We start from the raw sequence: 115,343 nt of genomic DNA, 5'->3' as shown, positions 1-115,343 counted from the left end.
AGATACGTAGCAAAATACACTATTAATCCTGCCATTACACATGGAATTGCTGATTATGTCGGTTCTGTAGAAGCCGGAAAAATTGCAGACTTATGTTTGTGGCGACCTGCGTTTTTTGGTGTCAAGCCAGAGATAGTTATTAAAGGTGGAATGATAGCTTGGGCGCAAATGGGTGATGCTAACGCCAGTATTCCCACACCCCAACCCGTTCACATGCAACCGATGTTTGGCAGTTTTGCTGGTGCGAGGAATGCCACATCTTTCACGTTTGTATCCCAAGCCGCTTTAGAAAGAGAAATTCCCCAGCAGTTGGGATTACAAAAATCAACTGTGGCGGTGACGGGAACCCGTCAATTAAGCAAAGGTGACTTAAAGCTAAATGACGCATTACCACACATCGAAGTAGACTCAGAAACTTACGAAGTTAGGGCTGATGGTGAATTACTGACTTGTGAACCTGCAACAGTTTTACCAATGGCGCAGCGTTACTTTTTATTTTGAGTTGCCAAAATGATAAGAGAGAATGCGATCGCATTCTCTCTTATCAAGAATCGTCTAATTATTAATTGCTGGACTAGACGCTAGACACAGATGATCTAAGGAGATGTCGAACCTGGTTGAACACCACCGTTAGGAGTTGTGGAATCTGGGGCTGGAGTTACACTACCAGGAGTTGTGGAATCTGGGGCTGGAGTTACACTACCAGGAGTGCTGGAATCTGGGGCTGGTGTAATTTGATTAGGTGTTGAGGAATCTGGTGCTGGAGTTACACTACCAGGGGTTGTGGAATCTGGTGCAGGAGTTGTAGATCCTGGTGTGGTAGTGCTATCAGGGGTTGTGGAATCTGGGGCTGGTGTAATTTGATTAGGGGTTGTGGAATCTGGTGCTGGAGTTACACTACCAGGAGTTGTGGAATCTGGTGTGGTGCTACCAGGGGCGGGAATTGTATTGGTAGGATTAGTTGTGTCTGGTGCGGTTGTACTGCCAGGAGTTGTAGGTTCAGCAGGTACTGTTGTGCTGTTAGGTGTTGATCCAGGTGTGGTAGTTGTGCTGTCTGGGCTGGTTGTGCTTCCAGAAGGCTGTGTTTCAGGTACGGTGGTAGTACCAGAAGAACTTGGGGTAAGTGGTTGACCGTTAGGACAACGGGAATTTAAGGGGAAACGTTCACACAGAATTTTTAAACCTTCTGGTGACAGCTGAATTTCCGTTGGTGAACTAGTGGATGGGCTACTGGACTGAGCAATTGGGGATTTACTGGATTGAGCAACTGCAACATTAGCACTCAAAGCCAAAGTCAAAGCTGTACCAATCAACGACAGAGATTTTCCCTTCATTATGAACTTAACCTCAACGGAAACAGAACACTCGCCCCATTAAACCAAACAATTAAATTTAAAAAATCATCCTAAAAGCTGATGTTTATTTATGCTAAAAAAATTAGTTATCTCTCATAAAAAATATTAATTTCAATAATTTTACTGAAGCAAATTCGTTGTTTAAAATACAAAAAATCATCAAAAAAATGTAGCCATCTGACAACTAATTCCAGATAGAGTCAGAGATACATAGATAAAAATCAGAAATTTATCAATGTAAATCAAATAACTTATTTCAGACAAAATCTAGATAGCTAAATATTTTCTTGATAAGTATTAAAATTTTTTATGCGACGAGATTCGATATTTTATAAACTATTTCAAAAATTCCCACCTTTGTTATTTGAGCTACTGAAGCATCCTCCAAATAATGCTCAAAACTACCTTTTTGATTCAGTAACGCTGAAAGAGCCAGGATTTGAAATCGATGGCGTATTTCTTCCACCAGAAGATGAAACTAAAGGAATTGTATATATCCCGACTTGCAGAAGCAGTAAATCTACAAATATTGCTCATTTATTAGTCTGCTGACGACGCTGTTGTAATTTCTGTTCTAGTTGATGAAAAACCGTTACTGCGTCAATAACTTCCCCTCGTTCTGAAGCTTCGACTCTAAACATAATTTCTTGTTGCAATTCCTCAAATCTATCTTGATAAATACATTTTCTTTCTTCTAGCAGTTTAATACCCGCAATAATCACTTCTTCTATTCAGGCATACTTACCGCTTGCAACTTGACTTTAAATAAATTGCTGTATTTCTGGAGTCAAGGAAATATTCATATATATCCTGTACTATACTATGCTTAATTTTAAATGGGGAGTGGCGCGGAGGTAAGCGCAAAGTTATGCGGACTTTGAGTTTTCAGTTAATTTAATTGGGCGATCGCACTGGCATTCTCTTCACTTGACTCAGCCAACTTGATTTTTGATGCGATCGCTAGGTGTAGTGTAACTTCAATACATCGCCTTGGATTGTTAAGCTGATTGACAAATGTGGCTCAAGGCGCAATCATGCGGAATTGTCCCAACTTCTGCTGTGGCTTATGAGTAAAATGGTGAAAGACCTGTCAGGAAATCGCCATTCGCCGATTCTTCACTCTTAAATAATCGTGATCTAATAGCCGATGAATTCTCCCCAACCTCCCCAAAAGCCACAAACTATACTTGGTCAACTGACTCAAGCCGTACATACAATTCAAGCTAGGGTCGATTTTTCCAAGCTGGCGCTGAAGCCAAATGCTAGAGTACCGGAACTTTGGGTACAGGATGCAGGGGCGGATAAGGCGGAGGTCTACCCATTGTTGGGCGATCGCTATATCCTAGGCAGAAGTTCTAAATCTTGCGATATCGTTGTTCGTAACCCAGTTGTCAGCCAAATTCATCTGTCTTTGTCGCGGGACTCTACCCAACGCAAACCTGTATTCGTAATTCGAGATGAAAACTCAACCAATGGGATTTATCTGGGGAAACGGCGGCTGACTTCTTTAGAACTGCGGCATGGCGATATCATCACTCTAGGGCCGCCAGAACTAGCAGCATCAGTCAGATTGCAATATGTAGATCCACCACCATTGTATGTCAAAGCTGGAACCTGGGCAGGATATGGAGTTGGTGGTGCCAGTGCTTTGTTAGCCTTGGTTATTGGTGTGGAATGGCTGAAGTTTTCTGTTCGACCTTTACCGACAGCCACTCGCGCCCCAGTCATAGTTTATGCCCGTGATGGTTCAACGCCTCTACGTGAACCGCGAACAACTTCTCACGTAGATATGAAGAACCTGCAAGACTTTGGCCCTTATTTAGCTAATGCTGTAGTCGCCTCAGAAGATAGCCGTTACTATTGGCACGTTGGCGTAGACCCCTTGGGGATTTTACGCGCAGTATTAATTAATAGCCGCAGTGGTGATTTACAGCAAGGAGCGAGTACAGTTACCCAACAGGTCGCTCGGAGTTTATTCCGTGATTACGTTGGTTCCCAAGACTCCCTGGGACGAAAATTGCGTGAAGCCATTGTGGCGCTGAAGTTAGAAACTTTTTATAGCAAAGACTACATTTTGCTGACTTACTTAAATCGCGTGTTTTTGGGCGGAGATACTTCAGGTTTTGAAGATGCGGCTAAGTATTACTTTGAGAAGTCAGCCAAAGAACTCACCTTAGCCGAAGCCGCAACTTTAGTGGGTATTTTGCCTGCGCCCAATGCGTTTGATTTTTGTGGTGACGGCCCCAATAAACTAGAAGCTGCTGATTACCGCAACCGTGTAATTAAGCGGATGTTGGAAATGGGCAAAATCTCCCAAGAAGATGCAAATCGAGCGAGACGTTCTACAGTGCAAGTCAGCCCGAAAGTGTGCGAACAGCAAGCCAAAACTATTGCACCTTATTTTTATAATTATGTTTTTCAAGAACTCGACTCAATCTTAGGAGAAGGTGCAGCTAGGGAAGGAAACTACATTATTGAAACCCAACTAGATCCGGCAATTCAAGCCCAAGCCGAAGCCTCATTGCGGAATTCTGTGAATAATGAAGGTTCAAGCTTGCGTTTTTCCCAAGGGGCGATCGTTACTTTAGATTCCAAAACAGGTAGTATTTTGGCAATGGTGGGCGGGACTGATTACCGCAAAAGTCAATTTAATCGTGCTGTCCAAGCCAAAAGACAACCAGGTTCTACTTTTAAAATTTTTGCCTACACCGCAGCCATTCAACAGGGAATTTCACCATATAAAACTTATTCTTGCGCTCCTTTGCCTTGGCAGGGTTTTACTTATAAACCTTGCCGTTCTGGCGCTGATGTCAGTTTAGATATTGCCACAGGTTTGGCACTGTCAGAAAACCCCATTGCTTTGCGAGTCGCCCGCGAAGTTGGTTTAAATAAAGTTGTGGCTATGGCGCAAAAATTGGGGGTAAAGTCCCAACTTGATCCGGTTCCTGGTTTGGTACTGGGTCAAAGTGTGGTGAATGTTTTAGAAATGACCGGGGCTTTTGGTGCAATTGGGAATCAAGGTGTGTGGAATCCTCCCCACGCCATTAGCCGCATTCTCGACAGTGGTGATTGCAAGGATCGTAAAGATTTAAAAACTTGTCGTGTGATTTATTCTTTTGACCAAAACCGTGAAGCTAACAAGCGAGTTCTGTCTACAGAAGTAGCTGATGAAATGACTACCTTAATGCGAGGCGTAGTTACAAGAGGTACAGGACGGAGTGCGTCAATTGGTTTGGGAGAAGCTGGTAAAACAGGGACAACTGATAAAAACGTTGACCTTTGGTTTATTGGGTTTATTCCTAGCCGCCGATTGGTCACAGGTATCTGGCTAGGCAATGATAATAATTCCCCCACTTACGGTAGCAGCGCCCAAGCTGCTCAACTGTGGGGGAGGTATATGGGTAGAATTGCGAGGTAATTCAGTGGTCATTTGTCATTTGTAAGAATGTTAAATGACCTATGGTTCTTGATTTATCTAGTTTTTAATCCAGTACTTTGTCACCTAATGACCTAGTAGTTTATCTCGCAGATGTTTGATGTGATCGCGCAATTTTGCCGCTTCTTCAAATTCTAGTTTTTTGGCGGCATCTTTCATCTGGGCTTCTAACTTAATAATTAAGTCGGGAATCTCTTCTAAAGGTATTTCACTGATATGTTCATCTACAGCTTTTAGTTCTGTAGCATTTAATCGACGCGATACTTCTAAAAATGACAAAATCGCATTACTCGATTTTTTGACAATGGGTTGTGGTGTAATTCCATGTATCCGGTTATATGCAGTTTGAATGTTCCGCCTTCTTTCAGTTTCTTCAATGGCTTTAATCATGCTGTCTGTTAAATTATCAGCATATAAAATTGCCTGTCCGCGAATGTGACGTGCAGCCCTACCAATAGTTTGAATTAAAGAACGTTCAGCACGTAAGAAACCTTCTTTATCTGCATCTAAAATTGCCACTAAGGAAACTTCTGGTAAGTCTAACCCTTCCCGCAGCAAGTTTACCCCAACTAATACATCAAAATTGCCTTCACGTAAATCTTGAATAATTTCAATCCGTTCAATAGAATTAATTTCAGAATGCAAATACCGCACGCGAATACTATTGTCTTGCAAATATTCGGTCAAATCTTCCGCCATCCGCTTAGTTAATGTTGTAATTAGCGTTCTTTCATGAAGGTCAACTCTGTCTTTAATTTCTCCGAGCAAATCATCAATTTGCCCCTCGGTGGGACGTACTGAAATTTCTGGATCAATTACACCAGTAGGGCGAATTACTTGCTCAACAATGTGATGGTCTGAAACTTCTAATTCCCAATTTCCAGGTGTTGCCGAAACAAAAATACACTGGTTAACTTTTTGCCAAAATTCATCAGCTTTTAAAGGACGATTATCGGCGGCACTAGGCAGACGAAATCCATGTTCAATTAACACTTTTTTCCTGGCTTGGTCGCCGTTATACATGCCCCGAATTTGCGGCACAGTCACATGAGATTCATCAATAACTAACAGCCAATCTTTCGGGAAATAATCAATTAAACATTCTGGTGGTTCGCCTGCTTGTCGACCTGCAAGGTGACGGGAATAGTTTTCTACGCCGTTACAATACCCAACTTCGCGCAACATTTCTAAGTCGTAACGAGTACGCTGATCTATACGTTGTGCTTCTAATAATTTGCCTGTTGTTTCTAGTTCTTGTTTGCGCTGTTTTAGCTCAAAGGCAATGTCTTCGCAAGCAATTTCTAAGCGTTCTTCTGGGGTAACAAAGTGCCGCGCTGGGTAGATATTAACAGCATCCAAACTATTAATAATTTCGCCTGTTACAGGGTCAATATAACGAATTGCATCAATTTCATCACCAAAAAATTCTACACGAATAATTCGGTCTTCGTAGGCTGGGCCGATTTCTAAAACATCACCCCGGACGCGAAAACGTCCCCGACCCATTTCTAAATCGTTGCGGCTATATTGTACTGAGGCTAAATCGCGCAAAACTTCCCGTTGATTAACTTCCATCCCAATTTTTAAGGGTATGGCTGCTTTTAAATATTCGGCGGGAATTCCTAAACCGTAGATACAGCTAATAGATGCAACGACGATGACATCTCGACGTTCAAACAGCGATCGCGTCGCTGAGTGACGCAACATATCAATTTCATCATTAATCGCAGCTGTTTTTTCAATATAAGTGTCTGTTACAGGAATATAAGCTTCTGGTTGATAGTAATCGTAGTAGCTGACAAAATACTCGACTGCATTTTTGGGAAAGAACTCACGTAACTCATTACACAGTTGTGCAGCTAAAGTTTTGTTATGTGCCAAAACTAAGGTTGGTTTACCGATTTTCTCAATTACTGCTGCTACTGTAAAGGTTTTGCCGGTGCCTGTAGCTCCCAGTAAGGTTTGGTAACGATTACCCGATTGGATACTGGAAACAAGTTGTGCGATCGCTTGTGGTTGATCGCCTGTAGGTGCAAAGGGAGCTTGAAGACAAAATTCTGTCATACAGTTCTGCTAGTAATACCCTCTCTCATGGTAACGATACAACTCTGTACCTGTTGCCCTACAGAACTTAAATGAATTAACAGCAATATTACTTTACAAAAATTGATACTTTAAATTTACTTATGTGTAAGTTTTGAAGATAATTATACATGTGCAAGGTTTTTTAAGGGTAAACTTTGATATATGGGAAAAAATCTAATTTTTCCTCAAATATTGTAAAGTTCATTTAAGAAACCAGAGGTAGAGTTTATGAGCATCAGCAGCACGGGCAAAGCAGCTAGTCCTCGCCAAAGACGTGCCAAGCTCAAGGGGGAAACAACGGTGGAAGTTGAAAACAATCAAGGTCAAACTGTGAATAACGATCAAACCACTCAAGATACAGAAAAATCCGATAAGCCTGGAACCCTAGCCATTGCTGGAGTTCGTCCGATTGCTGGTAGCGATTTACAAGTAGCAGAAACAGTCTCAATTGCAGGTATACGTCCCATTTCTGCTAGTAATTTAGAAGTAGTAGAGACTATCAACGTGATGGGTATTCGTCCCATTGCTGCTAACACTATCAAAGTTGTTGATAGCATCAACCTCTCTGGTTTGCGTCCCATAGCTTCTAGCGCCTTGGTAATTTCTAGCAGCTATTCTGTTATGGGGAACCGTCCAGTAGCTTCTAACACTATTGACGATTCCGAAATTCTTATGGGTTTTATCGACTAGACTACAAAAACCTCTTCACTTATTTCATTCAGCCCGAACTCTTCACGAGAGCGGGTTTTTTAATTATTTAATCGGATAAAAATCTCGATTTATCTAATTATCTAGATCACCTAATTACAATGTTCATTGATTTCATACCCCCGACTTCTTAAAGAAGTCGGGGATTTATTTACTATTTCCCATTATATCTAGATTATTTTGATTCTCTCTCTTTTTATATAGACCAATAATATATCCTGTGGCGGAAGGCTGGAGCTAAACTATAAAGCTAATTTGTAAGAGTAATCACCAAGAAATTCAAAGTTAATTCACAACTTTGAATCGGAATTTATATAAGATTAGGAGAGTAAAATGAGCTTAGAAGATCGCGCAAAAGCTACTGCTAAGAATATTGAAGGTAAAGCTCAAGAAGCACTAGGTAATGTGACTGGCGACCCTGAAGATAAAGCTGAAGGTAAAGCAAAGCAAGCCGAAAGTGAAGTACGTCAAGGTATGGAAGATATCAAAGATTCTGTTAAAAGAAAGCTTGACTAGAACTAATTTTAGTTAGCAATTAACAAAAGATGGTAAGGGTAAAAGAGTGTAGAGGTGTATCCAAAATCCTTATACCTTATACCCTTTCCTACCTCCATCAAATCTCCATACACAATTTTGATGCGTAAGTCCTATACAAGTAATTTGACTTATTTAAAAGGTTTATTTTGGGAGTGAAATAATGATATCGCTGGAGCAGATTCGCAAAACTGCGATCGCAGGTATTTTAATTGTAATTTTAACCTTAACTACCGCCTGTGGTGGCGCTACAGTCAGCCAAGCTGACCGCACAACAAATCCGCCTGTAATTGGAAGAGATGTCACTTACAGCGAACTAGAAAGAGGTAATACTCCTGGTGGTCAAACTTTTGGTGACTGGGTAGTGCAAACTTCTAGAGGTTTAATCAAAGACGCTTATGTGAGAGATAACAACAAATTAGGTGTTGTAATTGCTCGTGAAGTTCGTCCTAATGAAGTTCGACCTTTAGCGAAGTCTTTGGTTCAAGGCTTTCGGAAAAATTTCCCGAATCAAGATTTAACTGTTTTGGTTTACGGCCCTGACAAAAAGTTAATTTTGACGACTCAATACGATGTCCAGACTAATCAAGTGAAGTATAGCTAATTAGGGTTGTTGATTGAATTGAAACCTAACAATTCCAGAATTTTGCAGAGAAAATTCGGAACTTGATTTTGAATAAGGAGATAAAAAAGTGTCAACCAGCGAAGAATACAGAAGACAAATCATGCAAGATTTAGCTCAAGGTGATGTGGAATCATTAGATGATCCCTCAACTAATGCAGCTACTCAATACGATAATTTTGACGATTTCGCTCAACGCACAACTACAGATCAGCGTCGTCAATTATTTGGTCGTTCTCTTCATCCAGAGCGCATTCCTAGCAGCCAAATGGAGCCAGAATTACAAAAGGCGATCGCTCAAATTAAACCAAATGAAAGAGATGATGTTGCCCGCGCCTTTTTCAAACATTTGAAAGGTAGAGGTTTGGATGAGCGCCATTTAGAACAACAGCTAGGCCTTTCTACTCACCACCCGAACCGGATGAGTGCTGATGATGTCAGCAGACTTGCTTCTTTTGCTTATCATAACCATCCAGATATTTTCCGCGAAGTCCTAGCAGAGCAACCAGGTATTCTTAAATTCCTGAGTAACCCTGTGGTTGCAGCAATTATAGGTATTGCAGCTGCTAAATGGTTAGGCAACCATAAATAAGTTTTTCTGGAGAGTAAGACAGTTAGGTGGGTAAAACCACCTTTTTTTTATGGCTTTTCAACCATCAGTTTAAATAAATTAATAAAATATTAAAAATCTAAATCTAAACAAAAAAATATTTTACATTTTTTACATAAATTTGTTTATAGTAACCTAAACAATGAGCTTATTTCTTTTGACATATATCCATTAACAATAATCAAAACTCTCGGCAGAGACATGAGGATTTTTCTTCCGCTAAATATATAATTAGAGTCTTAAAAAAGAGGCCTAGTATCACAAGTTGTCTCATAGAATATTTATATATGTTTGCAGAAGAACTCAGAAGTCAGAATCCATTAGTGCCGACTCTGAATACTCCACTAATTGTAGACAGCTAAATTTTAAATTTAGCTGTGTCTTAAACCAATTTATTCATCTACAGCATCGTAAAGAATTTATACTGAATTCTGACTCCTGTTGAGTTACATAGGTAATTATGGTGTATATAGGCAATAAATTCAGAAGTCTAAGAAATGAAATTTCAAAAAATTTCAAAATAGTACCAATATATATACTCAGATTATGCTTACCAAAACAGAAGTAAAAAAAACAATAGAAATCCATAATGCTTATTTAAGCCGCCGTGATTATCAAACCGAGAAAACACAATCTCAAAACTTAAATGTTCCGGCTGCAACATTATACTTAAGTCCTATCGGTCTGCTGTTTGGTTGGGTAATTTTTTTTCTTGATATTAAGAAAAATCAAGAGATTTCTAGATAATAAAATGGTATTCAGCGTCAATAACTTGCATCAAGTTCCTTGCAAGAATTGTCGATTTTATTCTAATAATCATTATCTTAAATGTGCAGTACAACCTTCTATTGTGCTGACTGATGAAGCTAAAAATTGCACAGAGTTTTCTGACAAAAAAGAGAAATCACCCTAAAAACCATCATTTCAGAAAAGAGACTAGTACAGCCGTGAAGTCAAAAATAAAAAGTTAACGGTCAAAAAGCTTATCAAATAGGCTTTTCACTGGATTTAGTATGGTTGCTCTATTTACGCCTTCCTGTACTAATATAAAAAGGCTGAAATAAATAAATTCCTCTCATTCAGGGTTCCAGCAATTTTTAATCGGTTCTTTATTGGTGACTTATATAGTTCCGGTGTGGTTTCTAAAATTTCCTGTGCTGTGCAGTCTGGAAACGGTGAATAAGCACTAAGTGTATAAGATAATCATATTAATTCAGTATGAACCCTTGCATTTATCTTGGTAAGTAAAGGAATGATCAATTAGGGTTGATTGAGCAGGTACAGAAAAAAACGCTACTGAATTACTGAAAAAATAGCAGGAGTAGTGCCGAAACTCAATAATAATCAAACCGGTACCGGAGATTTAGGTAGAAAAATTACTAGAAAAGTAGAGATGGCTAAGTATTGATCCTGATACTATTTAGACGGACAGAACTTTATACTACAGAAGTGATGTTTATAACTTCATAATTAATCACTTACTCAGAATAGGGGTACACTGACTGATATTATTAGATTTTTCTTATCCAAAGTAGAAGGATTCCAATTTTAAAGATTTTATTTGGCAACTTGTCTTTTTACTCATAAAATCTAAAGACAAGCTCAAGTTCCCTAGAACCGTAGCCTTAGTATCCCCGTCTGGTCATAAATCAGGGTTAAAAAGCTATCACGAAAACTCAAATGCTAGAAATGGTAGATCGGATAAATGATATTGCTTGGCAAGCTCACCAGGGTAGTGTTGCTGCAATCATTCAATTGTTAAACGAAAAGTTAGCCGACTCTGGTGTCAGAACTAGAGCTATTTTCGCTGATGGAGTCTTACAACTTCTGTGTGAGGCATCTAAAATAGAGCAACTGGAACAATCAACACTAGTAGAACAAATCCAGAAAATTCTGGAAGCGATCGCACCACGTAATATTCACAGAGTCAATATTAATAGCCGCATTGTTAGGGAAGAACAGCTACTTTGGCTCAAAGAAATTTCTCTCGACCCCGGAAATCAATTACTCTGGTCACAGGAAATTACTTTAGCGCAACCCCATATAGTTAAGCAGCTAATTCAAGACTTCGCCCAAGCTACAACTCACCTAACACAATCAACTCTGCTCAAAACTCAATCTTCGCGTAATTCTGTACTCATCAACCGAAATAAATATCGATATTTACCCAAAACCAGAATCCCAACAGTTGTAAGTCTGGGCTTTCTGTTGTTATTGGGTTGGTTTGTATACGCTCAGTTGGGTGATAGACTAAAAATCTTAGTTCAATTAGAAACCACTAAGCCTGTTACTACAGCCAACCCCAAAGAAAACAAACCAGCAGCACGAGTTAACAACGCTCAAAATAATCTTGGCGATCCTGAAGAAGTCAATGATCCTTTTGGTTCAGCCGTGCGAATTGCCAATCAAGCTACCATTAATGGCAAAACAGCTACAACTTCAATACAGTGGTTAGATTTAGCTGCTAAATGGCAACGTGCATCTGATTTAATGGCCGCAGTACCACCAAATCACACTCGCTATCGAGAAGCGCAGATTCGTACTGAACTATATAGGAAGTATAGTGAAGCTGCTCAAAAAGAAGCTCAGAAAAGCCCTTCCTAAGCTACAACTCTTTGTGAATAACCGTAAATCTCATTTGTAACAAATACTAAAAAATTATTAATTTTTGCTTGAAGTAGAAGCAATATAACTTGTTATGAAATGACACAATTTTGTCATCAAGATGTCATTTTCATCAGTCAAACTGAGTTTATTCAGATAAAGCAAGGTGTAAGTGTGACGTGGCGGTATTTCCGCCTTTTTTATTGTAGAGTAGGTGCGGTGTGCGCTGGCGATCGCATTTTTGCCAAAACATCACCACGCCAGTAAACTTATCAGTGATCATTAGTTAATATAATGACTTCGGTTTGGTATACGCAATCAATATCAATAATCTGTGCTCTAAAAAACATAAATAAATTCGAGATAAATCATAATGAAATATTGATTTTATGCTTTATAGATTTTTTGAAAACTTGACTGATTCTTGAGAAAAAATTTTGTAATTATCTTCTAGGATGGTAAAGGTACACAAACGTGTAACTATCAAGCCACACACTGAAAATATAATTCTTATTCATGATTAGCATCGCAGCAGAATTTAAAAACTGGCTGCAACTAAGCCGTTACATTAATCGCGGTAGTGTTTATTTATTCGCTCCAATGGTGAATTTTAATGTGATGGCTGAAGTTGGAGACACTCCACCCTGATTTATTATCAAATTACTGGCAAAAAATCCTATTCCTATTGAGGAATAGCATCAACGGCATATAAATAGAAAAACTCACCTTTGCCATCATGAATGGCTGATAGTTTTGTGTGAGTAAGTTGCATTAGTAACAATGCAACGCACTAAATAATGCCTCATTAATAGCTTTTTATGTACCATTAGAACTTCATATTTTTTGGTACAGCAGTTACTTATCTAATCATCAAACTCTCACGCTACAACAATTGGTAGTCAAATTTATGCTGGCTAATTTCAATCCTCAACCAATTTTTCTCGTTTGTGCTGCTGATAATAACTACGCAATGCCTTTAGCTGTCACAGTCCGTTCAGCTTTAGCAAATCTGAAAAGTAATCGTAAAATTTCACTATTAATTATCGATGGCGGTATTAGTCAATCCAACAAACTTAAAATAATTCAATCATTCAATCCCGAACAGATAAATATTTCTTGGGTACAACCAGACAACAAAATATTTGAAAATTTAGTTTTATCTAGACATCTCACAATTAGCTGCTATTATCGATTGCTAATTACTGAATTTTTACCAAAAGAAGTCAATAAAGCAATTTATCTCGACAGCGATATGGTTGTCACAGGAGACTTAGAAGAACTATGGAATATTGATATTGCCGATAACTATGTATTAGCGGTACAAGATGATGTACAACTATATATATCAATGTCTCAAGGATTAAGGAATTATCAAGACCACAGCTTATCACCAGATACTAAATATTTCAATTCTGGGCTTTTAGTAATTAATTTAGATAAATGGCGCACAGAAAATCTTGGATTGAAAGTTATCAATTATCTCAGAGACAATATAGAATATTCACCTGATGATCAAGATGGTTTAAACGCAGTTATAGCTGGTAAATGGGGAGAACTTCACCCCAAATGGAACCAAATGCCGAAAGTTTATAATTATCTATCATCAGAAGATAGCCCATATCCAGAAAATGTACTTCAAGAAATATTGAATCATCCTGGAATTATTCATTTTACTAATGCGCCTAAACCCTGGTATGCAGGATTACGTACAGAATGCCAACATCCAAAAAAACATTTGTTTTTTGAGTATCTTGATATGACATCTTGGAAAGGATGGCGAGATACTTATTGGAGGAGGTTAGGGCGAAAAGTTGGTAAACTCACCTTACTCAATACTTCTAAATTGTAGTCAAGCTCAAAAAGCGTATTTTGGGTAAATGAGATATGAGCATAAAACCCAAAATCATATAGAGACGTTATATGTAACGTCTCTACAGTATTCTACGAATATGCACACTGCTCTATGATTCACGCTTATTTAGGAGTAACACCAGAGCTTATGGAACTTACAGAAAATAAATTATCCAATTTTCGAGGGAGTGTATTTTTCTTGTTTCTTTTTCCCCCTGCTCCCCGCTCCCTGCCTACACAGTGATAGTATATCTTTTTAAGTGGAAGTCCCTATATACTTCTGCCACATTTGCTCGTAAGCTTTTTCCATTTCACGAGCAAATTGTTTACCATTCCATAAAGGCGAAGTTCGGCGAGATGCTTTCAACTTTCTGGCTATTTGCTGGCGTAAATTTTCATCATTACCTAAGCGCACACCCCACTCGACATATTCTGCATCTGTCCAAGCAATACCTTCAGTGATGCCAGCATTAATCATCATAGTGTAACTGTTACGTGCGGCAAATTGTTCGCCAACTCTTGTCACTAATGGAATACCCATCCACAAAGTTTCTAAAGTCGTTGTCGCACCATTGTAAGGATATGTATCTAGAACTACATCTGCAATGCCTAAATTAGCCCGATGAGCCGCTTCTGATGGTGCGCCTGGTAAAAAACGCAACCGCTCAATTTCGACTCCTACTTCTGTTGCTAATTCATAAAAAAAGCTTTTGATGTATTCTTCATCGGCATCGCCTTTAATTAAGAAGTAGCTATTAGGTACTTCTTTTAGAATGTTCATTTGCAGGCGTGCAGTATCAGGATGACGTTTAAAACCTCGCTGTCCGCTGAAATAAACTACAGCATCAGTAGGAATATTTAAATCATCGCGGCGTAGAGTAGGTACACCTACTTCAAAACCATCAACGGCTATGTATGTTTGAGGTAAACGCCAGATTTTTTCTCTGTAATATTCATCTGCTGACTCTGGCAATACGTAAGGATCAGCAATAAAGTAATCAATAGCTGGAATTCCAGAAGCATCCCAACCTAACCAAGTTACTTGAATCGGCGCAGGTTTGAGGGCAATAATGCCACAAGTTAAGTCTAAGGTAATACTATCTAAATCAACTAAAATATCAATTTCGTCTTGATAAATTTGTTCGGTAACTTGTTTTAGGTTTTCACTTTTATAAACATGGTCAAACTGAGTCAGATACCAGTCGTGTAAAGGGTCAAATGTAGGCTCACAACTAATCAAATAAGCATTAATATCAAAGCGTTCTCTGTCATGATATTTAATTAGCCATCTAGTCAGCCAACCAACAGAATGGCTTCTTAAACAGTGAGATAAGTAACCTATTTTAAGTTTTTTATTAGCAATTTTTTGCTGTGAACGATCTGCTTGATATTTTGCAACTTCTGTTTGATAAGTAATTGCTAGGTTATTTTGACAAATTTCCGCTAACTGATTGCGAAGAATTCTATATTCTCTGGGGTTATCTTGAAAGTAGGGAGTAAAGTAATTGATATTGAAAATTCGAGATACTTGGAGTGGGGTAATACTTAGCGATCGCTCAGAAACCAAAGCTTTTAATAATGATTCATGCTGTTCCCAAGCAACACAAGCGGCTTGCCAATTACTTCCTCCGGAACTAACTAAACCTTTCAAAATTAAGGAACTTGCAAAAACTATATCTGGCAATTCTTCAGATAAAGAATAGACTAATTTTGCTGTTTCTATTCCCGTTTGATATTTACCAAGTACATAATAAATACCTGTAATATAAAATAAAAGCTCTCGATTTTCTCCATCTATTTTTAAACCTAACTTTAAATAACTTGCACCAATATCTGCTTGTTTTAAAGAATAGGCAGTATTAATAGCTATTGGCACTAAAATATTAATAAAATTATCAGCCTGATATTGCTCATGAATATAGCGGAGACAAACTTCAGCTAATGATAAAGATGATGGATGTAAGGGAGCCACATCTAAAACAGCCTGTAAAACTGCACTTAATATCTCCCATTCAACTTCTACGGGGGGTTCAGACTGAAGTAATGTAATTATTTCTAATTCTATTAATTCATCACTTATATATTTTTCTTGCTGAATAATTAACTGTACAAGATGCAATAAGTTGCTAATATTTGTTGGAGAAAATTCTTTGATTTGTTGGCGAATTATTTCAGCATTTGAATATTCTTCTATGGCTTCACGCCTGACAGATTCTCCGATTAAAACTTCTGTTAATTCTTGTGTCCAATCAGCAGCTTGAGTTTCATCATCTTCCATCATAGCTATTAGCCAAGTGGTTTGGGCTTCTGCAACTTTTCCTTGTAATAATAAAGCTAATCCTAAGTAACAATAACAAGATTTATTTTCTGGTTCAGCTTGAATTATTTGTTCATATAAACAAACTGCTTGCTCATAACTGCATTGAATTAAATATTGATAAGCTTGCTGTAATTTATCTGGAGTGTGTGTTGCTAAAGTTGGGATCATTGGAAATCTCCTGAATAAAACAAAGTGAGTAGTTGATATTCTCACTACTCACTCATAGAAAAAATTTAGAAAACTGAGTTTTAGTTAGCTAAAGATTTGTAGTTAGCAATACAACCTAAACCAGTTGCGTTACCTGGTGCAGCGGTGGTGGGGCTATTAGATTCACAAGCAAAAGCAACCGTTAATGCTTCACTGGTTTGGACGTTACCTACTTGAGTACCAACAAGACCAAGATAGGATTTTAGTGCTGCTTTGGTGGATGTGGCTTTGTTATTAACAATACCAATGTTGATAGCACTGGAGTAGATGTAGTTTTCTGTTTGAGTTTTGATACCAACACCTAGCTGAACTAATTCAGTTGTGAACTGCTGATATTCTAGGAAGTAAGCTTGTTGAGCGCGGTTAATTGAACCAATGTTGTTTTTAGCTTCCGCTTGCTTGGCTTTGTTAACCTGACCGAGTAGTGAAGGTAGCGCGATCGCTGCCAATACACCGATAATAATTACTACAACCAGCAGTTCAATGAGTGTAAAACCTTCTTCTTGTTTGTTCTTACGGTTGCTGAGATAGTGTAGATATTTAGCTTGCAATTCTGGCTTGAGCATGGGGTTTCTCCTGAAAGTTCGGGGTACGAACGTTGATTGGTGAGTTCTAGTTGTAACTTACCCACTTGTAATCTCCGATCTATCACTTCTGGTAAAAAATCTTTCTTATACTTGTGGCAGCACCGTTAAATTACGGTCTGGAAAAAGGAATTGGATTAAGAGATGGTATGTGTGTAAGTTGTCATCAGTCATTAGTCACTTGTCCTTTATAAGTAAGTCGATGGGAAAAAACCTAACTATGTTACGAAAGATTAACTAAGCTAAAAGCCTCTTTACTCCTGCCTCCTGCCTTATCCTGACGATAAATATTCACGACGACCTACTTAGATACAAATGACTAATAGAAAAATGAGACAGATGGTTTTCCAGAACTCAGACACCCAAAGTAATTCCTGATCCAAAATCTAAAATGGTATGGGGGTTTGATTCCACTGAATTGGTCTGCTATGCTATATTAAGCGTAGTCATTATGAGTTCGTATAAGTGTATGACTAACCCAACAATAGAAAACGTAGTGATTATCGGTTCCGGGCCAGCAGGATACACAGCTGCTATCTATGCAGCACGAGCTAACCTGAAACCTGTTGTTTTTGAAGGTTTCCAAGCTGGGGGGTTGCCGGGTGGGCAACTAATGACAACGACGGAAGTAGAAAACTTTCCTGGCTTCCCTCAAGGGATTACAGGGCCAGAACTGATGGATCGAATGAAGGCACAGGCCGAGCGTTGGGGGGCTGAGTTACATACTGAAGATGTGATATCTGTTGATTTAAGCCAGCGTCCGTTTACTGTGCGTTCCGAAGAAAGAGAAGTTAAAGCTCACAGTTTAATTATTGCCACTGGTGCAACAGCCAAGCGTTTGGGTTTAGCTAGTGAACCCCAGTTTTGGAGTCGGGGAATTTCTGCTTGTGCAATTTGTGATGGTGCAACACCAATTTTTCACGGTGCAGAGTTGGCGGTAATTGGTGCTGGTGACTCAGCCGCAGAAGAATCAATTTATCTGACTAAATATGGTTCCAAGGTTAACTTGTTGGTGCGGTCTGATAAGATGCGGGCTTCTAAAGCTATGCAAGACCGAGTTTTGAGTAACCCGAAAATCCAAGTGCATTGGAACACAGAAGTTGTGGATGTGTTTGGCAATGGTCACATGGATGGGGTGAAAGTTCGCAATAATCAAACGGGTGCAGAAAGCGAAATTCACGCCAAGGGTTTATTTTATGCGATCGGTCACACGCCCAACACCTCTTTATTTAAGGGACAGCTAGAATTGGATGAGGTGGGTTACATTGTCACAAAACATGGCTCTGTAGAAACCAGTGTTGAGGGTGTTTTTGCTGCTGGTGATGTGCAGGATCATGAATATCGTCAAGCAATTACAGCTGCGGGTACTGGTTGTATGGCGGCATTGTTGACAGAACGTTGGTTATCTTCTAATGGTTTAATTCAAGAGTTTCATCAAGAGCCAACAATCAATAATGAGTTAGAAACTCAGCCAGCCCAAAAGAAAACGGAAGCAGAGGAAGCAGCTGGGTTTAATTTACAGGCGACACGTCATGAAGGTGGTTATGCTTTACGCAAATTATTCCATGAAAGCGATCGCCTGCTAATCGTCAAATACGTCGCTCCTGGTTGCGGCCCTTGTCATACCCTCAAACCCATACTTAATAAAGTCGTGGATGAATTCGACGGCAAAATTCACTTTGTGGAAATTGATATCGATAAAGACCGCGAGATTGCCGAAAATGCTGGAGTAACAGGTACACCAACAGTACAGTTCTTCAAAGACAAAGAACTGTTGAAAGAAATCAAAGGCGTGAAACAAAAGAGCGAGTACCGCCAGTTGATTGAAAGCAACCTTTAGGGAGTAGGAAGTCAAAAGGCAAAAGGCAAAAGTTAAAAAGAATTTACTCTTTTACATTTTTACTTTTTACTTTTGACTTGATTAATGCCCACTCACCACTCCCCTATGTACAATGGTCAGCGTATCTTGCTGAATGCAGGCGATCGCTCATGACCATAACTAAACGTCAGCTGCCAACTTTTTTACGTTTTGCCAAAAATCCGAACCTTTCCCAGAAATTAATGATTATTGGGTTAGCCATCACCCTATTTTTTATCTTTTTGGCATTTTTTGCCCCTGTATTGCAGGCTTGGGGATGGCTACAAAACCCCAAAGATTTTCTTGCTAACCCCATTCAAGAAGCACCATCAGCCAAATATTGGTTTGGTACTAGTCGCTTGGGTCATGATGTATTTTCACGTACTTTGTTTGGCGCTCAAGCTGCTTTGCAAGTGGTGATTTTAGCCACGGCGCTGAGTATGGTGATTGGTGTACCGTTGGGGATGGTGAGTGGTTATCTTGGCGGTAGGTTAGACAAGATACTGCTATTTCTGATGGATAGCATCTATACCTTACCGGGGTTATTGCTTTCTGTGACGCTGGCCTTTGTGGTGGGGCGAGGGATATTAAATGCTGCGATCGCTATTAGTATTGCTTACATCCCTCAATATTACCGCGTGGTTCGCAACCATACAGTGAGTGTAAAAACAGAAGTATTTATCGAAGCAGCACAAGCAATGGGCGCTTCTACCTGGATTGTGCTGTCGCGTTATTTATTTTTCAACGTCATTCAAAGCGTACCTGTACTATTTACCCTCAATGCCGCCGATGCAATTTTAGTATTGGGCGGTTTAGGCTTTTTGGGGCTGGGACTACCGGAAGAAGTACCAGAATGGGGACATGATTTAAAACAAGCCCTCGAAGCCCTACCCACAGGGGTTTGGTGGACTACATTATTTCCTGGTTTAGCCATGACATTAATGGTAGTAGGGTTATCCCTACTTGGTGAGGGGTTAAATGAATTTGTCAATCCTCGTTTGCGGGGAGAAAATGGGATTCGGAAATAGTCAACTGAAGTATAAAGTCTGAATATTGATTTTTTAGTTACTTTTGACTCTTGACTAAATTTGTAATGTTTACTGAGAGATTTGTGTGAAAGATAACCTTAGTTTAATTGCGGCGGCAGCGGGTGGATTCATGCTTTCTGTTGCTCTGGCTGGTATTTTGAGTGGTACACCAGTTGCAGCTTCCCAGGGACAATCAGGTGTTAATTATTACCCAAATACTAGTTTGCAAGTTGCGTCTTTACGTTCTGATGAATCAACCGATTACATCACAGACAAGCACAAGTGATACATTTCTGTATCACAACTGAAATGCGGGATATGCAATTGTGATTAAACCAGAAGTAATTGGCATTGATGTCGGGGGAACAGCAATTAAACTAGGGCGGTTCAGCCAAGATGGTACTTGCTTGCAATCATTAAAGGTGGAAACGCCCCAACCAGCAACTCCAGAAGCTGTGTTGAGTGTCATGGTAGATGCGATCGCGCAAGTAGACCCAGATAATCAAACTATTGCTATTGGTGTCGGTACTCCTGGCCCGGCGGACGCGACAGGACGCATTGCCCAAATCGCCATTAACTTACCCCAATGGCATAATGTCCCTTTAGCTGACTGGTTAGAAGCCAAAACAGGCAAACCAACTGTCATTGCTAACGATGCCAACTGTGCAGGAGTCGCCGAAGCTTGGTTAGGAGCCGGTCGTAACTGGCAAAATCTTATTATGTTGACCTTGGGAACCGGGGTTGGTGGCGCAATTATTCTGGATGGGAAATTGTTCGTCGGACATCGCGGCGCAGGTGGCGAACTCGGTTTAATCACCTTCAACCCTAACGGCCCAATGTGTAACAGTGGTAATCAAGGCTCTTTAGAACAGTATGCTTCAATCATTGCCATTCGTCGCCGCACTGGGAAAGAACCTGCGGAATTAGGCGCTTTAGCTGAGGCGGGAGATAGTGACGCTCTGGCTTTTTGGCAAGAATATGGCAGAGATTTGGGAACAGGTTTAGCCAGTTTAATTTATGTTTTAACACCAGAAGCGATCGTGATTGGTGGCGGTGTCAGTGCTAGTTTTAAATTTTTCTTCCCAGCCGCCAAAGCAGAAATTGAACGTCGAGTTATGGCGACTTCGCGCTTTGGTTTACAACTTTTACCTGCTGAATTGGGTAACTCTGCGGGAATGGTAGGTGCAGCAAAGTTAGCCTGGGAGCGTTGTGTCAAAATTGAGAGTTTTGCATAATTGCTGGATAAATTACCTCATGCAGAGCAGTTTTCCCACTCCTTGTCTCAGATTAACTATAATTTTGCTCTTTGCGTGAGCCTAAAATTTTTCTCGGTAATCTTCTAGCAAGAAGGAAGTAATCTTTCTTGACACATCAAGTTTTTTTTTGAAATATTATTACCAACAAATCAATTTTTTTTTGAAATGTCAGGTGCAAAAGTTCTGAGTAAGAGAATGAACTCAGGTTTAGCAAAATCGTTGGCGCATTGCTGGCGAGAAGCTTTAGCGGAAGCAATTGGAACTTTTATTTTGGTGTTTGCAGGTACTGGTGCAGTGATGGTGAACAGCATCAGTCAAAATGCTGTGTCACATTTAGGTATTAGTTTTGTGTTTGGTGCTGTGGTAGCGGCGTTAATTTATGCTTTAGGACATTTGAGTGGCGCACATTTTAATCCAGCCGTGACGCTGGCTTTTTGGACGAGTGGTTTTTTGCCAAAATGTCGAGTACTACCTTATATTTTGGCACAGTTAGGAGGAGCGATCGCAGCTTCAGCTTTACTAGTAATTAGCTTAGGAAAAGTTGGCAATTTAGGTGCAACTTTACCACTGAATAATAATTGGATGCAGGCTTTAATATTAGAGTTTGTGTTGACTTTTATTTTGATGCTGATTATTTTCGGTTCAGGATTAGATAGACGCGCACACATAGGTTTTGCTGGATTAGCAATTGGTTTAACTGTAGCAGTAGAAGCTGCATTTATGGGGCCAATTACTGGTGCAAGTATGAATCCCGCGCGTTCATTTGCACCAGCATTTGTCGGCGGAATTTGGCAGCATCACTGGGTTTATTGGATAGCACCAATTTTAGGAGCGCAATTAGCAGTAGTAGTATATCGGCTACTTTCCAACGGCTTTCAGGATTGTAGAAAGTGAAGATGAGAAATAATCTAGAGTTGAGAAAAATATGTCTGTTTACTCAGGTAAATACTCATCATTGATCACATCTAGTATTTTGTAAGGGCAGATACTAGGAAAAGATTCTATAGGCAAACCAGTTTCGGCTTTTGCCTGCTTAATAGCTTGTGAATAACACTCTGTAAAGATGCTGTCAATATAAGAGTTAAGACTAGGCGATTCATGTAGAGCTTCATTTACACGTCTACGATGCTCAATGATGCTTGCTTCCCAACTACCGCTTCTGTGTTCAGGCTGAAATTGCCATTTTAGTAAATGCACCAGAATCACAATCAGATTACTTTTGAGGCTACGACGCTCACTCCTTCCCATATCCGCAACTTCTTCAATGAGGTTTTCCCAGTCCACATTTGCATAGTCCTGATTTTGCAATTTTTTTTACAGTTGTTTCTATCCATTGCAAGTAGTCGGTATTATATAGAGTTTGTGAGTGGGATTTTAAGAAAGACATGGCTGTTTACGTAAGGGATATTTGGACAAACTCTTGCATAAGTTTTAGTATGTGCAGGTGCGATCGCCCCTCTCAATTAAAATATTTCAAACAGTTTCTTCGCTGCTACTCAGTTTCCGCTTGAGTATTTCTGCTATTTCTTGGAAATCTTCTTCTGTCTAAGGTAATTTTCTACTATTCCTTGTAAGACGATTTGTGCTATTGTTTCGTTATATTGCAAAGATGCGGGTGATTTAAAAGTAGATTCACTGCCGTAAATAGAACTTACCGTAAGTGATGTTCCCGTAATAGTGTACTGACCTTTGTAAATTCTTCCATCAATTTCGATACTTACATCTGATGAAAATATTTTAGCCATATTAGTTCTCTTTTCGTTTACTTATTTAGCCTGCCTAACTGGTAACATCTATCTAAATAGGGAAATACGTAATATATATGTAGTAATTTCCGTACTGCAAAGCAACCAGACGCAATTAGGTTCTATAGGACTCTTATTTTTTTTTTGAAAAAACACAGTATACTTTCTGTTTCTCGTTCCCTACCTTCACGAGTAAGTTCATAAATCAAATCAGATTGCTACAGTTCATTTTTAATCGAGGTGGACAATGTGTTGAAAGTCCCCTCGATTTATTCATTATGTCTAATTAATATTTCCTCTCTTGTGGCTGAAACATATTAATCACTACAGGGCGATATTGAATATCAATACCTGCGGGTGAATAGTAAGCCATTGTATGTTGGAGGAAATTCACATCATCTCTCTGCGGAAAGTCTTCGCGGAAGTGTGCGCCGCGACTTTCTTGGCGATTTAAGGCTGATGCTAAGATGGTTTGCCCGACAACCATTAAGCTTCGCAGTTCTAAAGCTTCTACTAGTTCGGTATTCCAGCAACTACCTTTGTCGTCTAAGTAAACCTGAGAATATTTTTGTTGGATTTGTGTGATTTTTTCCCAACCTTGACTCATCAATTCTTGAGTGCGGAAAACGCCACAAAATTCGGTCATGGTGTCTTGAAAGGCTTGGCGGACTTGGTTAATGCGGTACTCTCCTGGTTGTTCTAATAAGGCTTGAATTTCTTGCTGGGCTTCTTTGATATAACGTTGTTCATCTATAGTAGGTAATTTACGTTGCTGCACATATTGAGCGATCGCCGCCCCAGTTCTTTTGCCATAAACTACACATTCTAATAGCGAGTTACTACCTAACCGATTTGCACCGTGAACGGAAACGCAAGCAGTTTCACCCGCAGCAAAGAAGCCTTCTACTAAACCATCGCCACTACTGCGGACTTGACCATTAGTGTTCACAGGTATACCACCCATACAATAATGAATTGTCGGGCGGACTGGCATTGGTTGAGTCACTGCATCAACACCGACTAAGCGGTGGGCTTCTTCCCAACAAAAGGGAACGCGACTCATAATTTTTTCTTTACCCAAATGGCGCAAGTCCAGATAGACAAAGGGGCCGCCAGCACTCCCATCGGGATGCACACCACGCCCCGCCCGAATTTCGTAAGCGATCGCCCGTGAGGTAATATCACGAGGTGCTAGTTCCATACGGCTGGGTGCGTAGGTTGCCATAAAGCGATCGCCCTCACTATTAATTAAATACGCCCCTTCTCCCCGCACAGCTTCGGAAATCAGCACCCCGACTGGATATAAGCCTGTAGGATGAAACTGCACAAACTCCATATCTTCCAGGGGTAAACCTGCAAGTGCAGTCATTGCCAAACCATCACCTGTAGAAGCATAATCATTGGAAGTGGTGTTATAAACGCGACCATAACCACCTGTGGCAAACATCACCGCCTTTGCCCTGACCACCTCAAGATGCCCATCTAAAAGGCGATACATCACCAAACCTTTAGCCTGACCTTCTTCTAAAATCAGGCGCATTACGTACCACTCTTGATAAATCTGCACACCATAACGCCGCAGATTATTGACTAATTCATGCAAAATTGCGTGACCAGTTTTATCAGCCGCGTAACAGGTGCGATTGTGAGCATGTCCCCCGAAAGCTCGTTGGGCGATGCGTCCATCGGGTAAGCGCGAGAACAAAACCCCCATGTGTTCTAAGTCAATCACCACATCTGGCGCTTCTTGGGTGAGGATTGCGACTGCATCTTGGTCTGCTAGGTAATCAGAACCTTTGACAGTATCAAAAGCATGTGCTTCCCAAGAATCTTCGGTATCAACATTTTTTTAGCGATGCAGCCATTCCGCCTTGGGCTGCAACCGAGTGAGAACGGATAGGGTGAGTTTTGGCGACGACAGCAACATTTAAACTGGGGTCAGTACGCGCAATTTCCACCGCCGCCCGACATCCTGCCAATCCGCCCCCGACGATAATTACATCATGTTCCAGCATAACTAGTCCCCGCAAAAAGCTGCTGTTCTATTGTAGAGATGCGATTCAATGAGCGGTTTCCAATCTTTACAAAAAAATTCCCCGTCTGCTGACAGGGAATTTCATCATTCGTTCAGAATTCAACACCAACAATTAATAAAATTTACTACTTTCCACTTTTCAGGTAGTAGCTTGTACAGGTTTTTGCTGGGAAATATTACCAGGGATAGGTACAGTTTTGGTTCCTGGTTCGATAGCAACTAGTTCAATATGATTTAACAATGTAGTTACAAAAGCAAATAGTAAGAAAGGTAACGAAAGTAGCACAATTAAACCTACAGTTGCTAAAGCATATACTGGTCGTCTTGCACCCATGAGTGCTAGGGCAGATGCCAGACTAACTGCAATTGTAATCAGCCACACAATAATTTGACCATAAATATCGCCAAAGGTCAGGGTACAGACAAATCGATAGTTTTTAATATCACTAATGTTCATTACACTTGCCTCAAGTCTTTACCTATAGGTTCTACGTTAGAGCCATGTTTGGCTATAAAACAATTTCTAAATATTTTTGCAATGTTTGTAATATCACTTTACACTTCATTTTTTTTTGTTACAAAAGTTGTTGATTGAGCATATTTTGATTTTAAAAGTTAATTAACAGGTTTTATCTTAATTCAAATGATTTTGAAAATCATAAGACAGATTTATTATTTTAAATTTAATTTAATTTAGTTTTTAGATTTGGCAGAATAGATATTTTTGATAGTTCGGCTGCCCATTCACTAAAATCTCTATGTTCGGTGACTTTTGATTTTTGGTGTGCCAAACTCATAAGCCAGCTATTAATAGTTGTTGTCATCCAATATCGAGTTCTCAATTAGAAGTTTTTGTTACACCCAAGGTTAACGGGAGAGAACGTCATACCGTTTCACTTTAAGTTTGATACAAATGGGCAGCAGGGGAGCAGGGGGAAAAAATTAAAAAACCAATGAACTTGTATCAAGATTTTCGTGAAATGGTATCACCATTCTCTATTTAGCAGTCAAAAGATGAAGAGGCGCGATCGCTGGGCGGTAAAACTGCAAAAATTAGGCATTGGTGATTCAATTTCTCAAACCTGATATTAACTATGACTCAACTTCCTGACAGTCTTGAAGATGCGATCGCCCAAGCCCGCGAAGCTACAAAAGCCGCTTTAGCAGATGGTTACAATCGTGTACAAGTTGATTTGCTGTTCCCAGAACTCAAACAAATGCTTGTAGCAGAACAATTTCTACCGCTATTTGCTGAATATGAGTCGCGGTTGAAAGTGTTCTTTGCTGATGCTGGCGGTGCAGCCTTAGCCCGTCGTGATTGGGTAGATGCACCATTCCAAATTCTGGATATTGGTACAGGTAGGGCTGTTTCGATTCAATCTAAAATTCAGCCAGAAGACGAAATTTTCTTATTTGTTTCCCCCACTGCTGTGGAAATTCCCCAACTAGAAAAAGTTTGTGAAATTATTGGCGATCGCCCATTGGTAATGTTAAACCCACGCTTAGAAGATTCTGGGACTGTGGGTATTGGTTATGCAGCCAGACAAGTCCGCCAAAGGTTTCTCAATACAATTGAATCTTGTTATTACCTACGCCCAGTTGATGAAACCACGGCTGTATTTCGCTGCTATCCCGGACAGTGGGAAGTTTTGGTACAACAAGGCGAAAATTGGGAAATAATTGCCGAATTACCCAAAAAACCATCGGGCGATGATATAGATTATCTTCTCATGCAGGGGCGATCGCAGGGTTCAAGTGACGCTGCACCTGTGAAAAAGCCTAGTATGTTTAAGAGTTTGCAACGGTTTATCAAAGCTTTGAGTAGTTAGTGAAGCTGAGATAGCAGAGAAATATTTTTTTAAATCATATCCCCAACTTTTAGAAAAAGTTGGGGATATCAAAAATTACGTTTATTTCTCTGTTCCTGGTTTTTTATTGCGTTTTGATAAATAAAAAAAAAGGTAGGCAGCCCTACCTTTATACCCAAAAAAAAGCATTTTGTAACCAAATACAGCATTTAATATCACATATATATGTGACGATAATATTGCAAACACGCGACAATGTTGTGAATAATTTTTTTAGTTGATGTGTAGTAAGTTGGATTATTGAAACACTACTTTGCGGTCAAAACGTGTAAATTCAACACTAAAACGCTTTATCTCTTGACCGCTTGCACTAACTTGCCATCTTCCATCTGTACAATGCGATCTGCTATGTCTAAAATTCGATGGTCGTGTGTCACCATCAGGATGGTACAGCCTTGTTCTTTAGCAAGTTTTTGCATCAGGTTCACAACATCTCTGCCAGATTGGCTATCAAGGGCGGCTGTCGGTTCATCGGCTAAAACAATTTTGGGGTAACTCACCAAGGCGCGGGCGATCGCAACTCGTTGTTTTTGTCCACCTGATAATTTATCGGGATAGTAATGTAAGTGATTTCCCAAACCAACTTGCTCTAACATCTGAATTGAGCGAGTTTGCATTTCTTGGGAACTAATATGGGTGTGTAATTCTAAACCAACTTTGACATTCTGCACTGCTGTCAAACTACCATGTAGGTTGTGTGCTTGAAAAATATAACCGTTATGGCGGCGGGTTTTAACTAGTTGGTCTGCTGTCGCACCACAAAGTTCTTGTCCTAAAACTTGTAAGCTGCCAAATTGTGGGGAGCGTAACCCGCCAACTACAGTCAATAAAGTAGTTTTACCAGAACCAGAAGGGCCTGTCAAAATAATAATTTCACCAGCATTAATTTCTAAGTTGATTTTAAACAAGACTTGCTTACGTAGTGGCCCATGACCAAAGTAGTGATTGAGATTTTTAATAGCAATAATGGGTTTATGAGTCATTTTAAAACATATCCGCAGGGTCGGCAGATTGGAGTTTACGAGTAGCGATCGCCCCAGAAATTGCACACATAATAAAAGTGAGAATTATTACTTGCAATCCCCGCATTAAAGTCATATACATTGGTAAATTGGTCGCAGCGCGAGTTAGTTGATAAAGTCCTAGAGACACTGCAACTCCGGGAATAAAGCCAAGTAATGCTAAGATTAATGCCTCTTCAAAAATTACACCAAGTAAATAGTAATTGCGGTAGCCAATCGCTTTAAATGTGGCATATTCTCTGATATGGGCATTCACATCAGCAGAAAGAACTTGGTAAACAATAATTACTCCCACCACAAACCCCATTGATACACCCAGACTAAAAATAAATCCAATGGGTGAATTGGTTCGCCAAAAGTTATTTTCAAATTCAATAAATTCGGCATGTGTTAGCACTTGGACATCATCTCGCAGGTGTGATTTCAATGCCATTGCTACTTGTTTCGGTTCATAGCCGGGTTTGATTTTAATTAAACCCAAACTAATACTACTGGACTGTCGCCGCGGAAATATCCGCAAAAAGTTTTGGTCGCTAGTCATCAAGCTACCATCCGCCCCAAAAGACGCACCAACTTGAAATAATCCACTAATTCTAATTGTGCGTCGTTCCATTTCTGTGGTGAGAATTTTGCCTTGATCAATTTGGGCGATCGCTTTTTGGTAATCACCTCTCGCACCACGGTCAAATAGTACGTTATCAGGTAAGGTGATGGTTTGTAATTGTTGGTTGACATCGGGTAAATCAAAGGCTGGTTTATTAGGATTAAACCCAATCACTAACACCCCCGTCTCACGGTGCGTTTGGGGATTTTTCCAAATACTGTTACTAAAATACATTGGTTCGGCTGACTCAACCCCTGGTACATCCATCGCTTGATACAAGCGTCGCCGCGAAAACGAAGACATACTTTGCAAGTTACGGGCTTGCGGACTAAGTAAGACAATATCTGCTTGTAAACTGCGATGCAGTCTTGTATTGCTGTCATACAATGCCCTCTCAAAGCCAAGCTGCATAAACATCAGCACATCAGCAAAGGCAATACCCGATAATGCTACCAACAGCCGACTTTTTTCATGACTCAGTTGCAGCCATCCTAAAGGTGTGCGTCGCTGTATGTGTTTGATTATTCCCAGCATCATAATTTGTAATTTGTAATTACAGTCAAAGAAAAGTAAATTTAGGCTTTATTGTGATGTTCAAACCGTTTGCTAACTTGATAGGAGGACATCAACGTGACTGATGAACAACATTCTCTGCTGAAAGCAACAGACATTAATTCAATGGAGCCATTTGAGTTTCATCATCCGCTCAATCCCAATTCAGAAATTTATTTAAGGTTCCTTGGGCGTGCTGTCGGTCTTAAACGCATTGGTGTAACGATCGCTTGTGTACCTCCGGGTAAGGAATCTTTCATTTATCACGCTCACCAGAATGAAGAAGAATGGGTTTACATCTTGTCAGGTCGAGGTATTGCGGAAATTGGAGATCAGTCATACGAAGTTGAACCAGGAGACTTTATGGGATTTGGACTACCCCAACAACCCCATCATCTTCGTAACCCATTCAATGAAGACCTTGTATACCTGATGGGTGGAGAAGCAGGAGGTTTAGATGTCGCTGTTTTTCCTCGGCTTGGTAAACGAGTGATTAGGGATAGTGAGTCAGCTTATATATTTGATGAGTCAGCACTTCAACTTTTTTGGAGTAGTAAACAATCTGCTGAGAATTGATGCTGACTGGAGTAGTTACGAGAATAAAAATCAGCCGTAACGCACCGCATGATGATGGTGCGTTGCTTCTTGCTGTTCAAGCTAAATTTGAATCACCACTTTGACTTGCATATTGCTGAGGGTGGCTGCTTTTTGAGTAGATGTTTTATCGAGTCGGATATGTACTTCTACGATTCGGTTATCAATGTTACTCAAAGGGTCAGTATTCACGAGATTTTGTCGCCGCACTTGCAAGCCTTTGCGTTCTACTGTTCCTTGTAATTCAATGGGTAGAAAATCACCAACGATTTTGACTTTTTGTCCTGGGCTGACTTTGCCAATATCACTTTCGTAACTTCGGCGACAACATACATCTGGCTAGTTTGTCCAATATCCGCAATGCCATCGTTACTAATTAATTCTCCAGGCTGGGTATGAATTTCAATCACTTGACCATCTTGCAGCGATCGCACGTAAGCTTGTTCTAAATTTACCTTGGCTCGATTCATGGTTGCTATGGCGCGATTGACTTCGGCTTGGGCAGCTTCTATATCGACTTGCGGCACTTCAGTAATTTGGTCTAATGTAGCTGTGGCTTCTTTGATTTGTTGTTCACTAGCTGCTTGAATGCGTTTTAACTGGGCTTGGGCTTCTTGGAGACTTTTTTTGGGCAGTTTCTAAATTTAAGCGTTTGCTATCGCGTTGGGAAACGGAAATTGCACCTTCTTTAAACAGAATTTGATAACGATTGTTTTCAATGACAGCGTTAGCGACTTCGGCTTGTAAGCGGGAAACAGTGGCAACTTGAGCAGCAATGTCACCTTGACGTTCGGCTTGGAGGCTGGCAATTTTCGCGGTTTGGGCGGCAATAGCTCCGCGTTTTGCGCCTGTTTTGGTACGGTTGAGATTCGCTTGGGCGACTTTTACTTGTTCTTGTGCTTCTTTATATGCTGCTTCTAAGCGATCGCGATTATCTAAAATGGCAATTATTTGCCCTGCTTTTACCTTATCCCCTTCATTAATTAATAATTGTTCGACTCGACTAACTTCTGTTGAGGTCGAAGCTGAGAGTTTTATCAGTTTTCCTTTTGGTTCAATTCGCCCTAAAGCTGTGACTGTTTTAATTTCTGGTAACAGCACAGATGAATTTTGCGCCCTTTGGTTAGCAACTTCCCGAAATTTCAACACAGTAAAAATACTGCTGCCAATTACGGTTAAAGATACAATAGTTGCTATCAAAAAAGGTGGACGGAAAATGGACTGACGAGATATCGGTCTGCCTAGCTTTGAGTTCTGCACGATAGCATACCTTTGAAACCATTCCAATTGGTTGATTCAAATTCCGGTGGCAAAATATAGTTTTGATGAGAAGCAGTCAGAAGGCAGAATTCAAAATTCAGAATAGTTAAAGGTTTGGGCTAATTTTAAAATCATCATCCAGTCGCACAGCATCTATTCTGGATTCTGACTCCTGAATTCAGAATTCTTCTTTGGTAAATGTCATGACCCAGTTTGGCTGTAGATGCTTAACGGTTATTCAAGAACAATGAAGCGGGAAATACAAAACTAAACCGTATAGTTATATAATTAGGATTATACTAAACCGAGTAGTTTAGTCAAGCGATCGCGAAAAAGTATTTACTATTTAAAAGCATTGCTAAACTTATTTCCGAATCAGGTGTTACAGCTACAGGACTTAAGCAGTGAGGCGAAAAATCAAGGGTGTGAGCAAGGGTGTAAGGGTGTAGGGGTGGTATGTATCTAAAACCCTTACACCCCATACCCTTACCACCCCTACCACCCAACCTCTCCCAACAGACCAATGTTGGCGGGTAAAGTCCTGGGCTACAGAAAATCTTACAGAACGATTACAAAAATCAGGAATATTGCAACATGGCACGCCCAAAAGTGGGAGAAATTGACCGTTCCAATTCAACAGAAAAAGTCGAAAAGATTCTCCAAGGGGCAATGCAGGAGTTTCTCGCCCACGGCTACGCGGCTACAAGTATGGATAAGGTAGCAGAAGCCGCCAACGTTTCTAAAGCCACGGTATACAGTCATTTTCAAGATAAAGAAGGGTTATTTCGGGCATTAATCGAAAAATTGGCTAGAAAGCGGTTTCATTCCATTTTGGGGACGCAACCACTCCAGGGGGAACCTTATATTGTGCTGCGGCGGTTAGCCAAAACAGCATTAGACCAAATGGTAAATGACCAAGAATATCAAGCATTTGAGAGGCTGTTAATGGGAGAGTCGGCGCGGTTCCCAGAATTGGCGCAGGTATTTATTGCGAGTATTGCCAAACCCGCCATTGAGACTATCAGTAAATATTTAGCATCTTGTTCGGAATTAAACATCCCCGACCCAGAAGCCACAGCCAGAATACTCATTGGTTCACTGGTGCATTTTGTGATGACACAGGAGATTATGCACGGTAAGAATATTATGCCAATGGAGAGCGATCGCATTATCGATGCCTTGACCCACCTAATTGTCAATTGCGCTGATTAACAGCTTGGATTTTCCATAAACCGAAAACTGGATTTTTCCCTAGATAAACAGGTTCTAGATTATATTTCACCTTTAAATATAGGCGTAACTTTCTTGATGGATAGAATAAAAATAAGTTATTTGGGGCTTTGGGAATTACCAAATTTTGCGGCTGAGTAGTTAGCTGAAAATTCACATCAGCATTAACTATATGAGTTAATCCTAAAATATAAGGAAATTTAGCATCACTTACTAATATAGGTCGAGAGGTTTTATTAATCACAGCAGCAACTTGATTTAATCTTAAATTATTTGCCGTACCTTTATTCCACCAAATCTCAGCAGAGGAAATAATTACACAAGATATCACCCCACAAGAGATGAGAAAAATCGTAATTAATCTCCAGATATTTTGCAATTTTATGCTTTGAATCGAGACTAACTTACTAGCCAAAAGATGAGCGACTGTTAATTGAATTCCTAAAAATGTCGGTATCAGATATCTTGCCACTCCCGAACGCCTACCGCCAAAAATAATGTCAGGAATTATTAAGGCTATTGCCGTTGTTAAAGTTAAAGTGAAGATAAATAACCAAGTAGTTTTAGGCATTGAACGATAGAGATAGTAAAATCCATAACCAATCAAAACTATCAATGCCAAAGTAATGGTATTAACCAAATTATTGATTTAATTGAGGTATTTTCATTAATAATTACCCAATCTAAAAAAATCCTGGTAATATTTAGCAGCCATTTTCCAATGAATGCAGGTAAACTCGTCGCTTCTGTTATCCAATCTAACCTTTGAATTCTGCCAGAAGTTTTACCTTGGTAAATAACTATCAGCCAAGGAATAAAAGCGATAATAGCGGCTGTGACAGATAATAAATAAGCAATTAATGACTGAGTTTTTTTGAACCCATTAATACCTAATATATAAATGCCATGACCAAGCACCACAAAAATTGAGAATAAAAAATGTGTAAAAGCTCAAAATTAGGGAAATTGCATAAATAACCCAACTAATAACTGTTTTTTTTCTTAAAGCCAAGAGAATTGTGTAATTAGCAATAATAATAGTTAATGTCCATAAGCTATATTCTCTAGCTTCCTGAGCATATAATAAATGAAACGGCGAAATAGCTATCAGTGAAACAGCTATCCATTTTGTTAAAGATGATGTAAATAATTCTCGGCATAAATAATATATGCTGACGAAAGAAACTACACTAATAACGGCTGATAAACTTCTAATTATAGCGACAGAATTACCAAACCAAACTGACCAAAACCATGCCAAAATATAATACAGTGGCGGATGTTGAGAATCTTCTATAGCCAGCCGCACAATGGCATTACTGATACCTTGGGATGGATATATTTGTTGATATTGTTGTAAGAGGCTAACATTAACAATTTCACTATTATAAAACTTTTCAATAATTTCTGTACTGGCATGACCAGAAAGCCATAATGAAGTATAAACTTCATCATTCCAATAAACTTTGCCATCAAGGTTAATAAATCGGAAATAAATTCCTAAAATCAAGATAGAAATAACAAGAACTTTTAGCCAGATATATTCTTGTTTGTAATGTAGAATTTTCATGGTTAGAAAAGTGAGAGAATATTTACAAAGTCAGGATTTAGCCGAATGCACTGCCGTAAAACCTAAATTTTACTCATCCGGTCGTCAGTAAACTACCGGAAAAATACTCTCTCTTGTTGGATTTCACATATCTTGCACCGGGCGGCTGAAGTCGTGGCTAAACAAACGAAGTCCGGCTGCGCGGACTAACGTAAAGTCAAGCTTTTTGAGCCTGCGTACTGCTTCGCAGAAGCCGCAGGCTAGGCAGGCTTTGTTCGTGTAGCCGCGATTTTAATCGTCAGGTACAAGATGTGTGTTAAAGGTATTCCAAATCTTACACCCGTTCCAAGCCACAATCTTTGTCTCTAGGTCTTGAAGAAGAAAGCACAAATTTTGTGGCCTCTATGCCAACAATTTAACCCCCAGATAGATAAAAATTTGTATGCTGAAGTTAACAGGTCTTAATAGTTCTTTTTAAAGATTGTGCAAGAAGATTTTAGATTAATTGTCGATTTAGTATCAGTTTTAGCAGTCGCAGCCTGTGGGGGGCTGTTGGCATCTCTTTTAAGACAACCAGTGCTGTTGGGGTATCTCATCGGTGGAATGGTTGTTGGGCCTGCGGGGCTAGGACTGATTAAAGAGGTTATTCAAGTAGAAACTTTGGCGCAGTTCGGGGTTGCCTTTCTATTATTTGCCTTGGGTGTGGAATTTTCTTTTGCTGAATTAAAAAAAGTAAAAGCGATCGCTCTTGGTGGAGGTGGATTACAAATCGCCTTGACAATCTTAGTCACAGTGGTGGTGTGTGGCGTAACGGGAGCTTGGGGCAGTTTACCCGCTAAAGGTGTATTCTTGGGGTCAATTCTGTCCTTGTCTTCCACCGCCGTTGTCCTCAAATGCTTGATGGAGCGTAACGAGACAGAAACGCCCCACGGACAGGTCATGCTGGGTATTTTGGTAGTGCAGGATTTAGCTTTAGGGCTAATGCTGGCTGTCTTACCTGCGCTGCACGCACCAGCAGAAGTGATTGGTGTAGCAGTACTCACAGCCTTGGTACGGATTTGTTTGTTTGCGGCTGGGGCAGTTGTGGCTGGTATTTGGTTGATACCGCCATTATTGCGAATGTTAGCCCGTACCGAAAGCCGAGAATTATTTTTACTCGGTGTTGTAGCTTTGTGTTTAGGCATTGCGCTATTAACAGAATATTTGGGCTTATCAATTGAAATGGGGGCGTTTGTCGCCGGCTTGATGATTTCTGAAGTGGAATACGCCGACCAAACCCTAACTTATGTAGAACCGCTACGAGATATTTTTGCTAGTTTGTTCTTCGCCGCCATTGGGATGTTGATTGACCCGGTGTTTTTGTGGAACAATCTGGAATTAATTTTAGGGTTAGTGGCGTTAGTGTTTGTGGGCAAGTTTTTGATTATTACGCCTTTAGTTAAACTCTTCCGCTACCCGTTGAAAACAGCTTTGATTGCTGGGTTTGGACTGGCACAAATTGGGGAATTTTCCTTTGTGCTAGCTAGTGAAGGTCAAGCATTAGGGTTGGTATCTCGACGTATATATTTACTAATTTTAGGAACTACAGCCGTTACCCTGATATTGACTCCTTTTGTGCTGCGGCTATTACCATTTTTGTTTAACTTTGCCGAATCGATGCCTTGGCTGAAACCTTATTTAGCAGGAGAAGGTGAAGCCAGAGATGTATCGGAAGAATTACCTGTAAAAGACCATATAGTTGTCTGTGGCTATGGGCGGGTAGGTAAAAATTTGGTGAAGTTATTGCAACAGCATGACTTACCTGTGGTAGTCATCGACCAATCCGAAAGCCGTATTCAGCAGTTACGAGATGCGGGTGTGGCTTATGTTTATGGTAACTGCGTGAGTTTTCACGTTTTGGAAACCGCAGGCGTAAACCATGCAAAGGGAATGGCGATCGCACTTCCTGATCCTATGAGTACTCGTCTGTGTTTAAAACGAGCTTTAGAATTACATCCAGAATTAAATTTGGTTGTCCGCGCCACCCAAGACAAAAATATTGAGGTGCTTTATCAATTAGGAGCGCGGGAAGTTGTTCAACCAGAATTTGAAGCCAGCTTAGAAATGGCGACTTACTTATTAAACGACTTAGGCTTCTCACAATTTATCGTCCAGCGAGAAATGCAGCAAATCCGTAACGATCATTACTTGGATTTGCGCCCAGAACGTTCTGCTTCTGAGGTTTCCCGCGATTTAGATCAAGCAACCCGCGATTTAAATCGGCGCTGGTATCCCTTACCTGCAACTTCACCTCTCATTGGAATGAGTTTAGAAGAAGCGGATATGCGTTACTTAACAGGGGTCAGCTTGATGGCGATTCGCCGTGCTAATGGCACAGAAATCGACTATCCCAACAATCTGACAAAATTAGAGGAAGGCGATCGCTTATTAGTAGTTGGCGCATCCGAAGAACTAGCAGCCTTAGAAGAATTTGCTCAAGGTAAAATAGCTGTTCCCGGAGAAAATAGTGCTTGTCAATGGATAGTAGTCGAGGCTGATTCTCCTGTTGATAATAAAACCCTGGCTGATTTGAAAAATCATGAAACATCAGTACGAATACAAGCACTGCGACGGGATGGCAAGTTTATTCGCCGTCCTGACGAGAAAACAGACTTGAAAGTTGGCGACCAAGTATTATTATGTGGTAGCTTACCCAGTCTGAATCAACTACAATCTTTATTCACCGCACCCAACAAAATGCCTTTGTCTATCCCCATAGCCAAAGCGAGTGAAGCACAAACCATCAAAGAGTTTTTGTCTTGAAGTGCTGAGTTTTGAGTCACCGAAGTTTGCTCAACGCGGGGAACCCTCCGAACTTTGCTCAACGCGGGGAACCCGCGCACGCAAGTTCTCTCCGCACGCAACTTCTCGCTGAGTGCTGAGTTTTGAGTGCTGAGTAAAAATACTAACCTCTAGCCCCTAACCCCTAATTACCCTTTAGGTTGAAGATAGACGATCGCTTGTTTCCAAATGGTTGTTTGCTGGCTGTTTTCATCGACAATACAAACACAACCGGGGTCTTGCCATAAAATCTTACCTGTCAACAGGTCGCCTGTGACTAGTTTGAACTCAACTACTGCGGCTTGTTTAATCAGGTTCTGTACTTGGCGAATGCTTGGCAGTGACGTATCAAAATCAGTGGTCGCCATGTTTGATGATGGTTTATGCACAATAAAAAATGTTTTCTGTAAGGAGTTGTAAAGTATGAATTATTGATTATGAAGGATAAAATTTCATCCTAGCCTGCGGCAAGCCACCCAAAGGGTGTCTACATACTTTACACTTCATACTTTCCTAATCATTGATAATTCATCATTGGCAAAATGGCAATCGAATTTACTAAGTATCACGGTCTAGGTAACGACTTCATTTTAATTGACAATCGTGGGTCAGCCACGCCAGTTCTAACACCAGAGAAAGCAGTTGAGTGGTGCGATCGCCACTTTGGTATCGGTGCAGATGGTGTAATTTTCGCCTTACCCGGAAAAAACGGTACTGATTACACTATGCGGATATTTAATTCTGATGGTTCAGAACCGGAAATGTGTGGTAATGGGATTCGCTGTTTAGCTGCATTTATCGCCGATTTAGAAGGCATATCCCGCACAAAAGATAAATATCGCATTCATACCTTGGCGGGGACAATTACACCCCAACTGACACCCGATGGTCAAATCAAGGTGGATATGGGTTTACCACATTTACTAGCTGGCGAAATTCCGACTACCCTGGGTGTGGCTGATGCCAAAGTAATTAATCAACCCCTAGAAGTTGCTGGACAAACTTGGGAAGTAACGTGTGTGAGTATGGGTAATCCCCACTGCATCACTTTTGTGGAAGATGTCGCCGCGATTCCCTTAGAAACCATCGGCCCGAAATTTGAACATCACCCAGTTTTTCCTCAAAGAACCAACACCGAATTTATTCAAGTGGTCAGTCGTGACTACCTAAAAATGCGGGTATGGGAAAGAGGTGCAGGAATTACATTAGCTTGTGGTACAGGTGCTTGTGCTTCTTTAGTTGCTGGCGTGTTAACTGGAAAATGCGATCGCGCGGCGACTGTAGAATTACCAGGAGGTTGCTTAGAAATTGAATGGTCAGAAATTGACGAACGAATTTATATGACTGGCCCCGCAGAACGAGTGTTTAAGGGTACTGCTTGAGACTGGGTGTAGGGTGTAGGGCGGCGCTGGGAAGTCAAAAGTCAAAAGTTAAAAGTCAAAAATTCTCTGACTTTTGATTTTTGACTTGATTTTGCCTTGATACCCTTCCCAAAACTCTTGATTTTTCGCCTCACTGCGTAAATCCTGAATTAATTGGAAAGGATTTTTCCTTCTGCCTTCTGCTTCCTGCCTCCTTCAATACTCAGCACTCTTCATTGCTTGACTGCTTTCATTGACAAACTAATCCGTTTTAATTTCTCGTTCACTTCCAAAACCTTAACTTTAACGACTTGTCCCACCTTGACGATTTGCTTTGGATCTTCCACAAATCTATCGGCAAGTTGGGAAATATGTACTAAGCCATCTTGATGTACACCAATATCGACAAATGCGCCAAAATTGGCGACATTGGTCACAATTCCTTCTAATTCCATACCTAATTGTAAATCGCCAATTTCTTTGATGCCTTCTTTAAAGGTGGCATACTTAAATTCAGCGCGGGGGTCTCGGCCTGGTTTTTCCAGTTCGCTGAGAATGTCTCGCAATGTTGGTTCACCAATGGTATCGGTGGTATATTTTCTGATATCGACTTTTTTGAGCTTTTCCGCAATTTGGCTGACTTGATTTAATTTAACATTGAGGTCAGATGCGATCGCTTCTACAACCGAGTAACTTTCAGGATGCACAGCCGTATTATCTAAAGGATGATCACCATTGCGAATCCGCAAAAATCCGGCGGCTTGTTCAAAAGCTTTCGGCCCTAATTTCGGTACTTTCAAAAGTTGACGACGATTTTTAAAAGCACCGTTTTGATTGCGATAGGTAACAATGTTGTTGGCAACTGCGGCTGTAATCCCAGAAACAAAAGTTAAAAGTTCTTTAGAAGCTGTATTTAAATCTACACCCACAAAGTTGACGCAGCTTTCTACAGTTTCATCCAGTTTTTTTCTCAACAGCTTTTGATCAACATCGTGCTGATATTGTCCCACACCAATAGATTTGGGATCTATCTTGACTAATTCTGCCAAAGGGTCTTGCAAACGGCGACCAATACTAATCGCACCCCGCACCGTTACATCTAAATCAGGAAATTCTTCTAAAGCTACTTTGCTGGCAGAATATATTGATGCACCCGATTCATTCACCATCACTTTAGTTGGTTGACGGTTGAGTGTTTGTAATACTTGCGTGACAAATTCATCGGTTTCCCGCGAAGCTGTCCCGTTACCAATCGCAATTAGCTCGATTTGATATTTATCAATCAAATTTTTAATCGTTTGTGCTGCTTTTGTGCGTTGTTCAGCCGCTTGATGGGGAAAAACTGCCTGATACTCTAAAAATTTGCCTGTTTCATCTAAAACAGCCACTTTACATCCAGTTCTAAATCCCGGATCTATCGCCAAAGTTGGTTTCATCCCCGCAGGTGCAGACAGCAATAACTCCCGCAAATTAGCCTCAAAGGTTTTAATAGATTCTATGTCTGCATAATCTTTTTTAGTAGCAATTACCTCTGCTATCAAAGAGGTTTTCATCAGGCGGTTAAACGCATCTTTCAACATGACCTGATAAAAATCCCGAATATCTCTGACTTTGGTGCGAATTACTTGAGATTCGAGATAACCAAGCACATAATCTTCATCAAAATTAATATCAAAGCTTAATACTCCCTCCGCTTCACCGCGACACAATGCCAACATATTGTGGGGAGCAATATTTTTGACTTTGATTTGATAATTGCGGTACATCTCAAATTTAGTTGTACCTTCAGGATAATCATCTTTAATCCGAGAAACAAAAACTCCAGCTTCTAGGAAATAATCACGCAAATAAGCACGCAGTTCTGCTGTTTCGGCTACTGCTTCAGCAAGGATATCGGCTGCACCTTTTAGCGCCTCATCTGCTGTTTTTACGCCTTTCTCTTCAGAAATATACTTGCTTGCTTCTGCTGCTAAAGATGCAGCTATACCATTTTTAATATTTAAAGATTGAATAAACTCGGCTAAAGGCTCTAACCCTTTTTCTTTAGCAATGGTGGCACGGGTGCGGCGCTTTGGTCGATATGGTAAGTATAAATCCTCAAGTTCTGTTTTTTGTTGACAAGAGATAATTTGCGTTTTTAACTCATCAGTGAGTTTACCTTGTTCGGCGATCGCATTTAAAATTACAGATTTTCTTGCCTCTAATTCTGTTAAGTAATTATACTTATCGAATAAATCGCGCAATTGCACTTCATTCATTTCACCAGTGCGCTCTTTGCGGTACCGTGCAATAAACGGAATCGTTGCACCCTCCGCCAAAAGTTCCAGCGCGTTCTGCACCTGATAAGGTTTAAGGTCTAGTTCAGCTGCTAAGAGTTGAGGAATGTTTAGCATTGGGTATCTAAGGGGAAAAAGTTACTTCTAAAGGTAATATCCTAGATAGATATTATAGTGACAGCACTGAGTGTTAAACTTATTTACTAGACAATTACGGAATCTTGACTTGATGATTGTTTCTTTATCTAGAGTATTGTGAAGCAAACATCTTTAGATGTAAGATTGACAGCAATCATTATGAATAAAACTTTAAATTAAAAATTTCTTAATCCCTGGCATCTTAAATTTTAGGAGAAGAATTGCAATGCCTTTGGTTTTTTTAATCCCTCTATTTACTGGATTAGCAACAGGTTACTTATCAAAAAAATGTAGCGATGAACTAGCTTACTTAACTAGCGTGTTTACTATTATCAGCCTAGTTGTCAGTTTAGTCTTAGCACCTTGGCAAATTCAGCTATTACTGTTGGTGGTTGTCTTTGTTAGCACTAATAAACTTTTACGAGATAACGATAAAAATTATACTCAAGTTAGTAAGAAATAAGTAGAAATTTTTAAGTAATAGGAAGATGCGATCGCTATTATGTTCAATGATGGGTGCATAGATATTGTACGCATACATCAAGAGTATAGGGGAGCATCCCAGTTTTTTATATGTCATTGCGAGGAACGAAGCAATCGCAAAATCTTACCATTCTGAACGAGTGCATGAGATTGCTTCGTCGTTCCTCCTCGCAATGACAATTATCCTCTATGTGAGAAATAAAAACTGGGATGCACCCAAAGTATAGTCTGCGATCGCTTTCTATAACAGCAACATTCAACGCTCTCAAAGTTTTAATTAATCTTGCCAAAAATAGCTGTCATCCAAATTCTGTAATATCTAGAACCTCATACTCCATTTGACTTTATACCAAATCGATATGAAGAAGCATATAATTAGCCTGCGTTCGGCTTTGCCGTTGCCGATAGGCTAGGCAGGCTTTGTTTGTATAGCCCCAGACTTCCAGTCTGAGGGGTTTATATGCAGCCTCTTAGAGGATGTCTGAGAAGTATTAAATATTGCACTTGATCCCCCCTAGCCCCCCTTTTGAAGGCAGGGCTGTTTCATTCTGGGAAGAAAAATGGTTGAATCGGATAGTCAGTGCATTGTTAAACAGTAGTAATGACAGTTGCGATTATCACGCAACTGAAGAAAGTTAGGGATTTTCGGACAAAGCAAGGACAAAGACACCGATTATGGCTGGTACTAGTACTGGTAATCATGGGAACAATGAGTGGTTGTGTAGGATACAGAGGTAATGAGAGATTTTGTCAAACGCCATCAACAATCATTAATCGAAATACTAGAGATACCAAAAGATAGAGTGCCATCGTACTCGACAATTCGCCGTGTGATGATGCGTGTAAATTTTGAGGAATTGACACAGATATTTAATGAATGGGCAAGTCAGTATGTAGAATTAAGCTCCTTAGAATGGTTAGCAACTGACGGTAAAAGTATCAAGGCGACAGTCCAGGACTATAGCAGTGCCTATCAAAGATTCATTAGTGTCGTATCGATGTTTAGTAGCCACCAAGGTCAAGTCGTCGGGTTACAAACGATGGATAACAAGCAAAGCAGTGAAATTGCTACGGTTCAAAACTTAATTGCTATCTTGGATTTAAAGGGTGTAGTGTTTAGTTTTGATGCACTTCATTGTCAAAAAAAACAGTCCAGCAAATCATCCACAGTGGCAATGATTATGTGATTGCAGTCAAAGCCAATCAGCCCAAACTGTATCACCAAATCCAACAGAATATGCAGCACTCACAGCCCACAACTATACATACTGATTTTGAACGAAGGAGTGGTCGCTTTACTCAACGTCGTGTTTGTGTATTTGAAAACTTGAACAATATTTCCCATGATTGGCTGGGTTTAAAGTCGATTATTCAAGTCGAACGAGTTGGTACTCGTGCTGGTAAAGCTTACCAAGAAACTGCTTACTACATCAGTTCTCTGTCCCTGAAAGCATCCGATTTTGCCTGTGGTATTCGTCGCCACTGGGGCGTAGAAAATCGATTACATTGGGTGAAAGATGTTGTCTTTGATGAAGACTCTGCCCAAATGGTTGATGGTTATGCTGCTGCCAACTTCTCAATTCTCCGCAGTTTTGTGATTAATCTTTTCCGCCACAATGGTTTTGATTCCCTTACCAGAGCTATCAGATTCTGCTCCCACAACATCCCATTACTTTTTTCCTTTTTAGAATGAAACAGCCCTGCCCTTAAAAAGGGGGGTTAGGGGGAATCAAGAAGTGCTAATAATCACAACCAGCCACTTTTCAAACAACCTCTAAGGGTGAAGGGGTGTAAGGTTTTTGTTTTGCTATACTCTTCAATCTCAGGACTTACGCGCCAAGATTGTCTATGAAGATTGGGTGTAAGGGTGTAAGGGTGTGTGGCGGAAGGGTTTTAGATACATACACCCCTATACACCTGTACCCCTACACCCTCGCCAAAACCCTTGATTTTTCGTTTTTATGCGTAATTCCTAAATCTTTCACCAGTTGCTTGGTGCAAAATATGGAATATGGCATTTTGTTTGCGGAATGTACTGAAATTAAACAGCAATATGGCATTTTACTTGCAGAATCTACCAAAATTAGTAAGCAATTTGACAAAATGAGTTAGCAATATGGCATTTTACTTGCGGAATCTACCAAAATTAGTAAGCAGTTTGGCAAAATGAGTTAGCAATATGGCGTTTTGCTGGCGAAATCTGCCAAAATTAGGAAGCAATTTGGCAAAATGAGTCAGCAATCTGCCAAATTGCTTACTGAGACCCAATTTATTGGTTTTCTTTGTGTTGATTGGTAAACATCTGTACACTGAGCGAAGTCGAAGTGTACATCACTCAATACTCAGCACTCGTGTTGTGGCTACCATCTGCATTCCGGTGGGTGTGGCTAAAGTTAAACCACGACGCACAGGGCGCACTGGGTTTTTATTGACTAGAGAGACTTGGAACTGCGACAAAATTGTGGCGAGGGCAATTTTCATTTCATACTGAGCAAAGGCTAAACCAATACATCGACGATTTCCGCCACCAAAGGGTAAATATTCATAAGGAGAAAATTGTCTTTCTAAAAAGCGTTCTGGTTTGAATTGGTTTGGCTGTGGGTAAACTTCTGGGCGATGATGGGCTAAATAAATACTAGGAACTACGGCTGTGCCTTTGGGCAATTTGTAACCCATAATTTCAATTGGCGACTTGACTATTCTAAAAAAGCCATTGATCACAATAGGATAGATCCGCAAAGTTTCTTGGCAAACTGCTGTTAAATAAGGCAATTTGGCAATATTACTTGGTTCCGGGTTAGCGCCTAAAGTAGACAATTCTTTGAGTAATTTTTCGCGGACTTCTGGTAAACGGTCAAGCCAGTAAAAAGCCCAAGTTAATGCCGAAGCCGTAGTTTCATGTCCGGCAACTAACATTGTCATTAATTCATCACGTAATTCTGCATCTGACATGGGTTGCCCATCATCATAACGAGCCGAAATCAACAAACTCAAGATATCTTGGCGATTCTGCCCAGTTTCAGCCCGTCGTTCTTGAATGAGGGTATAAATAAGTTGATCAATTTGTTGTAGTTGCCTTAAAAACTTTCCCCAAGGACTCCATGCACCCCAGTCGCGTTGCATAACTTGAAAAAATAAAGCGGCGGACATCCGCGAGGAACTGATGAGGTCTAAGACAGAACTTAGTAATTGGCGCAGTTGTTGAAACTTTGTTCCTTCATCTACACCAAATACTACGCGCAAAATGACGCGCAAGGTGATTTCTTGCATGGAGGTGCGGATATTAAAGGGTTTACCCATCACCCATTCATGGCTAACTTGTTGGGTGATTTCGCGGATAGTTTGACCGTAAGCCCGCATTCGCTCACCATGAAAAGGCGGTGTGAGTAATTGGCGTTGGCGTTGGTGGCGATCGCCATCCAGTAAAATCAAAGAATTATCACCCAGCAAATATTTTAAAACACCGCCACCGCCACCAGTAGCAAAGTGACTAGCATCAGCTGTAAAAATCTGCTCTAATGCTTGGGGATGACTAAAATACACCAATTGATTATTGCCTTTGCGCCAAACCGTAAAGTTATCACCGTAGACTTTGGCAAAATCTTCGACATAATCTATCGGTCGAAAAATAAACTTCATGATTCGCAGCCAGTACGGTATTCTTGGCCCATCAGGCAAACTGTTAGTTACTGTCATAAAATCTTGTAAGAACTTATCATAAATCTGTAAGAATCCAGCATTCAAGAGCCAGAAGTCCGAATTTAAAAGCAATTTAGCCTGATTAATCCCTTAATTGAGAAAAATTGCCTACATTCTGACTCTTGAATTCTGTCTCCGGAATTCTTACCTGACTATTTTTATTGTGGCGATTTTTTCTTGCTACTGCGGGTCACACAAAGCGGTATATTCTTTTATGGCGGGATAGAAAGCCATAGCAATTTGCAAAAAATGCCACACTTCAAGCCATCTCCAATCCAAAATCTCAAATCGTAGAAGCAGTGCCAAAAATCGTCACTATCCTCAACGGTAAAGGAGGAGTCGGCAAAACGACTACCTCAATCAATTTAGCTGCACAATTTGCTAAACGAAAAAAAAGTGCTGCTGGTAGATGCAGATATTCAAGGTTCTGCTAGTTGGTGGTTTGGACGCAATGATCAAGGGATGGGATTTGATTTATCGCAAGAAACAGATCCACAGCTATTAGGCCATTTACGTAAAATAAAAGGTTACGATTTAGTAGTGGTGGATACGCCTCCAGCTTTGCACTCTGAAGCCTTGGCAACAGTAGTAGCGATCGCAGATTATATACTTTTACCTACACCCCCATCCGCAATGGATTTAGCTGTTCTCATTGAAACAGTAAAATCAGCCGTCGTTCCTACAGGAGTTCCCCATCGTGTACTCTTAACTAAAGTCGATGCGCGGAGTATTGGTGAAGCAATGGAAGCACAAAACACTCTCGTGAAGCTAGGTATTCCCGTTTTTAAAGGCTTCATCCGTACCTATAAAGCCCACGAAAGAGCCGCATTAGAGGGTGTCGCAATCAATCAATGGCGAGGCAAAAATGCTTGGGAGGCGGAATCAGACTACCGCCGCGTGGCTGATGAATTACAGCGTGATTGGAGAAAATAATGGCTAGGAAACAAAATCTTTCTGACTTAATTCAAGCAGAAGCACAAAAATTAACACCCAATAGAGCCGTAGACGAAAATGCAATCGAAGTTCCGGCTGTAGAAGTTGTGGAATCAACAACAGCCGCAGATGCAGAAGTAAATGAACCCACATCTGCTAAACGTACTACTACTCCTACCAAAGCAGACTTAGAATCTACTATTAAAGACTTAAAAACAACTTTAGAAAAAAATCAGGACACAGAAAAGGCTCTGCAAAAACAAATTAAAGAATTACAATCAGTCTTATCAGAACAGAAAGCCTCTGTAGAACGCTTAACCAAAGAACTAGAAGAAGCAAAAACAACTGCACTTCAACTTGCAGAAGCAAATTCTAAACTCATCGAAGAAAATAAAGCTCTACAACAACCAAAGGCTAGTATTGTCCCTCAGAAAAAAGACAAATATCACCAAATTGATTACAGAAAATCTCACCGCGTCCCTGAAAAACTTCCTGATATGCCAGCAGAAACAAAAGATGATTTTGCGGCTAATACTTGGTTGTATGACTAATACCCACACATTCAAGCCCTCAGACTAAAAGTCTGGGGCTGTATAAACAAAGCCTGCCTTTGCAGGCTAATAATTTGCGTCTTCGCGATTCCCTACCCCCAACCTGCAAAAATAATTTCAAAAATTAAACCGGACTATTATATTTGCAATGTTGTAAAACTTCTTGAGCAAGCTTACTAAAAATTCAGTTACATAAGGCTGTGACAACACGCCTGCTGTTAAATTACTGCAAGAGTCAGATAATATCATATCTGGCAAATCAGTTATGATTCAGCATATCTGTGCAGAAAGACAAAACCCTTTCTCCCCCGGCTCTCTGCGGTCTTTAGGATAAGTTTTTTACCAGACACAATATTACTCAACGTTGCCACTAACAGTAAAAGCAAGTGACCTGATCATGCAAGAAGTAGTATGATTGTCAAAGTTTAAGACCAAAAAAGCAGACATTAACAATAGCTCAATTTTTGGGGTGGGGGTAAATATGTGGCTGAAGCTGGCAAATAACTTAAGTCTTTGTATCGCCATTGCTTATGCGTATCCCTCTCTTGTATTAGCTCAACAAATTAAAGCTGATATCTACTTACCCTTAAATCAAAGAACCCAAGTAACTAACAACAGCCCTAATTTTCAAATTGATGGTGGAGCCACAAAAGGCACAAATTTATTTCATAGTTTTAGTGAGTTTTCTGTCCCAGTAGGTGGTGAAGCTTTTTTCAACAACGCTACAGCAGTGCAGAATATCATCAGTCGGGTGACAGGTTCCATACCATCTAACATTCAAGGCACAATTCGCGCTAATGGTACAGCAAACCTCTTTCTGATTAATCCTCAAGGGATTATTTTTGGGCCGAATGCCCGATTAAATATTGGCGGCTCTTTTATTGCTAGTACTGCTAGTAGTGTGACATTTACCGATGGAATAGAATTTAGTGCGACAAATCCGGATACTAATCCTTTATTAACTATCAACCAGCCTATTGGTTTACAGTTTGGTACAAATCCAGGAAGAATTGAGAATCAGTCCAGAACTACCGATAGCCTGAATCAGACAATAGGTTTACAAGTACAGGCCAATACAACGTTGGCACTAGTAGGTGGCGATTTGACTATAACAGGAGGTGTTTTAACAGCACCTAATGGACGAATTGAACTGGGAAGTGTTGGTAGCAATAGTGTGGTGAATTTGACACCAACATCCATAGGTTACATCCTTAACTACAAAGATGTAAACGACTTCCAGAATATTAATCTGCGACAAGCTACTGCCACAACAATAGGCAGTCTAGGCGGCAGTATTCACCTACAAGGCGCTAACATTTCGCTGACTGATGGCTCATTGGTTCAAGTCGGGATTTTTGGCAATGGTATTGGTGAAGGTTTAACAGTTAATGCTTCAGAATCAGTGCAATTAATTGGGAGCAATAATCGCTTCTTTATTCTCAATGAAGGTACTGCTATATCTGGAGATTTAACCATCACCAGCCCTAGATTACTTCTCCAAGATGGAGCAGAGGTTGTGTCTTCAACAACAGGAGTTCGCAAAAGCGGGAATTTAAATATTAATGCTTCCGAAGTATTGCAAGTAACTGGTAGTGGGAGCCGTTTGTTTACACAAACAGAAAGTACCGCCGCAAATGCAGGTGATAGTGGCAATTTGACAATTCATACTGGTAATTTATTGATTCAAAATAGAGGACAGGTATCAGTAAATTCTTTGGGCGCAGGTGACGGTGGCAACTTAACAGTCAATGCAACTAAATCAGTAGAATTGGTAGGCAGAGATAGTCGCTTACTGACTGAATCTCAAGGTTTAGGCGATACAGGTAATTTAACTATTACCACTCCCATACTGCGGATATTGGATGGCGGACAAATTTCCGTCAGTAATTTGGGTGCAGGTAAAGGTGGTAATTTGACAGTGAACGCCACCGAATCAACCCAACTCATCGGTCGTTCCCAAGATAGTCAATTTGCCAGTGGGTTGTTTGCTCAAACCCAAGGCTCAGGAAACGCAGGCAACATCATCATTACCACTCCCGTACTACGGATATTGGATGGCGCACAAGTCTCCGCAGGTACTTTGAGTGCAGGTAAAGGTGGTAATTTGACTGTAAACGCCTCCGCATCAACCCAACTCATCGGTCGTTCCCAAGATGGTCAATTTGCCAGTGGATTGTTTGCTCAAGCTGAACGCCAAGCTACAGGCAGTTCAGGAGACTTAACAATTAACACTCCCATACTTCAAGTTTTTGATGGCGCACAAGTCTCAGCTGGTACTTTGGGTGCAGGTAAAGGTGGTAATTTGACTGTAAACGCCACTGAATCAACCCAACTCATCGGTCGTTCCCAAGATAGTCAATTTGCCAGTGGGTTGTTTGCTCAAACCCAAGGCTCAGGAAACGCAGGCAACATCATTATTACCACCCCAATACTACGAATATTAGATGGCGCACAAGTCTCCGCAGGTACTTTAGGTGTAGGTCAGGGTGGTAATTTGACTGTAAACGCCTCCGCATCAACCCAACTCATCGGTCGTTCCCAAGATGGTCAATTTGCCAGTGGATTGTTTGCTCAAGCTGAACGCCAAGCTACAGGCAGTTCAGGAGACTTAACAATTAACACTCCCATACTTCAAGTTTTTGATGGCGCACAAGTCTCAACCGGTACTTTGGGTACAGGTCAAGGTGGTAACTTGACTGTAAATGCTACCGAAACAGTAGAGTTGATTGGAAGGTCATCAGATCAAAGATTTGCCAGTGGTTTGTTTAGCCAAACTCAAGGTACAGGCAATGCCGGAGCAATAAGAATTACAACTCCTGAATTACGTATTTTGGATGGTGCAGAAATATCCGCAGCCACTTTAGCAACTGGCAAAGGTGGAAATGTCATTATCAAGGCATCTGATACTTTACGTGTTCAAAATGGGTCGCAAGTTTCCGTGAGTAGTACTGGAAATGTAGCAGAGGCAGGCAATATAGATGTCACAGCCGATTTAGTGCGGTTAGATGGCGGGAAGATTACAGCCCAGACTTTATCTGGTAATGGTGGTGATATCAGCTTAAGTATTGCTAATTTATTATTCTTACGTCGAGGCAGTGCAGTTTCTACCACAGCAGGTACCAACGCATCCGGTGGTGATGGTGGAAATATCAAAATTAATATTCCAAATGGTTTTGTTGTCGCTATCCCTTCAGAAAATACTGACATTACTGCTAATGCTTTTACAGGCAGTGGAGGAAGAATTGATATTACAGCGCAAAACTTATTTGGAATTCAGAGCCGACCTTTTAATACTCCCACAAGTGATATTACAGCAAGTTCCCAATTTGGGATTAATGGAGTAGTGAATATTAATACCCCCGATGTTGATCCTGCGCGTGGTGTTTTAGTTTTATCAACAAATATCATCGATCCCTCTCAACTAATTGAGCAAAGCTGTGTTGCTGTTAATAGTTCTCAAGGTAGTCAGCTTACAGTCACTGGGCGTGGTGGACTACCTGTTACTCCTAATGAACCTCTAACTAGTGAAGTTATTTGGTCAGATACACGCTTAAGAAATAGGATAGCGCCAATCTATCAATCTAGAGCTACACATACACAATTACCAAAAGTTGTTGATATCCCAAATCTGATTCCTGCTACTGGCTGGATATTTAATAACCAAGGCCAAGTGACACTAGTGGCTCATAATTCCACAGCCGCACCTAACACATCTTTGTCTATACCTACTTGCCAGAATCGCTAAATATGTTTTTGAGTTAATTTATTAGGAGTTTTATGATATCAAAGGGAAATTTTGAGCAATTTTTAGAAGCTTTAGGAGCATTAGAATCGGGAAGACCATCAGGAGATCCACTCCAGTACAGCGCACAAAATTCAAACACAAATGCTGTAGGTAAGTACCAGTTTTCAGAAGTTTTATTTGTAGACTTAGATTACTACAATAGTGATGGTAATGATTATGATGGAATCTTTAATGGAACTTGGACAGGCAAGAATGGAGTAACTAGCTTTGAGTCTTGGAAGGCAAATCCATTTGCTCAAGAAACATCAATTCGGGAAGCATTTTTTGTCAATTATGGCTATATCAATTCTGGATTAAGTGCAAGAGGCATCAGCAATATAGAGACTTATTTATCTAACTCTGCTAATCAAGGAGTTAAAACAGTTAGATATTACAGATTAAATGCTGCTCGCACTGACTTCGAGAGAGATGTGAACGGAAACCGAATCATATATACAGAGCAAACTACTATTTCTTTATCTGGTATTCTAGGCGGGGCGCATTTACGAGGTGGTATTGCTGCGGCAGAGATACTAGCACAGTTAAATCAAAAGAGTTTAATAGATTTCACGACAAGTCAATTTAACCTCAGTTATTACAAAACCTATCTTTTTGATGAAATTAATACATCAATTTTTAGGTATTTTAATGACTTTGGTAATTATGCAGTTAACACGACAGACTTTATTCTGTCTAGCTATGGAAATCCAACAAATTATGTTCTGTATGGAACGTTAAATAACAATATTATCAATGGTGGTGCTGGTAATGACAGACTCATTGGTGGTGCTGGGATTGATACCCTATCTGGAGGTTTAGGGGATGATACTTATATTGTTGATACTACAACTGACACCATTACCGAAAATGCAGGAGCAGGTGTAGATACGGTTTCTTCTAGTGTCACTTTTAGTCTCGCTGCTTTACCAAATATCGAAAATTTGACTTTGACAGGCACAGCAGCCATTAATGGTACTGGTAATGCAGCTAATAACATTATTACAGGCAACTCTGGTAACAATATCCTTAATGGTGGTGCTGGTAATGACAGACTGATTGGTGGTGCGGGGGTTGATACTTTATCTGGAGGTTTAGGCAATGATACTTATATTGTTGATACTACGACTGACACCATCATCGAAAATGCAGGAGCAGGTGTAGATACAGTTTCTTCTAGTGTCACTTTTAGTCTCGCGGCTTTACCAAATATCGAAAATTTGACTTTGACAGGCACAGCAGCCATTAATGGTACTGGTAATGCAGCTAATAACATTATTACAGGCAACTCTGGTAACAATATCCTCAGTGGTGGTGCTGGTAATGACAGACTAGTTGGTGGTGCTGGGATTGATACTTTATCTGGAGGTTTAGGCGTAGATAGATTTGACTACCGCCAGTTAACTGATTCTCTGCTCAATAAATTTGATAGAATTACCGATTTTAATGCTAATACAGGTAATGATCTCTTTTTAGTGGCAAGTACACGTGCTGGATTTTTAAATGCTGGCTCGGTTACAAGTCTTGATATAAGTGGAATTCAAGCTAGATTAACTATGTCTAATTTTGGTTCTAACTTTGCTGCTCGATTTACTTTTGGTAGCCGGACTTTTGTAGCTATCAATGATAATATAGCTGGGTTTAATGCTAATACGGATACAGTGATTGAAGTGACAGGATTAACTGGGACTTTAGGAATTACTAACTTTACAACCGCAGTTTAGGTTAACGATGTATAATTTAGAACTTACACAAAAACCTGTCAAACTCTCATTTCTCGGTGATGTGCCAGTGAGGAAATCTAGTAACTGAATGCACTGGTGTCTCTGTGGTTAAATTTTCCGTAATCTCTGCGTAAGTCTTGTAATTGATTTAGTGGTTCGTCTCATTAATCTTGAGGGGTTCGTAGTTGCGATTTATCGCTTAAATTAAAGGCTAAAACCCAACTACAAACTTTAAAATTAATGGGACAGACCACTTCACTGAGGGGAAAAACATGAAATTGTGTGGTTATACGATCGCAGGTACTCTTGTGACAATTTTAATAGGAGCGATCGCTAGTGGATGTACAAGTTTTGCAACTTCTAATGTGCAGCCAAGCAAAAGCTTAAATCCTCACACCGCCACACATCAAGCCCAACTTCCTCAGACTAACAATTCCGTTTCCAAACTGAATCTCCAAGCAGGTATGCCATATCAACAAGCGCGAGAACAAGTGCTTCAACAAGGCTGGCAACCGGATTTGCAAGGCGATGCGCCTAATCTTCAAGATACTTCTGTGAAAGAATTATATGATTTCGGATATACAGAGGTGAAAGACTGTTCCGGGACAGGAGTTGGTGCTTGTCGATTTGAGTTTACTAACCAAGCTGGTGAATTGTTGTGGATTTCAGCCACAATAGCTGACCGTAGTAATACAGAACGAGTCGTTTGGCATTGGTCAATTGAGAAAAAATGCCAATGTTCATCAACAAACTTCACAATCTTCTCGTCCAGAGAAACCACCATTTATCGGGACTCGCTTATTTAATTTTCTAGGAGGTAGTGGCACAGGTCAATCAATTGCGATCGCAGCTGATGGCACTACTATTGTTAAGCTTCAGGGTACATTTGAAAGTTCCATTCAATACCAGGGTAAATTCTCCAATCCCCTCATCTTGCAAGATGGCAGTGGACTGGGATTACTTTTTTAAAGACGGTAAAGTTTACAGCCTCGCAGCTAATGGACAAATCGCCAAAGGTTGTAAAGGTGATGAAACAGTTTGTGAATCATCTTTAATCGCAAATACATCTGCGCCAATTAAACCAGGTTTTTATGTACTTGGCGGAACTGATCAAGGTCTAGAAGTCAAAGGAGAACAGTATCGCTATTATGATGAGGCTGGCAATCAAGAATGGAGACCAATTTCGGAATTAAATTATATTCAAGAAAATCTCATATTTGATGGACAGAATTATTGGTGTATTCCACCCAGAAGCGAAGCCGGAGTATGCACAGCAAATGGCTGGATGCCTGTAAGATAATAAATTGTATCTTTGATTAATGTAAAAATCTGATAACTATTTATGGTCAGAAAAACTCAAAGCCCTGTCAAAAAAAAAATGGCTAAAAGAAATATTTAGATTCCACGGTTCGGTGATTCCCGGAGTTTTAGAACGCTCTGTTTTTTGTGGTGCATTTGGCGTGATCATTTCTTTTCTTGACTTCAAGGAATTGCCAGTTGCTCAACCCGTATTAGGCACTGTAATTCCTAGTATTGTTTTGGGTTTATTGTTAGTTTTTCGGACTAATACAGCTTATGAGCGATTTTGGGAAGGGAGAAAACTTTGGGGTAGCACAGTTAATACTATCCGCAATTTAGCTTGGAAAATTTGGGTTGCAGTAGACGAAGTGGAATCTGACGACAGAGAACGCAAAATAGCCGCATTACGTTTATTACCAGCATTTGCGATCGCCAAAAAATTATATCTTCGGTATGAACCAGCCAGTGAAGAATTAAAACCTTGGATTTCCCCTGCTCAATATAGCAATTTGCAAAATATTCAAAACATGCCTTTAGAAATTTCTCGCTTGTTAGGAAATTACTTACAGCAAGAATATAAACGTGGTCTTTTAACAAATTATCAATTGACTAGTATTCACACTCTCATGAATAACTTGATGGATAATGTCGGTGGTTGCGAACGTATTTTAAAAACACCAATTCCCCCTGCTTATGTGATTCATCTAAATCAATTAGTATTTATTTATTGTTTAATTCTGCCATTTCAATTTGTTAAAGATTTAGGTCTATGGACAGGTTTATTTGTGGCTCTTGTCAGTTTTGCTTTGTTTGGCATTGAAGAAATTGGCGTAGAAATTGAAAATCCCTTTGGTTACGATCATAATGATTTGCCATTAGATAAAATTTGCCAAACTATCAAAAGTAATATTGAAGAATTTATTGCTTTTCAAACAATCGAAGACCAAGACAACATAGAAAAACAAATTAACTTTTCATACACTAATCCAGATATTTAACCTCACAGATTTTTAGATGGTTAATAAAGTGCGATCGCCTATAATCAAATAATTCATTTTTATGAAAATTCTTGGCATACATCATATAGCAATTATTTGTTCCGACTATGAACGCTCAAAAAAAATTTTATGTAGATATTCTAGGCTTTGCCATTATTCAAGAAACATTTCGAGCCGCCAGAAACTCTTATAAACTAGATTTACGGGTTAATGAACATACTCAGATTGAATTATTTTCTTTTCCCAATCCCCTCCAAAGATTCAGCAATCCTGAAGCTTGTGGTTTAAGACATTTAGCCTTTGCTGTTGAAAATATAGAAGCAACCGTGGCTGAATTACACTTGCACAACATAGAGACAGAAAATATTAGGGTTGATGAAATTACGGGTAAGAAATTTACCTTTTTTCAAGACCCAGATAACTTACCATTAGAAATTTATGAAGTTTAAAAATCCAATTTTTTGCTACCTATAGCAATCCTAAATGATTAACAAGTATCTCTCCCTTGTCTACCCTGTCTCCTTGCCTCTGCTGTTCACATATCTGATGTAGTAGCTAATACATCAGATATATTACCAATATCTGACTTTAGTACAGTATATCTATTGAAACTCAAGATAGATAATTGAATTATTTCTCTTAAATATCAAAATATATAGTAATTCGAGCAAACCTTAAAATAAAAAAAAATCAACAAATAAATCCTTATACAATAGAGGTAAATTAACAATCTAGGATTTGCGGATGACTCAGATTGATTCATTATCATCACAATCAAAACAGCCAGATTTTGTTATTAGCGCAGCACTAAAAACATTTCAAGGTATTCTCATTGCTGGTCTGATTTTAGGCTTGTGGGTAATAAGTATCACATTATTTTTCTTACTCAATATTTATCAAACCCCAATTCCCTTAATAGCTATAGCGATACTTTGGCAGACATTTTTATACACAGGATTATTTATTACTGCTCATGATGCTATGCACGGCGTAGTGTTTCCCCAAAATCCCAAAATTAATAATTGGATAGGTAGAATATGTGTATTTTTGTACGCACTATTTTCTTATCAAGAGCTACTCACAAAACACTGGTCACATCACCACTATCCGGCTACTAAAGATGATCCAGATTTTTATGATCATCAGCAGCAAAACTTTTTTGCCTGGTATTTTAACTTCATTAAATCTTATTGGAATTGGCGGCAACATCTGAGATTTATATTGGTATATATTTTTCTGAGATATGTCTGTAATATACCTGAAACTAATTTAATTTTATTTTGGTGTATACCATCTATTTTCAGTTCAATTCAATTATTTTATTTCGGCACCTTTCTTCCTCATAGAAGACTTGCAGAGGGATACACAAGTTTGCACTGTACACGTAGTACTCATTTACCTGTGTTTTGGTCATTTATTACTTGTTACCATTTTGGTTATCATCAAGAACATCACGAATATCCTCATATTCCTTGGTGGCAATTACCAGAGGTTTATCAGGCTGAGAAGCAGCAATAAGTTTATCAGGTATTTTAGCAACCCAACTTAGCGATTTACTCAAATACGACGGTGCGATTACCATAAACTAAAACACGGTTTTGTAAGTGTAGCCGTACCGCTCTGGCTAATACTATTCTCTCTAAATCCTTACCTTTTCTAACCAAATCTTCTACTTCATCGCGGTGGCTAACTCTCACTACATCTTGTTCTATAATTGGGCCTGCATCTAAATCTGTAGTCACATAATGAGAGGTTGCGCCAATGATTTTTACACCTCTCTCAAAAGCTCTATGATAGGGATTTGCGCCGACAAAAGCTGGTAAAAATGAGTGATGAATATTAATAATTTGAGGAAATTGAGCAATAAAATCGGCACTGACAATTTGCATATATTTTGCCAGTACAACTAAATCAATTTCGTATTTGCATAATAATTCTAATTGTTTAGCTTCTTGTTCTGGTTTGTTTTCTTTGGTAATTGGAAGGTGATGGAAATCAATACCAAATTGGTCTGCAACTACTTTTAAATGAGGATGATTGCTAATAATTAACGGAATTTCGGCAGCGAATTCTTTAGCACGGTGTCGCCAAATTAAATCATAAAGACAGTGGTCTTGGCGGCTGACCCAGATTGCGATGCGTGGTACAGTGTCAGAAAAATGGAGTTCCCATTTAGCTCCTAAAGGTTGAGCGATCGCATTAAACGCTGGGCCAATTAAATCTTTAGGTAAATTAAATCCTTCTAACTGCCATTCTATACGAGTTAGAAACAACCCCGCCGAAAAATCTGTGTGCTGATCTGCATGAATAATATTGCCACCATTGGCATAAATAAAGTTAGCAATTTTGGCAACAAGTCCTCGTTGATCAGGACAAGAAATAAGCAAGGTGGCAGTTGTATTGGACATAAAATAATTGTAGTTAAAGAAATTTAATTTCCGTCAATTCCTACTTCATACTTTTTCTAAGGTGTTGGAAGAGGAAGATTCGTGGGTAAAGGAGTTGATTTACTGTTATCAACAGTTTGTCGCCATTCTGATAACTCCCGGTTAACGGCATTAGCAAAATCTGTAGATACTAATAATACATTGATATTGCCGTTTGGTTGCGTAGGTGAGTCAGCTTGAGCATACACAAAACGATTATTAAAATCAGATTTGCCCAAAATTAACTGATGTGTTTGCTGATTTTTCAGTTTAATCTCAATGGTGGCGTTGGGTTGGGCTAAACCAAATTCTGTGAGTTGGTTAGCAGAGGTTGATATGGTGCGATCGCTTTTACCTTTAACCAACAAATCCGTTAAATAAGAAACGATCGCATCATTGGCTGAATCTGAAACTGGATATTTCAGCAACCATTTAGGTTCGCTACCCTTGGAATTGCGTTCCAACATCAGAGTGTAAGCTTTGGTTTTGACTGTCAAAGACTGCACATCATCTTCCGCAAACGCAAAAATTTGCTGCTGTTTCGCCTTGACTTCTTCTTGCTGAGTTGCGCCTCTAATTTCATGGAAATATACGAAACCACCTAAACCCAGCGCCAACAATACCAAAATTAAAGTTGTCTTTGGAATAGTCATTTGTTATTTGTCATTGGTCATTTGTCAAAAAGCAGAATGATGAAATTTCATACTTCATACTTCATACTTCATACTTCATACTTCATCGTCTTCGCCACCAAATGAAAGCGGCTGTTAAAAAGCCCAGCAAAGGTAATACCAACAAAGATGACAAGGTTAAAACATTGGCTTGTGATGTTGATAAAGTGATGCGACGATTTTTTGGTTCTTTGGGGCGAATGGAAAGAGTTTGCTGATCTTGCTGACTCAGCCAAGATACAGAGTTGAGGAATACATCACCATTTAATTGCTGTTGAAACACCCCATCGGTAGCAAAATCTGAATTTCCGAAAACTACTAAACGTGATTCTTTCGGGGTTTGTTCAGATTTCTCGGCTGTTGTGGGAGTTGGTGTTGCTTGGGTTGTGGGTGTTGTTGGTGCTGGGGTTGTCGTAGCTGTGGGCGTTGCTTGGGTTGTCGGTGTGTGGTAACGGTGTAGGTGTTGTTGGTGCTGGGGTTGTCGTAGCTGTGGGCGTTGCTTGTGCTGTCGGAGTTGGTAACGGTGTTGCTGTTGGTGTTACTGGTGATTTTCTCGTCAACGCCACGCCTAAAGTTAGTGGCCCTTTGAGGTCTTTATCAGGATTAAATTCTAATTTTTCGCTTTTAAGGTCGCTTTCCGCCCAGCTATTAGGATAGGGCTTGGTTCGCACTAAAGGCGTAGACTCAACACCAGCCACGGAGGTAGTTTCTATTGGTCTAGCCAAGCGATAAAAAGAAATACCGTTCCCAAAATCCTTAGTAATTGGGTGTTGTCCGTAGTCTGTGATGATAGGTGCTGCGGGGCCAAGTCCCACACCTGCACCGGAAACATCCACAGCTAAACGATTATCAAGACGCACACCCCACTCTTGTAATAAGGGGCTGAGTTTGGGGTCAGTATCAGGGTCAATCATCAGCAGCAAGTTACCGCCACGATTGAGATAATCTTGTAAAGCTTTGACCTCTGCGTCAAAAAAACCACGTTTAGCACCTGCAACGACTACAACCGCAGCATCAGTGGGAACTTGCAATTTATCAGCTAAGTTGAGTGGTTCAACTGTGTAACCTTTCTCGCTTAATCCTTGCACAGCCTGGGAAATACCACTTTCGCCACCAGTCAGGGGATGTTCACCATGACCTTGCACAAAGTAAGCTTTAATAACTGTGGAATTAATTAATTGTTGTAGTCGGTTAGTTAATTTAATTTCTGATAAACGTTCATTGACATTTAACGATTGTACTAATTGGCGTTTGTTACCTGATTCTAAATAAACTTCACCATATTCTTTCACCCCAAATCTCTCTGCAATTCCGGGTCGGTTTTGAGGGTCAACATATTCAAATTGAAACTTAGAACTTTGCCTTTGATAATTTTCTAATAATTCTCTATCTTGGGGATTTTGATTAGTATCAAATACCCAAATTTTGACTGTTTGTGGTAGACGGCGGACTAATTCTTGTGATTGGGGTGCAAGGGTAAATAACTGCGTTTCGGTTAAATCTTGGCGTAGTTGATAACGAACACCTAAAAAGTTAATTAACCCTAAAATTATCAACACAGCAGTAGTTGCAACAACCGCATTAGTTCCTGCTTGGGTAGAACGACTCGCCCACCAACGGCTTTGCTGACTTTGCCAAAATACCCAAAATCCAATAATGGCAATTCCGGGAATCATAAATGCTAGGGGTAATAGTCCCCAGCTACCAGATACTAACCCGGCTGTAAAACCGACCATAAATAGAAATGGCCCCAGCCAAAACAAATATTTCCAAGGTTGTTTTTTTGTGATTTTTTTCATATTTTGTCCTCTGTCATTTGTCTTGAAATGACCAACGACCAATGACTAATGACTAATTATTTATTGCCGTTGAAAACGCAGGGCATCAATTGATTGTGCTGTGAGAAAGATACCTAAAAAAAATGTAACTAGCAAATAAAAATTAAGGCGCTGGTGTCAAAAATTCCTTGAATAAAGGTGTTGAAATGTTTGAGTAATGACAAATGAGCGATCGCTTCGCCCACAGGGCCGCCTATACTTTTAGCAATTAAATCCACAAATAACAGCAACAAAACTAAAGCAAAGGTCATCACAGCAGCCAGAATCGTACTGTCTGTTAAGGAGGAAATAAACATTCCCAGTGATAAAATTGCGGCTGCCAGCAAGATTAAGCCTAAATGACCGACTAGGAGAATAACTGGCGACATGGGAGGGTTAGAAGCACCAATGGCGATCGCTTCAAATATCAACAGTGGTGCGACCATTGTAATTAAGAATGTCACCACGCCTAATAATTTGCCGACTGCTACCGCCCAATTCGTTAAGGGTGAGGTGGCTAATAACTCTAATGTGCCACGTTTGCGTTCTTCGGCGTACAGTCCCATCGACAGAATTGGCAAAATAAACAGCAATAACCAACCCATCCGGTCTAAAAATGCCCGAATAAATTCATAGGGGACATCAATTAACGGTACTGGTACACCCAATTGTTGACCTTGTAAGTCGATCGCTGCAACGGAGGGTAAAATTCCATCGGGGCCGAACAAAATGGTCACAAAAAACAACCCGGAGATAAACCAAAATACCCCGGCGATCGCATAAGCTAAGGGCGAGACAAAGTAACTCTGTAACTCTCGGCGATAAATGGCAATAATATTCGCTAGTACTATACCCATTTATGCTGCTTCTCCTTCGTTGGCGATTGAGTCTGTCTCTGGTTCAAAATGCTTTTCTTCTGTAGTCAGTTGCAAGAATACATCTTCTAAGGTGGCGCTAACTCGGCGCATTTCTTGTAACCCAAATCCAGCGCGGATTAAGGTGGCGGCGATGTCTCTTCCCGGTTCGGTTCCTGGTTGAGCAATCACTCGCAAATAAGCCCGTCCGTCTGTAGGAGTTGGTAAGATGATGACCAGGAATTGATTCTACCAGACTCACGCCTGCAACATTTTGTAATACTTGTTTGGCGAGATTTGCTTCGCCATCAATTTCTAATTCATATCCTGAGCCACCTGTCAACTGTGTCATCAGACTTTCGGGAGTATTAGTGGCGACAACTTTACCCCGGTTAATAATCGCAACACGGCTACAGGTCATACTCACTTCTGGCAAAATGTGGGTAGACAAAATGATGGTATGTGTCCCGGCTAGGCTTTTAATGAGATTGCGAACTTCGATGATTTGTCTGGGATCAAGTCCAACGGTAGGTTCATCCAAGATGATAGCTGGTGGATCATGAACGATCGCCTGAGCAATACCGACTCTTTGGCGATATCCTTTAGAAAGTTTGCGAATAATGACCTGTTGCTTATCTTCTAAATTACAGCGTGCGATCGCTGCTTTGACTTTGGTGGTGCGATCGCCTGCGGGGATTCCTTTGATTCTGGCGACGAAATGCAAAAATCCCTCCACCGTCATCTCTGGATATAACGGCGGTGTTTCTGGTAAATAACCAATGCGTTGACGCACCGCCAAAGAATTTTTATGGACATCAAACCCAGAAATTTTTGCTGTGCCGCTAGTTGCCGGTAAATAGCCTGCTAAAATTCGCATTGTAGTGGTTTTACCAGCGCCATTCGGCCCCAAAAACCCTAAAATTTCCCCTGGTTCAACCCGAAAAGTCACATCCGTAATCGCTGGGGTAGAACCGTAAGTTTTACTGAGATGTTCAACTTCAATCATTGGTCTGGTTTATGGGCGATCGTAAATTAAACAATACCCAACAATCTTAGATCATCATAGAATAGCAATTCGTTATCAATTGGTTGAAGCTGTGCTGCAGCTTGTTGTTTAGGGGAAACTGGCGTTAAAATGCTCTACCATTCCTCACTCCCCCTGTCGATTTTAATGCAACTATTCTCATCACCTCTCTTAGCAATTGAATTAATTTTAGTTCTTGTGTACTACTTTGGTGGCTTTGCTGAATATGTGATACCATTTCACGAAAAAAAATGATACAAATTTATAAGTTTTTTATTTTTTCCCCTTGCTCCCTGCCCTCTGCGACCTATTTGTATCAAACTTAAAGCGAAACGGTATAAGGTGCGGAAGGTGGGTTCACCTATTCTCCACAGAAAATCCTTGTGCGTAAGTCCTATTAGTAAAAACTCATAGGGGCGCAATATGTATATATTGCGCCCATATAAATTGCCTTAGCAATCAAAACATTCAAAAGTGGCAGTTTTAACGCAGGCTGGTCAGTGGGATACCTAACCACCCTGCAAAATTTTCTTTTTGTTTGGTGTTAGGATTGTTGACTGGAACTACTTGATATTTACTTGGACGTGGTGCAGCCAGAGTCACAGAACAGGTACGCAGTTCATCTTGATGGAAAACTGTTACTTGAATTACGTCGTTTGCTTGGTAATCTTTTAAGCGATCGCTCAGTTGATGAGAGGTAACACGGATACCAGCGATCGCTAGTAACTCATCACCCGCATCAATTCCTGCCAATTGTGCAGGTGAACCAAATTCCACAAACTTGACAATCTCTCTACCATTTTCGGTATTTAACCTCAACCCCAAGTAAGGTTCTTCTTCTTTATCGGCAATCACCTGTAAACCAAAAGGCTCTAGGTATTGATTAAACGGCAACTCATCCGTGCCATTGATAAAGCGATTAAAGAAGTCTGTCAAATCCATCTCTGCAACAGATTCAATTACTTCCTGCAATTCTTCGGGTGTATAACCAATTTCTGATTTACCAAATTTGCGCCACATCAACCGCATCACATCATCCAAAGAACGCTGATTTGCCGATCGCTCTCTAATCAGCAAATCTAGTAATAAAGAAACCATTTCTCCTTTCAAATAGTAAGAAACTTGGGAATTATTGCTATTAGCGTCTGGGCGATAAAGTTTAATCCAGGCATCAAAACTGGACTCAGCCAGTGATTGCACCTTACGCCCTGGGGTAGTTAAAAATCTGGAAATTTCTTTACTCCAATTATGAAAATATGATTTGGCATCATAAATTCCTGCCCGCAAAGGAATCAGCAAATCATAGTAACTGGTTGTTCCTTCACAGAACCACAAAGACGAAGTGTAATTTTCCCGGTCGTAATCAAAAACCTCTAAAGCTTTTGGGCGAATGCGTTTCACATTCCACAAGTGAAAGAACTCGTGCGCCACTAATTGAATGAAGCGATCGTATTTATCTGGTGAATTAAAACCAAAACGCTGATAAATCAAAGAGCAACAGTTTTTATGTTCCAAACCACCATAGGCTTGAGCAAACAAATGCAGTAAAAACACATATCTATCGTAAGGCAAACCGCCAAACATCTGTGCTTCTACATGAATGATTTTTTGAATATCAGCAATTACTTGCTGTGCTTGGTAATTGCCCTGTCCCCAAATAGCCAGTTCGTGAGGTTTTCCCAATACCTCAAATTGGTATAACTCGTGATAGCCAATTTCAAAGGGACTATCGACAAGAGTATCAAAATCGACTGCGTAAAAAGTGGATGACTGTCCATCAACTGAAGGCAAGGCAGTCGTCACTCGCCATTCGGGATGCGGCGGTACAATCGTCACTTGAATGGGCAACGTTTCATAGCCCCGGACTCTAAAAAACAGAGCTGCACCGTTAAAATAACCGTGGGTACCATCCAAATGGTTTGTCCGTACCGATAGCTCATTGGCAAATATGCGGTAACGTACCGTTAATTCCGAAATACCGTTTGTGTTGATCTGCCAGTGGTTTTTGCTGATTTTACGCCAAGGTAAAGGTTGCTCCCCAGCAAAAGCGGCAAAATCTTGCAGATTCTTGGCGTATTCCCGCACTAGGTAAGAACCTGGTGTCCAGACGGGCATTTTCAAATCTAGGGTTGGGGATGAGTGATTAACCAGCTGCAAGCTCACTTCAAACAGATGGGTTTCTGGTTGGGGCATTGCTACCAGGTAATGAATCGTCGGTACGGTTTCCTTAACGCCAATTTCGAGACGAGGTGCTGTTGCTTCAGTCATTTGTAGTAGTAGACAGGAGTGATAAGTTATGAGTTTATAGTTATTAGTCAATAATTAATAGTCAATAGAGGGACTTTGTAAAGAACTAGGAATCAAGGAGTGTGAAAGCAAGTTTTGAAAAAATTTACAATTAATTAATATTTTATCGTTGAGATCAAAGCTTCCGGTCTTTTTATCCATAATTAATTAATTTTTCCTACCAAGCATGTGTTTCCAGCATTTTTGATGCTTGGGTGCTTTTCATCAAAAGTAGTTAGTAGAGCTGATTTCAAAGCTGGTCACTCAACTTTTCATGCTCACCAATATCACCAAAATTTATATCTGTGGCCTCTGCCGTTTCTTTTTTTTTCAAGACTTCCTAACACAAGCATCAGCCGTTAGTCCCAAAGTTCCTCAGTCTCGGACTTGGATAGCTAATATACATCAGTTTTCGTAGCAGCTGAATTTCTTTTAACCCACGATTATACCAAATTGAAGAATGATTGCGACAAATGGATTGGCCAAAAGCTTATCAGTAAACACTTTCTCAATCCAAAATCCGTCTTGAAAAGTTTGCTCAAGTCAGGTAACCTGCCCAACGCACTGGCTCAACTTTTCGCAAAATCCAAAATGGTATTAGACTTTCCCTGCCAAATTCATCAGTTGCTTGAAGTTAACCAAGTAAATGATGTTATTAGCATTATCAATTGTGATCCATCCTTTTTCATGTAGTTTTTCCATGATTTTGGTGGTTTCTTCAACTCCGATTTCTGTCACTTCCGCCAAATCTTTAAAGGGAATATTAAAAATTTCTTTACCCCGTTCTGAGTCTTGTCCATAACTTTCACCCAAACTGACTAAGGTGTGAGCCAGTTTGACTGCTGGTGGTGAAGAGCGAATTTGTAACCGTTGGTTAAATTGTCTGATTCTTCGCACCATCAGTTGCAGCATCCGATGGTGTAATTGTGGATCTTTAAACAAGATTTGAATAAAACGCTCTCTAGAAATACTCAGTAATTTTACAAGGTGAAAGGGCAATTACATCAGTAGAACGTGGAGATTCATCTAAAATTGCCATTTCGCCAAAAAAATCACCCCGACCTAAAATCGCTATGGCCACAGAATCTTCACCAGAGGTACGGCGGACTTTTACCCATCCAGATACCACAAAGTAAACGGCGTTACCCCAAGCATCTTCCATCAATACGGCTCGTCCTACGGGATATTCGTGATCAACGGCAACATTGAGCAGCCATTCTAAAGTTTGTGGGTTGGCTGTACTCAGCAAGGGGAAAAGTTCACTAAAAACCTCAGTCTGCATGAAATATCTGTAAAAAATAAATTCAATAATGGAAAATTTAGTTGACTGCTATAAGTTTTAAACCCGCTACCATAGTATTAATACATATTTTACATGTAAGAATTAATACTAAAAACTATGGCTTTTCGGTCTAATGTTCCCTTACAACATAGCAATTATGTCAGGGATCGAAATCAGAGGTTTTACTGACAGAATTGTGATTTATTATTTGCTCATTGAATCGCTATTTGCTGTGAGTATTTTGACTTGTTGGTCTAAATTTTCCACAATATGATTTAAATTATCTAAAGCATCTGCTTGCTCTGATGTCAGGCTAGAGTTAAGTATTAGCCGTTGATGCAGTTCTTGTAATTTATAGCTCAGTTGTTGAGAAATACCCAAAACATCACGGCTGAGACGAGCTAAATGTTGTTGTTGATAAAACTTTAAGGCGGCTCCTCGCAATACCTGTAGTGTGGCTTCTTCACCATAAATGCCTGGCATGACTCGCAGGCGTAATAACAAACGGTTTTGTTGATATAAACATTCTTTTTCTATTTGTTTTGGTTCTGTAATTGTGGCTACAGGTAAACCAGCAAATCGCTTTAATTCATTCAGTACGCCTTGAAAAACTGACAGAGGTAAATTATCTAGCACCGACTGTACAACACCATTATCACTCCAGAGTATCCTACCTTGGTAGGGTTGTCTTTCTAAATACAAGCGACCAATGCCACCACCCAAAACTCGACCGAGTAATTCTTCTAGTAGTTTCTTGGGTGGGAGTAGTGCCAGCACTTCCACAGGAGTGGATAGTTCTGGGGTAGGCACTGGCAGGATGGTTAAATTATTTGCCAGTGTAGCCTCTGTGATTTCTTGTTTGAGCTTTTGGGCTAAAGCTGAAAGGTTGGGTTCTGGCAGTGAAGGAAATTCTGTTAAGTTGCTAGGATTTTTGGGAGTTTCCATATTTGCCACCATTGATTTTGGTGGTTGCTGTTGAGATGATTTGAAATCAACGTGATTGAGGGCTGGGATATTGGAGCTAAACGTATTTTTATAGTTGAGGTAGGCTGAGAGAATGTGGCGGTGGCTGTCGCTGGCAATTTCTTGAGCCACCATTGTGCAGTTGATATAAGCTAGGATGCGATTTACGTAATCAAGGGCGCTACTGTCTTGCGGATGCACCATCCCTAGGAGTAATTTGTTACCTTCTAATCGAAAGGGCAGAATTTGGTGATACAAGCAAGCTTCAAAGGACAAGAGATGATCAATTAGCTGAAATATTTGTTGGCGATCGCTTTCTTGCTCTAAGCTGATCGGTATATTCGATAGTACCTGCTGCTCATTGGCTTCGGTATCATTTGATTTGTCCTCTGAAGACAACATAGGTTTAATTATTTACAGTTTCCTTATATTTTATTTTGCTCTAAGCTAGTTGGCAGTAAATAAAGATACTTTATTATCTTGGTAAAAATTAAATTAATCTCAGTAAGATAATGCTGGGTTTGATAGGTATAAATTTTTCTGTACTAGTTAGTCTTTGTTGATGTCAGGGAGCAGGGGAAGGGCATTCCGCAAAGTACCCGATGAATTCATGGGTAGGAATTGCGGCAGCTGCTTATGCTCCTGATTCTTCAGTTCTCAAGGATTGGGCGGTGAGATAAATTTTTGTCCATTCTCCCATTGCCTGATGAGTCTTCAGACCTAACTGTTGGGCGATCGCTTCTAGGGAATGACCGATTTTGCGTAAATCTAGCACTTTCTGACCCAATGGCGTTAATTTTTGATAAAGTTGCTGCCATTGCCTAGGGGTGAGTCCCAAATTATGTTCTTCCAAGGAAATTGATAGCCAGCTATTGACAAGTTCTGGTTTCCCTTTGAGGGCAAAAACCCGGACTGCATGGTAACTGATTTTTTCCCGCAGACGGTAGATTTCTCGAATGGGTTTTTGCAGTTGTTTGGCAATTTCGTCTTGAGATTTGCCTTGGAGATACAGCCGCAACCAATCTACTGCATCTTGTCCGAGATTTTCTTGTAAGTAGTCAGCAAATTCTGTTTGCACGGACTGACGCAGTGCTTGTTGTTCTTCTAGTTGTTGTGATTCTTGATATTCAGCGATCGCTTGGGTATCTACCAAGTTGACGCGATTATCACTGTCATCGGTGAGAATTTCTTCGGAAACCAGTCTCACCATATCGCTACCTGGTACTTGCGTTAAGCCACCACGCTGAGTCCGACGCAAGTAATTAACAAATCTGTAAACCAGTAGTGGTTGATTGCGGACTGGCCGCAAAGCATATTCTTCAATGCTGGCAAACAGTAATGTATCTTGCAATCGTCTGTCGGTAGTAAATTCGGCAATGCAGGCCATTTGTTGCTGCATATAGGTATCACTTTGCAGCAGTTCTTGGATCACTTCTTGTAAGACATCTATAACACTGCGCTGGCGATCACGGCTGAGTGCTACCCAAGTTTGAATTTTATGGCGTAAGCTGACTAAACTCCCCAAACGAGTAATTAAGTTACGATAAGCTCGGTCTCTACCAAGACCCAAGTAACGTTGATGTAAAATTTTCCAGCGATATTCCATTGCTTGTTTAGCAATTTCTAGTTGTTTGGGGTCTAATAGTTCAAATCTGTTTAAGTCTTTGCCTAAAAGCCACAAAACAATACTCTCCCTAACAGATACACTTTGTTCTGGAATTTCTACAGCTAGGCGTTTATGCCAATACTGTGCTAGTTTGTCTGCATCTGTTGTCATAGTGAGATTGTTTTCCTCAAAACCTTGCCGTAAAGTTTGCATCACAACCCCCGTTGATCGTCACTCACTCTTAACATCTTGGCTGGCAGTTGTCCATGAATCGGTCGCTTTCATGAAGACATTTCAGCGATTCTATTCTTATTTACGTTTTTATTCCCAAACTTTATGCAGAAGTTTTCAGATTAAATTTTGATTTTTATTCTCTGCATAATAAAAAATTTTTGTAGTTAGCAATTTTTTCATCTTTCATAATTTTCAATTTTTGTCAACTTATCATCAAAATACCTAAAAAGCTGACTAATCCTCAATCAATCTGATCAGGACAAACTAGGATTAAAGTGCTTCAGTTAGTAAAAATGAGAAAGTCTACACTGCTGCTCAAGAACTAGTGAGATTTACCCACATTCCAGACGTTATCTTGAGTAGATAAGTTTCACGTCATTGAGTATTTGTTTAGTGTTTGAGGAAATATGTAATTTTTCTTATCAATTTTTACTGGCTTGCCTATGGCGATCATATCTAAAAGCCATAGTTTACAGTTAACTCCTTAGTTTTATTCGGTATGGGGAATTTGTGTGAGAGATTGCCGCGATCGCTAACACTACAATTTTCTTAAAATCTCATGCTGTTGGTAACGAAATTTTTTTTAATTATATGCAAATTTGACAACCAGTCCTATAAGTAATTTGTTTCTCTTAAGAGTTACTTGTGCAGGAGAGTAATACTTGTGACAAATGGAATTAAATTGAAATAGCATACCTAGCAAAAAGTCAATAGTCTAGTCGCAATTATTAATCATTGATTAGCAATTGGACTGGGGACTTTTGACTTTAGCTGTGGGATGAATCTGCTAATAAATCTAACTTTATCTGCCGTTACCAGACCTGATGATAGGGTTTTCCACAGAGTCACGATACTGCTGTACTTCTGTGGTGTAAGCAATTGGTAAAACAGCTTCAACGTTTTCATGGGGACGAGGGATAATTACCCAAGATTCTAATGTACCTCCATAAACATTTTCTGCTGCTTCCACACCAGCAGCCATCGCGGTTTTCACTTCCGAAACATCTCCCCGAATATTTACCGTAAAACGTGCGCTACCAACTCGGATATAACCAACGAGGGTAACTCGGCCAGCTTTTACCATTGCGTCTGCTGCGGCTAACACAGCAGGAAAACCCTTAGTTTCCAGCGAACCAACTGCCTGTAGTGACATTCTTCATCTCCTGATATAAATAAACGTATGTATCGCTGCAAAATTAATTGTAGGCAGCTTTGTTACAAATTTTAATGGCGAAACTGTTTAGAAGATCCGGAAAGGCTCAGATTTCTGGGTGAAGTGGATGGGCAGAACTGTTTCCACATTTTCTGGGGGATTAGGAACTATATAATGGGTGATTACTGTTTCAGCCTTTACCTGCTCTCCAGCATTTATACCTTGTTCAACAGCTCTGTTGACTTCAGCAACTTGTCCTCGGACAGCAACAACAAAGCGACCACTTTCCGCTAGTCCATAATACACCAGCGTGACTGCGGCAGATTTCACCATTGCATCTGCTGCGGCTAACACAGATGGAAAACCTAAAGTTTCAATTACGCCAACAGCCATTGGCATGGCATTAGCTCCTGAGTCAATAAAAATAGAGTGATCTTTATTTTACGCGGGTTTGGCTCCAATGGTGACATTCATGACTGTTTTTTTCAGTACACTGAGTCATCGGCTGACAAATCAGCACGATTTTGGTAATGGGGTGTTGTAAACTATAACTTATGTTTCCCAGCTTTTTACCAGCCGCAGTTAGGCAATTAACTGAACCAAACTCGATCGCACTAGCTTGTAGTATGCAAAGTCAAGCGATCGCCACTCCTTTATCTACTCAACCAATCACCACCACTTATGTAAAACAAGGCAGTGGTGGCACACCAATTTTACTCATCCACGGTTTTGATAGTTCTGTATTAGAATTTCGCCGACTACTACCACTACTGGCAGAAAATAATCAAACTTGGGCAGTGGATTTACTCGGTTTTGGCTTTACCGACAGACTCCAAAACATAGCATTTAGTCCGGTTGCCATTAAAACCCATCTATATTATTTCTGGAAAACCTTAATTAAGGAGCCTGTAATTTTGGTGGGTGCATCGATGGGAGGTGCAGCCGCCATTGACTTTACTCTCACCTATCCAGAAGTCGTCAAAAAACTGGTGTTAATTGATAGTGCTGGCTTAAAAGCAGGTTCACCTTTAGCAAAATTCATGTTTCCACCCTTAGATAATTGGGCGACACAATTTTTGCGTAGTCCCAAAGTCCGCGATCGCATTTCTCGCACTGCCTATAAAAATCCCAGCCTAGTGACTCTAGATGCTACCTGTTGTGGTGGACTGCATCTAGAAATGCCGAGTTGGCATCTAGCTTTGATTGCTTTTACCAAAAGTGGTGGTTACAGTGCTTTTAGATTTAAGCAACTAGGACAAATTCTGCAACCCACATTAATTCTCTGGGGCGACTCAGATAAAATCTTAGGCACTACAGATGCGAAAAGATTCAAACGTGCCATTCCCAACAGTAAACTCATTTGGATTCAAGACTCTGGTCATATCCCCCATTTAGAACAATCACAAGTTACCGCCCAGCATATTCTCGAATTTCGAGATGAATCATAAAAAGTAAAGAGGCTAGGGCGTGTTTTCAAACTCGTTATCATGGCATCTTCTGGATACTGAGAACAGTAATACTTCTCACTTTATTGCTCTGATTCATGATTTAGTCGTTTGAGTAAACCTTGAATTTCTGCAATGGTATCTTTGGAGATTTTTGGCTGTTTCTCTAGCCAAGCAATAGCACTTGCATCTCCTTGTTGAACGGCTAAGATTAAAGCTCCCCACGCAAGTACATCTGGCTGTTGTGGATTAACTTCTAATGCTGATGCTACACGATTCCACAACTTGCCTTTTTCGCCTTTTAACAGAATAGAAATTTCTTGGACATTTTGGGGTGATGCTTTAAATACTTTTAAAGCTTTATTCCAACGGCCATCAATTAAATCTGCTAAGACTTGTTCACTGGGACTAGCCCAAGTTTTTTTCGGCTTGTGCTTTGGTGAATTCAGCGTGTAAGCGAATAAAATCAACTTGGGCTAGGGCGGTGGCGGGTAAAGCGTTTGTGCGTTGTTTTTGCAGAGATTTTAACGATTCTAGGGCTGGTGTCCATAAACCGCTACGGGCAATTGAGATGGCGTTTTGGTAAGCAGTATCTTTAATAGCTGGTGGTTTGAGAGAAATTTTATCTAACTGAATTGGGTTGAGATAAAGTTTAGTTGGTTTAACTTGGTAAACCCGTAATTGGGGTTCTAAACCGACTGTTTGGTCTAAGATTAATTCTTTATCATCATTGCCAGTCACTTGTTGCCATTTTGGTGATTGACCGTTAGAACTCTTCCACGACAGCAGTTGGATTAAGTTAGAGCGTTCTGGATTGTAATATAAAATCTGACCATAGGCGATCGCACTTGTGCCTTTTTGATATTCTCCTTGTAAATTAAACCAAACACCTGCGGCTGGTGTTTCATCATCAAAACCTTTGATTGTGGTTAAAGGTAAGAAGTTATTATCATCATTCTCGGCTTTACTATCTACAAAGGATTTGTCTATTCCAGTTACAGATAGTTGCGTTGCTAAACGATAGTATTTTTCGCTTTTTGATTGAAATTCTGAGTCTGTTGCTAGTTGATAAACCCGCAACGCTACCAGTTCTTCACAATCAGACTGACAGTTAGGACGTTGCTGAAAAACTGGTAATAAAAATGCGTTATCGTTTTTATCTAAAGCCAGAGTCGCGCCGGATGTTTGTTTTTGTGCTTGTACGCTGGCTTGAATTTCGGGAAGAGTGTGGGGATGTTCGCTATAACCAAAGGGAATTTGCGCCCATTCTGGTAAAAACTTGTTCATCCAAACGATTTTGTCGGGATTGAAGATAAACAGCCAACTAATCCAAGCAAATATCAAAATTAACCCAGCACTACTGAATAAAACAGTAACCGCTACTGTTGATGACAGTAAACTTCCCTGTTGAGGCGCTTTTTCGGCGATTTCGGGGGAAGTTTGATTGCGTCTCAAGAATTTTAGCGATAGTCTGCGCGATTGATGTGCCATAGTACTTCTCGGTCAATCTAGTAGGTGGTGCAAGGCTGGTTATTTCTACTTTTATACTCGCGTTTTTGCCTATTGCCCAGAATTTGCTTCGTCTTATTTGGTACAAAGTCGGTAAAATTTCTCATGCCGAAACTGATAATTTTGCTTACACTCGAACTTCAGTATTCCATGTAGACTTTAATAAATTGGAACTTAACGTGATTCGCTATAATCATCTCAAATTCTGGATAATTGCGTCTTTTGTGATGGCGGGATTAAATGGCGGATCACAGATAGCCTCCGCCCAAGATTATACTAGTACTGAAACACAACCAAGTTTAAGTTTAGACAATCAAGATTCTTCAATTTTTCCTGCCGCTTCTATTGATCAGGGTGTAATAGAAAATACCGAACCGATGGCACAAGTTACATCGGTGTCACAATTGAATGATGTCCAGCCTAGTGATTGGGCTTTTACGGCGTTGCAATCTTTAGTAGAACGCTATAACTGCATTGCTGGTTATCCTAATAATTCATTTCGGGGCGATCGCGCTGTCTCTCGCTATGAATTTGCCGCCGGGATGAATGCTTGCTTAGATAAAATCAACCAAATTCTTGCAGTTGCAGCACCCAGCGCCGAACTAGTAACTCGTGCAGATTTAGATACAATCCAACGCTTACAATCAGAATTCAGCAGCGAACTAGCTACCTTGCGGGGACGAGTAGATAGTTTAGAAGCGCGGACTGCGGCACTGGAAGCTAACCAATTTTCTACCACAACTAAACTTAACGGACTGTTAATTGTAGGTGTTCAAGGGCGGAGTTCTAACCGTGGTGATGTTAATCCCAGAGATGGTGTCAAAGACTCAGATGATAATGGCACAAACTTTAATGTTATTAACTTTTCCTACCTGAGTTTAACTACCCAACTCACGCCCCGTAGTTATCTATTTACAGGATTAGTAGCTGCTGACGGTACCACAAAACCTAAATTGAGTAATGACTTTGCCCTGAGTTACGAATATCCCACAGATAACAAATTAACCGTGACTGACTTGAATTATCGCTGGTTAGTCACTGACAAATTAGCGGTTATGGTAGGCACAGAAGGCGTAAATATGACCAACGCTTTCCGTGGCCCCGTTCGAGTCGAGAGTGCAGCTACAGGGCCTTTATCTTGGTTAGCCCAAAGAAACCCAATTTTAGATATAGGCTTTGGTCATGGTGGAATTGCTGTAGACTGGCAATTTGCCAAACGCGCCAGTGTCCAAGCTTTGTATACTAGTTACACTCCAGGGAATCCTAGTCAACGCAATGGTTTGTTTGATGGAACTACGACTACAGCAGTGCAATTGTTATTAACACCGACTGATACTGTTGATTTGAGTTTGTATTACGTTAATAATTATGCTTCTAATGGTTGTTTGCTTACCTTTGTTGGTGATGAATGTTTAACAGCGACTAATGCGCCCTTACAAACCAACGCCTATGGTGGGACACTCAGTTGGCAAATTTCGCCCCGCTTCACTGTCGGTGCGTGGGGTGGTTATACTACTTCTTCTATTCCTGGGCGATCGGGTAGTGTCGAAACGACTAATTACATGGTGTTTTTAAACTTCCCCGATTTATTTGCTCAAGGTAATTTAGGTGGTATTTATGTCGGACAACCACCAAAAATTACTAGTAGCACTTTACCTGTGGGTAATAATGTTCCGGATTTTGAAAATACAGGTTTAGGACGTGCAGGCGGACAACCAGGAACCACCACACAAATTGAAGCTTTTTATCGTTTCCGAATGACAGATAACATCTACATTACACCAGGGATAATTCATATATTGGAACCTGGTCATACACCAGACAGTGACCCAGTTACTATTGGAATTCTCCGCAGTACATTTCTGTTTTAGCTAAAACTAATACAAAAATAATTCATGGAAGAAACAGTAACTCTGTATCGTCCGACTGGCCCTAAAGAGTTGGAATTAGTAAAACAAAGCAGTTACAAAAAATGGCCAGCGCGACTACCAGAACAGCCGATTTTTTACCCAGTGACAAACGAGCAATATGCAAAAGAAATCGCCACTAAATGGAATATTCGAGATAGTGGTGTGGGTTATGTCACACGCTTTGAAGTCAAAAAAGAATTTATGGATAAATATGAAGTTCATCAAGTAGGAGCTTCATATCATACAGAATGGTGGATTCCGCCAGAAGAATTAGCACAGTTGAATGAACACATCGTTGGTCAAATTGAAGTTATTGGAGAATATAGAGATTGACACAAAACTTAAGTAGGCTGCACCAGTTTTGACCGTTTAATCATCAGTTTTACCTGATGGGTTTGTTGCCAACTCTTTTAATAGCTGCAAAAAAAAAAGGTTTGGCTCACCACCAAACCTGACTATAAATCCAGTGCATAACAACATCCCGCATTTATTTACTCATGATTTTTACTTTGTAGCATCTTCCTATAGGATGTATCCAAAACCTATAAAAGCTGATATTAAGCAAAGAAGGTATTTTAAATTACATTGAAATAAAATAATTAGATTGAATTATTTAAAATTTCAAAACTGCTGATATAATTTACAATTTTGCATATCTATAAATTAGATTCATAAGTTGATTGACAGAATATCAGCAAAATAAAAGACGGGCTTTCACCCGTCAAAATAGCTTGAAAGTGGCGACACACCTTGGATTACAAAAAAAGAATAAGAATTAAATTTAATAGGTCATCAAGAAGACTCATGATTTAGGCAATATATTTGCATCAAAGTCATTCTTGTAATATTGATCAATTTAGCACAAACAAATTTTAATTAACTGCCAAAATGCCAAAATATTCAAGACATAAAAAAGTTTTTGAATTGCTTTATAAGTCTTATTCAGCAACTTAGCTAGGAATTCATAGCATATATCAAACTATACTTTTAACCCACTGACAAAAATGAGTATTAGTAGTAAAGGTTCCTAAATTTTTTTACGTATCTTATAGGCACATACAATCATCTATTTTTATCCCTTTAGTCAGAGCTTTTCTCTTTTTCCTCTGCCTAGAGTGACAAAAGAAATATATGAGCTTTGGAATTAATTCCAAGACGGGATAGTTAATTGCAACACAAGCCTCTGAGGTTGAAGCATGAGGTTCTGAGGTTCAAACTTGAAGCTCTGAGCTTGAAGTCTGACAGTATAGATAAGCACAACCCTGACATCCCTACACTCTTACATCCAGTATCAACAGACAATTAATTGTCCTACACTACATAACTCCTGTGTAAAATAACTAGGCAGATCAGCAACAAGTATCAAAAATTATGCTTAACCCTAAGATTGGCATTATTGGTGGTAGTGGACTATATAAAATGGCCGCTTTGCAGGATGTAGAAGAAGTGCAAATCGAAACACCCTTCGGTTCCCCTTCCGATGCTGTAATTGTGGGGACACTAGAAGGAACAAAGGTAGCTTTTTTGGCGCGTCATGGGCGGAATCATACCTTATTACCTTCCGAATTACCTTTTCGGGCCAACATCTATGCAATGAAAAAATTAGGTGTAGAGTATTTAATTTCTGCTAGTGCGGTGGGTTCTTTAAAAGCCGAAGCCAAACCACTAGATATGGTTATCCCAGACCAGTTTATCGACCGGACAAAGAATCGCATTTCCACCTTTTTTGGCGAAGGAGTTGTGGCTCACATTGCCTTTGGTGATCCGATTTGTCACAATTTAGCTGGAGTTTTAGCAGAGGCGATCGCATCTCTTAATTTACCAGATGTCACCCTGCATCGCGGCGGCACATATATCTGTATGGAAGGGCCAGCATTTTCCACCAAAGCCGAATCTAACATTTACCGCAGTTGGGGCGCAACAGTAATTGGTATGACCAACTTACCAGAAGCCAAACTAGCCAGAGAAGCCGAAATCGCCTACGCAACCTTAGCATTAGTCACAGATTACGATTGTTGGCATCCAGATCATGATAGCGTCACCGTCGAGATGGTAATTGGTAACTTGCAACGCAACGCCGTCAACGCCCAAAAAGTTATTCAAGAAACAGTCCGACGTTTAAGTGAAAATCCCCCACCCAGTGACGCACACTCAGCCTTGAAATATGCAATTTTGACTCAGTTAGATAAAGCACCAACAGCAACCAAAGAAAAATTACATCTATTGTTACAAAAGTATTTATAAATGTAGGTTGGGTGAAGCGCAGCGCAACCCAACACAAGTTTTGGTGTTGGCGTTAACTTTGTGTCACCCAATCTAATAGCAATAACGTAGCATTCTCTTAACTCTAAATTTCAACAAGAATCACAAAATTTTTTGACATCTGTACAGATCCTGTATAGCATATTGATGCTGACGCAGGAGAAGTGCGTCTAGCATTTAATAGTTTGACAGCAATGACGCAGACAATAGCAGAAAGTTATGAAACAGGTGGCTATTATTTAACTCCTGAAGGACAACTAGAATGGGATGATAAAAAGTTTCGTAGTCTGCGGCTTAAATACAATCCTGGAATAATTGATGATTTGTATGTCCATTGAACTGAGCCTGATCAAAGTTAATTACGATATACTCAACAACATTGAATCATTTTTAATTCAATGGGCTGAGAAATATGATGGAGGAATTGATGATTCTTTTGAAGTTAATAACGGTTTTCCAGAGGTATTATATTTTCTGCTAACTGGTTCAACTGACATATCAGCAGCATGGTTCAGTGATTCTAAGTTCTTAGTCCAAGAAATATCAATACCGAACTATGGAAATGTTTTGCTAGTCGATGCTTTAGCTGGCGGAAAATGTTTAAAATCATTACGTTCTCATGGACTGATAGCAACTTGTTTAACCGTTGAACAAGTTCAGGAAGTTGCTCAAGCTTTGTCTAAAATTGCTCAAGAAGATTTAGCATCACGTTGGGATGCTTTGAACATATTCGCCAGTGCAGAGCGTCGTAAAATAATTGGTAGTTTGGAGAAATTGCAACCAAATTTTAAGAGCTTGGAACAGTCTGTAGAGAATATTGAAGATTTCTCTGAATATTTTATCAACGAATTTGTTGCTTACTATATTGATGCTGCTAAAAATAATTTGGGAATTGTAATTCTTGATTGTACTTAGTCAAGGTTTCGTCTACTAATTTTTAGCAAAACCGCAAATTTCAATTTCTGCCTGATTAAAATTATCCTTCAATATCTTACGCAGCACACGCTGAATATGCAGATGCTTTCCTGGCTTAACTTTTGTCAGCGTCAGCAACAATAAGTTATCCTCACCAAAATGTTCTATTCCAGCTACTCGCGTTGGTTCTAAAACATCAGCTTCTTCCGTTTTTAACTGCTGTCCTACCTTTTCCACCACTCGATATACATGATCTAAATTACAATCGTAAGAAACACTAAATTCTACTCTTGCATATATATATTGCTTTGAAAAATTGATAATTGAACCTATATCTCCATTGCGAATAATCTGCAATTGTCCATCAGGATGTCGGACATGAGTAGTTCGTAGTTCAATGGCTTCAACAATTCCCTCTACACTTCTTTCTTCCATTTTTCCGGCTTCGATATAGTCACCTACCAAGTAATAGTTTTCAAATAAAATCAAAAATCCACAAACAACATCATTAATTAGATTTTGCGCCCCCAGCCCAACTGCTATACCAACAATTCCCGCACCTGCTAATATTGGCGCAGGATCAATGCCAATCAGTTTGAGGATAGTCACTCCGGCAGTAAAATAAATAAAATATTTGGCGAAACTCCGAATTAAGGGAATCAGTGTCAGCCGTTTTTGTCGCTGTGAGTCGTTGACATTCGTGGTTCTTAAATAGAACTCATCTAGTAAAAAGTAAGCAACTTCTATCAAAGCATTGCTGAGAAAGAAAACCCCAATAATTTGAACAACTCTAGGAGTATAAGCATTTATCCAAGCAATAGGCTCTATTTCTGGGAGAACGAGATTTACAATCCCAACATAAAGGACATATTCTAAACATTTTTTAAATAAGGGAATTAAGTGGCGTAACCGTTCATATAGGCGCAGCAGATTGTTAGAATGAGAAAACTTGAGACTGAGAGCATCAAGAGTATCAACAATAGTCGCAACAGCTTTGACAATTAATAATCCAACTGAAATAGTGATATATATTTTTAAAGCAATAAATAGATATTTAGTAACAATTGCAGGAAGATACAAAAAATTAGCACATAAAATAGCAGTAGCTATCCATATACTATGAATAATAATTCTTTTGAAAGTCTGGAAAAACGCCTCGACACTCTCATCATTAGCTTTGATTTGATCGGCTTTCTTTGCGTAGTCACAAACCCAATCTATGCCACGGCTTAAAGGTGGTATGCTAAATTTAACCAGCAATAGCAAACTGATAGTCTTTAAACTTGCAGTGACCAGATTAACCCAAAATTGTGTGGGAAGAGTGCGAATCAAATTAAGTTGAAATTCTTGAACATTTTCCCCTCGATAAATTATCATCCCATTCACGCCAACCAGTGCCAAACATAGCACCACAGAAATCAGCATTAAAATTCTGCTGACACCGCGACGTAAAAAGGTGATGTTTGCAGTTCTTTCTTGCAACCAATTAACTTTAGCTAACTGTTTAAAAATAATACCAATTAGCCAATTTAATAGCCAAAAAATAATTAATACAAATATGACTTCACCAATAATAATTGCTATGTTTGCTATATTCATTTGTGAATAGGATTATTTAAGAGAAAAACGAAATTATTTAGATACTAGATACGCAATGTTTAAAAAAAATCGGTATCTATTTGCACAAAAACAATACCAATCAGTAATACCAGAGAACTAATACCAATTTTATAAGATAAATATTTTTTAATTTCTCTGAGTTTGCATAAAAATACAAGGACACTTAAGACATTTAAGACAGTTTAGCCTAATTAATAAATAAAACAAATTGTTTATTTATTTTTGTAGTTTTATACTTATATATTAGACCTTTTGCAAAAAAGTTTTGTGGTAGATTAGGGGGTTAAACAAAATGATTTTCATACATGAAATCAGCAACGCCAAAAACCCAATACACTTGACCGTCGAAAGATTATTTGTCTGTTGGCGTGTGGAGTTATTGGCGTGTAAGGTTTTTAGTGTATGTGTTTAACTCAACTGTGCGACAAGCTGATTTTCTAACAAGGTATCATTCGTTAACAAATCCTCAACAGTGATGCGTAAAAAGCGTTGTTCATCAACTTGAAAGAGGATTTTCACGCGATCGCTCCCCGGATACCCTGGTGGTGTAAGTTGAGCAATGGTTCTCGCGCCTGCGCTATCATTCAAGGGTTTGACGGTAGTTTCACCGCTATCGAGACGACGGGTAATTAAGCGATCGCCATCAAAATAAACTTCGGTGTTACCTGTGTCTGCGCCTAATTCCCCAATAATTAACTCAATGCTGGGTTGATTCTCTACAGATGCGCCTAAAAATAATTCCACGGGTTGATTCATCGGGTAAGCTTGCCCTGATTTAATAATCGGATGCCAACTGTGGCGTTGATTGCGTCGATCCCAGTAACGAATCCCGTAGCTGTGGTAGAGAAAGTCTTTGATTTCTACGCCTTGAGATAACTGCAATGCACCTTGGGCGATCGCTTCAAAAGGTTTTTCACACCGAATTTTTTCTGGCGCAAAATACTGTTTTACCCATGTCTGCACTGCTGGTAATTGAGCAGTTCCCCCTACTAATAACACAGCATTAATATCTGCTAATTCAATTCCCTGACGGCGTGCTTGTTGCAACAGATTTGTCATTGACTCATCTAATCGCTCAAAAAATGCGTGTTCTTTGAGGATATTTTCTAAATTATCCCTGTCTAAATTTAATTCGTAACTTTCAAATGTTTCATCATCAAAATAAACTTCACTTGCTTGGTTTTGAGTTGATAGCTGAATTTTGACTTTTTCGGCTAATCTCGTTGTCAATGGACTGATCGCCAAGCCTTGAGTTTTGGCAAAGTAATCAACTAACCAATTGTCAATATCTGTTCCGCCTAAATTCTGCCCAGCTTTTGCCAACACCCGCGCCATTTTGACTTTTTGCTTGGTATTTTCCGCCAGCGATTTATTACCAAATTTGAGCAAGAATCCGATAGGTTTAGTATTACCTTGTGCGCCTTTATCTAACTTGACTAAAGATAAATCTAAAGTACCGCCACCAAAGTCAATTACTAAAAGATTCTCTTGATCAGCCAAACCATAACCCAATGCGGCGGCTGTGGGTTCATCTAACATCCGCACTTGTTCGACTGGGAGGCTTTGACAAACTTTTCCTAACCAGTGACGGTAAGCTTCAAAACTATCAACGGGGACAGTTAAGACGAGAGAATCTAAGCCACCTTCTAAAGTTGCGAGTTGGGCAATTACTTGATTGAGAAACCATTGTCCAACTTGTTCAAAGGTGACGGTTTCTCCGTCTAATTCTGGTAAAAAGCCTTGAATTTCTGCGCCGATACCGCGTTTGAAACTGCGGAAAAATCGAGATTCGCCTTTGAGATCCAAACCGCGATCGCGTACCTGCTGCCCTACTAAAACTTTACTCTGGGCTGCGTCTTCCACATACACCAAGCTGGGGATGAGTGGAGGATTGAGACTTTGTTGAATTGATAAACCAGGTAAACTCAGAGTTTCCGCCTGTTGGGTAACGGGATTCCAACGGGCAATGACTGTGTTGCTAGTACCAAAATCGATTGCGATCGCCATAGTCTCTTAATTATTCCATGCAGCGCCAAATTTTTCTCACAAAAAATTATTGTCCCACAAGCCACCAACTACGCAAATGGGCGATCGCTTCTTCTTTGCGTTTTGCTTCCACTTCTATCCACGGTGCTTGATAATAAATATCAGGCATAGCATGAATAAAATCGCTGTGCTTTCTATCTTTAAAGGCTGTTTCACCGTTGGAAATATGAACTAATTGCCAATCTGGGTTTTTCCAAGTTTTCCTCGCCGCCTCAAACATAGTAGCCACACTCGGCTCATTGTAGCTGTCTAAATTTTCGTGGCAAATATGGTGATGGGCATCAAATACTAAGGGAATTTCGGCTGCTTGGCACACTGCTAAAATTTCACTGGCGCTATAGGCGTATTCGTCGTTTTCTAAAGTTAAGCGACTTTTAATCGCTTCTGGTAGTTGGGAAATCACTTGTATCAACTTTTCGGCGCGTTGCGATTTACCGCCATGAATGTTCATCAATGACCAAGGCGAACGGGGTAAACCAAGTAAATCTAAGTCCCGCGCGTGTCTGGCTAAGATATTAATACTGGTTTGTACAACTTCTGGTGAATCAGAACTCAACACTACGAATTGATCAGGATGCAGCACCATTCTGATCTCAAGTGCAACTGCGCGTTGACCAACTTTACTCAACTCATCAGCCATTTCTTCTAAGAGATTTTCGCCAATTTTGTCTTCTAAATCATTCATGGGAAATAAATTAGAAGTCATCCGATAAAGGCGAATTTGATTCTGTTCACAAAAAGTCAAAGCATCATGTAACCGCTGTAAATTATGCTGATAAAGTTGTCGCAAGGTACTTTCCCGTTCTTCCAGGGAGAGTTTTAAGTAGCGCGTGCGTGTGATAGTTTTAAAGCGGACTTGCTGAGAAGCTGTAATACAAACTAAGCCTAAGTTTGGCAAAATAGTTTGAGGAGATCGCTGTTGATTCGCTAGATTTTGGCATTCAATAGTGGTCATTTTCGCAAATGCTAGTCTTACCTACTTCTTGATTGAACTCATTTCTGGTTTCTGTGTTCAGTCTCTCTAGGATGAATTTTCCAGATATTGAACTTCAACAGCAAAAATTCATCCCAACGTTAATTTATCAACTGTGCTGTTGGGATGAATTGCGATCGCCAAGAAAGTCAGGATATCAGGCAATATAAACGGCTTACTTGTCACCTACTAAACTTTAGTGCGATCTGTCAAAATTTCATAACCAGTTTCTGTCACCAACACGGTATGCTCAAACTGAGCCGATAGAGAATTATCTACCGTTACCGCAGTCCAACGGTCAGCTAATGTGCGTGTATGTTTAGAACCTGCATTTAAAATTGGTTCAATTGCCAAAGTCATTCCCGCACGCAATTTCACATTTGGCATATCTCTGGTGCGGAAGTTAAATACTGATGGTTCTTCGTGCAAGTTACGACCAACGCCATGTCCAGTGAATTCTTCTACCACACTGTAACCATTGGCTTTTACATGGTCTTCTATAGCTCCTGCCAAGTCAAGCAGATATGCACCTGCTTTCACTTGTTCTATCCCTTTGTATAAAGCTTCTTCAGCTACACGAATCAGTCTAGCGGCTTCTGGAGTGACTTCACCAACAGCAATTGTAATGCAAGAATCGCCGTGAAAACCTTGGTAATAAGCACCCGTATCTACTTTTAAGACATCCCCAGCACGAATGACTTTTTTAGGACTAGGGATACCATGCACTACTTCATTGTTGATACTGGAACAAATAGAGCCTTTAAAACCGTGGTATCCTTTGAAACTGGGTGTTGCGTCCATTTCCCGGATGCGCTTTTCCGCGTAAGCATCCAAGTCTGCTGTTGTCATTCCTGGTTTGACCAGTTCAGAAATTTCTTTCAACACTGTGGCGACAATTCTCGCGGATTGCCGCATAATTTCAATTTCACGCGGCGATTTGATTTCAATTCCCCGACGCTGTTTTGGTGACGGTGTGACTTTAACTGGTTGAGAAAGCAAGTTGCTAAAAATGTTCATGTGCTGATAATAATTGCTGATGCTTTGTCGCTACGGATTCCGTGCTTTTTATAGAATAATTGAGAAACTATATCTATATCTAAGTTATAGCAGGTAATAGGTTTGAAAGTTTGTGAGTGTCGGTGGTTGGGGGATTAGAGGTAGACAGAACAATAATTAACCGCAGATGGACGCGGATAAATTTTAAGACAAAACAACTAATTTGCCAAAAGTAATTATGAATTACTGATGATGATTTCTCCTGTCATCCCCGCTTCTGTGTGTCCTGGGATAGTACAGCGTAAATTATATTTTCCGCTTTTTAAAGGGACAAAAACCCATTCAGCTTCAGCACCAGGCTTTAGTTCTAGTTCGTGAATAGCGCCTTTAATTTCTACTTTTCCCGCTTCTACTTTTTGTGTCCAAATGCCATCGGCAAAATCTTTAGCAGTGAAATAGTGCTTTAATTGGCTGGGATTTTTGAGTTGCAGTAAATAGCGTTTACCTGCGCTTAATTCTAAATGATTTGGTTCAAATTTGAGTTCGTTAGCAGCATTACCCAAGCTAATTGTAATTTCTGTAGCTGGTTGTTTGAGCAAATCGCTAGGAATATTTGCTGCAATGGCTGACGGCATAAAATTAACAAAACTCAGGCCAAATATCAAAGAGAATAGAAGTATAAATGTTGTTACTAAAAATTTTTTCATTAGCTGTTTGATACCTGTATAAAATTATCAATTACTCTTATCTAACCTCTACACTCTAGCCTCTAGCCTCTCAAATCACTCATGATTTTTATCTGCAATCACAGCCGGGCCTGCTGTCACCACCACAATTTTATCTGGGTGGAGTAACTCACGGGCGGCTTGATTTACTTGAGTAAGAGAAACTTGTTTGATTTTATCAGCGAAGGAATTTAGTTCTGTGATGTCCATTCCATATACCTGATTCATCAGCATTGTATGTGCTAATTCTTCAGGGTCAGCGAGGGAAATTTTGTAATTGCTAATTAAGGTGTTTTTAGCTGTTGCTACATCATTGGCTGTGACACCTTGCTGATGAATTTCTTGTATAAGTTTGCGGGTACTAGCGATCGCTTTGTTACTATCTTCAGGGCTAGTTTGCATTTCTATCCAAAATGTCCCAGCATTTTTTTGCGCTTGCAAGTAACTATAAATACCATAAGTTAACCCTTGGCGATCGCGTACTTCTGCTCCTAAATAACTAGATAATGTATCGCCTCCCAAAATTTGATTTAAGACTAAAGCCGGATAATAGCGGGGGTCTTGGCGAGCAATTCCTGTGTTACCCATAAAAGTAATCGCTTGCGCTTTACCTGCCATCACCGGGTTTACACGTAAGAGATTATCTGGTAATTTTACATTTGGATATTGGATTGTTGGTGGTTGACCATTCACTTGCCAATCGCCCAATTCTTTTTCGATGAGCGATCGCACTTGGGTGGGTTCAAAATCTCCCACTATCACCAGCACTGTTGTATCTGGACGATAATATTTAGCTTTAAATGCAATTAAATCTTCACGCTTAATTTGTTTCAGGCTCTTTTCTGTGGGAAAACTATGTAAAGGATGTTGTTTCGGATAAAGAGATTGGACAAAAATTCTTTTTGCTACTTCTGCTGGATCATCCAATTCTTGTTTTAAGTCAGTTAAAGCTTGCTGGCGATTTAATTCCCATTCTTTTTTCGGAAATGTACTGTTTTTCACCACATCCGCTAAAGTCTGAATCAGAATAGGTAAGTCTACTGCCAAACCATCGCTTTCAATTCGCACACCTTCACGATAAGCTGTAAAATCCAACGATGCGCCTCTGTCTTCTAAAGCTTTCGCCAGAGTTAAAGCATTTTTGCTTTTTGTCCCGCTCATTAAGTTATCAGCAACCAAAGATGCTAATCCTGCTTGATGTTCCACATCAAATTCTTTTCCGGCTTTGATGTGACCGTTTAAAGTTACTGTGGGTGTACTTTTATCGGGTAATAGTAATACTTTTAAACCGTTCGCTAAACTAAATTGCTCTGGTAACGCCAGAGTAGAATTTTTTTTGACTTGCGTCGTGGGAGACTTTTTTTAACAATATCTGTTGTTTCTTCTAGGGGTGGTAAATATTTATCTATCTCTGAAATAGCCAAAGGTGTAGCAGTAGCAGATAAATTTTCTGTAGTTTGATTTAAGTTTAATTTTTTACCCGTTTCCGTTGTATTCTGCTCAGTTGGCTGAAATAAGCCAACAACACGGGTTTCTGGTTGGAGATATTTTTTGGCTACATTGACAATATCTGCGCCTGTTACTTGACTAACAGCAGCTAAATAGCTGTCAGTATAGCGATAGTCACCAGCAGTTATTTCATCATTAGCTAATTGCATAGCTTGGCTGGTGATATCTCGATTACTCAAAATCACCCCAGCTTCTACCTGCATTTTAGCCCTGGTTAATTCTTCCGGCTTCACTCCTTTTTGTATTAAATTAGCGATCGCACGATTTAGTATTTTTTCAATCTTCTTCAAATCTTGATGATCATCCGCTGTCACTAACAACTCATACCAGCCAGCCTCTTGCAAGCTAGAAACCGAAGCAGTCACTTCACTTGCTAATCCAGATTCCACCAAAGCCTGATAAAGTCGTGAGTTCCTTCCCTCTGTCAAAATATAATCCAGCACTTCCAAAGCAGGAATATCTGGGTGATGCAAATTCGGTAGTGGATAAACCACTTGCAGCATCGATGCGGCTCCCTGTTCTCGTAAGATTAGGGGAGTACTAAGTGCTGAGTGCTGAGTGCTGAGTGCTGAGGAGCCAGTGCGTTGGGCGGCTCCGCCGACTTGAAGCAACTGGCGTTGCTGAGTGCTGAGTAATAAACTATTTACTTCCGCCTCCTGCCTCCTGCCTCCTGTCTCCTGCCTCCTGTCTCCTGCCTCCTGCCTCTTCGGTAATTTTCCAAATATTTCTTTGACAGTTTCTAAAGTTTTACTCGTTTGGAAATCTCCCACAATTACTAATACCGCATTATCAGGAGTGTAAAATTTGCGATAATATTCCCTGACTTGCTCAACTTGAAATTTTTCGACATCTGCTTTGTTCCCACCCACAGGTAATCCATAAGCGTGATTGGGAAATAAAGCTTGCATAACAGCACGGTTGAGGCGATATTCAGGACTATTCTCGTAACCTTGTAATTCTGAAATTACTACTCGTTTTTCCGTTGCTAGTTGTTCTGGTTCAATCAGAGAATTTTGCATTCTATCGGCTTCTAAAACTAGCAGTGCGTTGAGTTTTTCCCGTTCTACAGTGCTGTAATAAGCTGTTTGGTCATAACTAGTAAAAGCGTTGGAGTCGCTACCTAAAGCACTAAATAATCTCGCAAACTGTACGGGACGATTTTTTGTACCTTTGAACATCATGTGTTCAAGTTGATGTGCAATCCCGTTTGTTCCTGGTGCTTCATAGCGTGAACCAACTTTGTACCACATCTGCACACTGATAACTGGTGCGGTATGCACTTCTTTTGTTAAAACAGTCAGACCATTTTCTAATACTGTTTTACGGACATTGGCGGTAATTTTTGAGTTATTTATATGAGTTGCAATCAATTGTGTTTGAATATTTTCAGATTGGATTGTAGCTGTATACTTGCTGTCAGCAGGTTGATCACTTAAACAAAATACTGTGATTATCCACAGACTTAAAAATAAAAATGACCAACGATATCTATACCCTATAAAAAACAGAGACATTTTTTGGTAGATGTGTTTATTAAATTAAAATACACATTGATCAGCGCCATGAATAACAGTCTATTCTTTCTTAGAGAACACTGAAATCAGCGACACCACCAAGAAGAAATTAGACTAATAACAAAAAGTATATAAAGATATAAGCTGATTTAACCGAGTTTAGTTAAAGTCCGAATAAATTCTAAGGGTAGACCATCACTATCTGCAATGAAGGCAACTTCCCAAATGTGATCGCCTATTTGCTGCTGTGTGGGTTCTAACAAGATTTTTAGGGGTGATAATTGTTCTGGCTGGTTTTGTGCTGCTAATGCAAAGCTGGTTTTTAAATCGATTAACCAGCTAGGTAAATCTGGGGTAAGTTCCGTTAAATCAAAAGACAAATGATAATACCCCACATAATGCTCATCATCAAACGCATCAGGCGCAGGTTTGGGTTGGGGAATTTGAATCAGTTCAATGCGTCCGCCTAATCCTTCCATCCAACAAGCCAGAGTATAGCCTGTAGTGAAGCGTTCACATACGGTAAACCCCAACAATTCATAAAATGCGATCGCGCGATGAATATTCGCAGTCCGGATAGAGGCGTGGTGCATAATTTTAAAAAGTATGAAGTGTAAAGTGTGAAGGATAAAGTTAAGAAATCCTCTTTACTTACTCACTTTTTATACCTAGAAAAATTTTTTCCAGATTTTATAGTTAAAGTAATTTCATACTTCATACTTCATACTTCACACTTCAGTCTTACTCAAACAACCTGAAATAAGGGTAGCGTACAGGCACTCCCGGTTCTTTTTCCAAATCGAAATTAATCACTTCCCAGCAAGGTTCTTCTGTGGAATCGGGACTAAATTCTACTGGTAAACCATAGAGTCGCGCCGATGTCGTCTCTGGCTGTCCAGAACGCCAAGGGGTACTGCGTTCTAAATAACCACTCATCAATTCCTGATAACGTCTGGCAATAATTACCTTTGTTGCTCGGTAGCCTTGGGTATACAGTTTGTCTAAAGCTTCGTGAATTTCAAACCGTATCCCATCAGGATGAGTGTGTTGTCTATACCATTCCCCATTCCATCTGCGCCAATGACGACCTGACTGTAGATGAATTAACTCCTCAGTCTTAGGGTTGGCTTCAAATGCGCCATGACGAGGGCAAAGATAGGTATCTGTAAGTGTCAAAGCCGGAATAGTCTGCCGACAGTGGGGACACTGAATTTCGTGACCAAATATTGGGTACTGCAAACCTGGATTCATCATGAAGTGCGTACAAACATAATTTCTTCTTCATTAGCACCATTAGGTTCGATTTTACACTTCGGCTCCTCCACTTTGAGTTAATTTTTCGTAACTGCACGGAAACGTACTTGCAGTTTAGAACAATTGTAAACTGTGTTTTCCTCAGTATAGAGGTTTAACAGCATGGTATTCTGGTTTTGAACCAGCTTCTCAAAGGTTGGAGTTTCTCCAGTGTTCCTGGGTACCATATTCCTATTCTATCGTGTCTACCGCTTCTTACTGGCCATCTCCTGATTTTTCTCTAGCAGCCTTCGTTGCAGACAACGCTGTTGTTATAGGTGCTGTGACAATCCAAGCCGGAGCCAGTATTTGGTATGGAGCAGTAGTCAGAGCAGATGTAGAGCGGATTGAGATTGGTGAATGCACAAATATCCAAGATGGAGCCATTCTGCACGGTGATCCTGGGTTGCACACCATTTTAGAAGATCATGTGACTGTTGGACATCGCGCTGTGATACATTCTGCCTATATTGAGCGCGGCTGTTTAATTGGAATTGGGGCAGTAGTCTTAGATAAGGTCAGGGTAGGCAGTGGTAGTATTATCGGTGCAGGCGCAGTTGTGACAAAAGATGTACCGCCTTTATCTTTAGTTGTCGGCGTTCCTGGTAAAGTATTGCGTCAAATCAGCACCACCGAAGCCAGCAAACTGATAGAACATGCTGAACGTTACAAAAAGTTAGCTTTGGTTCATGCGGGGAAAGGTGATGACATTGGTTTTTATGCTGAGTTAAGGGAAGATGGAGACAAGGACGACAAAGGAGACAAGGGAGATTAACGAATAGTTCTTGAGTTACTGTAATCTTTCTTTACATAGAATCTTGGAAAAAATGCCCACTTGGGCTAAAAATAAAAATGAGAAGAGTTGATAAAACTTTAATTTCTACTTAACAGAGGGGTTCTAAATTATGGATATCGATTTTCGTGTAGCGATCGTTTTAGCTCCTATAGCTGTTGCTGCTGGCTGGGCTTTATTTAACATCGGTGCCGCAGCTTTGAGACAAGTTCAAACCTTTTTGAACAGAGAAGCATAAATATAAATTTACATTATCACCTTACAACCGGCTGTTTCTGGTAAATCTGGGCAGTCGGTTTTGTCAATAGTAAGCAGGCAGAAGTAAATAGTTTATTACTCAGCACTCAGCAACGCCAGTTGCTTCAAGTCGGCGGAGCCGCCCAACGCACTGGCTCCTCAGCACTCAGCACTCCCAACTCCCCACTCCCCTTCCAGTGAATATCGATTCTTTACTTCAACCTTTGCAACATTTTGGTGTGAATCTGGGACTGTCGCGTATTGTCAAACTATTGGCAAACCTGGGCAACCCTCATGAGCGGATATCAGTGATTCATGTTGCGGGGACAAATGGTAAAGGTTCTGTCTGCGCTTATCTCTCTTCAGTACTTACCACAGCTGGTTATCGGACAGGGCGTTACATTTCTCCTCATTTAATTGATTGGACAGAACGGATTTGTATCAATGAACAGCCAATTTCTGCTGAAGAATTGAGTCAACTTGTACAAAAAGTCCAGGTGGCTGTTTCTCCTGATGATGAATATCCCACTCAGTTTGAAATTATTACTGCGGCGGCTTGGTTGTATTTTGCCCAGCAGCAAGTTGATATTGCAGTGATAGAAGTTGGTTTAGGCGGACGTTTAGATGCGACTAATGTTTGTTCTGAACCTTTGGTGACCGTAATTACTTCCATTAGCCGCGAACATTGGCAACAACTAGGCCCCACAGTAGCCGATATTGCCAGAGAGAAAGCCGGAATTATCAAGCCTGGGTGTCCGGTTGTTATGGGTTCATTGCCAGCCGATGCCGAAAAAGTTGTGCGATCGCGTGCCGAAGAATTACAATGCCCAATATTTACACCCCAACCTGCACTGCAAATCTCTCCCGACTGGGCAGAATATCAATCACTTCAATATCCTCCAAATTCAATTCAATATCCTTTACCATTACAAGGGCAAATTCAATTAACTAATTCAGCTTTAGCTTTAGCAACCTTAGAAATTCTCCAACAACAAGGTTGGCAAATTTCTGAATCAGCCATCATCAATGGTATGGCAAACACCAAATGGCCAGGAAGAATGCAGTGGCTAACTTGGCACAATCATAAATTATTAATTGATGGCGCACATAACCCCGCAGCGGCTCAAGTCTTACGTAATTACGTAGATAGTTTAAATCCCGGAAATGTAACTTGGGTAATTGGTATGCTCTCCACAAAAGACCATGCTGAAATTTTCCAAGCCCTGCTACAAACCAACGATAAATTATATTTAGTACCAGTACCAGATAATAATTCAGCTAATCCTATAGAATTAGCAAATCTGGCTAATAATATTTGTCCAAAACTCAAATTATGTCAAACCTACCCAGATGTATCATCAGCATTAGCATCAGCTTTTACTAATACAAACAATGTAGTAGTTTTGTGTGGTTCTCTTTATCTAATCGGACACTTTTTAGGAAGCTTAAATCCTGTATAAACAAAAAGATTTCCGACTTCTTCAAGAAGTCAGAAATCTGACACTTTCAAAATTTACTGATTATTCCACTGTTGTGCAGCATCTGCAACAGCTTGATCAACAGTTTTTTTGACCTAACATAGCTGCTTGCAAGTTCTCATAAATTGCCTTTTGCAATTTCTTGAAATCCTTTAATTTTGGAGTTAAAACTTCAGCTTGTTGTAACTGAGTTGCACTAATAACTCTAGCTTTTTCAACCGTAGAAGCATTAGCTGGCATATCTTTAAAGTAACTATCAGATAATGCTTTAGTAGTTGAAGGTAAAACATTTGCTGCTTTAGCAAATGATAATTGATTTGCGTCATTTGTGACAAATAAAGCAAACTTAGTAGCAGCTTCAGGATGTTTGCTGGCGCGAGGAATAATAATATTCATCACTGCCACATTTTTCTTACCTGTATCACCAGTAATTTGTGGTGCAATAGCAGAAGCTTGAGCAATTTTTGGGGCATTATTAGCTATTGTTTTGAGAAATTCTGGCCCTGAAGCTAAAAATGCAGTTTCACCAGATTGATATAAATCAATAGCATGACGATGACCTTGGGTTAACACTTCTTTTGGTAGTAGTCCTTTTTTGTACAAATCAACCCAATATTGAAATGCGGCTTTACCTTGTGGTGAATTAAAAGCGGCTTTACCGTCAGCATCAACTAAAGTCACTCCCATTTGTACCAAAGACTCCATCACCTCCCCGGAATCTTGCGGTACAAAAGTAATAAAAAAGGCATATTTACCAGTTTTATTTTTGATTTGTTGTGCTACCTGTGCTAATTCTACGTAGGTTGTCGGTGGTTTACTGATACCTGCCTGTTTTAATAATTCAGTGTTATAAATAGTTAGCCTTGTTGTGAGATACCAGGGAATTCCGAAACTTTTGCCATTGAGTGTGCTGGCTTTCCAAATGTTTGGTAAATAAGTTGATCGCACATCTTGAGGAATTGCCGTATCTAAGTCTAACCAAGCATTTCGTCCTGCTAGTTGGGATGCAAAATCTGGATTGAGGTTAACAACATCAGGTGGCGTTTTTGCGGAGACAGCTGTTAGAATTTTGTTCTCCATAGCTGCCCAAGGCACATCAACCCAGTTAACTTTTACACCGGGATTTTGTGACTCAAAATCAGAAATCAAAGTTTTAAAGTAGTCAGTAAATTGAGGTTGGAGTTGCATTGTCCAAAACTCAATGTTGGCTGCTTCTGTTGTCCCTGGTTTTGGACTTGTACCAACGTTACCTGTGCTGCAACTAACAATCCAACTAGTCAATAAACCAATTATTGCCCAAGCTGTTAGTTGTTTGAATTTTTGCAATCGAATCATTTTACCAGTATTTTCACCCTTGATAGAAATGAAAAGCTTATGGAGAATTAACGAGATTATAGGCTAAATCAATTACCCGTAAAGACGCAATATACTGCGTTGACAAATTAAATTTTCTATTTAGTAGTCCGGCGGAACTGTGGTGAAAAGCTTCAATAGTCTGTTTGGCAAATCTAATAAAGGGGTTGGCATCGAACTTGCATCAGAACGGGTAAACATCGTTCAGTTACGCAAGCAGCGCCAAGGTTTAAAACTAGAATCTTTTACATCTGTTCCTGTTCCCGAAGGTGTGGTGACAGATGGTCAAATTACTGACCCCCCGACAATGGCGCAAATCATTCAGCAAGGATTAGCTGAAAGTAAAATCAAGGCTTCTCGTGTTGCTACCGGTGTACCTGGACGAGATTCTATCGTACGTCTGATTCCAGTGCCAGCTGAGTTAGATGACAAAGAATTACGGGACATGGTGTTAAATCATGAAGCTGGCTTGTATTTACCATATCCGCGTGAAGAAGCTGATGTAGATTACCAAAAACTTGGGTACTTTGTAGATGAGGACGGCATCGAAAAGGTACAGGTATTATTAGTAGCCACCCGCAAGGAGGTGACTGATACATATTTAAGTACTTTTGAGCAAGCTGGATTGCAAATCGATGTTTTAGAGATTAACAGTTTTGCGCTGATTCGGACAATCCGCGACCAACTGCGGCAATTTGGCCCACAGGAAGCGGTGGTACTAGTTGACATTGAGTTCGACAGTACAGAAATAGCCATCATTGTGAACGGAGTACCTCAATTTTCACGGAATGTGCCAATTGGTACTTATCAAATGCAAGAAGCCCTCGCTAGGGCGATGAGTGTACCTACGTCACGGGATATGGAACTTTTACGGGAAATGATTATTCCTGCAACTCCTATGGATGGTGGGCAAACTGGGGTGACAGGAATCAATCCTGGGATGGCAGCGATGATGAGAGTTGTGGGAGAACTAACAGATGAACTGCGTCGTTCTATCGATTTTTACTTAAATCAAAGTGAAAATTTGGAAATCGCGCAGATCCTCTTGGCTGGGCCGGGTGGCGGACTGCAACAGCTAGATGAGTTTTTCACACAACGCTTAAGCTTGCCAACTGCACAAGTAGATCCGGTGGGGGGATTGTCTTTGCAGGTTGATGAACAAAAATATCCAGCTTTGGAACGTTCTGGTTTAGCGATCGTACTTGGCCTCGGAATGCGGGAGGTGTAACGGGATGTACAGTTTAGATGTTAACTTTCTCAAAGACCGCCCAATTTATCAAAATAAGAGTGACAAAAAAGCGGCTAAAAAGCTTTCGGTTGGCGATCCGAAGCCAATTTTTTTAGGAGTTGGTTTGGGCTTATGTTTACCGATTTTTGCTGGGGCTGGTTGGTGGATACTGCAAGGTAAGAATGGTGAACTAGAGCAGAACATAGCACAGTTACAGCAAGAAGTCACTAGATTAGATTCAGAAATAGGAAATATTAACAAAATCAAGGAAGAAACAAATGCAGTTAAAGGGGAAACTCAAAGTTTAGTAACTGTATTTGACCAAATTCGACCTTGGTCAGCGATGTTACAAGATTTGCGCGATCGCATTCCAGCTACAGTACAAATTGAGAACGTCAAGCAAATTCCACCCATTCCAGCCGCAGAAGGTCAGCCACCCGCAAATCCGGCTGGTGGTATCGAAATCACCGGAGTCGCGCGGACTTTTAACGATGTCAACGATTTCTTATTGAGTCTGCAACAATCTCAATTTTTGAAAGCTTCCGAAAGCAGAATTACTGGTGCAAACTTAGTAGATGCACCATTACCACCAACTGCGAGTACATCTAAAGTTCCCATCAAACCGCCACAAATAGTTAAATACACAATCCAATCGAGTTTAAGTGATGTTCCTGCTTCCGATTTAATTCGGGAGTTAGAACAAAAAGGCACGGTAGGATTAGTAGCTCGAATTCGCACTATGCAACAAACAGGAGTCATCCCGAAATGACGCTGAGTGAAGATTTGAATTTTGCAGATCAGGGTGAGGAATTTGACTCAGGTGCATCGCCCTACCCCGTCATCTTTGGTATTTCCTTCACTCCCCAAATTATTGGAGCTATAGCAGGGGTAGTAGGTCTTGCTGGAGCCTTATTTATAGTGCTGAACTTTGTTATGCCAGCATGGGATACCTATCAGCAGCAGCAGGCAAAAAGTGGAGAATTGCAAGGGCAAATTGACCAGAAAAAAGCCACTCTGAAACAAATTGACCAAGTAAAAAAAGATTTAGCTGATGCTAAACAACAGCAAATTCAGGTGTTAGGTTTATTTGCTAATGAAAAGACTTTAGATACTCTGCTGTTAGATTTAAATCGGTTAATTGAGTCTGGTAATGCTCAAGTTTCTCCCAATGCAGTCAAAGCCAAACTCCAGAAGTTTTCCCCTGCTACTAGTAAAGCTGAACCGATTACAGATGGCTCTTTGGGTGTAGCAGTGAATAACAAACTGAAACGCATAAGTATCAATGTCGAATTTGTTGGTACTTATGAACAAACTCAATCTATTCTGCGGAATATAGAGCGTTTACAGCCTTTGTTAATCGTTAGAGATTATCAGTCAGTATTGGCTCCGGTACAAACTACAACCCAAACAGGTAAAGCCATACTTCAAGTAGGACCGCCACCTCTAACTACATCTTTCCAGTTGCAGGCTTTGATGCCACTTACACCAGAAGACTTAGCCGCACTTGCTCCGAAAGAGCCTCCTAAGAAGTAATAGCAGTGCTAAAGTACTTTTTCTCAAAAATTGTTGCTTAAAAATGTTTATAAAGTGAGGAATGAACTGTGAAACAGCTTCACGGTAATAGCTTAATATTGGGTGCTGCTGCTTTAACATTTTTGGCAGCTCAACCAGGGTGGGCGCAGGTAACTCAAGTTAATGATGTTAAGTTAAATGCTGTTGATGGTGGCATTAACGTAGTTTTAAAAACATCTTCAACTTCTCGCCCGCAGGTTTTTACAACCAAAAGAGGTAAAACCTTAGTTTCTGATGTGATTAACGCTCAACTACGATTACCAGGTGGTAATAACTTCCGTCAAGATAAACCTGCATCGGGAATTGCTTCTGTTGAAGTTGTGCAGCTAGATGCTAATAGCATTCGAGTTATCGTCACTGGTGATAACGATGCACCTAGCGGTCAACCAGTAGTACGCAAAGATGACAGAATCACCCTTGGCTTTACACCATCCACAGGTACGGTAGCTGCAACACCAACAACGCCAACAGTACCTGCAACAAATGTGCCTGTGCAACCAAGCCAAAGGCCAGATGTTCTGGTTCCTAACCCAGAAATTAGTATTGATGGCAGACCAGCCCAAGCGGCAGGCCCTGGTCAACCTGTCAGCCAAGCACCGCCGTTCTTGCCCAGAGCCGTGGCTCCACCAGTGGGAGACATCGCCGTTTCCGCCACAGATGCTTCTCCGAGTGTAATTGATTTAGGAACCCAAGAGCGTGTTCCAAGGCTGGTGTTACGAGATGCACCAGTGCGAGAAGTATTATCACTTTTGGCCCGTGCAGCTAATCTCAATTTGGCTTATATCAGTGGTGATCCTGCTGGGGGTCAGCAAGGTGCTGCTCCTGCCAATGCTGCTCAAACAATCTCTTTGGATATAGAAAACGAGCCTGTGCAAGATGTGTTTAACTATGTCTTGCGTTTAAGTGGGTTAGAAGCGAATCGGAATGGTCGTACGGTTTTTGTAGGGCCGAGATTACCTAATTCAACTCGTGATGTGATTGTACGTAGCTTGCGACTGAATCAGGTCAATGTCGGAGTTGCTTTGAACTTTTTAGTGGGGATGGGAGCTGAAAGTGCTGTCACCAGAGAACGGCAAGTAACTAATGTGACTGCTGTGCCTGTGGGTGGTAGTGCAGCTCCAGTAACTCAAAGTCAGACAACTACAGAAACAAGAATTGAACGCCTCACACTTGATGATTCTAAATACACAACACCTTTGCTACGAGGTTTACAAGCATTAGGTGATGAGCGGACAAATTCTATAACATTGATTGGCCCTGCCAAACAAATTAATATAGCAATTTCTCAACTAACTCAACTTGATGTTCGTCGTCGTCAAGTAGTAGTCAATGTCAAGATTATTGATGTTAACCTTTTAAACACCCATAACACTAACACTAGTTTCTCTTTTGGGGTTGGCAATAATTACTTTACTAATGATGGTGGTGCAGCAGTTCTAAATTTTGGTGGTTCTAGACCAGCTACTAGTGCTGAGACAGCAAATAACTTAACTGGTACTCCCGTTACTAGTAACCCACTTCAAGGAGGAAACATTTTTCTTAACACAACTAATCCGAATACCGGGACTCCCAATGCTGGTGTAAGCACTAATCCATTACAACCAGGACTGACAGCATTTACACAAGGAACTCCAGGAACAGTTACTGCTGTCCCCACTGCATTTGATCCTGTTACTGGTGAACCAACCAGATATACTAACCAAATCACTGGGCAGACACCAGATACCTACACATACGGACTGCCTTCTTTATATCAATTTCCTAAACGTTTCTTGGCTAGTTTGCAAGCTCAGGTGACAAGTGGCAATGCTAAGATTTTGACTGACCCGACATTAATTGTGCAAGAAGGTCAGACTGCCAATGTTAACCTGACTCAAGAAGTAGTAGGAAACATTAGAAATGAAATAACTCGTGGTAGTGATACTGCTGTACAGACTGTTACTGCTGAAAAAACAAGTGTGGGTTTAACATTAGCTGTCAAAGTTGACAGAATTGATGATAATGGTTTTGTTTCATTATCTGTAGCCCCTATTGTTAAAGCTCCCCAATCTTCCGCAGAAATTAATGTTGGTGGTAATAGTCAAAGTATATTTTTAGTCTCTGAACGATCGCTCAATTCTGGCTTGATTCGTTTACGTGATGGTCAGACCTTAATTCTCTCAGGGATTATTCAAGACCAAGACCGGGTAACTGTTTCTAAAATCCCTATTTTGGGAGATTTACCACTGATTGGTTCATTGTTTAGAAGAACAAACAAAAACAATCAGCGCAATGAGGTAATTGTATTACTTACACCTCAAGTTATGGATGATTCGGAAAATTCTTCTTACGGCTACAATTACACTCCTAGCCCAGAGGTGCGGAATGTGCTTGAGCGTCGTGGTTTTGGTGCGCCTAAGCGGTAAATTTTAGTAGGTTATAGGTTATAGGTGACAGGTTATAGCACCAAGAACCCTGACTTCTTGAAGAAGTCGGGGTTCTTGTTCACTGCGTAAGTTTTTAAGCTGCGACAGAGATTCTATCTTGTTCACGAGCATCGACTACTAAGACTAAGCATAAAGCTGCGATCGCTTTTTGCCATTCTTTTCTGACTGCTGTATTTACTACGCCATCAAACAACCCTATCAGGCGAGGAACTGAAGCTTCTAAAGCTGGACGTGGTACAGGACGATGTAATTCAACTAAGTGAGTTAAACTTTCTTGATTGTTCACAAAACCAATTACCCATGCTGTTGCATGATCTGGACTGTCGGGCACCCGTTTAACACCCAACTCGTTTTTTAACCAATTGTAAAAAGGTGGTAATTCTTGAGCTAAAACTGCTCCGGCTGTGGGTAATGTTTCTTTGAGCAAGTTAATATCTAAACTTGCTAATTCTTGTTTTAATTCCGGCAAAATCAACACTTCATTGAGCGATTTTGACAGTATAGATTCTAGTTGTGATTGGGAAAGATGTAGGTGTTGGGTGAATGTTGTAAGTAGCAAATTCATACTTTAAACCTCTAGAAATCACTAGTTAATTTTTGCTACCTTTTAGCAACAAAATTATTATCAAAATATAGATAAACTTTAGAAATCATTTTAGTATCTCTAGGAAGATAGCATTGTAGTTAAAGTTATAAATTCGGGTGCAATTATTTATGAAAAAAATATCCCCGACTTATTTAAGAAGTCGGGGATATAAATCTCGCAATTATTTTGTTCCTCTGCAATACTTTTCAGATAGATGAGGTGGTGATTAATTTGACGGTAGAGCTTTTTTTTCTGGTAAATATTGAGGATTATCAAGAGGTGGCTGCTGGATTACAGGTGTTTTTGCTGGAGTAATTTTGAGGATGCTTTCGGGAGCAGAAATGCTATTTTTTGATAAAAATCCTATTTCTCTTTCTAATTTTTCTCTTCCCTCACGGAAAAAGGTTGCCTCTCGTGGATGGTATATACCGTTAGCTACAGTTTCAGGAGTTTGTTGAGCATTAACTGGAGTGATTAATGACAATGCGCCTGTAGTGACTACTGTAGCTATGAGCAGGCGGGAGGCTGTGCAAGATTTTATCTTTTTCATGGTATGCCAATCAGAGCTAGACAAGATAGCATATACTGAGCATCGACGTTTGAACGCCCATGATTTGTTGTTGTGCAACCAGTTGACTTTACCACCCTGACTTCTGCTTGTAGCGAACTACGCGCTTACTGGCTGCCATCGCGTTTAGAACAAGTTTATCAGCGCGATCGCTACACTATTTCTATCGCATTACGCACCCTGAAACAACGGGGTTGGCTGGAAATTTCTTGGCATCCCCAAGCTGCACGGATTTGTATTGGTGATCCGCCGCCGCGATCGCCTGATACTTTTACTTTTAGCCAGCAACTAGTACACCAATTGGGTGGCTTGGCTTTAATTGGGATTGAAGCGATCGCACCTTGGGAGAGGGCGATTGATTTAAAATTTGCCCGTCGTCCGGGAGAATCTGCCCTATATCACTTGTATGTGGAAATTATGGGCAAATACAGCAATGCAATTTTGACTGATGCCAATAATTTCATCATTACGGCTGCTCATCAAGTTAGTGAACAGCAATCGAGTGTCCGACCGATTCAAACTGGACAGCTTTACGAATTTCCCCCAAAACTCACAGGCCCGGTTCCGAGTTTGAGCGAATCTCAAGCACGTTGGCAAGAAAGGGTGAGTTTAGTTCCCGGTGCAATTAAGCGTCAACTCATCAAAAGTTATAGCGGGTTAAGTGCATCACTGGTAGATTCTATGCTGTTATCAGCGAGTATTGCACCAGAAACAACTACTGATCAACTAAGTACTGAAGATTGGCAAAAACTCTTTGAACGTTGGCAAGAATGGTTGCAAGCTTTAGATGTCGGGAAATTCCAACCAGCTTGGACAGCAACAGGTTACACCGTGATGGGTTGGGGTGCGGTTGCGCCAGTCAAAGATACCCAAGCCTTGGTCAATAAGTATTACACAGACCAACTCAACCAACAGGTATTTGCTCAATTGCGCCATCAACTCAGTCAGAAGTTACAGAATATTCTGGCGAAGTTAAAAATCAAAGCCCAAGCCTTTACAACCCGTTTACAGCAATCAGATCAAGCTGATGATTATCGTCAAAAAGCAGATTTGTTGATGGCTAACTTGCAAAATTGGCAACCGGGAATGCAAGAAATCACTCTACCTGATTTTGAGACAGGGGAACCAGTAGCGATCGCACTTCAGCCTGATAAAAATGGTGTGCAGAATGCTCAAAATTTTTACAAGCAGCACCAAAAACTCAAACGCGCTCGTTTGGCAGTGGAACCGCTATTATTTGACGTGCAATCTGAGATTGATTATTTAGAGCAAGTAGAGGATGCGATCGCGCAAATCGAAAACTACGAAACAGCCGAAGATTTGCAAGCTTTAGAAGAAATCCGCGATGAGCTAATTGGACAAAAATATTTAGAAGATCCACAATACCGCGATCGCAGCATTAACGAAACTGCTATCACCAACTTCCGCCGTTATCGTACTCCTAACGGTTGGGAAATCTTAATTGGTCGAAATAATCGCCAAAATGACCAATTAACTTTTCGGATCGCCGGAGATTATGACTTGTGGTTCCACGCCCAAGAAATTCCCGGAAGCCATATTCTCATGCGTTTAGAGGCGGGGGCTGTCCCCGACACAGATGATTTGCAATATGCTGCCAACCTCGCCGCCTACTACAGCCGCGCTCGCCAAAGCGACCAAGTACCAGTAGTCTACACTCAGCCCAAGTACGTCTACAAACCCAAAGGAGCCAAACCAGGAATTGCTATTTATAAACAAGAGCGCATTCTCTGGGGAAAACCACAGTTAGTCAATAGTAATTGAAGAAGGCAGAAGGCAGGAGGCAGGAGGCAGAAGGCAGGAGGCAGAAGGCAGGAGGCAGGAGGCAGGAGTTATCAATTGCTATTCTTCCCCCTTGTCCCTCTTGTCTCCCTTGTCCCCCTTGTCCCCTAAATCCCCTCTACCTTCCGGGTTAGTTGAAATATTCTCAAAGATAGAAGCCCATCCGAAATGGCTTTATCTTTTTTTAGTGAATTTTTAAGAAAAAACTGTGTTGGCTGTTACAATATTGTTAAGAAAAGTTGCCCGTTGCATTTTGGGAACGCGCAATCGGGTTTTAACTCTATTGAGAAGACAACGCGAAAAACATTTAATTGACCAGCTGTGGGAGGCTGGTCTTTTTATTTCCAAATGCTTACTACTAAATATATCTTTTGGCACTGGTGAAATAACTGAGAAAAATACCATGATGCTATCTGGCAGATGACTGAAAAATGTTGACTTGATGACATTTGCAGTTGTCAAACAATTATCCAGAACATCATTTAACCGGAGGATGCTGTGTGAAAATTGGCGCTCACTACTTAGGTAACGGCGAGTGTGAGTTTACTGTTTGGTCTCCCACCTTAAACAGCGTTGCGGTAGAAATTTTAACGCCAGAACCGCAGTTAATTCCGCTAAAACCGCAAGCAGATGGATATTGGCAAATAAAAGTCAATGATGTGTATCCAGGTACACTGTATCGATATCAATTAAATGGGCAAGAAGCTTTTGCTGACCCAGCTTCGCAGTTTCAACCCCAAGGCGTTCACGGTGCTTCTGTGGTTGTAGATCATCAGTTTGAGTGGACAGATACAACCTGGACGGGTGTTCCATTAGAATCGATGATTTTCTATGAACTCCATGTAGGGACATTCACACCGGAAGGAACCTTTGCTGCAATTATTCCCCGTTTACCAGAACTGCGGGAGTTAGGAATTAACGCGATTGAAATTATGCCCATTGCCCAATTTCCGGGCGATGATCATATTCAGTCTGATTTGGCATATCGTAACTGGGGATATGATGGCGTTTATCTGTATGCGGTACAAAATTCCTACGGTAGTCCCGCCGATTTCAAACGCTTTGTGAATGCTTGTCACGCAAATGGTATTGCTGTAGTGCTGGATGTGGTTTATAACCACTTTGGCCCAGAAGGTAATTATATGGGTCAGTTTGCGCCCTATTTTACTAAAACTTATAAAACACCTTGGGGCAACGCGATGAATTTCGATGATGCTTATAGCCAAGGTGTGCGAAATTATTTTATTCAAAATGCTTTGTATTGGTTGGGAGACTTTCATATAGATGCTTTGCGGCTGGATGCAATTCAAGCAATTTATGATTTGGGTGCAAAGCATTTTTTATGGGAATTGGCGGAAACTGTGCATAACTTCTCTGGTGGAGGAACATGGAAACGCCATTTAATTGCAGAAAGTGACTTGAATAACCCGCAAATTGTGCGTCCGCCAGAATTGGGAGGATATGGAATTGATGCACAGTGGAGTGATGATTTTCACCACGCATTACATACATTGTTAACTGGCGATCGCCAAGGGTATTATCAAGATTTCGGTAAGTGTGCCGATTTAGCGAAAGCTTACCAAGATACTTTTGTCTATGATTGGCGATATGCGCCCCACCGTAAGCGTTTTCATGGGATATCTTGCCGCGATCGCCCATTATCTCAGTTTTCAGTTTGTATTCAAAATCACGACCAAATTGGTAATCAAATGAAGGGAGAACGCTTATCTGAGCGAATTTCCTTTGCTGGTTTGAAGTTAGCGGCTGGTGCTGTGTTGTTATCACCTTACTTACCGTTACTATTCATGGGTGAAGAATATGGCGAAACTGCACCCTTTATCTATTTTGTCAGCCACTCTGACCCTGAGTTGATTCAATCTGTGCGTGCTGGACGCAAGCAAGAGTTTGAAGCGTTTCACTATGCAGAAGACCCACCAGATCCCGAATCTGCACAGACATTTCTGCGGTGTAAACTTAACTGGGAATTGCGTCACCAAGGACAACACCAGGTTTTATGGAATTGGTATCGTCAGTTAATTAATTTACGCCAAACTCATCCCGCGCTGTTGAATTATGACCGCGACAGTATTGCAGCAACCAGTGATGAAGACAAAAAATTAGTTGTAGTGCGGCGTTGGTGTGAGTCGGATGAAGTGGTATTTGCGATGAATTTTAATTCCTCATCGGTGGCGGTGAGTTTACCAATTCAGCAAAACGCACGTAAATTATTAGACTCAGCCGATGCTGTATGGTCTGGTGAAGGTTCTCAAGCTGCTGACAAACTCGCGGTTGGAGATGAGATTGTGTTGGAGGCTATGAGTTTGGTTTTGTATGAGGTTTTTTAACGCAGAGGTGCGCTGAGTTCAACGCGGAGGGGCGCGGAGTGTTTTTTTCCTACACCTCTTTTTCGGCCTATTTAAGTAAGTCGGTGGGAAAAAATCAAACTATATTAAGAAAAATTAATTAAGCTAAAATCCTCTTTTCTCCTGCCTTCTGCCCCCTGCCTTTTCCTAACTACAATTATTTACACTGTTCTACTTATATCAAGTAAAAGTATTATGCGAATCCCAAAAGTAACTTATAGAATTCAGTTTACACCCCAGTTTGGCTTTGAGGATGCTAGAGCGATCGCATCCTATTTATCAGATTTAGGTATTTCTGATTTGTATGCTTCGCCGATTTTTAAGGCGAGAACTGGGAGTACACATGGTTATGATGTTGTGGATGCTGCACTGTTAAATCCGCAATTGGGAACTCAGGAAGATTTTGCGGCTTTAGTGGCAGAATTACAAGCTTTGGGGATGGGTTGGCTACAAGATATTGTGCCGAATCACATGGCTTATAGTAGCGAAAATCCCTATTTAATGGATGTGTTGGAACATGGTGCAGATTCTAGCTATACCGATTACTTTGATGTTTGTTGGAACTCGCCTTTTGCTAATAGTCAAGAGCGTATTCTTGCACCATTGTTAGGAGATTTTTATGGCGAAGCTTTAGAAAAGGGAGATATTCAACTCCAATACGAACAGAATGGTTTAACTGTTAACTATTACAGTTTAAAATTACCATTGCGGTTAGAATCTTATAGCAAGTTTCTGACTTACAATCTTGGTAAACTCACCCGCACACTGGGGAGAAATCATCCTGATTTTATTAAACTTTTAGGCGTTCTCTACGTTCTCAAAAGTGTGCCTTCAGAAGTTACTGGTAAACAGCGTCAAGACCAAATTGCTTTTATCAAAGGTTTGATTTGGGAACTCTACAGCACTAATGATGATATCCGGGAATTCATTGACGAAAACCTAAAAAGTTTTAATGGCAAACCAGGTAATTCTGAAAGTTTTAACTTACTTGATGACTTACTCAATGACCAGTTTTATCGTCTCGCTTTCTGGAAAGTTGGCGCTGAGGAAATGAACTACCGCCGTTTCTTCACTGTTAATGAACTCATCTCGGTGAAGGTTGAAGAAATGCGCGTGTTTAACAACACTCATAGTTTAATTCATAAGCTGGTAGAGGAAGGTGTATTCACTGGCTTAAGAATTGATCATATTGATGGACTATATAACCCAACGCAGTATTTAGAAAGACTGCAAGAAAAAATGGGTGATGTTTATATCACAGTTGAAAAGATTTTAGAACTTACGGAAGATTTACCAAACAACTGGCAGATTCAAGGCACTTCGGGATATGACTTTTTGAATTATGTCAATGGAGTATTTTGTCAATCTCAAAACGAAACAGCATTTGATAAAATCTATCATTCATTTATAAGTTCACGCGTTAATTATCCATCACTAGTTAAAGAGAAAAAACATCTCATCTTAGAAAAGAATTTAGCAGGTGATGTTGATAATTTAGCTAGTTTGTTAAAGAATATTGCCAGCAAATATCGCTATGGTAATGATTTTACATTGAATGGTCTGAAGCGAGCGATCGCAGAACTTCTGACATTATTCCCCATCTACCGTACTTATATCACGCCCGATGCAATTTCCGATAACGATAAAGCTTGTATTCAACAAGTAATTAATACGGCGAGAAAACAAGTACCCCTGTTGCAACATGAAATGAACTTTTTAGAAAAAGTCTTGCTGTTGCAGTTTGATGAATCTCTCAGCCAAACAGAAAAAGAACAGTGGATTTATTTTGTCTTGCGGATGCAGCAATACACTGGCCCACTCATGGCTAAAGGTGTGGAAGATACTACTTTATATGTTTACAACCGTCTAATTTCACTGAATGAAGTCGGCGGAAATCCCAGTCATTTTGGTATTACTACCGAGCAATTTCATCACTTTAATCAACAACACCAACAGAACTGGCCTCACACCATGAACGCCACCGCAACCCATGATACCAAGCGCGGCGAAGATGTGAGAGCGAGGTTAAATGTGTTGTCAGAAATTCCTCAAGAGTGGGAACAACAGGTAAATCACTGGAGTGAACTGAATCAATCACATCGTAGCTTAGTCGATCGCAACGATGAATATTTCCTTTATCAAACCCTAGTTGGTGCGTTTCCCTTTGCAGAACATGAACAAGCCTCTTTCGTGGAACGGGTGCAAGAATACATGATTAAAGCCATCCGGGAAGCAAAAGTTCACACCGCATGGTTACGCCCTGATAACGAATATGAAGCAGCTTGTACAACCTTTGTGCAGAAAATACTTGACCCCAAATTATCACGGCAATTTTTAGATAACTTCCGTCCATTTCAACAAAAAATTGCCGAATATGGCATATTTAATTCTCTTTCCCAAACCCTCCTCAAAATTACTGCGCCTGGTGTTCCCGACTTCTACCAAGGAACAGAACTGTGGGATTTCAGCTTAGTTGATCCCGATAACCGCCGTCCCGTAGATTTTGAATTGCGACGTAGTTATTTGAGTACTATCCAAGCGCAAATCAAAACCGATATTCTCAGCTTGATTCCCGAACTCCTAACTCAGAAAACCGACGGTAGAATCAAACTGTTTTTAACACTGCAAGCACTCAAAGCCAGAACAAAATATCTCTCATTATTCCAAAACGGCGAATACCAACCTCTGGAAGTCCACGGAACTCACGCCAACCATATCATCGCCTTTGCCCGCCAACATAACAAGCAAACCGCGATCGCCATTGTTCCCCGCTTCCTCACCAGCCTCACCCCACCCGGAAAACTCCCACTAGGCGAGTCAGTATGGCAAGATACACACCTAAAACTCCCCGCCAAAACTTGGCAAAACCTCCTCACCCACCAAACCCTACAAACCAGAGATACTCTCCCCATCGCCACCGCCCTCTCCCACTTCCCCGTAGCCTTATTAATGACTGAATAACTCTTCCCTTTGCACCTTTGCGCCTTTGCGCGAAACAAAAATCATGACTATACAACTCACCACACAGACACAAGCCATCCGCACCTACATCAAACAAACCTGGAAAACCCTCACCCGTTCCCATCAACACTTACTAGAATCAGCCCAAGACACCAAACTAGAACACCCACCCAATACCCCGTGGCTAGTTTACATATCTCCCCAAGAAGACTGTAATACAGTCAAGTCTGTGTTAGAGCGATCGCTATCTGCAACCGAAATGCAGCAAATAGAAATTCGTACCTTACCCAACGAAGTTGCAGATATTCAAGAACACGGCTTGTTATATCTCCCCGGCGCTTATGTTGTCCCTGGTGGACGTTTTAACGAGATGTATGGCTGGGACAGCTATTTTATTTTGCTGGGCTTACTGCGGGATGAAGAATGGGAATTAGCTCAAAGTCAAGTTGATCAATTACTTTATCAAGTCCAGCATTACGGCACTATTCTCAATGCCAACCGTACCTATATGCTGACGCGATCGCAACCCCCTGTCTTAAGTTTGATGGTGCTGGCGTTGTTTCAACATACCCAAGATCAAGCATGGTTAAAATCAACTTTGCCCTTATTAGAACAATTTTATTACTACTGGGTAGTACCGCCACATCTCAACCCCGCCACAGGCTTATCTCGATATTTTGCTTTAGGAGAAGGGCCAGCCCCCGAAGTTTTATTTTCGGAACTGGACGAAGCCGGACGCAGCCACTACGAACGTGTCAAGGAATATTATCAAAAATTTGAGATTGATGATTATGATGTGAGTTTGTATTATGACCGCGAAAAAGACGAACTCACAGACTTATTTTACAAAGGTGATCGCTCTATGCGAGAGTCTGGTTTTGATATTAGCAACCGCTTTGGCCCTTTCAGCGTTGATATCATCCACTATGCGCCTGTTTGTTTAAACTGTTTGCTGTATCAAATGGAGCAAGACTTGGCGCAGATTCACGATATTTTAGGTAATCCAGAACTCAGACAACAATGGAGCGATCGCGCCAGTCTCCGCTGTGAACGTATCAATCAATACCTATGGGATGAAGAAACAGGACTTTACCTAGACTATAATTTCCATAGTGGCGATCGTCGTCATTATGAATTTGCTACCACCTTCTATCCTCTCTGGACAGGACTTGCTTCACCTACACAAGCCGCAAGAATCGCCCAGAATCTACCGATATTCGCCGCACCAGGGGGAATTTTTACCAGCTCTCGCGTCACAGGAAATCAATGGGACGCGCCTTTTGGCTGGTCTCCCCTCACATTAATTGCTGTCTTGGGACTTCGCCGCTATGGATATCATACCGAAGCCAAGGAGATTGCGGATAAATTCCTTGCTATGGCGATGCAAGAATTTACCAGATTTGGTTTCTTCGTCGAAAAATATGACGTTGAGCGTTGTTCTGCTCAAGTTTCCGATGAAATTTGCTTTGGTTACAGTTCTAACGAAATAGGTTTCGGTTGGACTAATGGCGTAATTTTAGAACTTTTAGCTTTGGGTTACGGGGAGGGTGTAATGGCTTCGCTGTGAGTTTCGACAAGACTATTTAAAAAGCACAAATCTGAGGTAAAAAGTGGGACTTTTACCTCTTGCCTTCTGCCTCCTTCATCAAGATGATGGTGGAATCAAGCTGGCTGTTTTAGCGGCGCTATCCCACACTATCCAAGCGCAAGAATTATCTACATCATCTGCATTGTTGGTAACTTTAAAATAGATTTTATCTCCGCCTTTAGGTTCGATGGCAAAATCAGCATTTTGAGCATAAACAACTTTGAAACCTCTATCACGCAAGCAATACATTGCCCAAGCTTTGAGTGATTGCTTGTATGGTTCGTGGGGAATGGGTGGTTTTGTGAGTGCTGCTTCGATGACTTGAAATATCTGCATTGTTATATGAGAAGGAATTATTGAGATACTGAATTAGTAATTAGCACTCGGTACTTTTAGTTCAGGTTGAGGATCGCAACGAATTTCAATCATAAATCCGTCAGGGTCATAAAAGTACACGCCTTTACCTGTAGGACGAGTAACTGGGCCATGTGCGATCGCTACTTTATTCTCCTCTAAAACAGCTAGGGCTGTCTCAAATAATCGCGGATCAATATCAAACGCCAGATGATACGCTCTGGTAAAACTCTGTTCTGGGTCTGGATGAGGTGGATTGAGATCAGGTGTCCAAAATAAATCTAAAATTACACCATCAGGAGTCACAAAGTTGGCAACTTTCCCTTCAGCCACCAGTTCCACCAATGTTGCGGGGACTTGCTTACCCGTCAATTCATGTAAGCCTAAAATCTTACCGTAAAAGTGACGCGAAGCTTGCATATCTTTGACATTGAGAGCAATGTGATGCACTTTCCGCAAATGTCCAGGAGCAAGGATACTTTTCATACGACAGCTAGATAATAGGGCAGAATAAATTTCCTTACTAGGGTAGAAGTTGAACTCTTAAACAGAGTTTACTTTAAATTATTATGGATTTTGATTATTCTTTAGACTTTCAAAAAATCGATTTTCGCCAACACCCTGAATTATACCGCGTTGGTAAAGGCGAGCAGGGTGTACTTTTGGTAGAACCTTATAAATCCGAAATTCTCCCTTATTGGCGGTTCAAAACACCTGAGATTGCTAGACAGTCCAGTGAAAAAATCTATGAGATGTTTCTACATTATCTCGAACAAGATGATTTTGTGGGAGCAGATATGGCAAGAAAATTTATTCAAATGGGGTATACACGTTCTCGCCGTTATGCCAATCATAAAAGTGGCAGAAAATATAAAAAAAACTTCCACAGATGGAAGTTCAACAAAAGAAGTCTTACCATTAGAAGTAGACCCAGTAAAAGCAGAATCGGCGGCTATTTTTAAAGCCAAATGGGTAGAGGCAAAGACAAATACCAAATATCTTCAGCTTTTAGCTAGGCATAAACAAATGTATGAGGTCTGAATTAAAAAATAATTCAGAAGTCAGGAGTCAGAATCAATTAGTGGAAGATTCAAATTCACCACTAATTGAAGACCATTTTTTAGATATTGCCTTGATGTACTATTCAAAATCACGAATTATCTGCGGTATTCATCACCACAATCGCCAATTATCTTATACAAATCGCGGGATTTTTGCGAGACTTGATCAATGCGATCGCAATCTTCCTGGGCTAAACTAAAACTAAAGACTTTGGCGTTATTTTCAATATGTTCCGATACACCCAGCCTTGCACCCACAATCACACCTCCTACGGCTGGTTTATCTAAGATGTAACGCACAGCAATATTCGCAATACTGACACCATACTTATCAGCAATGTCTTTCAGCGTCACCAGCAATTCTTGAAATAATTGCCAACCACCCCAAGCATCAATCATATTTTTGTATTTGCGTAAGCTGGCTGTGGCTAAATCAAAGTTTCGGGGTTCCGGCTGACCTAAATATTTCTCTGATAAAAAACCACCGCAAACTGTCCCGTAAGTTAACAGTTTAATATTATGTTCGTGACAAAATTCTACCATTGCCACTTCTGGACGGCGGTCAACTAAAGAAAACTGCACTTGGTTAGAAACAATTTTAATTCCTGCATTGATGATAATTTGCAGGTGTTTTGTATCAAAATTTGTCAAAGCTAAGTGCTTAATTTTGCCCTCAGTTTGCAATTCTGCCATAAATCTCAAGGCATCTAAATAGTTTTTATCATTATATTCCCACCAATGAAATTGGATTAAATCTAAAGATTCAACCTGCATTCTCCGCAAGGAAATATTAATATTTTCCTCAACTATTTTTTTCGTAATTTTCCGTGGACGAGGAACCCATTTTGTGAAAGCTTGTAAGTTGGCTAAAGCTTCTTTCCCTCTAGTTGCAATTAGTTGATGGCGAAATTCTCCAATAAAATCTTCAGCCGGGCCATAATGGTCGGCTAAATCCCAGGTAGTAAAACCTGCATCCATATATTGGAACATAGCTTGTATTGCCGCTTGTGGTTGAATATGTCCATGTGCGCCAGATACTTGCCACATTCCATTTAATATCCGACAAATGTTTAAATCAGGAGTTAGTTGCAGACGACTTTCTGTAGGTAGTAGCACCATATAGTTAAATTGATAATTATCTAACGCCAATCTTTAGCTGCTTGGTCTAGAACATAAGCCGCAACATCATGAATTTCTTGTTCACTCAGGCGGTCTTTGTAAGCAGACATATTACTTTTGCCATTGGTGACAATGGATGTAATTGCCTCTATGGAATCCATATTATATTTCTTGAGTGCCTGCTTTTTTTAAATTTTTTTCCGCGTCTGATAATATTACTACCGTTAATATGACAGCCAGCACAATGCACGCTAAATATTTGTGCGCCGTTAGCTGTGTCGCTGGCATTTGCTGGCAAGGTAAAAGTGGTAGTAAATAACAAGAGAATTAAACATAATAGCTGCATCATTTTAAGCAAGTTTATTCTCATTATCTTAATTTGTGCTTTGGCGGTAATCATTTTTTGAGAGTAACTTTTATTTCAGATTTTATCTTCTCATAATTATGTGCATAGCGATACCTGACATTTGCTATGTCAATAAAACCACGGAGGCAGACTGATATTTTATCATTTTCTATCTAAAGGAAGTGTCTATTGCCAATAGAATACGTCAGAATTTAGATGTCAGAGACGACTAAACTAAATAAATTTATCCAAATTAGCTAAATAACAAGAGTTGAAAATGGTTAAAAATATCAAAGAACAAATTCAAACTGACTTGAGACAAGCTAAAGAAACTGGTCAGTTACGAACTGAGCGAGTACGAGAAATTGTCAAATCAGCAGTTTCACAAGTCGCGGCTGAGTTGAAAGAAGGCTCAACTGAATTGCGGGGACTAGTTAAAGATGCGGTCGCGGCTGTGATTGAAACTCTGCAAGAAAGAGGAACTGAAATTAAAGAAGAAGTGACAGCTTCTATTGAAGGTGCTTTGGAAGGTGTGAATCACAAAAGACACGAAACTATCATTCAAACTCAGTCAGAACTGCAAAGATTACAGGCACAATTAGATAGTGAAGAAGAAAAACTTCAGCAAGATGTAGATGTAATATTGGCAGAGATTGAGGAAACAGGTAAACAAAATACGGCTGATACCAAAAATGTGATTGACTCGGCTGTAAACGCTGTCAAAAATAGTGATGAAGTGTCGTTACTAAGAAAACGTTACGCTCAATTGCAAGCACAATTAGCCATTGTCCGTGCAAATTTAGCCGCACGTTATGGCGGCCGTTCAGAAGAAATTCAAAATTATCTCAATGATGCCAAAACTTGGTATAACCAGGCTCGTCCCCAAGCGGAAGTTTTAGCGACACAGGTATCACAGAAGCGATCGCAGTTAGAAGATAAACTAGGCGAAGCTGGTACAGCCATCGCTAAAAAAGAACTCCAAATCAAACAAACCTTACGCGAGTTACTTCTAGCAACCGCCGATTTGTTTAAAGACAAGGAACCAGCAGATAAAAACTAGATACCAACATCATCAGAACCCCGATTTCTTCAAGAAGTCGGGGTTTTGAGTAAGTGCGATTTAGTTAACAACGTACTCATACAACAGCTATCTTCCGCTAGTCATAGCTATAACAGCATTAACTATTAGCTTAAGTAACTGTAGCTCTCTAAATGTTAAGAAAAGCATAATAAAAAGGGTAGACTTGCATAATCTACCCTTAATTGATTGTCCTTATTTAGATAGGTTGTTCGATGGAAAGATGTAAATTATCTTGCCTAATTTAGTAAGTTCCACTGTTCAATGCTTCTTCTCTCTTAGCAACTACCCACAGTGCATGAATACTGCCAGGAAGCCAACCAAGCAAGGTCAACAGAATATTAATTACCAAAGTCGGGCCAACACCAACTGTCAGAAAAACGCCCAAAGGAGGCACTACAAGAGCAAGTAAAAAGCGCAATAGTTTCATGGGTTTGTTGTTACTGTTTCAAATTGATTAACTCACATTGTCCAGAATTAACTTTATGACAAACTCTGTCTCAAGAATTATGTTAATTCTGCATAATTTTTGCAGCCGATAATATTTCTACTATTGCTGAGGATTACCTTGGGGTAATTCACCTGTTTTGGAAGTGTTGCCTGTTAAAGACAAGTTTCTTTCAGCAAAGTAGTTACCAATGAAGGTATTAGCTAAAGATAAAACAACTGGGCCGAGAATAAACGCGAGAATTCCATGTGCGCTAAACCCAGGTACTAAAAATGCTGCTAATGTGAAACAAATACCGTTCACAACCAGCGAAAATGCTCCGAAGGTTAACAGGTTTAATGGTAAAGATAGGGTAGAAAGCACTGGCTTGACCGAACTATTGAGTAAGCCAATGACAACAGCCGCAATTAACGCCGAAGGAAAGTTAGCAATATTAACACCAGGCACAACTAAATCAACAATTAGTAAGCTGAGTGCTGTAGCTAGAGTTATAAGAAATGTTCCCAACATTTTTTTTACCTAAAAAGTCAGTGATAGTTTGTTTGAATGTCTTGCTACTATCATTAACAATCTGGCAAACTTCAACCTCTCTTATAAGATAGATTCTGCTTCTACCAGTTGACTGAATTTCGGGAAAAATTTCATAAATTACGAGAAAATTGGCTCTAGCCTCTAATCTTTATTTTTACCACCAGTTATTACCTTTACCCTCGCATTCACGCTTCGTTACATAATGGCGGTAGCGAAACATCGCTTCTAGTTGACTTTGCACTAGCCAACCACTAATAAATTCAACTGTATCTCCCCCTGGCATAGAGTAGGAAATTGCATCTGTTAGCTTGGTTTTGCCATCTTCGGACTGAAATTCATGGCGATGTATCCAAGTTTCAAAGGGGCCAGATATTTGTTCATCTACAAATAGGTGATATGGTTCGCATTGGGTGTGACGCGCTAACCAAGTTAAAGGTACTAACCCCAGAAACAAACGAAACTCTGTAATAGCACCTATTTGCAGTCCTCCTTCCCGCCGGACTACTTGGACTGGTTGCCAAGGCGGAGTTAGCATTTGTAGGATATCTGGTCTTTCATGAAATTGCCAAACTAATTCTATTGGCGCATTAATTACAGATGAATGGTTGAAGTGCAGCATGAACAGCAAAACCTAAAACTCATACCAAGAAAAAATGATGGCGATAGATGGTATTGATACACTCAAGGGATACACAGCGATTCTAAATTTAGAATAGTATCAGCCTTCGTCGTATTCAGTATCAATTTCGATATCTAAGGTGTCTTCGTCAACCCGGATATACAAAATATTGGGGTTACAGCAAACTTGACAATCTTCAACATAAGATTGCTGTCCCCCCGCACTCAAGTCAATAAAGGTTAAGTTTGGTTCGCCGCAAAAGGCGCAGTAATACTCAGCAGTGGTTTGCATTCAAATTTTAACTACGAATTTAAAGGTTGTAGTTCTTTAGAGGCTGAACGGAAATGACTGGTCGCCTCATCCAAGTGCTTTAGTAGTGTAGACTGCGGTAGCGGCCCTTGCAAGTGGCTCCAAGGCAAGACCTGAGATGTTGACCAGTTAGTATGGACATAAAAATCTAAGTCGGGGATTTGTCCTTTAAGTTGCTTGAAGGCGCGTTTATAACTACCCAAGGAGTCGCCAAAGTCACGGGTGAGTTCCAAAAGTTGGGATAATCTGCGATCGCCCCGCGATAACAAAGCCTGTATGATAGACCAGTTATAACTTTCTGGACGAAAATCTATCCCCTGGGGTTTGAGTTGTTTTTGTAAAAGCTGCAACCGCTTTTCTGCTTGACGATTTACGCCAAACCATTGAAATGGTGTATGAGATTTGGGGACAAAGGTACTACAGCCAAAGCTTAATCTTAGTCCAGGTGCAGCTTTTTTCATACTCCGCATCATAGCCACAGTTGCGTCTAAATCTTCCGCCTCTTCCCCAGGGATACCCACCATCCCGTAGAGTTTTAAGCCTGAGAGTCCGCCAGCTTTCGCATTTATCGCCGCTTGGATGATTTCATCATTTTGCAGCTTTTTGTTGATGATTTGCCGCAGTTTATCTGAACCACTCTCTACAGCTATGGTAAGCGATCGCGTGTCTCGTTTTGCCAAAGTTTCCGCCAACTGCACTGTTACCGTATTAGTCCGGACTGAAGCAATACTCAGCCGCACCTCATCATACTTTGGCTGACTAATATAATTCAATAACTCCTCAAATTCTGGATGTTGTGTCACAGAAGCACCCAATAATCCCAGGCGGTTTGTAACTGCTAAACCTCTCTCAATCGCAGGAATTAATGAGCTTTCCAAACTAGCAGTTCTAAATGGTAGTGTCAGATAACTTGCCAAACAAAAGCGGCACATTTCCGGACAACTTCTTACCACCTCCACCATGTAAATATTTTCCCAAGCAGCTTTTTCTGTAACTACTGTGGAAGCTGAGAGAATATTTCCGCGATAAGTTTGCTTTTGAACAATAGCCGGAACATCTGAATCAATCGGCTGAATTGATTTAATTTCACCATCCGGTGTTTGATATTCTACTTCATACAAACTCGGAATATAAATCCCTTGTACTTGTGCCAATCTTTGAAGCTGAATTTGTCTAGGAGCTTGTCTCACTTCTTTATATGCTTCAATAAAATTACCCAGCAGATTTTCCCCATCTCCTAACAAGATGATATCAAAAAAATCGGCAAAAGGTTCAGGATTAGCCGTGAGAACTGGGCCGCCACCAAAAATAAGCGGATGAGCATCATTTCGTAACTTTGCCCGAATCGGAACATCTAAAGATTCCAATAAATTTAAAATATTGACATAATCCAATTCCCAAGAAATCGAAAATCCCACAATCTCCGGTTGTCTTGGAAGTTGTTCATGAATATCAGTAAATAGCCTACTTACCTGCACATCATCGCGCATTGCTAAAGTTGCCCAAACTATCTGATAACCAAGGCTAGTAATACCCACACTGTACTCATTAGGAAAGGCAAAAATCAGGGGTATTGCATCAGTATCAGGAGTAGTAGGAGTGAATAAAAGTCGTTCAGTAGCAAATAGAGATGATGTCATGCAATTTTAGATTTTGAATTATTCCCAATTTTTATATTAAAAAACCGAAAAAAGACTCTGCGTACATTTGTGTTTACCTCCGCGAGTCTCTGCGTTGAAAACTAAATTTACAAGCCTTATCCAGTATAACCTAACAGAACCTATCAATTAATTGTTTACGCGATAATTGCAACAGCAAAGGAGTAAATTCTTCTGGAGGTAAAGCCAATAAAGGTTCAATAATTGCTTGCAGTTGATTATCTAATTCACCAAAGCGAACCTTCAGCAAATTTTCTACAACTAAGCGTTCACCTTGCTGAATTCCTCGTTCTTCACCTTCTTGTATCGCTTGTTCTCTATCTTGTTGATAAAGTGGTGCTAATCGCATAACTAACTCCCTATCTTCTTCGTCTTGATTTTGCGTAACTTGTAAATTTCGCTGCAAGTTGTACAGTAATTCTAAGGTCGCTTTGCGGAATGGGTTATCAGGAGAAAGTGCTTCTAGTTCATCAATTGCTTGTTTCTGAATGTTTCCCCTACCGATGATTCTCAACCACAAAGTTTCGGGGATAATAGGTAACTGATGAATTGCTACTATAGCTGTACGTAAGTATTCTGCCATGAAGTAAACCCCAGGCAAAAAATCAGCTTTCGGGTTAGCACCAAATCCTGATAGAAGTGATGCGGATGCTGTCGGCGTAAGAATCCATAATTTTGGTAAATCAGATTCTTGAATGCGGGTGTTATTTCGATTTGCTTGCCGTTGTAAATCGCCACGTACCTCTAATAATTTTAAAAGACAATCACAAATTTCTGTAGCCGCAGCCGGATTCCGAAATGGTTCAAATAAAGCTGGAGTTGTAGCAAATTGTCCCAATAAACCAAGAGTTTCTGAGATATTACCAGGTTGTCTGGGAATGAAATAAACGTCTATCTCTCTGACTTCGCCTGCTACTCGTCGTGCTGCTTGAACTTCGCCATAAGGGGTGAGTAATTCTTCTAAATAATCTTTAGCGAATTGGTCGTGAATGAATCTGGTCATTATTATTTATCTCACGCAGAGGCGCGGAGTCGCAGAGAGGATAAGAGTTTGAAATGGCTTTATTGGAAAGTACAAGCGATCGCTAATTCTGCGTGTCGTAGTAATGTAGCTTTATCCAAAGCATGAACAATATATTGCGGTGTTTGGGCTAACAAATTTTCAATTCTCTGTCTAGCGGCTGTCACTACCTCTTTCTTCAAGCTACCTTGACTGAGAGCATCAGCAAAATCTTTCGCCATATAATAAGTACGTTCCAAAGACGATGAATTGATATTCCGCGACAAAATAAACAAGTCACACCCAGCGTTAAAGGCGCGTGCGACAGTACCGCTTTGGGTAAACATATCGGAAATTGCTTTCATATCCAAGTCATCGGATACTACAACACCCTCAAACCCTAGTTCTTCTCGTAAAATATTTTTCAGAATTCGTTGTGAGATAGTTCCTGGCACATCTGGATCAATTTGAGGAAACAAGATGTGAGTTGTCATAATTAAGGGAATTTGTGCTGCAATCAAAGCTTTGAAAGGTATCAGTTCCCGATCGCGCAAATCTTGTACAGTTAAATTCAGCACTGGTAATTCAACGTGAGAATCGGTGCTGGTGTCTCCATGTCCCGGAAAATGCTTGGCACATCCTAAAATACCAGACTCTTGCAACCCTAGATAATATTCCAACGCATATTGGGCTGCGGTTTCTGTTGTGTTGCCAAAAGCACGCGGCCCAATTACCGGGTTGAGAGGATTAGAATAAACATCGGCCACAGGCGACCAAGAGACATTAATCCCCAGTGATTTCAACTCTCTAGCTGTGGCTTTTGCTACTTCTCTAGCCTGCGATCGCAATAGCATTGCATAAGGAAATCTCGTAATTGGTAAAGGTGTACGGACTACCCGCCCACCTTCATGATCTAAAGTCATAAACATCGAATCACGTTCCGCATATTCTCGAATTTGGTCGATGAGTTCTTTAAAGCTTTCTAACCAAATCTCATAAGGAACACCTTCTATAAAGTTTTTACCAAAAAATATGACTCCGACTGGTTTTAACTCACCCAGCGCCCGCTTATCATCATCACTCAATTTTGTGCTGGAAACCCCCAAAATTACGTGATTTCCAAATAATTCTAGCTCTCGTGAGATTGACATAATTTTTTACCTATTTTTCTAAAAAAGTTTTGTATAAAAATCTACCATTGCCACCAGAAATTATTGAACTGTTCCCTGTTCTCTGTTCCTCCGCAGTTGCTCC

General features: G+C 40.3%; 97 protein-coding genes and 12 pseudogenes (1 of these 109 running past the window's edge). 53 read left to right on the top strand and 56 right to left on the bottom strand.

Annotated elements, in window-relative coordinates; all coding sequences use genetic code 11:
• Positions 1-501, top strand: the 3' end of a protein-coding gene (gene ureC / locus ACX27_RS02820) for an urease subunit alpha (RefSeq protein WP_062288122.1). 1,206 nt of this gene lie to the left of the window's left edge; 501 of the gene's 1,707 nt are visible here — the last part of the coding sequence; its start codon lies beyond the left edge, outside the window; its stop codon occupies positions 499-501.
• 95 nt (positions 502-596) lie between these two features.
• Here the strand turns inward: ureC and ACX27_RS02815 are convergent, their stop codons facing one another.
• Positions 597-1,334 (bottom strand): hypothetical protein, encoded by a 738-nt coding sequence (locus ACX27_RS02815; RefSeq protein ID WP_062288119.1) that lies wholly within the window; start codon positions 1,332-1,334, stop codon positions 597-599.
• A gap of 330 nt (positions 1,335-1,664) precedes the next feature.
• Between ACX27_RS02815 and ACX27_RS02810 the strand changes: the two genes are divergently transcribed.
• Entirely contained in the window at positions 1,665-1,907 is a 243-nt protein-coding gene (locus tag ACX27_RS02810; protein WP_062288116.1) for a DUF2887 domain-containing protein, read from the top strand.
• On the opposite strand, the gene ACX27_RS02805 is transcribed toward ACX27_RS02810, so the two are convergent.
• Positions 1,889-2,077, bottom strand: a complete 189-nt coding sequence (locus tag ACX27_RS02805) for a hypothetical protein (RefSeq protein WP_235526471.1) — start codon at positions 2,075-2,077, stop codon at positions 1,889-1,891. The two genes, ACX27_RS02810 and ACX27_RS02805, sit on opposite strands and share 19 nt — an antisense overlap.
• Before the next feature lie 425 nt (positions 2,078-2,502).
• Here ACX27_RS02805 and ACX27_RS02800 point away from each other — a divergent pair, with 425 nt between their 5' ends.
• Entirely contained in the window at positions 2,503-4,773 is a 2,271-nt protein-coding gene (locus ACX27_RS02800; protein ID WP_062288113.1) for a transglycosylase domain-containing protein, read from the top strand.
• Positions 4,774-4,857: 84 nt separating this feature from the next.
• Here ACX27_RS02800 and uvrB read toward each other — a convergent pair whose 3' ends face one another.
• The gene (uvrB, locus tag ACX27_RS02795; protein WP_062288110.1) at positions 4,858-6,855 is read right to left on the bottom strand and encodes an excinuclease ABC subunit UvrB; all 1,998 of its coding nucleotides are present in this window, start codon (positions 6,853-6,855) and stop codon (positions 4,858-4,860) included.
• Between the two features lie 249 nt (positions 6,856-7,104).
• Here uvrB and ACX27_RS02790 point away from each other — a divergent pair, with 249 nt between their 5' ends.
• From ACX27_RS02790 to ACX27_RS02765, 6 genes are all read left to right on the top strand, one after another.
• On the top strand, positions 7,105-7,566 hold the full coding sequence (locus ACX27_RS02790; RefSeq protein WP_062288109.1) for a hypothetical protein: 462 nt from the start codon (positions 7,105-7,107) through the stop codon (positions 7,564-7,566).
• A 351-nt stretch (positions 7,567-7,917) separates the two neighbouring features.
• On the top strand, positions 7,918-8,100 hold the full coding sequence (locus ACX27_RS02785; protein WP_062288107.1) for a CsbD family protein: 183 nt from the start codon (positions 7,918-7,920) through the stop codon (positions 8,098-8,100).
• Positions 8,101-8,281: 181 nt separating this feature from the next.
• Positions 8,282-8,722 carry a hypothetical protein gene (locus tag ACX27_RS02780; protein WP_062288104.1) on the top strand — a complete coding sequence of 147 codons (441 nt, stop codon included), beginning with the start codon at positions 8,282-8,284 and terminating at the stop codon, positions 8,720-8,722.
• Between the two features lie 88 nt (positions 8,723-8,810).
• A complete protein-coding gene (locus tag ACX27_RS02775; protein WP_062288101.1) occupies positions 8,811-9,332 on the top strand; it encodes a hypothetical protein in 522 nt (173 codons plus the stop codon).
• A 564-nt stretch (positions 9,333-9,896) separates the two neighbouring features.
• Positions 9,897-10,097, top strand: coding sequence for a hypothetical protein (locus ACX27_RS35130; protein WP_335337753.1), 201 nt, complete (start codon positions 9,897-9,899; stop codon positions 10,095-10,097).
• Between the two features lie 942 nt (positions 10,098-11,039).
• A complete protein-coding gene (locus ACX27_RS02765; RefSeq protein WP_062298095.1) occupies positions 11,040-11,954 on the top strand; it encodes a hypothetical protein in 915 nt (304 codons plus the stop codon).
• Positions 11,955-12,102: 148 nt separating this feature from the next.
• Here ACX27_RS02765 and ACX27_RS34775 read toward each other — a convergent pair whose 3' ends face one another.
• Positions 12,103-12,237 (bottom strand): hypothetical protein, encoded by a 135-nt coding sequence (locus ACX27_RS34775; RefSeq protein ID WP_256364377.1) that lies wholly within the window; start codon positions 12,235-12,237, stop codon positions 12,103-12,105.
• A gap of 233 nt (positions 12,238-12,470) precedes the next feature.
• Here ACX27_RS34775 and ACX27_RS34770 point away from each other — a divergent pair, with 233 nt between their 5' ends.
• The gene (locus ACX27_RS34770; RefSeq protein ID WP_256364376.1) at positions 12,471-12,602 is read left to right on the top strand and encodes a hypothetical protein; all 132 of its coding nucleotides are present in this window, start codon (positions 12,471-12,473) and stop codon (positions 12,600-12,602) included.
• A 259-nt stretch (positions 12,603-12,861) separates the two neighbouring features.
• Complete coding sequence (locus ACX27_RS02760; protein WP_062288098.1) at positions 12,862-13,803, top strand: glycosyltransferase family 8 protein; 942 nt, start codon at positions 12,862-12,864, stop codon at positions 13,801-13,803.
• A 258-nt stretch (positions 13,804-14,061) separates the two neighbouring features.
• Here the strand turns inward: ACX27_RS02760 and ACX27_RS02755 are convergent, their stop codons facing one another.
• Together ACX27_RS02755 and ACX27_RS02750 are read right to left on the bottom strand one after the other, a co-directional pair.
• Positions 14,062-16,293: an O-linked N-acetylglucosamine transferase, SPINDLY family protein gene (locus tag ACX27_RS02755; protein WP_062288094.1), complete on the bottom strand. Its 2,232-nt coding sequence runs from the start codon at positions 16,291-16,293 to the stop codon at positions 14,062-14,064.
• A gap of 80 nt (positions 16,294-16,373) precedes the next feature.
• A complete protein-coding gene (locus ACX27_RS02750; RefSeq protein ID WP_062288092.1) occupies positions 16,374-16,898 on the bottom strand; it encodes a type IV pilin-like G/H family protein in 525 nt (174 codons plus the stop codon).
• A 487-nt stretch (positions 16,899-17,385) separates the two neighbouring features.
• Between ACX27_RS02750 and trxB the strand changes: the two genes are divergently transcribed.
• From trxB to ACX27_RS02725, 5 genes are all read left to right on the top strand, one after another.
• Complete coding sequence (trxB, locus tag ACX27_RS02745) at positions 17,386-18,756, top strand: thioredoxin-disulfide reductase (protein WP_062288089.1); 1,371 nt, start codon at positions 17,386-17,388, stop codon at positions 18,754-18,756.
• A 149-nt stretch (positions 18,757-18,905) separates the two neighbouring features.
• Complete coding sequence (locus ACX27_RS02740) at positions 18,906-19,802, top strand: ABC transporter permease (protein WP_062288084.1); 897 nt, start codon at positions 18,906-18,908, stop codon at positions 19,800-19,802.
• A gap of 85 nt (positions 19,803-19,887) precedes the next feature.
• Positions 19,888-20,088, top strand: coding sequence for a hypothetical protein (locus tag ACX27_RS02735; protein WP_062288081.1), 201 nt, complete (start codon positions 19,888-19,890; stop codon positions 20,086-20,088).
• A 40-nt stretch (positions 20,089-20,128) separates the two neighbouring features.
• Positions 20,129-21,037, top strand: coding sequence for an ROK family protein (locus ACX27_RS02730; protein ID WP_062288078.1), 909 nt, complete (start codon positions 20,129-20,131; stop codon positions 21,035-21,037).
• A 216-nt stretch (positions 21,038-21,253) separates the two neighbouring features.
• The gene (locus ACX27_RS02725) at positions 21,254-21,952 is read left to right on the top strand and encodes an MIP/aquaporin family protein (RefSeq protein ID WP_062288075.1); all 699 of its coding nucleotides are present in this window, start codon (positions 21,254-21,256) and stop codon (positions 21,950-21,952) included.
• A gap of 39 nt (positions 21,953-21,991) precedes the next feature.
• Here the strand turns inward: ACX27_RS02725 and ACX27_RS02720 are convergent, their stop codons facing one another.
• The 4 genes and pseudogenes from ACX27_RS02720 to ACX27_RS02705 form a co-directional block, all read right to left on the bottom strand.
• On the bottom strand, positions 21,992-22,342 hold the full coding sequence (locus ACX27_RS02720) for a DUF29 domain-containing protein (RefSeq protein WP_235526470.1): 351 nt from the start codon (positions 22,340-22,342) through the stop codon (positions 21,992-21,994).
• A 236-nt stretch (positions 22,343-22,578) separates the two neighbouring features.
• The gene (locus ACX27_RS02715; RefSeq protein ID WP_062288072.1) at positions 22,579-22,803 is read right to left on the bottom strand and encodes a hypothetical protein; all 225 of its coding nucleotides are present in this window, start codon (positions 22,801-22,803) and stop codon (positions 22,579-22,581) included.
• Positions 22,804-23,089: 286 nt separating this feature from the next.
• Positions 23,090-24,818, bottom strand: a pseudogene (locus ACX27_RS02710) (succinate dehydrogenase/fumarate reductase flavoprotein subunit).
• 159 nt (positions 24,819-24,977) lie between these two features.
• The gene (locus ACX27_RS02705) at positions 24,978-25,295 is read right to left on the bottom strand and encodes a hypothetical protein (RefSeq protein WP_062288069.1); all 318 of its coding nucleotides are present in this window, start codon (positions 25,293-25,295) and stop codon (positions 24,978-24,980) included.
• 637 nt (positions 25,296-25,932) lie between these two features.
• Here ACX27_RS02705 and ACX27_RS02700 point away from each other — a divergent pair.
• Positions 25,933-26,667, top strand: coding sequence for a DUF1995 family protein (locus tag ACX27_RS02700; protein WP_062288066.1), 735 nt, complete (start codon positions 25,933-25,935; stop codon positions 26,665-26,667).
• 329 nt (positions 26,668-26,996) lie between these two features.
• Here ACX27_RS02700 and ACX27_RS02695 read toward each other — a convergent pair whose 3' ends face one another.
• Positions 26,997-27,689 (bottom strand): DevA family ABC transporter ATP-binding protein, encoded by a 693-nt coding sequence (locus ACX27_RS02695; RefSeq protein ID WP_062288063.1) that lies wholly within the window; start codon positions 27,687-27,689, stop codon positions 26,997-26,999.
• A 1-nt stretch (position 27,690) separates the two neighbouring features.
• Positions 27,691-28,866: an ABC transporter permease DevC gene (gene devC / locus ACX27_RS02690; RefSeq protein WP_083468887.1), complete on the bottom strand. Its 1,176-nt coding sequence runs from the start codon at positions 28,864-28,866 to the stop codon at positions 27,691-27,693.
• Between the two features lie 96 nt (positions 28,867-28,962).
• Between devC and ACX27_RS02685 the strand changes: the two genes are divergently transcribed.
• On the top strand, positions 28,963-29,460 hold the full coding sequence (locus tag ACX27_RS02685; RefSeq protein WP_062288060.1) for a cupin domain-containing protein: 498 nt from the start codon (positions 28,963-28,965) through the stop codon (positions 29,458-29,460).
• 81 nt (positions 29,461-29,541) lie between these two features.
• Here the strand turns inward: ACX27_RS02685 and ACX27_RS02680 are convergent.
• Positions 29,542-30,738: pseudogene (locus ACX27_RS02680) on the bottom strand (ABC exporter membrane fusion protein).
• 397 nt (positions 30,739-31,135) lie between these two features.
• Positions 31,136-31,339: a hypothetical protein gene (locus ACX27_RS31485; RefSeq protein ID WP_144427387.1), complete on the bottom strand. Its 204-nt coding sequence runs from the start codon at positions 31,337-31,339 to the stop codon at positions 31,136-31,138.
• Between ACX27_RS31485 and ACX27_RS02675 the strand changes: the two genes are divergently transcribed.
• On the top strand, positions 31,333-31,950 hold the full coding sequence (locus ACX27_RS02675; protein WP_062288057.1) for a TetR/AcrR family transcriptional regulator: 618 nt from the start codon (positions 31,333-31,335) through the stop codon (positions 31,948-31,950). The two genes, ACX27_RS31485 and ACX27_RS02675, sit on opposite strands and share 7 nt — an antisense overlap.
• Here the strand turns inward: ACX27_RS02675 and ACX27_RS02670 are convergent.
• Genes ACX27_RS02670 through ACX27_RS02665 form a run of 3 tightly spaced genes read right to left on the bottom strand, consistent with a single transcriptional unit; the run spans position 31,934 to position 33,538 of the window.
• The gene (locus ACX27_RS02670) at positions 31,934-32,608 is read right to left on the bottom strand and encodes a hypothetical protein (protein ID WP_062288053.1); all 675 of its coding nucleotides are present in this window, start codon (positions 32,606-32,608) and stop codon (positions 31,934-31,936) included. The two genes, ACX27_RS02675 and ACX27_RS02670, sit on opposite strands and share 17 nt — an antisense overlap.
• Positions 32,581-32,889: a hypothetical protein gene (locus ACX27_RS31480; protein WP_144427386.1), complete on the bottom strand. Its 309-nt coding sequence runs from the start codon at positions 32,887-32,889 to the stop codon at positions 32,581-32,583. Before ACX27_RS31480 ends, ACX27_RS02670 begins: the two co-directional genes overlap by 28 nt.
• Positions 32,852-33,538, bottom strand: a complete 687-nt coding sequence (locus ACX27_RS02665; RefSeq protein ID WP_062288050.1) for a glycosyltransferase family 39 protein — start codon at positions 33,536-33,538, stop codon at positions 32,852-32,854. The genes ACX27_RS31480 and ACX27_RS02665 overlap by 38 nt, the downstream gene beginning before the upstream one ends.
• A 462-nt stretch (positions 33,539-34,000) precedes the next feature.
• Here ACX27_RS02665 and ACX27_RS02660 point away from each other — a divergent pair, with 462 nt between their 5' ends.
• Entirely contained in the window at positions 34,001-36,319 is a 2,319-nt protein-coding gene (locus ACX27_RS02660; RefSeq protein ID WP_062288047.1) for a cation:proton antiporter, read from the top strand.
• A 167-nt stretch (positions 36,320-36,486) separates the two neighbouring features.
• On the opposite strand, the gene ACX27_RS02655 is transcribed toward ACX27_RS02660, so the two are convergent.
• Entirely contained in the window at positions 36,487-36,705 is a 219-nt protein-coding gene (locus ACX27_RS02655; protein WP_062288045.1) for an Hfq-related RNA-binding protein, read from the bottom strand.
• A 174-nt stretch (positions 36,706-36,879) separates the two neighbouring features.
• On the opposite strand from ACX27_RS02655, the gene dapF reads away from it, so the two are divergent.
• Positions 36,880-37,719 carry a diaminopimelate epimerase gene (dapF, locus tag ACX27_RS02650; RefSeq protein WP_062288040.1) on the top strand — a complete coding sequence of 280 codons (840 nt, stop codon included), beginning with the start codon at positions 36,880-36,882 and terminating at the stop codon, positions 37,717-37,719.
• A 212-nt stretch (positions 37,720-37,931) separates the two neighbouring features.
• On the opposite strand, the gene ACX27_RS02645 is transcribed toward dapF, so the two are convergent.
• Positions 37,932-40,091, bottom strand: a complete 2,160-nt coding sequence (locus tag ACX27_RS02645; RefSeq protein WP_062288037.1) for a Tex family protein — start codon at positions 40,089-40,091, stop codon at positions 37,932-37,934.
• 247 nt (positions 40,092-40,338) lie between these two features.
• Here ACX27_RS02645 and ACX27_RS02640 point away from each other — a divergent pair, with 247 nt between their 5' ends.
• From ACX27_RS02640 to ACX27_RS31475, 4 genes and pseudogenes are all read left to right on the top strand, one after another.
• Positions 40,339-40,575, top strand: a complete 237-nt coding sequence (locus ACX27_RS02640; protein WP_062288030.1) for a hypothetical protein — start codon at positions 40,339-40,341, stop codon at positions 40,573-40,575.
• Positions 40,576-41,196: 621 nt separating this feature from the next.
• Positions 41,197-41,397, top strand: a complete 201-nt coding sequence (locus ACX27_RS35570; RefSeq protein WP_083468651.1) for a transposase family protein — start codon at positions 41,197-41,199, stop codon at positions 41,395-41,397.
• Positions 41,333-42,288: pseudogene (locus ACX27_RS35565) on the top strand (ISAs1 family transposase). Before ACX27_RS35570 ends, ACX27_RS35565 begins: the two are co-directional and overlap by 65 nt.
• A 155-nt stretch (positions 42,289-42,443) precedes the next feature.
• Positions 42,444-42,707 carry a hypothetical protein gene (locus ACX27_RS31475; RefSeq protein ID WP_144427385.1) on the top strand — a complete coding sequence of 88 codons (264 nt, stop codon included), beginning with the start codon at positions 42,444-42,446 and terminating at the stop codon, positions 42,705-42,707.
• A gap of 219 nt (positions 42,708-42,926) precedes the next feature.
• Here ACX27_RS31475 and ACX27_RS02625 read toward each other — a convergent pair whose 3' ends face one another.
• Positions 42,927-44,291: a cytochrome P450 gene (locus ACX27_RS02625; protein ID WP_062298091.1), complete on the bottom strand. Its 1,365-nt coding sequence runs from the start codon at positions 44,289-44,291 to the stop codon at positions 42,927-42,929.
• 302 nt (positions 44,292-44,593) lie between these two features.
• Between ACX27_RS02625 and ACX27_RS02620 the strand changes: the two are divergent.
• The 9 genes and pseudogenes from ACX27_RS02620 to crtW all read left to right on the top strand — a co-directional run bounded on the left by ACX27_RS02620 (position 44,594) and on the right by crtW (position 55,098).
• Positions 44,594-45,227, top strand: a pseudogene (locus ACX27_RS02620) (ParA family protein).
• Entirely contained in the window at positions 45,227-45,778 is a 552-nt protein-coding gene (locus ACX27_RS02615) for a hypothetical protein (protein WP_062288025.1), read from the top strand. The pseudogene ACX27_RS02620 and the gene ACX27_RS02615 overlap by 1 nt, the downstream one beginning before the upstream one ends.
• 481 nt (positions 45,779-46,259) lie before the next feature.
• Complete coding sequence (locus ACX27_RS02610; protein WP_062288022.1) at positions 46,260-49,523, top strand: two-partner secretion domain-containing protein; 3,264 nt, start codon at positions 46,260-46,262, stop codon at positions 49,521-49,523.
• A 32-nt stretch (positions 49,524-49,555) separates the two neighbouring features.
• Entirely contained in the window at positions 49,556-51,283 is a 1,728-nt protein-coding gene (locus tag ACX27_RS02605; protein ID WP_062288019.1) for a calcium-binding protein, read from the top strand.
• Positions 51,284-51,555: 272 nt separating this feature from the next.
• A complete protein-coding gene (locus tag ACX27_RS33265; protein ID WP_062288014.1) occupies positions 51,556-52,089 on the top strand; it encodes a hypothetical protein in 534 nt (177 codons plus the stop codon).
• A 134-nt stretch (positions 52,090-52,223) separates the two neighbouring features.
• Positions 52,224-52,583 (top strand): hypothetical protein, encoded by a 360-nt coding sequence (locus tag ACX27_RS33260; protein ID WP_062288012.1) that lies wholly within the window; start codon positions 52,224-52,226, stop codon positions 52,581-52,583.
• Positions 52,584-52,647: 64 nt separating this feature from the next.
• Positions 52,648-53,580 (top strand): bestrophin family protein, encoded by a 933-nt coding sequence (locus ACX27_RS02590; protein WP_083468649.1) that lies wholly within the window; start codon positions 52,648-52,650, stop codon positions 53,578-53,580.
• A gap of 61 nt (positions 53,581-53,641) precedes the next feature.
• Positions 53,642-54,029: pseudogene (gloA2, locus tag ACX27_RS02585) on the top strand (SMU1112c/YaeR family gloxylase I-like metalloprotein).
• A gap of 295 nt (positions 54,030-54,324) precedes the next feature.
• On the top strand, positions 54,325-55,098 hold the full coding sequence (gene crtW / locus ACX27_RS02580; RefSeq protein ID WP_062288008.1) for a beta-carotene ketolase CrtW: 774 nt from the start codon (positions 54,325-54,327) through the stop codon (positions 55,096-55,098).
• A 35-nt stretch (positions 55,099-55,133) separates the two neighbouring features.
• On the opposite strand, the gene purU is transcribed toward crtW, so the two are convergent.
• The 11 genes and pseudogenes from purU to ACX27_RS02525 form a co-directional block, all read right to left on the bottom strand.
• Positions 55,134-55,988, bottom strand: a complete 855-nt coding sequence (gene purU, locus ACX27_RS02575) for a formyltetrahydrofolate deformylase (protein ID WP_062288005.1) — start codon at positions 55,986-55,988, stop codon at positions 55,134-55,136.
• 56 nt (positions 55,989-56,044) lie between these two features.
• The gene (locus ACX27_RS02570) at positions 56,045-56,659 is read right to left on the bottom strand and encodes a DUF4340 domain-containing protein (protein ID WP_062288002.1); all 615 of its coding nucleotides are present in this window, start codon (positions 56,657-56,659) and stop codon (positions 56,045-56,047) included.
• Positions 56,660-56,741: 82 nt separating this feature from the next.
• Positions 56,742-58,476: pseudogene (locus ACX27_RS02565) on the bottom strand (GldG family protein).
• Positions 58,477-58,536: 60 nt separating this feature from the next.
• Positions 58,537-59,351: pseudogene (locus ACX27_RS02560) on the bottom strand (ABC transporter permease).
• Positions 59,352-60,354, bottom strand: a pseudogene (locus ACX27_RS02555) (ABC transporter ATP-binding protein).
• Between the two features lie 501 nt (positions 60,355-60,855).
• Positions 60,856-62,640 (bottom strand): M61 family metallopeptidase, encoded by a 1,785-nt coding sequence (locus tag ACX27_RS02550; protein ID WP_062288000.1) that lies wholly within the window; start codon positions 62,638-62,640, stop codon positions 60,856-60,858.
• 615 nt (positions 62,641-63,255) lie between these two features.
• Positions 63,256-63,940, bottom strand: a pseudogene (locus tag ACX27_RS02545) (Crp/Fnr family transcriptional regulator).
• A 204-nt stretch (positions 63,941-64,144) separates the two neighbouring features.
• On the bottom strand, positions 64,145-65,305 hold the full coding sequence (locus ACX27_RS02540; protein WP_062287996.1) for a GspE/PulE/PilB domain-containing protein: 1,161 nt from the start codon (positions 65,303-65,305) through the stop codon (positions 64,145-64,147).
• A gap of 232 nt (positions 65,306-65,537) precedes the next feature.
• The gene (locus tag ACX27_RS02535; protein ID WP_062287993.1) at positions 65,538-66,722 is read right to left on the bottom strand and encodes a HetZ-related protein 2; all 1,185 of its coding nucleotides are present in this window, start codon (positions 66,720-66,722) and stop codon (positions 65,538-65,540) included.
• 823 nt (positions 66,723-67,545) lie between these two features.
• On the bottom strand, positions 67,546-67,896 hold the full coding sequence (locus ACX27_RS02530) for a carbon dioxide-concentrating mechanism protein CcmK (protein ID WP_062287990.1): 351 nt from the start codon (positions 67,894-67,896) through the stop codon (positions 67,546-67,548).
• An 87-nt stretch (positions 67,897-67,983) separates the two neighbouring features.
• Positions 67,984-68,295, bottom strand: a complete 312-nt coding sequence (locus tag ACX27_RS02525) for a carbon dioxide-concentrating mechanism protein CcmK (RefSeq protein ID WP_062287987.1) — start codon at positions 68,293-68,295, stop codon at positions 67,984-67,986.
• Positions 68,296-68,450: 155 nt separating this feature from the next.
• Between ACX27_RS02525 and ACX27_RS02520 the strand changes: the two genes are divergently transcribed.
• Entirely contained in the window at positions 68,451-69,344 is an 894-nt protein-coding gene (locus tag ACX27_RS02520; RefSeq protein WP_062287984.1) for an alpha/beta fold hydrolase, read from the top strand.
• 80 nt (positions 69,345-69,424) lie between these two features.
• On the opposite strand, the gene ACX27_RS33255 is transcribed toward ACX27_RS02520, so the two are convergent.
• Both ACX27_RS33255 and ACX27_RS02515 read right to left on the bottom strand, forming a co-directional pair.
• Positions 69,425-69,811: a hypothetical protein gene (locus ACX27_RS33255; RefSeq protein ID WP_235526468.1), complete on the bottom strand. Its 387-nt coding sequence runs from the start codon at positions 69,809-69,811 to the stop codon at positions 69,425-69,427.
• Positions 69,750-70,832 (bottom strand): hypothetical protein, encoded by a 1,083-nt coding sequence (locus tag ACX27_RS02515; RefSeq protein ID WP_235526467.1) that lies wholly within the window; start codon positions 70,830-70,832, stop codon positions 69,750-69,752. The genes ACX27_RS33255 and ACX27_RS02515 overlap by 62 nt, the downstream gene beginning before the upstream one ends.
• A gap of 245 nt (positions 70,833-71,077) precedes the next feature.
• Between ACX27_RS02515 and ACX27_RS02510 the strand changes: the two genes are divergently transcribed.
• From ACX27_RS02510 to ACX27_RS02495, 5 genes are all read left to right on the top strand, one after another.
• On the top strand, positions 71,078-72,721 hold the full coding sequence (locus ACX27_RS02510; RefSeq protein WP_062298089.1) for an iron uptake porin: 1,644 nt from the start codon (positions 71,078-71,080) through the stop codon (positions 72,719-72,721).
• A gap of 24 nt (positions 72,722-72,745) precedes the next feature.
• A complete protein-coding gene (locus tag ACX27_RS02505) occupies positions 72,746-73,093 on the top strand; it encodes a hypothetical protein (protein ID WP_062287981.1) in 348 nt (115 codons plus the stop codon).
• Between the two features lie 1,038 nt (positions 73,094-74,131).
• Positions 74,132-75,004, top strand: coding sequence for an S-methyl-5'-thioadenosine phosphorylase (locus ACX27_RS02500; protein WP_062287978.1), 873 nt, complete (start codon positions 74,132-74,134; stop codon positions 75,002-75,004).
• 182 nt (positions 75,005-75,186) lie between these two features.
• The gene (locus tag ACX27_RS32205) at positions 75,187-75,360 is read left to right on the top strand and encodes a hypothetical protein (protein WP_158507334.1); all 174 of its coding nucleotides are present in this window, start codon (positions 75,187-75,189) and stop codon (positions 75,358-75,360) included.
• Entirely contained in the window at positions 75,350-75,937 is a 588-nt protein-coding gene (locus ACX27_RS02495) for a DUF1877 family protein (RefSeq protein ID WP_062287974.1), read from the top strand. The genes ACX27_RS32205 and ACX27_RS02495 overlap by 11 nt, the downstream gene beginning before the upstream one ends.
• Before the next feature lie 15 nt (positions 75,938-75,952).
• On the opposite strand, the gene ACX27_RS02490 is transcribed toward ACX27_RS02495, so the two are convergent.
• The 9 genes from ACX27_RS02490 to ACX27_RS02455 all read right to left on the bottom strand — a co-directional run bounded on the left by ACX27_RS02490 (position 75,953) and on the right by ACX27_RS02455 (position 86,571).
• Positions 75,953-77,536 (bottom strand): mechanosensitive ion channel family protein, encoded by a 1,584-nt coding sequence (locus ACX27_RS02490; RefSeq protein WP_062287972.1) that lies wholly within the window; start codon positions 77,534-77,536, stop codon positions 75,953-75,955.
• A 429-nt stretch (positions 77,537-77,965) separates the two neighbouring features.
• Complete coding sequence (locus ACX27_RS02485) at positions 77,966-79,564, bottom strand: Hsp70 family protein (RefSeq protein ID WP_062287969.1); 1,599 nt, start codon at positions 79,562-79,564, stop codon at positions 77,966-77,968.
• A gap of 46 nt (positions 79,565-79,610) precedes the next feature.
• Positions 79,611-80,558 carry a UV DNA damage repair endonuclease UvsE gene (gene uvsE, locus ACX27_RS02480; protein ID WP_062287966.1) on the bottom strand — a complete coding sequence of 316 codons (948 nt, stop codon included), beginning with the start codon at positions 80,556-80,558 and terminating at the stop codon, positions 79,611-79,613.
• 207 nt (positions 80,559-80,765) lie between these two features.
• Entirely contained in the window at positions 80,766-81,593 is an 828-nt protein-coding gene (map, locus tag ACX27_RS02475) for a type I methionyl aminopeptidase (RefSeq protein WP_062287963.1), read from the bottom strand.
• A gap of 215 nt (positions 81,594-81,808) precedes the next feature.
• Positions 81,809-82,279, bottom strand: coding sequence for a cupredoxin domain-containing protein (locus tag ACX27_RS02470; RefSeq protein ID WP_062287960.1), 471 nt, complete (start codon positions 82,277-82,279; stop codon positions 81,809-81,811).
• Positions 82,280-82,354: 75 nt separating this feature from the next.
• Positions 82,355-83,527, bottom strand: a complete 1,173-nt coding sequence (locus tag ACX27_RS35560) for a M16 family metallopeptidase (RefSeq protein ID WP_418006830.1) — start codon at positions 83,525-83,527, stop codon at positions 82,355-82,357.
• Positions 83,528-83,592: 65 nt separating this feature from the next.
• On the bottom strand, positions 83,593-85,320 hold the full coding sequence (locus ACX27_RS35555; RefSeq protein WP_418006656.1) for a M16 family metallopeptidase: 1,728 nt from the start codon (positions 85,318-85,320) through the stop codon (positions 83,593-83,595).
• Positions 85,321-85,469: 149 nt separating this feature from the next.
• The gene (locus ACX27_RS02460) at positions 85,470-85,913 is read right to left on the bottom strand and encodes a VOC family protein (protein ID WP_062287957.1); all 444 of its coding nucleotides are present in this window, start codon (positions 85,911-85,913) and stop codon (positions 85,470-85,472) included.
• Positions 85,914-86,061: 148 nt separating this feature from the next.
• Positions 86,062-86,571, bottom strand: a complete 510-nt coding sequence (locus ACX27_RS02455; protein ID WP_470381960.1) for a TIGR02652 family protein — start codon at positions 86,569-86,571, stop codon at positions 86,062-86,064.
• 244 nt (positions 86,572-86,815) lie between these two features.
• On the opposite strand from ACX27_RS02455, the gene ACX27_RS02450 reads away from it, so the two are divergent.
• The 3 genes from ACX27_RS02450 (at position 86,816) to ACX27_RS02440 (ending at position 89,103) form a co-directional block, all read left to right on the top strand.
• A complete protein-coding gene (locus ACX27_RS02450) occupies positions 86,816-87,388 on the top strand; it encodes a gamma carbonic anhydrase family protein (RefSeq protein WP_062287950.1) in 573 nt (190 codons plus the stop codon).
• Positions 87,389-87,518: 130 nt separating this feature from the next.
• Positions 87,519-87,644 (top strand): photosystem II protein Y, encoded by a 126-nt coding sequence (locus ACX27_RS02445; protein WP_062287947.1) that lies wholly within the window; start codon positions 87,519-87,521, stop codon positions 87,642-87,644.
• Positions 87,645-87,840: 196 nt separating this feature from the next.
• On the top strand, positions 87,841-89,103 hold the full coding sequence (locus tag ACX27_RS02440; protein ID WP_062287944.1) for a bifunctional folylpolyglutamate synthase/dihydrofolate synthase: 1,263 nt from the start codon (positions 87,841-87,843) through the stop codon (positions 89,101-89,103).
• Between the two features lie 53 nt (positions 89,104-89,156).
• Here ACX27_RS02440 and ACX27_RS02435 read toward each other — a convergent pair.
• A pseudogene (locus ACX27_RS02435) lies at positions 89,157-90,456 on the bottom strand (ABC transporter substrate-binding protein).
• 139 nt (positions 90,457-90,595) lie between these two features.
• On the opposite strand from ACX27_RS02435, the gene pilM reads away from it, so the two are divergent.
• The 4 genes from pilM (at position 90,596) to ACX27_RS02415 (ending at position 95,679) form a co-directional block, all read left to right on the top strand.
• On the top strand, positions 90,596-91,702 hold the full coding sequence (pilM, locus tag ACX27_RS02430) for a type IV pilus assembly protein PilM (RefSeq protein ID WP_062287941.1): 1,107 nt from the start codon (positions 90,596-90,598) through the stop codon (positions 91,700-91,702).
• Positions 91,703-91,706: 4 nt separating this feature from the next.
• Positions 91,707-92,471, top strand: coding sequence for a PilN domain-containing protein (locus ACX27_RS02425; protein WP_062287938.1), 765 nt, complete (start codon positions 91,707-91,709; stop codon positions 92,469-92,471).
• Positions 92,468-93,235: a GspMb/PilO family protein gene (locus ACX27_RS02420; protein WP_062287935.1), complete on the top strand. Its 768-nt coding sequence runs from the start codon at positions 92,468-92,470 to the stop codon at positions 93,233-93,235. Before ACX27_RS02425 ends, ACX27_RS02420 begins: the two co-directional genes overlap by 4 nt.
• Before the next feature lie 68 nt (positions 93,236-93,303).
• On the top strand, positions 93,304-95,679 hold the full coding sequence (locus ACX27_RS02415; protein ID WP_062287932.1) for a type IV pilus secretin family protein: 2,376 nt from the start codon (positions 93,304-93,306) through the stop codon (positions 95,677-95,679).
• A gap of 94 nt (positions 95,680-95,773) precedes the next feature.
• Here the strand turns inward: ACX27_RS02415 and ACX27_RS02410 are convergent, their stop codons facing one another.
• The gene (locus tag ACX27_RS02410) at positions 95,774-96,265 is read right to left on the bottom strand and encodes a hypothetical protein (protein ID WP_062287930.1); all 492 of its coding nucleotides are present in this window, start codon (positions 96,263-96,265) and stop codon (positions 95,774-95,776) included.
• Between the two features lie 247 nt (positions 96,266-96,512).
• A complete protein-coding gene (locus ACX27_RS02405) occupies positions 96,513-96,836 on the bottom strand; it encodes a hypothetical protein (protein WP_062287926.1) in 324 nt (107 codons plus the stop codon).
• Between the two features lie 72 nt (positions 96,837-96,908).
• Between ACX27_RS02405 and ACX27_RS02400 the strand changes: the two genes are divergently transcribed.
• From ACX27_RS02400 to ACX27_RS02385, 4 genes are all read left to right on the top strand, one after another.
• Positions 96,909-98,636: an Rqc2 family fibronectin-binding protein gene (locus tag ACX27_RS02400; RefSeq protein ID WP_062287923.1), complete on the top strand. Its 1,728-nt coding sequence runs from the start codon at positions 96,909-96,911 to the stop codon at positions 98,634-98,636.
• Positions 98,637-99,154: 518 nt separating this feature from the next.
• Positions 99,155-100,999: a malto-oligosyltrehalose trehalohydrolase gene (gene treZ, locus ACX27_RS02395; protein ID WP_062287920.1), complete on the top strand. Its 1,845-nt coding sequence runs from the start codon at positions 99,155-99,157 to the stop codon at positions 100,997-100,999.
• A 213-nt stretch (positions 101,000-101,212) separates the two neighbouring features.
• On the top strand, positions 101,213-103,978 hold the full coding sequence (treY, locus tag ACX27_RS02390) for a malto-oligosyltrehalose synthase (RefSeq protein WP_062287917.1): 2,766 nt from the start codon (positions 101,213-101,215) through the stop codon (positions 103,976-103,978).
• Between the two features lie 43 nt (positions 103,979-104,021).
• Positions 104,022-105,545, top strand: coding sequence for a trehalase family glycosidase (locus ACX27_RS02385; RefSeq protein WP_062287913.1), 1,524 nt, complete (start codon positions 104,022-104,024; stop codon positions 105,543-105,545).
• A gap of 78 nt (positions 105,546-105,623) precedes the next feature.
• Here the strand turns inward: ACX27_RS02385 and ACX27_RS02380 are convergent, their stop codons facing one another.
• Entirely contained in the window at positions 105,624-105,902 is a 279-nt protein-coding gene (locus ACX27_RS02380) for a hypothetical protein (protein WP_062287910.1), read from the bottom strand.
• A 33-nt stretch (positions 105,903-105,935) separates the two neighbouring features.
• The gene (locus ACX27_RS02375; RefSeq protein WP_062287907.1) at positions 105,936-106,406 is read right to left on the bottom strand and encodes a VOC family protein; all 471 of its coding nucleotides are present in this window, start codon (positions 106,404-106,406) and stop codon (positions 105,936-105,938) included.
• A gap of 83 nt (positions 106,407-106,489) precedes the next feature.
• Here ACX27_RS02375 and ACX27_RS02370 point away from each other — a divergent pair.
• Positions 106,490-106,961, top strand: a pseudogene (locus ACX27_RS02370) (DUF4385 domain-containing protein).
• 116 nt (positions 106,962-107,077) lie between these two features.
• Here the strand turns inward: ACX27_RS02370 and ACX27_RS02365 are convergent.
• The gene (locus ACX27_RS02365; protein ID WP_062298087.1) at positions 107,078-108,097 is read right to left on the bottom strand and encodes an aldo/keto reductase; all 1,020 of its coding nucleotides are present in this window, start codon (positions 108,095-108,097) and stop codon (positions 107,078-107,080) included.
• A gap of 23 nt (positions 108,098-108,120) precedes the next feature.
• A pseudogene (petJ, locus tag ACX27_RS02360) lies at positions 108,121-108,449 on the bottom strand (cytochrome c6 PetJ).
• Between the two features lie 274 nt (positions 108,450-108,723).
• Here petJ and ACX27_RS02355 point away from each other — a divergent pair.
• Positions 108,724-109,506 (top strand): GumC domain-containing protein, encoded by a 783-nt coding sequence (locus ACX27_RS02355; protein WP_062287904.1) that lies wholly within the window; start codon positions 108,724-108,726, stop codon positions 109,504-109,506.
• Between the two features lie 262 nt (positions 109,507-109,768).
• On the opposite strand, the gene ACX27_RS02350 is transcribed toward ACX27_RS02355, so the two are convergent.
• The 7 genes from ACX27_RS02350 to ACX27_RS02320 form a co-directional block, all read right to left on the bottom strand.
• Positions 109,769-109,954 (bottom strand): YqaE/Pmp3 family membrane protein, encoded by a 186-nt coding sequence (locus ACX27_RS02350; RefSeq protein WP_062287902.1) that lies wholly within the window; start codon positions 109,952-109,954, stop codon positions 109,769-109,771.
• 120 nt (positions 109,955-110,074) lie between these two features.
• Positions 110,075-110,482, bottom strand: coding sequence for a phage holin family protein (locus ACX27_RS02345; RefSeq protein WP_062287899.1), 408 nt, complete (start codon positions 110,480-110,482; stop codon positions 110,075-110,077).
• Positions 110,483-110,657: 175 nt separating this feature from the next.
• On the bottom strand, positions 110,658-111,122 hold the full coding sequence (locus tag ACX27_RS02340; RefSeq protein ID WP_062287896.1) for an SRPBCC family protein: 465 nt from the start codon (positions 111,120-111,122) through the stop codon (positions 110,658-110,660).
• Positions 111,123-111,221: 99 nt separating this feature from the next.
• The gene (locus ACX27_RS02335; RefSeq protein ID WP_062287893.1) at positions 111,222-111,413 is read right to left on the bottom strand and encodes a CPXCG motif-containing cysteine-rich protein; all 192 of its coding nucleotides are present in this window, start codon (positions 111,411-111,413) and stop codon (positions 111,222-111,224) included.
• A gap of 11 nt (positions 111,414-111,424) precedes the next feature.
• Entirely contained in the window at positions 111,425-113,071 is a 1,647-nt protein-coding gene (locus ACX27_RS02330; RefSeq protein ID WP_062287890.1) for a B12-binding domain-containing radical SAM protein, read from the bottom strand.
• A 130-nt stretch (positions 113,072-113,201) separates the two neighbouring features.
• On the bottom strand, positions 113,202-114,092 hold the full coding sequence (locus tag ACX27_RS02325; protein WP_062287888.1) for an RpnC/YadD family protein: 891 nt from the start codon (positions 114,090-114,092) through the stop codon (positions 113,202-113,204).
• A 59-nt stretch (positions 114,093-114,151) separates the two neighbouring features.
• Positions 114,152-115,240 carry a glycoside hydrolase family 3 N-terminal domain-containing protein gene (locus ACX27_RS02320; RefSeq protein WP_062287885.1) on the bottom strand — a complete coding sequence of 363 codons (1,089 nt, stop codon included), beginning with the start codon at positions 115,238-115,240 and terminating at the stop codon, positions 114,152-114,154.
• Positions 115,241-115,343 lie beyond the last annotated feature (103 nt).

It is taken from the genome of Nostoc piscinale CENA21, from assembly GCF_001298445.1.
GTDB classification, from domain to species: domain Bacteria; phylum Cyanobacteriota; class Cyanobacteriia; order Cyanobacteriales; family Nostocaceae; genus Nostoc_B; species Nostoc_B piscinale_A.
Note: the sequence above shows the minus strand (reverse complement) of the source record. Positions and strands in the feature narration are given on the sequence as shown.

Excerpts from the sequence above, each read along its gene's own strand:
- ACX27_RS02815 (WP_062288119.1), bottom strand. The coding sequence starts at position 1,334 with ATGAAGGGAAAATCTCTGTCGTTGATTGGTACAGCTTTGACTTTGGCT.
- ACX27_RS02810 (WP_062288116.1), top strand. The coding sequence starts at position 1,665 with ATGCGACGAGATTCGATATTTTATAAACTATTTCAAAAATTCCCACCT.
- ACX27_RS02800 (WP_062288113.1), top strand. The coding sequence starts at position 2,503 with ATGAATTCTCCCCAACCTCCCCAAAAGCCACAAACTATACTTGGTCAA.
- uvrB (WP_062288110.1), bottom strand. The coding sequence starts at position 6,855 with ATGACAGAATTTTGTCTTCAAGCTCCCTTTGCACCTACAGGCGATCAA.
- ACX27_RS02790 (WP_062288109.1), top strand. The coding sequence starts at position 7,105 with ATGAGCATCAGCAGCACGGGCAAAGCAGCTAGTCCTCGCCAAAGACGT.
- ACX27_RS02785 (WP_062288107.1), top strand. The coding sequence starts at position 7,918 with ATGAGCTTAGAAGATCGCGCAAAAGCTACTGCTAAGAATATTGAAGGT.
- ACX27_RS02780 (WP_062288104.1), top strand. The coding sequence starts at position 8,282 with ATGATATCGCTGGAGCAGATTCGCAAAACTGCGATCGCAGGTATTTTA.
- ACX27_RS35130 (WP_335337753.1), top strand. The coding sequence starts at position 9,897 with ATGCTTACCAAAACAGAAGTAAAAAAAACAATAGAAATCCATAATGCT.
- ACX27_RS02765 (WP_062298095.1), top strand. The coding sequence starts at position 11,040 with ATGGTAGATCGGATAAATGATATTGCTTGGCAAGCTCACCAGGGTAGT.
- ACX27_RS34775 (WP_256364377.1), bottom strand. The coding sequence starts at position 12,237 with ATGATCACTGATAAGTTTACTGGCGTGGTGATGTTTTGGCAAAAATGC.
- ACX27_RS34770 (WP_256364376.1), top strand. The coding sequence starts at position 12,471 with ATGATTAGCATCGCAGCAGAATTTAAAAACTGGCTGCAACTAAGCCGT.
- ACX27_RS02760 (WP_062288098.1), top strand. The coding sequence starts at position 12,862 with ATGCTGGCTAATTTCAATCCTCAACCAATTTTTCTCGTTTGTGCTGCT.
- ACX27_RS02755 (WP_062288094.1), bottom strand. The coding sequence starts at position 16,293 with ATGATCCCAACTTTAGCAACACACACTCCAGATAAATTACAGCAAGCT.
- ACX27_RS02750 (WP_062288092.1), bottom strand. The coding sequence starts at position 16,898 with ATGCTCAAGCCAGAATTGCAAGCTAAATATCTACACTATCTCAGCAAC.
- trxB (WP_062288089.1), top strand. The coding sequence starts at position 17,386 with ATGACTAACCCAACAATAGAAAACGTAGTGATTATCGGTTCCGGGCCA.
- ACX27_RS02740 (WP_062288084.1), top strand. The coding sequence starts at position 18,906 with ATGACCATAACTAAACGTCAGCTGCCAACTTTTTTACGTTTTGCCAAA.
- ACX27_RS02725 (WP_062288075.1), top strand. The coding sequence starts at position 21,254 with ATGAACTCAGGTTTAGCAAAATCGTTGGCGCATTGCTGGCGAGAAGCT.
- ACX27_RS02715 (WP_062288072.1), bottom strand. The coding sequence starts at position 22,803 with ATGGCTAAAATATTTTCATCAGATGTAAGTATCGAAATTGATGGAAGA.
- ACX27_RS02705 (WP_062288069.1), bottom strand. The coding sequence starts at position 25,295 with ATGAACATTAGTGATATTAAAAACTATCGATTTGTCTGTACCCTGACC.
- ACX27_RS02700 (WP_062288066.1), top strand. The coding sequence starts at position 25,933 with ATGACTCAACTTCCTGACAGTCTTGAAGATGCGATCGCCCAAGCCCGC.
- ACX27_RS02695 (WP_062288063.1), bottom strand. The coding sequence starts at position 27,689 with ATGACTCATAAACCCATTATTGCTATTAAAAATCTCAATCACTACTTT.
- devC (WP_083468887.1), bottom strand. The coding sequence starts at position 28,866 with ATGCTGGGAATAATCAAACACATACAGCGACGCACACCTTTAGGATGG.
- ACX27_RS02675 (WP_062288057.1), top strand. The coding sequence starts at position 31,333 with ATGGCACGCCCAAAAGTGGGAGAAATTGACCGTTCCAATTCAACAGAA.
- ACX27_RS02665 (WP_062288050.1), bottom strand. The coding sequence starts at position 33,538 with ATGAAAATTCTACATTACAAACAAGAATATATCTGGCTAAAAGTTCTT.
- ACX27_RS02655 (WP_062288045.1), bottom strand. The coding sequence starts at position 36,705 with ATGGCGACCACTGATTTTGATACGTCACTGCCAAGCATTCGCCAAGTA.
- dapF (WP_062288040.1), top strand. The coding sequence starts at position 36,880 with ATGGCAATCGAATTTACTAAGTATCACGGTCTAGGTAACGACTTCATT.
- ACX27_RS02645 (WP_062288037.1), bottom strand. The coding sequence starts at position 40,091 with ATGCTAAACATTCCTCAACTCTTAGCAGCTGAACTAGACCTTAAACCT.
- ACX27_RS02640 (WP_062288030.1), top strand. The coding sequence starts at position 40,339 with ATGCCTTTGGTTTTTTTAATCCCTCTATTTACTGGATTAGCAACAGGT.
- ACX27_RS35570 (WP_083468651.1), top strand. The coding sequence starts at position 41,197 with ATGACAGTTGCGATTATCACGCAACTGAAGAAAGTTAGGGATTTTCGG.
- ACX27_RS31475 (WP_144427385.1), top strand. The coding sequence starts at position 42,444 with ATGAAGATTGGGTGTAAGGGTGTAAGGGTGTGTGGCGGAAGGGTTTTA.
- ACX27_RS02625 (WP_062298091.1), bottom strand. The coding sequence starts at position 44,291 with ATGACAGTAACTAACAGTTTGCCTGATGGGCCAAGAATACCGTACTGG.
- ACX27_RS02615 (WP_062288025.1), top strand. The coding sequence starts at position 45,227 with ATGGCTAGGAAACAAAATCTTTCTGACTTAATTCAAGCAGAAGCACAA.
- ACX27_RS02610 (WP_062288022.1), top strand. The coding sequence starts at position 46,260 with ATGTGGCTGAAGCTGGCAAATAACTTAAGTCTTTGTATCGCCATTGCT.
- ACX27_RS02605 (WP_062288019.1), top strand. The coding sequence starts at position 49,556 with ATGATATCAAAGGGAAATTTTGAGCAATTTTTAGAAGCTTTAGGAGCA.
- ACX27_RS33265 (WP_062288014.1), top strand. The coding sequence starts at position 51,556 with ATGAAATTGTGTGGTTATACGATCGCAGGTACTCTTGTGACAATTTTA.
- ACX27_RS33260 (WP_062288012.1), top strand. The coding sequence starts at position 52,224 with ATGGCAGTGGACTGGGATTACTTTTTTAAAGACGGTAAAGTTTACAGC.
- crtW (WP_062288008.1), top strand. The coding sequence starts at position 54,325 with ATGACTCAGATTGATTCATTATCATCACAATCAAAACAGCCAGATTTT.
- purU (WP_062288005.1), bottom strand. The coding sequence starts at position 55,988 with ATGTCCAATACAACTGCCACCTTGCTTATTTCTTGTCCTGATCAACGA.
- ACX27_RS02570 (WP_062288002.1), bottom strand. The coding sequence starts at position 56,659 with ATGACTATTCCAAAGACAACTTTAATTTTGGTATTGTTGGCGCTGGGT.
- ACX27_RS02550 (WP_062288000.1), bottom strand. The coding sequence starts at position 62,640 with ATGACTGAAGCAACAGCACCTCGTCTCGAAATTGGCGTTAAGGAAACC.
- ACX27_RS02540 (WP_062287996.1), bottom strand. The coding sequence starts at position 65,305 with ATGTTGTCTTCAGAGGACAAATCAAATGATACCGAAGCCAATGAGCAG.
- ACX27_RS02535 (WP_062287993.1), bottom strand. The coding sequence starts at position 66,722 with ATGCAAACTTTACGGCAAGGTTTTGAGGAAAACAATCTCACTATGACA.
- ACX27_RS02530 (WP_062287990.1), bottom strand. The coding sequence starts at position 67,896 with ATGTCACTACAGGCAGTTGGTTCGCTGGAAACTAAGGGTTTTCCTGCT.
- ACX27_RS02525 (WP_062287987.1), bottom strand. The coding sequence starts at position 68,295 with ATGCCAATGGCTGTTGGCGTAATTGAAACTTTAGGTTTTCCATCTGTG.
- ACX27_RS02520 (WP_062287984.1), top strand. The coding sequence starts at position 68,451 with ATGTTTCCCAGCTTTTTACCAGCCGCAGTTAGGCAATTAACTGAACCA.
- ACX27_RS02515 (WP_235526467.1), bottom strand. The coding sequence starts at position 70,832 with ATGGCACATCAATCGCGCAGACTATCGCTAAAATTCTTGAGACGCAAT.
- ACX27_RS02510 (WP_062298089.1), top strand. The coding sequence starts at position 71,078 with ATGGCGGGATTAAATGGCGGATCACAGATAGCCTCCGCCCAAGATTAT.
- ACX27_RS02505 (WP_062287981.1), top strand. The coding sequence starts at position 72,746 with ATGGAAGAAACAGTAACTCTGTATCGTCCGACTGGCCCTAAAGAGTTG.
- ACX27_RS02500 (WP_062287978.1), top strand. The coding sequence starts at position 74,132 with ATGCTTAACCCTAAGATTGGCATTATTGGTGGTAGTGGACTATATAAA.
- ACX27_RS02495 (WP_062287974.1), top strand. The coding sequence starts at position 75,350 with ATGTCCATTGAACTGAGCCTGATCAAAGTTAATTACGATATACTCAAC.
- ACX27_RS02490 (WP_062287972.1), bottom strand. The coding sequence starts at position 77,536 with ATGAATATAGCAAACATAGCAATTATTATTGGTGAAGTCATATTTGTA.
- ACX27_RS02485 (WP_062287969.1), bottom strand. The coding sequence starts at position 79,564 with ATGGCGATCGCAATCGATTTTGGTACTAGCAACACAGTCATTGCCCGT.
- uvsE (WP_062287966.1), bottom strand. The coding sequence starts at position 80,558 with ATGACCACTATTGAATGCCAAAATCTAGCGAATCAACAGCGATCTCCT.
- map (WP_062287963.1), bottom strand. The coding sequence starts at position 81,593 with ATGAACATTTTTAGCAACTTGCTTTCTCAACCAGTTAAAGTCACACCG.
- ACX27_RS02470 (WP_062287960.1), bottom strand. The coding sequence starts at position 82,279 with ATGAAAAAATTTTTAGTAACAACATTTATACTTCTATTCTCTTTGATA.
- ACX27_RS35555 (WP_418006656.1), bottom strand. The coding sequence starts at position 85,320 with ATGTCTCTGTTTTTTATAGGGTATAGATATCGTTGGTCATTTTTATTT.
- ACX27_RS02460 (WP_062287957.1), bottom strand. The coding sequence starts at position 85,913 with ATGCACCACGCCTCTATCCGGACTGCGAATATTCATCGCGCGATCGCA.
- ACX27_RS02455 (WP_470381960.1), bottom strand. The coding sequence starts at position 86,571 with ATGAATCCAGGTTTGCAGTACCCAATATTTGGTCACGAAATTCAGTGT.
- ACX27_RS02445 (WP_062287947.1), top strand. The coding sequence starts at position 87,519 with ATGGATATCGATTTTCGTGTAGCGATCGTTTTAGCTCCTATAGCTGTT.
- ACX27_RS02425 (WP_062287938.1), top strand. The coding sequence starts at position 91,707 with ATGTACAGTTTAGATGTTAACTTTCTCAAAGACCGCCCAATTTATCAA.
- ACX27_RS02420 (WP_062287935.1), top strand. The coding sequence starts at position 92,468 with ATGACGCTGAGTGAAGATTTGAATTTTGCAGATCAGGGTGAGGAATTT.
- ACX27_RS02410 (WP_062287930.1), bottom strand. The coding sequence starts at position 96,265 with ATGAATTTGCTACTTACAACATTCACCCAACACCTACATCTTTCCCAA.
- ACX27_RS02405 (WP_062287926.1), bottom strand. The coding sequence starts at position 96,836 with ATGAAAAAGATAAAATCTTGCACAGCCTCCCGCCTGCTCATAGCTACA.
- treY (WP_062287917.1), top strand. The coding sequence starts at position 101,213 with ATGCGAATCCCAAAAGTAACTTATAGAATTCAGTTTACACCCCAGTTT.
- ACX27_RS02385 (WP_062287913.1), top strand. The coding sequence starts at position 104,022 with ATGACTATACAACTCACCACACAGACACAAGCCATCCGCACCTACATC.
- ACX27_RS02380 (WP_062287910.1), bottom strand. The coding sequence starts at position 105,902 with ATGCAGATATTTCAAGTCATCGAAGCAGCACTCACAAAACCACCCATT.
- ACX27_RS02375 (WP_062287907.1), bottom strand. The coding sequence starts at position 106,406 with ATGAAAAGTATCCTTGCTCCTGGACATTTGCGGAAAGTGCATCACATT.
- ACX27_RS02355 (WP_062287904.1), top strand. The coding sequence starts at position 108,724 with ATGGTTAAAAATATCAAAGAACAAATTCAAACTGACTTGAGACAAGCT.
- ACX27_RS02350 (WP_062287902.1), bottom strand. The coding sequence starts at position 109,954 with ATGAAACTATTGCGCTTTTTACTTGCTCTTGTAGTGCCTCCTTTGGGC.
- ACX27_RS02345 (WP_062287899.1), bottom strand. The coding sequence starts at position 110,482 with ATGTTGGGAACATTTCTTATAACTCTAGCTACAGCACTCAGCTTACTA.
- ACX27_RS02340 (WP_062287896.1), bottom strand. The coding sequence starts at position 111,122 with ATGCTGCACTTCAACCATTCATCTGTAATTAATGCGCCAATAGAATTA.
- ACX27_RS02335 (WP_062287893.1), bottom strand. The coding sequence starts at position 111,413 with ATGCAAACCACTGCTGAGTATTACTGCGCCTTTTGCGGCGAACCAAAC.
- ACX27_RS02330 (WP_062287890.1), bottom strand. The coding sequence starts at position 113,071 with ATGACATCATCTCTATTTGCTACTGAACGACTTTTATTCACTCCTACT.
- ACX27_RS02325 (WP_062287888.1), bottom strand. The coding sequence starts at position 114,092 with ATGACCAGATTCATTCACGACCAATTCGCTAAAGATTATTTAGAAGAA.
- ACX27_RS02320 (WP_062287885.1), bottom strand. The coding sequence starts at position 115,240 with ATGTCAATCTCACGAGAGCTAGAATTATTTGGAAATCACGTAATTTTG.